This is a genomic window from Cupriavidus oxalaticus, assembly GCF_004768545.1.
GTDB classification, from domain to species: Bacteria; Pseudomonadota; Gammaproteobacteria; order Burkholderiales; family Burkholderiaceae; genus Cupriavidus; species Cupriavidus oxalaticus_A.
Genome location: NZ_CP038634.1, coordinates 2,207,537 through 2,321,068, shown reverse-complemented (window position 1 = coordinate 2,321,068; position 113,532 = coordinate 2,207,537). Strand labels below are relative to the sequence as shown.

Annotated in this window: 96 protein-coding genes and 2 pseudogenes (2 of these 98 only partly in view); 50 read left to right on the top strand and 48 right to left on the bottom strand. The window is 66.7% G+C overall.

The annotated features are described in order from the left end of the window. The 4 genes from E0W60_RS10415 to E0W60_RS10400 form a co-directional block, all read right to left on the bottom strand. Nucleotides 1-2,157, bottom strand: partial view of a TonB-dependent siderophore receptor gene (locus E0W60_RS10415; RefSeq protein WP_135703871.1) — the 5' portion only. 48 nt of this gene lie to the left of the window's left edge; the window shows 2,157 of its 2,205 coding nt (coding positions 1-2,157); it begins with the start codon at nucleotides 2,155-2,157; its stop codon lies off the left edge, out of view. Between the two features lie 244 nt (nucleotides 2,158-2,401). Beyond that, nucleotides 2,402-2,950 (bottom strand): TetR/AcrR family transcriptional regulator, encoded by a 549-nt coding sequence (locus tag E0W60_RS10410; RefSeq protein WP_135703870.1) that lies wholly within the window; start codon nucleotides 2,948-2,950, stop codon nucleotides 2,402-2,404. A gap of 122 nt (nucleotides 2,951-3,072) precedes the next feature. Next, on the bottom strand, nucleotides 3,073-4,464 hold the full coding sequence (locus tag E0W60_RS10405) for a dihydrolipoyl dehydrogenase (protein WP_135703869.1): 1,392 nt from the start codon (nucleotides 4,462-4,464) through the stop codon (nucleotides 3,073-3,075). A gap of 193 nt (nucleotides 4,465-4,657) precedes the next feature. Then, nucleotides 4,658-5,389, bottom strand: a complete 732-nt coding sequence (locus tag E0W60_RS10400; protein ID WP_135703868.1) for a glutathione peroxidase — start codon at nucleotides 5,387-5,389, stop codon at nucleotides 4,658-4,660. Nucleotides 5,390-5,646: 257 nt separating this feature from the next. On the opposite strand from E0W60_RS10400, the gene E0W60_RS10395 reads away from it, so the two are divergent. After that, nucleotides 5,647-7,419, top strand: a complete 1,773-nt coding sequence (locus E0W60_RS10395) for a dipeptidase (RefSeq protein WP_135703867.1) — start codon at nucleotides 5,647-5,649, stop codon at nucleotides 7,417-7,419. Nucleotides 7,420-7,518: 99 nt separating this feature from the next. On the opposite strand, the gene E0W60_RS10390 is transcribed toward E0W60_RS10395, so the two are convergent. After that, on the bottom strand, nucleotides 7,519-7,998 hold the full coding sequence (locus E0W60_RS10390) for a DUF1348 family protein (RefSeq protein ID WP_133093316.1): 480 nt from the start codon (nucleotides 7,996-7,998) through the stop codon (nucleotides 7,519-7,521). Between the two features lie 254 nt (nucleotides 7,999-8,252). Here E0W60_RS10390 and E0W60_RS10385 point away from each other — a divergent pair, with 254 nt between their 5' ends. Both E0W60_RS10385 and ada read left to right on the top strand, forming a co-directional pair. Next, complete coding sequence (locus E0W60_RS10385) at nucleotides 8,253-9,029, top strand: 2OG-Fe(II) oxygenase (RefSeq protein ID WP_135704036.1); 777 nt, start codon at nucleotides 8,253-8,255, stop codon at nucleotides 9,027-9,029. Nucleotides 9,030-9,037: 8 nt separating this feature from the next. Then, nucleotides 9,038-10,132, top strand: coding sequence for a bifunctional DNA-binding transcriptional regulator/O6-methylguanine-DNA methyltransferase Ada (gene ada, locus E0W60_RS10380; RefSeq protein ID WP_240745776.1), 1,095 nt, complete (start codon nucleotides 9,038-9,040; stop codon nucleotides 10,130-10,132). Nucleotides 10,133-10,140: 8 nt separating this feature from the next. On the opposite strand, the gene E0W60_RS10375 is transcribed toward ada, so the two are convergent. Beyond that, entirely contained in the window at nucleotides 10,141-11,898 is a 1,758-nt protein-coding gene (locus E0W60_RS10375) for an FAD-dependent oxidoreductase (RefSeq protein ID WP_135703866.1), read from the bottom strand. A gap of 212 nt (nucleotides 11,899-12,110) precedes the next feature. Between E0W60_RS10375 and E0W60_RS10370 the strand changes: the two genes are divergently transcribed. Further along, nucleotides 12,111-12,854: a YceH family protein gene (locus E0W60_RS10370; RefSeq protein ID WP_135703865.1), complete on the top strand. Its 744-nt coding sequence runs from the start codon at nucleotides 12,111-12,113 to the stop codon at nucleotides 12,852-12,854. Between the two features lie 280 nt (nucleotides 12,855-13,134). Then, nucleotides 13,135-14,037: a patatin-like phospholipase family protein gene (locus E0W60_RS10365; protein ID WP_135703864.1), complete on the top strand. Its 903-nt coding sequence runs from the start codon at nucleotides 13,135-13,137 to the stop codon at nucleotides 14,035-14,037. 142 nt (nucleotides 14,038-14,179) lie between these two features. Here E0W60_RS10365 and E0W60_RS10360 read toward each other — a convergent pair whose 3' ends face one another. The 3 genes from E0W60_RS10360 to E0W60_RS10350 form a co-directional block, all read right to left on the bottom strand. Then, nucleotides 14,180-14,710, bottom strand: coding sequence for a hypothetical protein (locus E0W60_RS10360; protein WP_135703863.1), 531 nt, complete (start codon nucleotides 14,708-14,710; stop codon nucleotides 14,180-14,182). Between the two features lie 214 nt (nucleotides 14,711-14,924). Continuing rightward, nucleotides 14,925-15,608: an Hpt domain-containing protein gene (locus E0W60_RS10355; RefSeq protein ID WP_135703862.1), complete on the bottom strand. Its 684-nt coding sequence runs from the start codon at nucleotides 15,606-15,608 to the stop codon at nucleotides 14,925-14,927. 42 nt (nucleotides 15,609-15,650) lie between these two features. Next, nucleotides 15,651-16,274: a response regulator transcription factor gene (locus E0W60_RS10350; RefSeq protein ID WP_133093342.1), complete on the bottom strand. Its 624-nt coding sequence runs from the start codon at nucleotides 16,272-16,274 to the stop codon at nucleotides 15,651-15,653. A 590-nt stretch (nucleotides 16,275-16,864) separates the two neighbouring features. Here E0W60_RS10350 and E0W60_RS10345 point away from each other — a divergent pair. Then, the gene (locus tag E0W60_RS10345) at nucleotides 16,865-18,781 is read left to right on the top strand and encodes a PAS domain-containing sensor histidine kinase (protein ID WP_240745775.1); all 1,917 of its coding nucleotides are present in this window, start codon (nucleotides 16,865-16,867) and stop codon (nucleotides 18,779-18,781) included. Nucleotides 18,782-18,798: 17 nt separating this feature from the next. Here the strand turns inward: E0W60_RS10345 and E0W60_RS10340 are convergent, their stop codons facing one another. Beyond that, nucleotides 18,799-19,272, bottom strand: a complete 474-nt coding sequence (locus E0W60_RS10340) for an Lrp/AsnC family transcriptional regulator (protein ID WP_063240375.1) — start codon at nucleotides 19,270-19,272, stop codon at nucleotides 18,799-18,801. A gap of 409 nt (nucleotides 19,273-19,681) precedes the next feature. Here E0W60_RS10340 and hppD point away from each other — a divergent pair, with 409 nt between their 5' ends. From hppD to E0W60_RS10305, 7 genes are all read left to right on the top strand, one after another. After that, complete coding sequence (hppD, locus tag E0W60_RS10335) at nucleotides 19,682-20,761, top strand: 4-hydroxyphenylpyruvate dioxygenase (RefSeq protein WP_133093322.1); 1,080 nt, start codon at nucleotides 19,682-19,684, stop codon at nucleotides 20,759-20,761. Between the two features lie 183 nt (nucleotides 20,762-20,944). Beyond that, the gene (locus tag E0W60_RS10330) at nucleotides 20,945-22,339 is read left to right on the top strand and encodes an amino acid permease (protein ID WP_133093323.1); all 1,395 of its coding nucleotides are present in this window, start codon (nucleotides 20,945-20,947) and stop codon (nucleotides 22,337-22,339) included. Nucleotides 22,340-22,457: 118 nt separating this feature from the next. Further along, nucleotides 22,458-23,654 (top strand): amino acid aminotransferase, encoded by a 1,197-nt coding sequence (locus E0W60_RS10325; RefSeq protein WP_135703861.1) that lies wholly within the window; start codon nucleotides 22,458-22,460, stop codon nucleotides 23,652-23,654. Nucleotides 23,655-23,907: 253 nt separating this feature from the next. Then, complete coding sequence (locus tag E0W60_RS10320) at nucleotides 23,908-24,480, top strand: (2Fe-2S)-binding protein (protein ID WP_135703860.1); 573 nt, start codon at nucleotides 23,908-23,910, stop codon at nucleotides 24,478-24,480. Nucleotides 24,481-24,489: 9 nt separating this feature from the next. Beyond that, a complete protein-coding gene (locus tag E0W60_RS10315) occupies nucleotides 24,490-25,482 on the top strand; it encodes an FAD binding domain-containing protein (protein WP_135703859.1) in 993 nt (330 codons plus the stop codon). 12 nt (nucleotides 25,483-25,494) lie between these two features. After that, entirely contained in the window at nucleotides 25,495-27,708 is a 2,214-nt protein-coding gene (locus E0W60_RS10310) for a xanthine dehydrogenase family protein molybdopterin-binding subunit (protein WP_135703858.1), read from the top strand. Between the two features lie 109 nt (nucleotides 27,709-27,817). Beyond that, the gene (locus E0W60_RS10305; RefSeq protein ID WP_240745774.1) at nucleotides 27,818-28,468 is read left to right on the top strand and encodes a MipA/OmpV family protein; all 651 of its coding nucleotides are present in this window, start codon (nucleotides 27,818-27,820) and stop codon (nucleotides 28,466-28,468) included. Here the strand turns inward: E0W60_RS10305 and E0W60_RS10300 are convergent. From E0W60_RS10300 to E0W60_RS10240, 12 genes are all read right to left on the bottom strand, one after another. Beyond that, complete coding sequence (locus E0W60_RS10300) at nucleotides 28,419-31,832, bottom strand: error-prone DNA polymerase (RefSeq protein ID WP_135703857.1); 3,414 nt, start codon at nucleotides 31,830-31,832, stop codon at nucleotides 28,419-28,421. The two genes, E0W60_RS10305 and E0W60_RS10300, sit on opposite strands and share 50 nt — an antisense overlap. Further along, nucleotides 31,829-33,397 (bottom strand): Y-family DNA polymerase, encoded by a 1,569-nt coding sequence (locus E0W60_RS10295; protein ID WP_135703856.1) that lies wholly within the window; start codon nucleotides 33,395-33,397, stop codon nucleotides 31,829-31,831. Before E0W60_RS10295 ends, E0W60_RS10300 begins: the two co-directional genes overlap by 4 nt. After that, nucleotides 33,330-34,253 carry a translesion DNA synthesis-associated protein ImuA gene (imuA, locus tag E0W60_RS10290; RefSeq protein ID WP_205751610.1) on the bottom strand — a complete coding sequence of 308 codons (924 nt, stop codon included), beginning with the start codon at nucleotides 34,251-34,253 and terminating at the stop codon, nucleotides 33,330-33,332. Before imuA ends, E0W60_RS10295 begins: the two co-directional genes overlap by 68 nt. Before the next feature lie 195 nt (nucleotides 34,254-34,448). Beyond that, complete coding sequence (locus E0W60_RS10285; RefSeq protein ID WP_240745773.1) at nucleotides 34,449-34,880, bottom strand: PaaI family thioesterase; 432 nt, start codon at nucleotides 34,878-34,880, stop codon at nucleotides 34,449-34,451. Nucleotides 34,881-35,019: 139 nt separating this feature from the next. Beyond that, nucleotides 35,020-37,167, bottom strand: a complete 2,148-nt coding sequence (locus tag E0W60_RS10280; protein WP_135703855.1) for a PQQ-dependent dehydrogenase, methanol/ethanol family — start codon at nucleotides 37,165-37,167, stop codon at nucleotides 35,020-35,022. A gap of 200 nt (nucleotides 37,168-37,367) precedes the next feature. Then, a complete protein-coding gene (locus E0W60_RS10270) occupies nucleotides 37,368-38,786 on the bottom strand; it encodes an aldehyde dehydrogenase family protein (RefSeq protein ID WP_133098122.1) in 1,419 nt (472 codons plus the stop codon). 248 nt (nucleotides 38,787-39,034) lie between these two features. Further along, entirely contained in the window at nucleotides 39,035-40,924 is a 1,890-nt protein-coding gene (locus tag E0W60_RS10265) for a sigma-54-dependent Fis family transcriptional regulator (protein ID WP_135703854.1), read from the bottom strand. 273 nt (nucleotides 40,925-41,197) lie between these two features. After that, nucleotides 41,198-42,064, bottom strand: coding sequence for a hydroxymethylglutaryl-CoA lyase (locus E0W60_RS10260; RefSeq protein WP_135703853.1), 867 nt, complete (start codon nucleotides 42,062-42,064; stop codon nucleotides 41,198-41,200). A gap of 22 nt (nucleotides 42,065-42,086) precedes the next feature. Then, nucleotides 42,087-44,102 (bottom strand): acetyl/propionyl/methylcrotonyl-CoA carboxylase subunit alpha, encoded by a 2,016-nt coding sequence (locus tag E0W60_RS10255; protein WP_135703852.1) that lies wholly within the window; start codon nucleotides 44,100-44,102, stop codon nucleotides 42,087-42,089. Nucleotides 44,103-44,193: 91 nt separating this feature from the next. Next, complete coding sequence (locus E0W60_RS10250) at nucleotides 44,194-45,801, bottom strand: carboxyl transferase domain-containing protein (RefSeq protein ID WP_135703851.1); 1,608 nt, start codon at nucleotides 45,799-45,801, stop codon at nucleotides 44,194-44,196. Nucleotides 45,802-45,853: 52 nt separating this feature from the next. Further along, a complete protein-coding gene (locus E0W60_RS10245; protein WP_135703850.1) occupies nucleotides 45,854-47,035 on the bottom strand; it encodes an isovaleryl-CoA dehydrogenase in 1,182 nt (393 codons plus the stop codon). Nucleotides 47,036-47,081: 46 nt separating this feature from the next. After that, nucleotides 47,082-48,806, bottom strand: a complete 1,725-nt coding sequence (locus E0W60_RS10240; protein WP_135703849.1) for an AMP-binding protein — start codon at nucleotides 48,804-48,806, stop codon at nucleotides 47,082-47,084. Between the two features lie 288 nt (nucleotides 48,807-49,094). On the opposite strand from E0W60_RS10240, the gene E0W60_RS10235 reads away from it, so the two are divergent. Continuing rightward, on the top strand, nucleotides 49,095-49,790 hold the full coding sequence (locus E0W60_RS10235; protein ID WP_135703848.1) for a TetR/AcrR family transcriptional regulator: 696 nt from the start codon (nucleotides 49,095-49,097) through the stop codon (nucleotides 49,788-49,790). Nucleotides 49,791-49,850: 60 nt separating this feature from the next. Here the strand turns inward: E0W60_RS10235 and E0W60_RS10230 are convergent, their stop codons facing one another. After that, nucleotides 49,851-50,591: an SDR family oxidoreductase gene (locus E0W60_RS10230; RefSeq protein ID WP_135703847.1), complete on the bottom strand. Its 741-nt coding sequence runs from the start codon at nucleotides 50,589-50,591 to the stop codon at nucleotides 49,851-49,853. Nucleotides 50,592-50,702: 111 nt separating this feature from the next. Here E0W60_RS10230 and E0W60_RS10225 point away from each other — a divergent pair, with 111 nt between their 5' ends. The 7 genes from E0W60_RS10225 (at nucleotide 50,703) to E0W60_RS10195 (ending at nucleotide 57,974) form a co-directional block, all read left to right on the top strand. Further along, the gene (locus E0W60_RS10225) at nucleotides 50,703-51,641 is read left to right on the top strand and encodes a LysR family transcriptional regulator (RefSeq protein ID WP_135703846.1); all 939 of its coding nucleotides are present in this window, start codon (nucleotides 50,703-50,705) and stop codon (nucleotides 51,639-51,641) included. Between the two features lie 246 nt (nucleotides 51,642-51,887). After that, entirely contained in the window at nucleotides 51,888-53,294 is a 1,407-nt protein-coding gene (locus E0W60_RS10220) for a selenium-binding protein SBP56-related protein (RefSeq protein WP_133095136.1), read from the top strand. Next, entirely contained in the window at nucleotides 53,291-53,971 is a 681-nt protein-coding gene (locus E0W60_RS10215; RefSeq protein ID WP_135703845.1) for a hypothetical protein, read from the top strand. Before E0W60_RS10220 ends, E0W60_RS10215 begins: the two co-directional genes overlap by 4 nt. 593 nt (nucleotides 53,972-54,564) lie before the next feature. Continuing rightward, nucleotides 54,565-54,891 (top strand): hypothetical protein, encoded by a 327-nt coding sequence (locus tag E0W60_RS37335; RefSeq protein ID WP_195431629.1) that lies wholly within the window; start codon nucleotides 54,565-54,567, stop codon nucleotides 54,889-54,891. Nucleotides 54,892-55,132: 241 nt separating this feature from the next. Next, a complete protein-coding gene (locus tag E0W60_RS10205; RefSeq protein ID WP_135703844.1) occupies nucleotides 55,133-55,588 on the top strand; it encodes a universal stress protein in 456 nt (151 codons plus the stop codon). Nucleotides 55,589-55,622: 34 nt separating this feature from the next. Further along, nucleotides 55,623-56,633 carry a zinc-dependent alcohol dehydrogenase family protein gene (locus E0W60_RS10200; RefSeq protein WP_135703843.1) on the top strand — a complete coding sequence of 337 codons (1,011 nt, stop codon included), beginning with the start codon at nucleotides 55,623-55,625 and terminating at the stop codon, nucleotides 56,631-56,633. 18 nt (nucleotides 56,634-56,651) lie between these two features. Next, complete coding sequence (locus E0W60_RS10195; RefSeq protein ID WP_135703842.1) at nucleotides 56,652-57,974, top strand: phosphoribosyltransferase family protein; 1,323 nt, start codon at nucleotides 56,652-56,654, stop codon at nucleotides 57,972-57,974. Between the two features lie 72 nt (nucleotides 57,975-58,046). Here the strand turns inward: E0W60_RS10195 and garD are convergent, their stop codons facing one another. Continuing rightward, nucleotides 58,047-59,606: a galactarate dehydratase gene (gene garD, locus E0W60_RS10190; protein ID WP_135703841.1), complete on the bottom strand. Its 1,560-nt coding sequence runs from the start codon at nucleotides 59,604-59,606 to the stop codon at nucleotides 58,047-58,049. Nucleotides 59,607-59,951: 345 nt separating this feature from the next. Between garD and E0W60_RS10185 the strand changes: the two genes are divergently transcribed. The 7 genes from E0W60_RS10185 to E0W60_RS10155 all read left to right on the top strand — a co-directional run bounded on the left by E0W60_RS10185 (nucleotide 59,952) and on the right by E0W60_RS10155 (nucleotide 67,800). Further along, nucleotides 59,952-60,776: an IclR family transcriptional regulator gene (locus E0W60_RS10185; protein ID WP_135703840.1), complete on the top strand. Its 825-nt coding sequence runs from the start codon at nucleotides 59,952-59,954 to the stop codon at nucleotides 60,774-60,776. 1 nt (nucleotide 60,777) lies between these two features. Beyond that, nucleotides 60,778-61,833: a cyclase family protein gene (locus tag E0W60_RS10180; RefSeq protein WP_133095143.1), complete on the top strand. Its 1,056-nt coding sequence runs from the start codon at nucleotides 60,778-60,780 to the stop codon at nucleotides 61,831-61,833. Nucleotides 61,834-61,869: 36 nt separating this feature from the next. After that, nucleotides 61,870-63,111, top strand: a complete 1,242-nt coding sequence (locus E0W60_RS10175) for an ABC transporter substrate-binding protein (RefSeq protein ID WP_135703839.1) — start codon at nucleotides 61,870-61,872, stop codon at nucleotides 63,109-63,111. A 1-nt stretch (nucleotide 63,112) separates the two neighbouring features. Further along, a complete protein-coding gene (locus tag E0W60_RS10170) occupies nucleotides 63,113-64,255 on the top strand; it encodes a thiolase family protein (RefSeq protein WP_135703838.1) in 1,143 nt (380 codons plus the stop codon). After that, a complete protein-coding gene (locus E0W60_RS10165) occupies nucleotides 64,252-64,605 on the top strand; it encodes a Zn-ribbon domain-containing OB-fold protein (protein ID WP_135703837.1) in 354 nt (117 codons plus the stop codon). The genes E0W60_RS10170 and E0W60_RS10165 overlap by 4 nt, the downstream gene beginning before the upstream one ends. Before the next feature lie 68 nt (nucleotides 64,606-64,673). Then, nucleotides 64,674-65,660, top strand: a complete 987-nt coding sequence (locus E0W60_RS10160; RefSeq protein WP_205751609.1) for a tripartite tricarboxylate transporter substrate binding protein — start codon at nucleotides 64,674-64,676, stop codon at nucleotides 65,658-65,660. Between the two features lie 40 nt (nucleotides 65,661-65,700). Beyond that, nucleotides 65,701-67,800 carry an acetate--CoA ligase family protein gene (locus E0W60_RS10155; RefSeq protein WP_135703836.1) on the top strand — a complete coding sequence of 700 codons (2,100 nt, stop codon included), beginning with the start codon at nucleotides 65,701-65,703 and terminating at the stop codon, nucleotides 67,798-67,800. A 375-nt stretch (nucleotides 67,801-68,175) separates the two neighbouring features. Here E0W60_RS10155 and E0W60_RS10150 read toward each other — a convergent pair whose 3' ends face one another. Continuing rightward, nucleotides 68,176-69,078 (bottom strand): LysR family transcriptional regulator, encoded by a 903-nt coding sequence (locus E0W60_RS10150; RefSeq protein ID WP_135703835.1) that lies wholly within the window; start codon nucleotides 69,076-69,078, stop codon nucleotides 68,176-68,178. Nucleotides 69,079-69,326: 248 nt separating this feature from the next. Between E0W60_RS10150 and E0W60_RS10145 the strand changes: the two genes are divergently transcribed. Genes E0W60_RS10145 through E0W60_RS10125 form a run of 5 tightly spaced genes read left to right on the top strand, consistent with a single transcriptional unit; the run spans nucleotide 69,327 to nucleotide 74,083 of the window. Then, nucleotides 69,327-70,580: an aromatic ring-hydroxylating dioxygenase subunit alpha gene (locus E0W60_RS10145; RefSeq protein ID WP_135703834.1), complete on the top strand. Its 1,254-nt coding sequence runs from the start codon at nucleotides 69,327-69,329 to the stop codon at nucleotides 70,578-70,580. A gap of 4 nt (nucleotides 70,581-70,584) precedes the next feature. Beyond that, on the top strand, nucleotides 70,585-71,055 hold the full coding sequence (locus E0W60_RS10140; protein WP_133095150.1) for an aromatic-ring-hydroxylating dioxygenase subunit beta: 471 nt from the start codon (nucleotides 70,585-70,587) through the stop codon (nucleotides 71,053-71,055). Nucleotides 71,056-71,067: 12 nt separating this feature from the next. Next, nucleotides 71,068-71,382, top strand: a complete 315-nt coding sequence (locus tag E0W60_RS10135; RefSeq protein ID WP_133095151.1) for a non-heme iron oxygenase ferredoxin subunit — start codon at nucleotides 71,068-71,070, stop codon at nucleotides 71,380-71,382. A 32-nt stretch (nucleotides 71,383-71,414) separates the two neighbouring features. Then, entirely contained in the window at nucleotides 71,415-72,680 is a 1,266-nt protein-coding gene (locus tag E0W60_RS10130; RefSeq protein WP_135703833.1) for an NAD(P)/FAD-dependent oxidoreductase, read from the top strand. A gap of 35 nt (nucleotides 72,681-72,715) precedes the next feature. Continuing rightward, on the top strand, nucleotides 72,716-74,083 hold the full coding sequence (locus E0W60_RS10125) for an MFS transporter (protein WP_135703832.1): 1,368 nt from the start codon (nucleotides 72,716-72,718) through the stop codon (nucleotides 74,081-74,083). Here E0W60_RS10125 and E0W60_RS10120 read toward each other — a convergent pair. The 4 genes from E0W60_RS10120 to E0W60_RS10105 form a co-directional block, all read right to left on the bottom strand. After that, the gene (locus E0W60_RS10120) at nucleotides 74,030-75,397 is read right to left on the bottom strand and encodes a TolC family protein (protein WP_218959731.1); all 1,368 of its coding nucleotides are present in this window, start codon (nucleotides 75,395-75,397) and stop codon (nucleotides 74,030-74,032) included. The genes E0W60_RS10125 and E0W60_RS10120 overlap by 54 nt on opposite strands. 75 nt (nucleotides 75,398-75,472) lie before the next feature. Beyond that, a complete protein-coding gene (locus E0W60_RS10115) occupies nucleotides 75,473-76,651 on the bottom strand; it encodes an HlyD family secretion protein (RefSeq protein WP_135703830.1) in 1,179 nt (392 codons plus the stop codon). After that, nucleotides 76,652-77,086: a DUF3302 domain-containing protein gene (locus tag E0W60_RS10110; protein WP_135703829.1), complete on the bottom strand. Its 435-nt coding sequence runs from the start codon at nucleotides 77,084-77,086 to the stop codon at nucleotides 76,652-76,654. It abuts the gene before it with no gap. 53 nt (nucleotides 77,087-77,139) lie between these two features. Then, on the bottom strand, nucleotides 77,140-77,469 hold the full coding sequence (locus E0W60_RS10105) for a hypothetical protein (protein ID WP_135703828.1): 330 nt from the start codon (nucleotides 77,467-77,469) through the stop codon (nucleotides 77,140-77,142). A 246-nt stretch (nucleotides 77,470-77,715) separates the two neighbouring features. Between E0W60_RS10105 and E0W60_RS10100 the strand changes: the two genes are divergently transcribed. Next, nucleotides 77,716-78,183 carry a hypothetical protein gene (locus E0W60_RS10100; RefSeq protein WP_346769548.1) on the top strand — a complete coding sequence of 156 codons (468 nt, stop codon included), beginning with the start codon at nucleotides 77,716-77,718 and terminating at the stop codon, nucleotides 78,181-78,183. A gap of 20 nt (nucleotides 78,184-78,203) precedes the next feature. Here the strand turns inward: E0W60_RS10100 and E0W60_RS10095 are convergent, their stop codons facing one another. From E0W60_RS10095 to E0W60_RS10085, 3 genes are all read right to left on the bottom strand, one after another. After that, the gene (locus E0W60_RS10095) at nucleotides 78,204-81,119 is read right to left on the bottom strand and encodes an ATP-binding protein (protein WP_135703827.1); all 2,916 of its coding nucleotides are present in this window, start codon (nucleotides 81,117-81,119) and stop codon (nucleotides 78,204-78,206) included. Beyond that, the gene (locus E0W60_RS10090; RefSeq protein WP_133095159.1) at nucleotides 81,119-81,769 is read right to left on the bottom strand and encodes a response regulator transcription factor; all 651 of its coding nucleotides are present in this window, start codon (nucleotides 81,767-81,769) and stop codon (nucleotides 81,119-81,121) included. Before E0W60_RS10090 ends, E0W60_RS10095 begins: the two co-directional genes overlap by 1 nt. A 132-nt stretch (nucleotides 81,770-81,901) precedes the next feature. Then, nucleotides 81,902-82,828, bottom strand: a complete 927-nt coding sequence (locus tag E0W60_RS10085; protein WP_135703826.1) for a LysR substrate-binding domain-containing protein — start codon at nucleotides 82,826-82,828, stop codon at nucleotides 81,902-81,904. Nucleotides 82,829-82,927: 99 nt separating this feature from the next. On the opposite strand from E0W60_RS10085, the gene E0W60_RS10080 reads away from it, so the two are divergent. Further along, the gene (locus E0W60_RS10080) at nucleotides 82,928-83,914 is read left to right on the top strand and encodes a Bug family tripartite tricarboxylate transporter substrate binding protein (protein ID WP_135703825.1); all 987 of its coding nucleotides are present in this window, start codon (nucleotides 82,928-82,930) and stop codon (nucleotides 83,912-83,914) included. 2 nt (nucleotides 83,915-83,916) lie between these two features. Continuing rightward, nucleotides 83,917-85,107: a M20 aminoacylase family protein gene (locus E0W60_RS10075; RefSeq protein WP_135703824.1), complete on the top strand. Its 1,191-nt coding sequence runs from the start codon at nucleotides 83,917-83,919 to the stop codon at nucleotides 85,105-85,107. A gap of 875 nt (nucleotides 85,108-85,982) precedes the next feature. Here the strand turns inward: E0W60_RS10075 and E0W60_RS37490 are convergent. From E0W60_RS37490 to E0W60_RS10060, 3 genes and pseudogenes are all read right to left on the bottom strand, one after another. Then, a pseudogene (locus E0W60_RS37490) lies at nucleotides 85,983-86,096 on the bottom strand (cysteine hydrolase); the annotation flags it as partial. A gap of 20 nt (nucleotides 86,097-86,116) precedes the next feature. Further along, complete coding sequence (locus tag E0W60_RS10065; protein ID WP_133095163.1) at nucleotides 86,117-86,614, bottom strand: hypothetical protein; 498 nt, start codon at nucleotides 86,612-86,614, stop codon at nucleotides 86,117-86,119. 117 nt (nucleotides 86,615-86,731) lie between these two features. Then, complete coding sequence (locus E0W60_RS10060) at nucleotides 86,732-87,694, bottom strand: AraC family transcriptional regulator (RefSeq protein ID WP_135704030.1); 963 nt, start codon at nucleotides 87,692-87,694, stop codon at nucleotides 86,732-86,734. Between the two features lie 311 nt (nucleotides 87,695-88,005). On the opposite strand from E0W60_RS10060, the gene E0W60_RS10055 reads away from it, so the two are divergent. The 5 genes from E0W60_RS10055 to E0W60_RS10035 all read left to right on the top strand — a co-directional run bounded on the left by E0W60_RS10055 (nucleotide 88,006) and on the right by E0W60_RS10035 (nucleotide 92,334). Beyond that, nucleotides 88,006-88,350: a hypothetical protein gene (locus E0W60_RS10055; RefSeq protein ID WP_133095387.1), complete on the top strand. Its 345-nt coding sequence runs from the start codon at nucleotides 88,006-88,008 to the stop codon at nucleotides 88,348-88,350. After that, the gene (locus E0W60_RS10050; RefSeq protein WP_135703823.1) at nucleotides 88,340-88,999 is read left to right on the top strand and encodes a Dabb family protein; all 660 of its coding nucleotides are present in this window, start codon (nucleotides 88,340-88,342) and stop codon (nucleotides 88,997-88,999) included. The genes E0W60_RS10055 and E0W60_RS10050 overlap by 11 nt, the downstream gene beginning before the upstream one ends. Continuing rightward, entirely contained in the window at nucleotides 88,996-89,874 is an 879-nt protein-coding gene (locus tag E0W60_RS10045) for an SDR family NAD(P)-dependent oxidoreductase (protein ID WP_135703822.1), read from the top strand. Before E0W60_RS10050 ends, E0W60_RS10045 begins: the two co-directional genes overlap by 4 nt. A 15-nt stretch (nucleotides 89,875-89,889) precedes the next feature. Continuing rightward, nucleotides 89,890-90,873, top strand: coding sequence for an NADP-dependent oxidoreductase (locus E0W60_RS10040; protein WP_135703821.1), 984 nt, complete (start codon nucleotides 89,890-89,892; stop codon nucleotides 90,871-90,873). A gap of 78 nt (nucleotides 90,874-90,951) precedes the next feature. Continuing rightward, on the top strand, nucleotides 90,952-92,334 hold the full coding sequence (locus tag E0W60_RS10035; RefSeq protein ID WP_135704029.1) for a DUF1329 domain-containing protein: 1,383 nt from the start codon (nucleotides 90,952-90,954) through the stop codon (nucleotides 92,332-92,334). Nucleotides 92,335-92,365: 31 nt separating this feature from the next. On the opposite strand, the gene E0W60_RS10030 is transcribed toward E0W60_RS10035, so the two are convergent. Then, the gene (locus E0W60_RS10030) at nucleotides 92,366-93,652 is read right to left on the bottom strand and encodes an MFS transporter (RefSeq protein ID WP_135704028.1); all 1,287 of its coding nucleotides are present in this window, start codon (nucleotides 93,650-93,652) and stop codon (nucleotides 92,366-92,368) included. Nucleotides 93,653-94,132: 480 nt separating this feature from the next. Here E0W60_RS10030 and E0W60_RS10025 point away from each other — a divergent pair, with 480 nt between their 5' ends. Then, on the top strand, nucleotides 94,133-94,573 hold the full coding sequence (locus E0W60_RS10025; protein WP_135703820.1) for a GNAT family N-acetyltransferase: 441 nt from the start codon (nucleotides 94,133-94,135) through the stop codon (nucleotides 94,571-94,573). A gap of 301 nt (nucleotides 94,574-94,874) precedes the next feature. Here E0W60_RS10025 and E0W60_RS10020 read toward each other — a convergent pair whose 3' ends face one another. Both E0W60_RS10020 and E0W60_RS10015 read right to left on the bottom strand, forming a co-directional pair. After that, nucleotides 94,875-96,068 (bottom strand): acyl-CoA dehydrogenase family protein, encoded by a 1,194-nt coding sequence (locus E0W60_RS10020; protein ID WP_135703819.1) that lies wholly within the window; start codon nucleotides 96,066-96,068, stop codon nucleotides 94,875-94,877. A 13-nt stretch (nucleotides 96,069-96,081) separates the two neighbouring features. Continuing rightward, a complete protein-coding gene (locus E0W60_RS10015; protein ID WP_165971492.1) occupies nucleotides 96,082-96,852 on the bottom strand; it encodes an SDR family NAD(P)-dependent oxidoreductase in 771 nt (256 codons plus the stop codon). 74 nt (nucleotides 96,853-96,926) lie between these two features. Between E0W60_RS10015 and E0W60_RS10010 the strand changes: the two genes are divergently transcribed. Both E0W60_RS10010 and E0W60_RS10005 read left to right on the top strand, forming a co-directional pair. Continuing rightward, nucleotides 96,927-97,613 carry a GntR family transcriptional regulator gene (locus E0W60_RS10010; protein ID WP_135703818.1) on the top strand — a complete coding sequence of 229 codons (687 nt, stop codon included), beginning with the start codon at nucleotides 96,927-96,929 and terminating at the stop codon, nucleotides 97,611-97,613. 244 nt (nucleotides 97,614-97,857) lie between these two features. Then, a complete protein-coding gene (locus tag E0W60_RS10005) occupies nucleotides 97,858-99,396 on the top strand; it encodes a CYTH and CHAD domain-containing protein (RefSeq protein ID WP_167884565.1) in 1,539 nt (512 codons plus the stop codon). 23 nt (nucleotides 99,397-99,419) lie between these two features. Here E0W60_RS10005 and E0W60_RS10000 read toward each other — a convergent pair whose 3' ends face one another. Together E0W60_RS10000 and E0W60_RS09995 are read right to left on the bottom strand one after the other, a co-directional pair. Continuing rightward, on the bottom strand, nucleotides 99,420-99,650 hold the full coding sequence (locus E0W60_RS10000) for a hypothetical protein (RefSeq protein WP_133095172.1): 231 nt from the start codon (nucleotides 99,648-99,650) through the stop codon (nucleotides 99,420-99,422). Nucleotides 99,651-99,815: 165 nt separating this feature from the next. Beyond that, nucleotides 99,816-100,073, bottom strand: coding sequence for a hypothetical protein (locus E0W60_RS09995; RefSeq protein ID WP_133095173.1), 258 nt, complete (start codon nucleotides 100,071-100,073; stop codon nucleotides 99,816-99,818). Between the two features lie 506 nt (nucleotides 100,074-100,579). Between E0W60_RS09995 and E0W60_RS38320 the strand changes: the two are divergent. After that, a pseudogene (locus E0W60_RS38320) lies at nucleotides 100,580-100,693 on the top strand (hypothetical protein); the annotation flags it as partial. Between the two features lie 174 nt (nucleotides 100,694-100,867). Here E0W60_RS38320 and E0W60_RS09985 read toward each other — a convergent pair. The 5 genes from E0W60_RS09985 to E0W60_RS09965 all read right to left on the bottom strand — a co-directional run bounded on the left by E0W60_RS09985 (nucleotide 100,868) and on the right by E0W60_RS09965 (nucleotide 107,556). Then, nucleotides 100,868-101,632, bottom strand: coding sequence for a fumarylacetoacetate hydrolase family protein (locus E0W60_RS09985; RefSeq protein WP_135704027.1), 765 nt, complete (start codon nucleotides 101,630-101,632; stop codon nucleotides 100,868-100,870). Between the two features lie 94 nt (nucleotides 101,633-101,726). Next, nucleotides 101,727-103,175, bottom strand: a complete 1,449-nt coding sequence (locus E0W60_RS09980) for an MFS transporter (RefSeq protein WP_133095175.1) — start codon at nucleotides 103,173-103,175, stop codon at nucleotides 101,727-101,729. Between the two features lie 114 nt (nucleotides 103,176-103,289). Beyond that, nucleotides 103,290-104,816: an amidase family protein gene (locus E0W60_RS09975; protein WP_135703815.1), complete on the bottom strand. Its 1,527-nt coding sequence runs from the start codon at nucleotides 104,814-104,816 to the stop codon at nucleotides 103,290-103,292. Between the two features lie 93 nt (nucleotides 104,817-104,909). Further along, nucleotides 104,910-106,214 (bottom strand): MFS transporter, encoded by a 1,305-nt coding sequence (locus E0W60_RS09970; protein WP_133095177.1) that lies wholly within the window; start codon nucleotides 106,212-106,214, stop codon nucleotides 104,910-104,912. A gap of 121 nt (nucleotides 106,215-106,335) precedes the next feature. Continuing rightward, complete coding sequence (locus tag E0W60_RS09965; protein WP_135703814.1) at nucleotides 106,336-107,556, bottom strand: pyridoxal-phosphate-dependent aminotransferase family protein; 1,221 nt, start codon at nucleotides 107,554-107,556, stop codon at nucleotides 106,336-106,338. A 192-nt stretch (nucleotides 107,557-107,748) separates the two neighbouring features. Here E0W60_RS09965 and E0W60_RS09960 point away from each other — a divergent pair, with 192 nt between their 5' ends. Beyond that, nucleotides 107,749-108,468, top strand: a complete 720-nt coding sequence (locus tag E0W60_RS09960) for a GntR family transcriptional regulator (RefSeq protein WP_133095179.1) — start codon at nucleotides 107,749-107,751, stop codon at nucleotides 108,466-108,468. Nucleotides 108,469-108,576: 108 nt separating this feature from the next. Beyond that, nucleotides 108,577-109,269 (top strand): aspartate/glutamate racemase family protein, encoded by a 693-nt coding sequence (locus E0W60_RS09955; RefSeq protein WP_133095180.1) that lies wholly within the window; start codon nucleotides 108,577-108,579, stop codon nucleotides 109,267-109,269. A gap of 6 nt (nucleotides 109,270-109,275) precedes the next feature. Here the strand turns inward: E0W60_RS09955 and E0W60_RS09950 are convergent, their stop codons facing one another. Further along, the gene (locus E0W60_RS09950; protein WP_133095181.1) at nucleotides 109,276-109,557 is read right to left on the bottom strand and encodes a hypothetical protein; all 282 of its coding nucleotides are present in this window, start codon (nucleotides 109,555-109,557) and stop codon (nucleotides 109,276-109,278) included. A 290-nt stretch (nucleotides 109,558-109,847) separates the two neighbouring features. Here E0W60_RS09950 and E0W60_RS09945 point away from each other — a divergent pair, with 290 nt between their 5' ends. The 3 genes from E0W60_RS09945 (at nucleotide 109,848) to E0W60_RS09935 (ending at nucleotide 112,140) form a co-directional block, all read left to right on the top strand. Continuing rightward, nucleotides 109,848-110,141: a hypothetical protein gene (locus tag E0W60_RS09945; RefSeq protein ID WP_133095182.1), complete on the top strand. Its 294-nt coding sequence runs from the start codon at nucleotides 109,848-109,850 to the stop codon at nucleotides 110,139-110,141. Nucleotides 110,142-110,304: 163 nt separating this feature from the next. Then, a complete protein-coding gene (locus E0W60_RS09940; RefSeq protein WP_133095183.1) occupies nucleotides 110,305-111,213 on the top strand; it encodes a 2-hydroxy-3-oxopropionate reductase in 909 nt (302 codons plus the stop codon). A 42-nt stretch (nucleotides 111,214-111,255) separates the two neighbouring features. Then, nucleotides 111,256-112,140: a DMT family transporter gene (locus tag E0W60_RS09935; protein ID WP_133095184.1), complete on the top strand. Its 885-nt coding sequence runs from the start codon at nucleotides 111,256-111,258 to the stop codon at nucleotides 112,138-112,140. Nucleotides 112,141-112,146: 6 nt separating this feature from the next. Here E0W60_RS09935 and E0W60_RS09930 read toward each other — a convergent pair whose 3' ends face one another. Continuing rightward, complete coding sequence (locus E0W60_RS09930; RefSeq protein WP_133095185.1) at nucleotides 112,147-112,740, bottom strand: flavin reductase family protein; 594 nt, start codon at nucleotides 112,738-112,740, stop codon at nucleotides 112,147-112,149. Continuing rightward, nucleotides 112,737-113,532: the 3' portion of an acyl-CoA dehydrogenase family protein gene (locus E0W60_RS09925; protein WP_135703813.1), read on the bottom strand. It continues 383 nt past the right edge of the window; only the last 796 of its 1,179 coding nucleotides appear in the window; the start codon falls outside the window, past its right edge; its stop codon occupies nucleotides 112,737-112,739. Before E0W60_RS09925 ends, E0W60_RS09930 begins: the two co-directional genes overlap by 4 nt.

The window sequence follows — 113,532 nt, the reverse complement described above, 5'->3', positions numbered from 1 at the left end:
GTAGCAATCGCCGCGTGCCAGGCAGGTGGTCAGGAACTGCTTGTCGAACAGGTTGTTGGCATTCAGCGCGACGCGCAGCGGGCCGTGGTCGTAGGCGATCATGGCGTCGTACAGCGTAACGCCGCCGACGCGGTTCTGGTCGGTGCCGTCATAGCTCGGGCCGACATAGCGCACGCCGCCGCCGGCCACGAAGCCCGGCAGCCCGAACAGCTTGAAGCGGTAATTGGCCCACAGCGACGCCATGTTCGACGGCGTGCTGGCCAGGCGCTTGCCGACCTCGGCGGCGCTGCCTTCGATCACGCGCGCATCCAGGTAGGTATAGGTCGCGATCAGGTCAAGGCGATTGGTCAGCGAGGCCAGTGCCTCGACCTCGATGCCGCGGGTGCGGGCCTCGCCCACCTGCACCTGGTCAGGAATGCCGTTGACCACCCCGGCCGCCTTCCGGTTTTTCTCGCGCATGTCGAACGCCGCCACGGTCAGCGAAGCATTCTTGCCCGGCGGCTGGTACTTGATCCCCGCCTCCCACTGCGAACCGCGCAGCGGCTTGAAGGCCTGGTTGGAGCGGTTGAAACCGGGCAGGCCCTGGAACGACTCGGTGTAGCTGACGTACGGGTTCAGGCCGATGTCCGAGCGGTACATCAGGCCGGCGCGCTTGGTCAGTTCGTTGTCTTCGCGGCTTGCCGCAGGCGTGTTGTCCTGCGCCGCGCGCGACCAGTCATAGCGCAGGCCCAGCATCAGCAGCCACTTGTTCCACGACAGCTGGTCCTGCACATACACGCCGGTCTGGATCTGCTTGCTGGGGTTCAGGTCGCGCGTGCCAGGCAGCGTGAAATTGCCGTAGACCGGGTTGAATACATCCAGCGGCGCAGCGGTGCCGCCTACGCCCGAACGGCCGGTGATCTCGGCATGCTGATAGTCCATGCCGGCCAGCAGCGTATGGTCGACCGGGCCCGTGCGGAAGTTGCCTTGTGCCTGCGTGTCGACCACGAAGGCATTCAGCGTCGGCTGGTTCAGGTAGACCGTGCGGCGCATCAGCGTGCTGCTGCCGGGCACCCAGCCGTGCGTCGCGCCGGTGAAGCCGGCGGCGTAGATGCTGCGGTAATCCACGGTGCTGTGCGAGTAGCGCAGGTTCTGGCGGACCGTCAGCGCATCGTTGACCTTGTGCTGGAACTCGTAGCCGACCGAGGTCTGCTCGGCGTTGTAGCGGTCGTAGCCCGGCTCGCTGATGAACAGGTGATCGGGAATCTGCCCGCCCGGGTTCGGATAGAGCGTGCCGCGCCACGGGAAGAAGCCGACCGAGGTCCCGCTTTCGTCGCGCTGGAAATTGGTCAGCAGCGTGAACGAGGTATCGGCATTGGGACGGTACGTCAGCGACGGCGCGATCAGGTAGCGGTTGTCGGGCACGTAGTCCACCTGCGTGTCGCTGTCGCGCGCCAGCGCCACCAGCCGGTACATCCACTTGCCCTCGGCATCGAGCGGGCCGGTCAGGTCAGCCTGCACCTGTTTGCGGTTGTAGTTGCCGAACTGCACGCCGACCTCGCGCGCGGCCTCGGCCTGCGGACGCTTGCTGACGAGGTTCAGGATGCCGCCCACCGCGCCCTGCCCGAACAGCATCGACGACGGGCCGCGCAGCACGTCGATGCGCTCCAGCCCGTAAACGTCGGCGCGCACGTTGTTGTAGAAGCCGACCTGGTTGAGCAGCCCGTCGCGGTACTGCGTGAAGTCCGTGCCGCGGAACTTGCCCCAGTCCCCGCGCGCGTCATTGCCGTACGGCCCGGCATAGACGCCGGCGGTATAGCCGATAGCCTGCTGCACCGACTGCGCACCCTGCGCTTCCATCCGGTCGCGCGTGATCACCGTGATCGACTGCGGCGTCTCCATCACCGGCGTATCGGTCTTGGTCGCGGTGGCGCTGCGCCTGGCAACGAAGCCGTGCACAGAGCCGGTTGCGGTTTCATCCGCGGCAGACGCACGCACGGTCACGGCTGGCAATTCGGCGGCCGCGCCGGAGGCAGCCTGCGGTGTGGCCGCCGACTGGGCAAACACGCCGCCGGCATGCAGGCTCAGGGCCAGGGTGGTCAGCGAAAGGCCGCGGGGAGGCGCCAGCCGGGTAGGGGCAAGGGTTGGCCTGGCCCGGGAGATCGGATTGAAGGACATCACTCAGGAACGGAAATGTAGCGTGGCGTGCACACAGACGCCGGTGGCTTGCCATTGGAAATTCTTAATTGCGAATACGAACAATTCGCAATTAAATTTCGATTGTAGCCTGAATGTGTCAGAGGCGATACATTTTTTCCAGGGATGCCTCAGGAAAAAGCGAAGGCATTTGTGGCACGCCGGCGCTACCCGGCCAGACCGAAAGGCAAGCGGCATCGCATGCCGCCGCGGCGCCAGCCTGTTTTCAGTCGCCCTGCAACCTGCCCAGCAACCGCCGCCCGGCCTCGATCACAGCCGGGTCGCGGTGCATCTGGTAGCGCACGATCATGCCTTCGATGCACAGCATGGCTTCCTGCGCCACCTGTGCTGGCTCGCTCAGCCCGAGTCGCGTGGCGATATCGGCAACGAATGACGCCAGTTCTTGCTTGTGTGCGGCAGCCTGCTCGGCCGCGCGGGCATCGCCGCCGGCCTCGGCGACCACGTTGATGAAGGCGCAGCCGCGGAAGTCCGCGGCGAACCAGTCGGCCAGCGCGTCGGCAATCACGTCCAGATGCGGGCGCGCGGCCAGGCGGGCCTCGACGTTGCCGCGGAACCAGGCCATCCACTCGTCATGGCGCCGCTCAAGGAACGCCGAGATCAGGTCGTTCTTGGAAGCGAAATGCCGGTACAGCGACATCTTGGCCACGCCCGATTCCGCAATGATCCGGTCGATGCCGGTGGCGCGATAACCCTCCTGGTAGAACAGGCGGGCGGCGGTGTCGAGGATGCGGTCGCGGGCGGAGGGGTTGGCCATGGTGGCACGGCGAAAGGTCTGTGAGGGGAATCGGCAAACAGGCCGGCGGCGAGGAAACGCCAGCCGGCCTCGCTACGTCAATACTATGACAGACAGACCTGTCTAGCAATCGTGCGCGCCGGTCACGCCGCAAGCCTGGCCGCCGCGTCGCGCAGCGCCGTGCGCAAGCCTTCTTCCACCACCGGGTGGTAGAACGGCATGCCCAGCATCTGCTCGATGGTCAGGCCCTGCTGGTACGACCACGCCAGCAAGTGCGCAATGTTTTCCGCACGCGGGCCGATCCATTCCGCGCCCAGGAAACGACCGCTCGCCTTGTCCGCGTAGACATGCATCAGCCCGCGGTTCTTCAGCATTACCCGGCTGCGGCCCTGGTCTTCAAAGCTGACTTCGCCGGTGACGAAGCTGCCCTCGGCCAGGTCGGCATAGCGCTGGCCGACCATCGCAATCTGCGGGTCGGAGAACACCACTGCCAGCGGCGCCCGGCGCGACAGCCGCCTTACCTGCGGATAGCTGGCGGCGTTCTCGCCGGCGGCCTTGCCCTCGTCCGCAGCTTCGTGCAGCAGCGGCAGGATGTTGTTGGCGTCGCCGGCGATAAACACCGGCGCATTGCCGCACTGGAGCGTTTCGGGATCGAACACCGGCACGCCGCGCTGGTCCAGCGCCAGACCGGTGTTTTCCAGGCCCAGGCCGCGCACGTTCGGCTCGCGGCCGGTGGCCGCCAGCGCGTAGTCGAAGCGCTCGGTCGCGCTGCGGCCTTCGCGGTCGGCATAGGTCACCACCACCTGGTCGCCATCGCGGCCCATTTCGCTGACCCTGGCCTCCGGGTCGAGGTAGAACTCATCGTTGAAGGCCTTGGCGGCATAGGCGCGAATCGCCGGATCGGTCAGCGGCCCGAGCGAACCGCTGACGCCAAGCACGCGCACCCGCACGCCGAGGCGCGACAGCGCCTGCCCAAGCTCCAGCCCGATCACGCCCGGCCCGAACACCACCACGCTGCCCGGCAGGTCTTCCCATGCGAACACATCGTCATTGACGATGAGGCGGTCGCCAAAGGCCTTGAACGGTGCCGGCAGCGCAGGCCTGGAGCCGGTGGCAATGACCACGCGGCTGGCGCGCACGGTCGTGTGGCCGTCCACTTCCAGCGTGGTGTTGTCGATAAAGCGGGCGTAGCCGCGGATCCGGTCGGCTTCCGGGATATTCTCCACGCCGCGCACGACAAAGCCGACAAAGCGGTCGCGTTCGCCGCGCACGCGCGCCATGACCTCGCGGCCGTCGATGCGGACCTGGCCATCCACGTGCACGCCGAACGGCGCGGTGTGGCGCAGTTCGTGCGCGGCCTCGGCGGCGGCGATGAGCAGCTTCGAAGGCATGCAGCCAACGCGGGCGCAGGTGGTGCCATACGGGCCGCCTTCGATGATCACGGCGCGCTTGCCGGCGGCAATCGCGGCGCGGTAGGCGGCAAGGCCGGCGGTGCCCGCGCCGATCACGGCGACGTCGGTCTGGATGGTAGTCATGGCGTACGGTTCCTTGGTTGTCATGGCGTGATTCAGGGGTCAATCAACGGGCTGGATGGCACCGCCCCGCCCTTTGCCGGCGAACGCGGGCAAGACGGTGCCATCGGGTCCGGCGACTGCCGGTCCGCGCAAGCGGAAAGGAAGGGATCTGAGCGGCTTAGTTGGCCACTTGGTTGGCCACTTAGTTAGCCACTTAGCTGGCCAGGTACCGCTGCAGCGCCTCGGCGCCGCCGACCAGCTTGCCGTTGATGAAGACCTGCGGCGCGGTCATCTCGCCGGACACGGCGCCCAGCACCTTGCCGCGCACCTTGTTGTCCAGCGGCACGTCGATGTAGTCGAAGCCGTTGTCGTCCAGCAGCTGCTTGGCCTTGGCGCAGAACGAGCAGCCCACCTTCGAGAACACCACCACCTGGTCAGGCTTGCGCGCACCCGGCGCGATGTGGTTCAGCATGGTGTCGGCGTCGGAAACCTTGAACGGGTCGCCCGGCTCTTCCGGCTCGATGAACATCTTTTCGACCACGCCGTCGCGCACCAGCATCGAATAGCGCCAGCTGCGCTTGCCGAAACCCAGGTCGGCCTTGTCCACCAGCATGCCCATGCCCTCGGTGAATTCGCCGTTGCCGTCGGGAATCATGGTGATGTTGCCGGACTCCTGGTCCTTGGCCCATTCGTTCATCACGAAGGTGTCGTTGACCGATACGCACAGGATGTCGTCGACGCCGTGCTTGGCGAACACCGGCGCCAGCTCGTTGTAGCGCGGCAGGTGGGTGGACGAACACGTGGGCGTGAAGGCGCCCGGCAGCGAGAACACGACCACGGTCTTGCCGCTGAACAGCTCGCCGGTGGTGATGGTCTTCCACTCGTTGTCGTCACGGACGCGGAAAGAAACATTGGGAACGCGTTGGCCTTCACGGGATTGCAGCATCGGAATCACTCCTTGGTCTGGGTTCATTCGGTTGTTCGGCTGCGTGTTGCAGCGAAGGCCTCATTCTGTCGACATGGATGTGATTTGTACAATTCATCATTTCAAATGAACTGATTGTCTTTGGCTATTGATACAGCATTGGAATCGGTTATTGCGGCCCGGGGCACACCGCGCGCGCGCATTCGACGCCATATTTCTTCAGCAAACCCCGGCGAGTGCCCTATCATGCGGCATCCAACCTGACACCCTGCTTCGCAATGACCTCAACTTGCCGCCCGCACCACCGGCCGACGCCACGCCGGTGGGCTGCCCTGCTTGCGCTATCGCTGCTGATCGCGCACCCGGGGCAGGCGCAAACCCTGAAGAAGCCGGCGCTGGACGCGCTGGTGAGCAGCACCCGCGCCGCCACGCCGCCCGACCTGCAGGCCTTCATGGCATCCGCCGCCAAGGCCGAGCCGGCGGTCGCCCCGGCCGTCGCCGCCTGGCAGGCCAGGGCGCCGCTGGCTGGCGACAACCTGGTCAATATCGGCCGCCTGCTGGGCGTCTACAACCGCGTCCATAACGAGACGGCGGTGATCGACACCATCGGCAAGATGGTGGCGCTGCGCACCGTGCGCGATGAAAAGATCGCCCAGCACGACAACCCCGCCATCGTGGAGTTCGGCAAGCTGGTGGAAGGCATGGCGCGCGACTTCGGGCTGGCCTACCGCAACGTGGACAACCGCGTGTTCGAAGTCACGCTGCCTGGCGGCGGCAAGGACACCTTCGGCATCCTGACGCACGCCGACGTGGTTCCCGCCGTGGCCGAGGAATGGGTGCTGGACGACGGCACCCGCCTCGATCCGTTCCGGCTCACGCGCGTGGGCGACAAGCTCTACGGGCGCGGCACCATCGACGACAAGGGCTCGATCGCAGCCGTGCTGTATGCGATGAAGACCGTCAAGGAAAGCGGCGTGCCGCTGGAACGCACCATCCGCCTGATGATCGAGACCACCGAGGAGACCGGCGGCGACGGCATGAAGTACTACCGCCAGCACACCACGCTGCCGGAGTACAACATCGTGCTCGACAGCAAGTACCCCGCCGTGGTCGCGGAGAAAGGCGCCGGCACCCTGACGGTCTCGTTCGGCATCAAGTCGGCCGACGGCAAGGCCGAGCGCGGCAAGGCAGACAGCAAGGGCCCCGCCATCGTGGCCATGCGCGGCGCCGCCTCGGCCAATGCCATTCCCGAGACCGCCACCGCGCGCATTGCCGGCGGCGATGCCGCCGCGGTGGCCGCAGCGCTCGAACAGGCGAAGGCGGACTTCGTGCGCCGCAACGCGCCGCGCGGCAAGTTCTCGATCGATGTGAAGCGCGAGGGCGATGAAGTCGAAGTCAAGGTCACCGGCGCCTCCGCGCACGGCTCGCGTCCGGAAGAAGGCGTCAACCCGCTGCCGCGGCTGGCGCTGTTCCTGCAGGCCAGCGGCGTGCGCTTTGCCGACAACCACTACCTGAACGCGGTGCGCTACCTGAACGACCTGTACGGGCTTGACTACCTCGGCAACAAGATGGAGCTGGCATATCGCGACGCCTTCATGGGGCCACTGACGATGTCGCCCACGCTGGTGCGCGAGCGCGGCGAGTATGTCGACGTGGTCACCAACGTGCGCATGCCGCGCGGACGCACGCCTGATGAACTGGGCGCCCGCATCACCAAGCGCATCTTCGGCTGGGCCGCGACGCACGGGCCGGTGGAGATCAAGTACGACCAGGGCAACTGGATGGCGCGCGACCCCAAGGGCGCCTGGCTGTCGACGCTGCTCAATATCTTCGGCGACACGACCGGACTGGAAGCGAAGCCGGTCGCGACCGCGGGCAGCACCACCGCCAAGCTGATGCCCAATGCGATCAACTTCGGGCCGGCGATGCCGGGCAAGAAGTACACCGCGCACAATGCGCGCGAGTACAAGGAAGTGCCCGACCTGAACCTCGACATGCAGATGTTCACGGAAATGCTGGTGCGGATCGGCAACCTGGACAAGATGCAGTAGCGCTGGGCTGACCCGCAAGCCGCTTGTTTGCTCTCCTCTCCCACAGGGAGAGGGAAGCAAACAACAGCAGTTGGGAAGCAAACAACAGCAGTTCTTCGCTTACAGGCCCAGTTCGCTCAACCCAGGATGCCCGTCCGGGCGCCGCCCCAGCGGCCAGTGGAACTTGCGATCCGCCTCCCGGATCGGCGCATCGTTGATGCAGGCGAACCGGCGCCGCATCAGTCCCGCCTCATCGAATTCCCAGTTCTCGTTGCCATACGACCGGTACCAGTTGCCGGAATCGTCGTGCCATTCATAGGCAAAACGCACCGCGATGCGGTTGCCGTCGTGCGCCCATAGCTCCTTGATCAAGCGGTAGTCCAGTTCCTTCTGCCACTTGCGCTGCAGGAAGGCGACGATATCCGCGCGGCCCTTAACAAACTCGGCACGGTTGCGCCAGGCACTGTCGACGGTATAGGCGAGCGCCACGCGCTCGGGGTCGCGGCTGTTCCAGCCATCTTCGGCGGCGCGGACCTTGGCGACGGCGGAATCGTGGGTGAAAGGAGGCAGTGGCGGGCGGATTTCGGGTTGGGCGGACATCGGCGTTCTCCTGCAAAGCAAAAGGTGGACGGGTTGGCGGCCTGGATCGGCGCTCGAAACGAGTTGCAATGATACAGACCTGTCTCATTATTTGTAGACAGATCTGTCTTGTCAAGGCGATTTCTCGTGCAGAATTCAAAAGCAAGACCCCGAGTGCCACCGCCGGCTACCCGGCCTAAAGTGGGCACCATGCAAGCCAACACCGGAGAACGGCAGTGACGACCAAGCAGGCACAGCACCCGCAGCCACGCGCGATGGCGGTAGGCGGGCCACGCCGCCCCGTGCCGGCCCCGCAGGAAATCGGGCGCCAGCCGCCAGTGCGAGCGCCCATCGGCGCGCGCGTCGATGGCATCGACTGGGCCACGCTGGAACGCGAGCTCGACGCGTACGGCTGCGCCGCCATCCGGGGCCTGCTCGCCGAAGCGGAATGCCGGGCGCTCGCCGCGCGCTACCAGCAGGACGGGCTGTACCGCTCGCGCATCGTGATGGCGCGGCACGGCTTCGGCCAGGGCGAGTACAAGTACTTCGCCTATCCCTTGCCCGACATCGTCGGCGCCTTGCGCATGGCGCTGTACCCGCGCCTGGTGCCCGTCGCCAACCGCTGGAACGCCGCGATGGGCGTCGACACGCGCTTTCCCGCCGTGCACGCGGACTACCTGGCGCGTTGCCACCAGGCCGGCCAGTCGCGTCCCACGCCGCTGCTGCTGCGTTACGGCCCGGGGGACTACAACTGCCTGCACCAGGACCTGTACGGCGAACATGTGTTTCCGTTGCAGGTGGCGGTGCTGCTGTCCGAGCCCGGACGCGATTTCACCGGCGGCGAGTTCGTGATGACCGAGCAGCGCCCGCGCATGCAGTCGCGCGCCGAAGTGGTGTCGCTGCGCCAGGGCGATGCAGTGGTGTTCGCCGTCAGCCAGCGGCCCGTGCAAGGCAGCCGCGGCAGCTACCGGGTCAACCTGCGGCATGGCGTCAGCCGGCTGCATGCGGGCCAGCGCTACACGCTCGGCATCATCTTTCACGACGCCAGCTGAGGATCGACATGCCTGCATCCATGCCAGGGCCGCGCCACAACGCCGGCAGCACCGACAACAAATCCGCCATCGAGAACGACCCGCGCTGGGCGCGCGTGCTGGCGCGCGATCCCGCCGCCGACGGCAGCTTTGTCTACGCGGTCAAGACCACCGGCGTCTATTGCCTGCCCAGCAGCCCGTCGCGGCTGCCGCATCCGGCCAATGTCGAGTTCTTCGACAACGCCTCGGCGGCCGAAGCCGCAGGCTACCGGCCAAGCCGCCGCGCCGCGCCGCCCGCGCTGGCCGCACAGCACGCCGCCATGGTGGCCGACGCATGCCGCCGCATCGAAGCGGCCGATACCTTGCCCGCGCTGCCCGAACTGGCGCGCGCCGCCGGCGTCAGCCCCTACCATTTCCACCGGCTCTTCAAGGCCGCGACCGGCCTGACCCCGCGCGCCTACGCGGCCGCGCACCGCGCCAGCAAGCTGCGCACGCAACTGGGCAGCAGCGAATCGGTGACGGAGGCCATCTACGACGCCGGCTTCGGCTCCAACAGCCGCTTCTACGAGACCGCGGACGCGGTACTCGGCATGACGCCGTCGCGCTACCGCGCTGGCGGCGCCGGCACGGATATCCGCTTCGCCATCGGCCAGTCCGCGCTGGGAGCGATCCTGGTCGCGCAGAGCAAGCGCGGCGTCTGCGCGATCCTGCTGGGCGACGATCCGCAGGCGCTGCTGCAGGATCTGCAGGACCAGTTCCCGCGCGCCAACCTGATCGGCGGCGACGCGCGGTTCGAGCAACTGGTGGCGCAGGTAGTGGGCTTTGTCGAGGCGCCAGCGACCGGCCTGGCGCTGCCGCTGGACGTGCGCGGCACCGCCTTCCAGCAGCGCGTCTGGCAAGCGCTGCAAGAAATCCCGCCGGGCAGCACCGCCAGCTATGCCGAGATCGCGGCCCGCATCGGCGCGCCGCGGGCGGTACGCGCGGTGGCGCAGGCCTGCGCGGCCAACCACCTGGCGGTGGCGATTCCTTGCCATCGCGTCGTGCGCAGCGACGGCGGCCTGTCAGGCTACCGCTGGGGCGTTGCGCGCAAGCGCGATTTGCTTGCGCGCGAAGCAAAAGGCTGAAGCTTGCGCTATCGGGCCGCCGCCAGCTGCACCTTGGCCAGGTAGTCGTGGATCTGCGCCACCACCGCAGCGCCCTCGCCCACCGCGGCCGCGACGCGCTTGGTCGAGCCCGAGCGCACATCGCCGATGGCGAAGACACCCGGCACGCTGGTCTGCAGCGGATAGGGCACCGCCGCCGCGCAGCCAAGTTCGCCGCCTCCGGTGCGCACAAAGCCCTTGTCGTCGACCTCGACATGGCAGGTGCGCAGCCAGCTCGCGTTAGGGTCCGCGCCGATGAACAGGAACAGGTGGCGCACGTCCATATCCACCGGCGTGGGGCTTTCGCCCGGCGCGTCGTAGCGCACCCGAGACAACCAGCCATTGCCCATCAGCGCGGTGATATGCGCATGGGTATGCAGCGTGACATTGGGCAGCGAACCGATGCGGTCGATCAGGTAGCGCGACATGGTCGCTGCGAGCCCGGGGCCGCGCACCAGCATATGCACGTGCGCGGCATTCGACGCCAGGTAGACCGCGGCCTGCCCGGCCGAGTTGCCGCCGCCGACCAGCATCGCGGGTTCGTTGCGGCACAGCTTGGCCTCCACCGGCGAGGCCCAGTAGTAAACACCGCGCCCTTCGAAACGCTCCAGTGACTCGATGCCGGGCCGGCGGTATTGCGCGCCGGTGGCGATCACCACCGTATGGGTCGGGATCATGCGTCCGTCGACCAGCTCCAGCCGGATCGGGTCGGTGCCGCAATGCAGGGCCTTCACTTCCAGCGGGATGGCGATATGCGCGCCGAACTTCAGCGCCTGCACGAAGGCGCGTCCGGCCAGCGCCTGCCCGGAGATGCCGGTGGGAAAGCCCAGATAGTTCTCGATGCGCGCGCTGGCGCCAGCCTGGCCGCCAGGCGAGCGGCAGTCGATCACCGCGACCGACAGCCCTTCGGATGCCGCATACACCGCTGTGGCCAGGCCAGCCGGCCCCGCGCCCACCACGACCACGTCATAGACATGGTGCGGGTCGAACTCCGGCAACAACCCCAGGCATGACGCCAGCTGGCCCTCGTCCGGCGCGCGCAGCACGCGGCCGTCGGGGCAGATCACCAGCGGGAAGTCGCTCGCGGGCGCGTGGGCGTACTCGAGCAGCAGCGAGCAGTCGCCGTCCACGTCCATGTCGATCACGGTATGCGGGTAGCCGTTGCGCCGCAGGAACGCCTGCAGCGCCAGCAGCAGCGGCTCGGTGCCGTGGCCGACCAGGACCGGTCCGCTGCCGAACTCGATCAGGCCGACGCGGCGCAGGATCAGCGCGCGCATGATGCGCTCGCCCAGCTCGGCCTCGGCCACCAGCAGCGCGCGCAGGCGCTCGGGCGTGATTGCGTAGCCGTCGGTGTCGCTCAAGGCGACGCCGTCGACCAGGGCCGGCCGGCCGCTGAGCGTGCCGACCTCGGCCAGGAAGTGGCCAGGTCCCTGTTCAGTGATCGTGTGCTCGCGTCCCAGCCCGTCGCGGCGCACGATGCGCACGCAGCCGCTGGTGACGAGGTACATGCCACGCCCGGTCTGGCCGATCGAGAACAGCTTCTCGCCGGCGCGCCAGCGCTGCGGCGTGCCGAAGCGCTTCACCCGTGCCATGTCTTCGGCGCCAAGCTGCGGGAACATCTGGTGCCAGCGCGACTCCAGAGTGGAGTACGGCGCTTCCAGGCCGGCGCCGTCGGACGTTGCGCCCGCTCCGCCAGCCTCGCCATCGGTGGCACCCGTTGCCATCGCTTCCGCCTGTGAAATCGCCATGTTGGCCCCCCAGTAGTCGGTACGCGCGCAGCCGGTGGCAGCGCGGCCTATCGATATTAGACGGCACGCCGCAGAATGCGAGGGACGAACCAGGCGCAAACCGCGGCGCGGCAGCGCCGGCATGGCATAGTTGCGCCTGGCGCTGCCTTGCGCTTGAATGGGAGCGCGCCGCCAGGCCGGCAGGCGCCGCCCGAGTCCAACCCAGAGTCTTGATGCAACCCGATTCCGTCTCCGACGCCAGCCAGCCTGGCGAACGCCCCGCCCGCCCCGCGCCGCGGCCCCTGTCAGCCGTGGAAGGCCGCGTGCTCGGCGTGCTGGTGGAAAAACAGCACACCGTCCCCGACACCTATCCGCTGTCGCTCAATGCCCTCGCCTCCGGCTGCAACCAGAAGACCGCCCGCGCGCCCGTCATGAACGTGAGCGAGCCCGAGATCCTCGACGCCATCGACGGGCTCAAGCACCTGAGCCTGGTCTTCGAGGGCAGCAGCAGCCGCGTGCCGCGCTTCGAACACAATATGCAGCGCGCGCTGGCCGTGCCGAGCCAGTCAGTCGCGCTGCTTGCAATGCTATTGCTGCGCGGGCCGCAGACCGCGGCGGAATTGCGCCTGAACACGGCGCGCCTGCACGCGTTTGCCGATATTTCGGCGGTGGAGGGGTTCCTGGATGAACTGGCCGAGCGCGAGCCGCCCTTCGTGGTCCGGCTGGCGCGTGCGCCCGGCGCGCGCGAGCACCGCTGGATGCACCTGCTGGGCGGCGATGCGGGGCTGGAAGCCGCGCAGGAGGCGGCTTACGGCGGCGGCCAAGGTAGTGCCGACGCGGGCGCCGGGACTACCGGCGAACTTGCCCAACTGCGCGCGGAACACCAGGCGCTCTCGGAGAAGGTCGCGCGCTTGCAGGCCCTCGTCGACCATATGGCCGGCCAGCTCGGGATTGCTCCCGACGAATTCCTGGAATAGCGCAACCAGAACTTTCCGCGTCCCGGCATGCTCTGCCGGGGCCCCGGGTACTGCCAGCGAGGATCCTCCTGAGGCCAGCCGTGCCTGAAGTTGTGGAAAATTTGCGCCTGGCGGTTAATTGCATTATTCAGGCACAGAACGCCGACGTGACGGACCGGCGCTTCGGGGACACCATCATGCCGAGCCGGTCTGGTGTCGGTTATGCTTTTGCCAGGGTCGCGACACGCGAGCCGACATGCAAGGGGAGACAGCGCGGACGCACCGCGCCATCACGACAGCCATGGACAAGACAGCCTTCGTATTTGCCGGCGGCGGCAGCCTCGGCGCAATCCAGGTCGGCATGCTGCGCGAGCTGGTGGCATGGGGCGTGACGCCCGACATCGTCATTGGCGCCTCGGCAGGCGCGATCAACGGGGCCTATTTCGCCTGCAACCCAGGCGTTGCCGGCGCCGGCCAGCTGGACCAGTTGTGGCGCGGCATCCGCCGCGCCGACATCATGCCGTGGGGCTGGCGCAGCGTGCTCGGCATGGTCGGGCGCAGCCGCGGACACCTGGTCGAGTCGGCGGGCCTGCGTGCGCTGCTGGCGCGGCATTTCGGGCCGCGCCGGCTGGAAGCGGCCGAGCTGCCCCTCCACGTGGTCGCGACCGACATGAACAGCGGCGATGAGGTGCTGCTCTCGCGCGGCAACATCGTGGATGCGGTGCTGGCCAGTGCCGCCATTCCCGGCGTGTTCCCGCCGGTGCAGTTCGAGGGCCGCACGCTGATCGACGGCGGCGTGGCCAACAATACCCCCGTATCCACCGCGGTCGCCCTCGGCGCCACCCGAGTGATCGTGCTGCCCGCGGGCTTCACCTGCGCCGAGCGCCGGGCGCCGCGCGGCGCGCTGGAACATGCCTTCAATGCGCTGTCGCTGCTGGTGGCGCGCCAACTGGTGAACGACCTGCAGCACTTTGCCGACCGGGCGCATATCAGCGTGGTGCCCCCGCTGTGCCCGCTCGATATCTCGCCCTACGACTACACGCGCTGCGGCGAACTGATCGACCGCGCCGCCGCCACCACCGCCCGGTGGCTGCAGGCCAAGGGCCTGGAGAGCCGACATGTCCCGGGCGCGCTGCACGTGCATTCGCACGACGACGCGTCGCCCAGCTGCAGCACCGATATCCCGGCGGCCGCTCCGCACTGACGGCGCCCCCTGGGGGCAGGCTCCGGCACGTTGCTACAATGGCCGGCATGCCGTCCCAGACCGAGCGCAGCGCGAGTACCCGCCAGGGGCCCTGATCGAAGCCGCCGCAGCCTTGCTGATCGAGCAAGGCTATGCGAGGGCTTCAGGGCAGCCGCGCCAGCAACCGGTCGCGCCAAGTGGGTGGCAGCGCCAGCCGTCCTTGCGTTCCCGCGGCCGGGGACGCGTAAACCAGCGCCTGGCCATCCCAGCTCACGTGGATCGGACCGACGCTGGTGATGGTGCGGTGCGCCAGCAAGTGCTCGCGCCCGTCCCTACGCCCATCGCCCCGCCCTTCGCCATACACGCGCAACAGCAACCGGTCATGGCGCAGGTAACAATATTCCGCGGCGTAGCGCACAGCCGCATCCACCGCCGGCAGGTGCCGGCAGTTGTGGGCACCGGCGCGCTCCCATGCGCCGTGCCCATAGACAATCGCCGTCCAGATGGCGCCGAGCGCGGCCAGCCGGCCAATGGCAACGCGGGCCAGGCGCTGCGCCCGTTCACGGCGCCCCTCGCGTGTGGCCAGCACCTGCAAGATGGCGCGGCCGGAAAAGAACGACAGCAGCAGCAGGGCCACCGCAGCCAGGTGGAAATAGAAGGCCGATTCCGGCAATGCCGCCAACGCATGGTTCATGACCCGTCCCCGGAAAATGCCGGCGACCAGCCAGGGAAAATCTGGCTGGAATTGCCGCGCCAAAATCCTTCCATACCCACCCGGAATGAATCGGCGGCATTCATTACCGGATATCCAGAATAACCAGCCACCGTCAATCCAGCATAATCAAGCGGCGCGCCTGCGCCAATCCGGTAAATCACCGTGCCTGATAATCACATCAACTGGCCTGGCCTTATGTCCTGGCCGCCAGAGCCGCCAGCAACTCAACCAGGCGCGCGCAGGTCGGTTCGAAAACCGCGCGGAGTGCCATCACCGTGCCGGCATCGCCACCGCGGGCGGCGTCTTCCATGCGTTGCGCCAGCCCGCGCAGCGAGTCGCAACCGACATAGTGCGCAGACGATTTCATCCGATGTGCGATGCTGCCGCACGTTTCCAGTTCGGTGCCGGCGGCGCGCAATTGTGCCAGGTCGTCCTGCGCCGACGTCACCAGCGCCTGCAGCAATTCGGCTGCGAACCCCTTGTCGCCGAGGGTCTGCGCGGCAATCGCAGCCGGGATCGCAGCCGCCTCGTGCGCAGGGAGCGCAATGTAATGGCGCTCGGCCAGCATGGCAAGAATCGCCGCTTCGGTTGTAGGCACCGGCAATCGGGCCACGAAGGCACCATGGTCCGCCGGTTTCCCGGGCGGTACCGCGACCGCGCACAGCGCGCCGGCGGCATGCCAGCCTTCCAGCAGCGTGGGCGGCACGGGCGCGCCCGGCCCCGCGATGACCAGCCCGGCCTTGCCGGCCGATGCCTGCGCAAGTGCCGAACCCGGCGCGGCGAGGTGCGGTGCAAACCCCAGCCGCTGCAGCAGCGACGCCACGCTGGCGGCCCACTGTCCGTCGTGCAGGGCGGCAATCAGCAGCGCGCAGTTCATGGCAACTCCCTGGGCAATGCGAATGAAACCAAGCCCGCCATGCTAGCCGATCGCAATATGGTGGCGCCGCGCAAAATCGATGACATCCACGATCGAGCGCGCCCCCAGCTTTTCCATAATCCGCGTCTTGTGGGTGCTGACAGTCTTATTGGAAATAAACAGGACTTCCCCAATCTCCTTGTTGCTCATCCCTTTCGCCAGCATTTGCATGATAATCAGCTCCTTGTCCGACAGGCTGGCCAGGCGCAATGCCTCATCGCCGAACTCGGATTTTCCGCCCTCGAGTTCGGGCATTACCGTGTAGCCCGCCAGCACCGATTCGGCGCAGCGCACGATTTCCGAAATCTCCTGGGTCTTGCTCACGAAGCCATGCGCGCCCGCCTGGCGCGCGCGCGGGGCAAAGGTATTCTGGTCCTGGCCCGAGATCACCAGGATGCGCACGCCCGGATGCACGGCCTTGAGGCGGGGAATCACGTCAAGGCCGTTGATCTTCGGTATGTCCAGGTCGAGGATCACCACGTCGGGCGCACACTGCCGCACGATTTCCACGGCGGCCTGGCCATTGTCTGCTTCCAGTACATGCGTGACGCCCAGCACCTGGGACAAGTGGGTCTTGAGGACGACTCGCACGGGCGGATGATCGTCGACGATCAGGATAGTGGCCACTGCATTTACTCCATTGCAAACTTTTCTGTGCCTTCGCGAAGGGCGCGAAGAAGTCAGGCGTTGCAGAATTGTGCGCAGCATTTGCCCACGAATACACCTGAAGATTCCGAGGCGTGAAAGGAATCTTCCTATCTTCGTGAGCGGGCAAGCGGGTTGTGCTGATTGTCCTATGCCGGCCCGTGTTTCGGTCGCGAGCGATGCCGCATGGATGGAGCGCGCAGGCATTGCGGTTGGCAGGGCGAATCATAGCGCCGCAATCACACTCGCAATGTGCAGAGAGCGTCGCCGGACATGCATAACTTCGGCGTGGGCGCACACTAAATCCCCGCTGCAGGCCCGCCCTTGGCAGCGCGTTAGGCACTGTCGGCACTCGAATCGGAAATTTCCACAGGCATTTTCGGCATTGTCTGAATGAGGTGGTGCAGCTTGGCTCATAGAGTGAATACCAGCCGCATTTTCCTGGTTCGCCTTGCCCCGCCTTCGCCTTGCCCCGCCTGTCCTGCCTTTCCCTCCTTTCCTGCTTGCCGGTCCGTTCGAAATCCCCCAGCACGGCATGCCGCGCCCCATCGCCACCCCGCCACGCCATTGCCGTGTTGCATCGTTGGGCCGCGATGGTCCTGTTCGCTTTCTCGACCGGCGCCGTGGGCCAGACCATGGCGCCGCTGCGCGCCGCGTCGCCTGCCCATGAACGCCTGTACGGCTGGGCCGCGATGCTGTTCTGCGGCCTCAGTGCATGCTTGCTGGCATGGATCGCCGTGCTCCATCGCGAGGTTCGCCGGCGCCGCGCGGCCGAGAGCGCGCTGAACGACCATATAGCGATCCAGTCGGCGCTGCTTGACGGCATTCCGCAGCCGGTCTACCTGCGCGATGCCTCGCTGCGGCTCATCACCTGCAACCGCAGCTACGAGGAACTCGTCGGCGTCACGCGCGAGCTGCTGCGCGGCCAGCCGCTCGATGCGCCGGGCCATGCGCATCCCATCGTCACCGACATGGCCGAGCTGGCGCGCGACTACCGCAAGGTCCTCGACGATGGCGCGCCGCTGCGAAAGGACCGTTGCCTGCAACTCGACGGGCGCAGCCATCATGTGCTCAACTGGATTACGCCGCTGCGCGGCGCCGACGGCAAGGTCAAGGGCCTCGCGGGCGGCTGCGTCGACCTGACCGAACGCCACGACATGCTGGCCGAACTGGCACTCGCCAAGGCCGAGGCGGAAGCCGCCAACCGCGCCAAATCCACCTTCCTGGCTTCGGTCAGCCATGAGATCCGCACGCCGATGAACGCGATCACCGGCATGCTGGAGCTGACACTGGCGCAATGCCAGCTGCCTGACCGCGACCGCCTGCAGCTGGTGACCGCGCATCAGTCGGCGCTCGGCCTGCTGGCGCTGATCGACGACATCCTGGACTTGTCAAAGATGGAGGCCGGCAAGTTCAGCGTCCACCCGGCGCCGGCATCGCTGCCGGCGCTGGTCAACGACACCCTGCTGATATTCGGTCCCGTGGCCGAGCAGAAGGGATTGACGCTGACCGGCGAAACCGGCGCCGGCGTCGCGCCGCTGCACCAGGTCGACGGCCTGCGCTTCCGGCAAATCCTGGGCAACCTGGTGTCCAACGCCGTGCGCTTTACCGACCGCGGGACGATCCATATCCAGCTCGAAGCCGAGCCGGCCGAGGACGGCAAGCAAGGCGTGACGCTGACTGTTACCGATACGGGCATCGGCATACCACCGGCGGCGCAAGCGCGGCTGTTCGAGCCGTTCGCGCAGGTACACGACCAGTCGCGCGCGCACGCAGGCGGCACCGGGCTCGGCCTGGCGATCTGCCGGCGCCTGGCGAGCGCGATGGGCGGACAGATTGCGCTGGCCAGCCAGCCGGGCCAGGGCACGCGCGTGACGGTGTCGTTGCCGCTGGCGCTGGCCGACGCCGTCGCTGCCGAGCCGGCGCAGCCGGTGCCAATGCCGGGCTGCGCGCGCTGCCATGCCCGCATCCTGGTGATCGACGACCACGCGCCCAACCGTCTGCTGCTGCAGCGCCAGCTGGAGTACCTGGGCCACCATGTGGCTACCGCGAAGGACGGCCGTGACGGGCTGGCCAGGCTCGATGGCGCAGTGTTCGACGTCGTCGTCTGCGACTGCGCGATGCCGGTGATGGACGGCCTGGCGTTCGCGCGTGCGGTGCGGGGCCGTGATGACGCGGTCCGCGACGTGCCCATCGTCGGCTGCACCGCCAGTGCCGTGGCGGAAGACCACGCCGCCGCCCTGGCTGCCGGCATGAATGCGGTGATCGTCAAGCCGGTGGGCCTGCAGGATCTGGACGAAGCGGTGGCACGCGCCTGCAGCGGCCGCCTTCCGCCGCCGCGGCCGTCGATGACGGTGCATGCGGTGCGATCCGAGCCGCCCGCCGAAGATGCGCCGAACGCCGGCAAGCCCGGCTCCTGTGCGGCCTGGTGTGCCGTTTGCCGCGCAATGAACGTGGCGTGCGACCGGATCGACACGGTCCCGGAGTAACGGGAACCCGCGCGGTTTCAGGCTTCCACCGGCACGGCGCTGGTGCACTTGATCTCGTCCAGGCAGACGCTGGACTTGACCGCGCTGACGCCCGGGATCCGCATCAGCGTATCGAGCAGGAAGTCAGACAACGCCTTCAGGTCCTTCGCGACCACCTTCAGCACATAGTCGATATCGCCGGTCACGGAAAAGCACTCCTGGATCTGCGCCAGTTCCGCCACCAGCCGCTTGAAGTTGGACAGCTCGCGGATATGCCCGCGCTCCATCGTCACGTGGATAAAGGCAACGACGCCCAGGCCGAGGGCAGCGGCATCCAGCCGCGCTTCGTAGCGCTTGACCAGTCCGGCCTCTTCCAGGCGGCGGTGGCGCCGCAGCGTTTGTGCCGGAGACAGCGCAATTGCCTCGGCCAGCTCCAGGTTCGAGGCGCGCGCGCGCTCCTGCAAGACCGCGAGCAGGCGGCGATCGGTACGGTCCAGCTCGATCGTTTGCACTTTGATTTCCTCACTTCAGAGATTCAAGCAATTTGATTTCATAAGCTAGGGTTTCCCTGCGTGGCTAACGAAATCCAATTTTGCTGGGCAGAATATACACTGCATCCCAAGCCAGCGACATAAAGCCAGCGCCAAGACCAGGTACGCCGGCATGACTGGCGGCGGCGCCACCCGATCCTGGCAGCGTCGCCACTGCAATAATATTTCCCGACTGACCGGTTCTGAACGCCCCCCATGACCATGAACCTGCCTTCCCAGCCTGGCACGCCAGGCGCCAGCGCCAACGGCGCGGAGCGCTGAACCGGAATCCCGATCTTCGGCGCGCGCCCGTCCTGCCCGACGGCACTCTGCGGGCGCCGCACCGATCCAATCATTAACCTCCCCTTAGTTTCCCCTTAGTGAGAAAGCCATGGCCGACCTGTTTGACAACCCGATGCAACTGATGGGCTTCGAATTCGTGGAATTCGCCTCGCCCACCCCTAATGTGCTCGAGCCGCTGTTCGAGCAGATGGGCTTCACGCTGGTGGCAAAGCACCGCTCCAAGGACGTGGTGCTGTACCGCCAGGGCGAGGTGAACTTCATCGTCAACCGCGAGCCGCACAGCCACGCCGCCTACTTTGCCGCCGAGCACGGCCCGAGCGCCTGCGGCATGGCCTTCCGCGTCAAGGATTCGCACAAGGCCTATGCCCGCGCACTGGAACTGGGCGCGCAACCGGTGGAAATCCCGACCGGCCCGATGGAACTGCGCCTGCCCGCGATCAAGGGCATCGGCGGCGCGCCGCTCTACCTGATCGACCGCTTCGAGGAAGGCAAGTCGATCTATGACATCGACTTCGAGTTCATCGAGGGTGTCGACCGCCACCCGGTCGGCCACGGCCTCAAGCTGATCGACCACCTGACGCACAACGTCTACCGTGGCCGCATGGCTTATTGGGCCAACTTCTATGAAAAGCTGTTCAACTTCCGCGAAATCCGCTACTTCGACATCCAGGGCGAGTACACTGGCCTGACCTCCAAGGCCATGACCGCGCCGGATGGTAAAATCCGCATTCCGCTGAACGAGGAATCGTCCAAGGGCGCCGGCCAGATCGAAGAGTTCCTGATGGCCTTCAACGGCGAGGGCATCCAGCACATCGCCTTCCTGACCGACAACCTGATCGAGGTCATCGACAACCTGCAGCTCGCGGGCGTGCCGCTGATGACCGCGCCGAACGACTACTACTACGAAGCGCTGGACACGCGCCTGCCCGGCCACGGCCAGCCCGTCGAGCAACTGAAGTCGCGCGGCATCCTGCTGGACGGCACCACGGAAGGCGGCAAGCCCCGCCTGCTGCTGCAGATCTTCTCCAAGACCGCGCTGGGTCCGGTGTTCTTCGAGTTCATCCAGCGCCGCGGCGACGAAGGCTTCGGCGAAGGCAACTTCAAGGCGCTGTTCGAGTCGCTGGAACGCGACCAGATCGAGCGCGGCACGCTCAAGGTCGAGGCCTGACCGGATCGGCCTTCACTGACCGGCCGCCTGTGCCAGGCACCAGCCGGTTCCGGTAAGCGAACCACTCACGCGGCAGTCACCCTGCCGCGCGGGTGGTTGCGTCCCCCCGGCCCAAGCGTCCGACTCCAAACAGCCAGAGGCGCGGGCCCGCATTCCATGAGAATGGGTAGAGGAAACAACTGAATGCATGCAAGCAGCAATGACGGCACGCTCAAGCGTGGCCTGAAGAACCGGCATATCCAGCTGATCGCGCTGGGCGGCGCCATCGGCACCGGCCTTTTCCTGGGCATCGCCCAGACCATCAAGATGGCGGGACCCTCGGTCCTGCTGGGCTACGCGATCGCCGGCATCGTGGCGTTCTTCATCATGCGCCAGCTCGGCGAGATGGTGGTGGACGAGCCGGTCGCCGGCTCCTTCAGCTACTTCGCCGACAAGTACTGCGGCCACTTCGCCGGCTTTCTCTCCGGCTGGAACTACTGGGTGCTGTACATCCTGGTGAGCATGGCCGAACTGTCCGCCGTCGGCATCTACGTGCAGTACTGGTGGCCGGAAATCCCGACCTGGGTCTCGGCGCTGGTGTTCTTCCTGGTGATCAACGCGATCAACCTGTCGAGCGTGAAGTCCTTCGGCGAGATGGAATTCTGGTTCTCGATCATCAAGGTCGCGGCCATCATCGGCATGATCGGCTTCGGCGGCTACCTGCTGATGTCGGGCAATGCCGGCCCGCAGGCCAGCGTGGCCAACCTGTGGCAGCACGGCGGCTTCTTCCCCAACGGCATGGGCGGCCTGGTGATGGCCATGGCGGTGATCATGTTCTCGTTCGGCGGGCTCGAGCTGGTGGGCATTACCGCAGCGGAAGCGGATTCGCCCGAGAAGACCATTCCCAAGGCCACCAACCAGGTGATCTACCGCATCCTGATCTTCTATGTGGGCGCGCTGGCAGTGCTGCTGTCGCTGTACCCGTGGGAGAACGTAGTCACCGGGGGCAGCCCGTTCGTGCTGATCTTCCATGCGCTGAACAGCAACTGGGTTGCCAACGTGCTGAACGTGGTGGTGCTGACCGCGGCGCTGTCGGTCTACAACAGCGGCGTGTACTGCAACAGCCGCATGCTGTACGGCCTGGCCCAGCAGGGCAATGCGCCCAAGGCGCTGCTGAAGGTCAACAAGCGCGGCATCCCGCTGACGGCGCTGGCCTTCTCGGCGCTGGCCACCGCGGTGTGCGTGGTGATCAACTACTTCATGCCGGGCAAGGCCTTTGAGCTGCTGATGGGCCTGGTGGTGTCGGCCCTGATCATCAACTGGGCCATGATCAGCCTGATCCACCTGAAGTTCCGGGCCGACAAGCGCCGCGCCGGCCAGGCCACGAAGTTCCAGAGCTGGGGCTACCCGCTGACCAACTACCTGTGCCTGGTGTTCCTGGGCGGCATCCTGGTGGTGATGTACCTGACCGAAGGCCTGCGCCTTTCCGTCTACCTGATCCCGGTGTGGCTGGTGGTGCTCGGCGTCAGCTACCTGGTGCGCCAGAAGAAAGCAGCCGCCTTGCTGCAGGACGGCGTCGCCGCCCAGCAGTTGCGCTGAACGGCCAGTGCGGCGCCTGCAAACCGCGGGCGCCGCCGGTTAGAATCCTTGCTGCGCGGTGCCCGGCGCCTGCCTGCGCCACGCAGCAGCCCCCTCCGACCTGATTCCATCGCATCCCATGTTCGCACACATCGAAGCCTTCCCTGGCGACCCGATCCTCTCGCTCAACGAGGACTTCCAGAAAGATCCCCGCACCGACAAGGTCAACCTGAGCATCGGCATCTACTTTGACGATGACGGCCGCCTGCCGGTGATGCAGGCGGTTGCCAAGGCCGAGGCCGCGCTGCTGGCCGACATGGGCCCGCGCCCCTACCTGCCGATGTCGGGCCTGGCGGGCTACCGCAGCGCGGTGCAGGCGCTGGTGTTCGGCGAAGACTCGCCGGCGCGCGCCGCCGGCCGCATCGCCACGCTGCAGACGCTGGGCGGCTCCGGCGCGCTGCGCGTGGGCGCGGACTTCCTCAAGCGCTACTACCCGCAGTCGCAGGTCTGGATCAGCGACCCGAGCTGGGAAAACCATCGCGTGGTGTTCGAGCGCGCGGGCTTCACGGTCAACACCTACCCGTACTACGACGACGCCACCGGCGGCCTGAAGTTCGACGCGATGATGGACGCGCTGCGCGCCATCCCCGCGCAGAGCATCGTGCTGCTGCACGCCTGCTGCCACAACCCGACCGGCGTGGACCTGAACCAGGACCAGTGGCGCCAGCTGATCGCGCTGGTCAAGGCCAACAACCTGCTGCCCTTCGTCGACATGGCCTACCAGGGCTTCGGCGCCGGCCTGGAGGACGACGCCTTCGCCATCCGCGAACTGGTGGCGCAGGACGTGCCTTGCCTGGTGGCCAATTCGTTCTCGAAGAACTTCTCGCTGTATGGCGAGCGCTGCGGCGGCCTGAGCGTGTTCTGCAACACCGCCGGCGAAGCCGCCAACGTGCTGGGCCAGCTGACCGGCGCGGTGCGTGCCAACTACAGCAACCCGCCGACGCACGGCGCGCGCGTGGTGGCCAAGGTGCTGACCACGCCCGAGCTGCGCCAGCTGTGGGAAGAAGAACTGGCCCAGATGTGCGGCCGCATCGCGCGCATGCGTGAAGCGATCCACCACAACCTGCGCGACCATGTCAGCGGCGAGGCGCTGTCGCGCTACCTGACGCAGCGCGGCATGTTCACCTACACCGGCCTGAGCGCCGACCAGGCCGAGCGCCTGCGCGAGCAGCACGGTGTCTACCTGCTGCGCTCCGGCCGCATGTGCGTGGCCGGCCTGAACGAGCGCAACGTGGGCATCGTGGCGAAGGCCATCGGCAGCGTGCTGAAGGGCTAAGCCTTTCCGGTTTCGCAAACAATGCCAGGGGCGGCGCCATTGTGCGCCGCTTTTCTTTTTGCTGGCCGGCTGGCGCGAGCGTAATTTCTACAAGCCCACGTGGAGTTATGACGCACGCGGCGGCCCCGCTTCCCTGCCACTGCTGGTACAAGCCTGCCCCGCCGACGGGCACCGAATTTGCTGTCCTTCTTGCTGCACTATCTGGCGCGACGCCATCCCCGTGGTGCCGCCCAGTCCACAAGAGGCCAGCACGATGTCCGAACACAAGGAGCCCTCCCGGCGCGATGCCACCGCGCCCGCAGGCAGTGCCGCGCGACCCGTCACGCTCAGGATCAACGGCCAGTCCCACACCCTGCAACTCGAGCCACGCGCCACATTGCTCGACACGCTGCGCGAAGTGATGCACCTGACCGGCACCAAGAAAGGCTGCGACCGCGGCCAGTGCGGCGCCTGCACGGTGCTCAGCGACGGGCGCCGCATCCAGGCCTGCCTGACGCTGGCGGTGATGCAGGAGGGCCGCGACCTTACCACCATCGAAGGCCTGTCCGGCGGCAACGCGCTGCACCCGGTGCAGGCAGCCTTTGTCGCGCATGACGCACTGCAGTGCGGCTTCTGCACGCCGGGGCAGATCTGCTCGGCCGTCGGCATGCTGGCCGAGGCGCGCGCCGGCGAGGCCAGCGCGGTGCGGCCGCTGGCAGCGCCCACGCTGCCGCTTGGCGACGACGAGATCCGCGAGCGCATGAGCGGCAACCTGTGCCGCTGCGGCGCCTATCCCAAGATCGTCGCCGCGATCCGCGAGGCCGGCGGCAAGCCAGGCGCGCACTGAGGCCGCGGCATGCAGCCATTCTCCTACGCGCGGCCCGACACCATCGACGAAGCGCTGCGGCTGGGCAGCCAGCCGGGCGCGCGCTATATCGGCGGCGGCACCAATCTGATCGACCTGGTCAAGGCTGGTGTCGAAACGCCGCGACAGCTGGTCGACGTGAGCCGCCTGCCGCTGGCGCGGGTCGAGGCGCTGCCAGACGGCGGCCTGCGCATCGGCGCGACGCTTACCAACACCGACGCGGCCAACCTGCGGTTGGTGCGCGAGCAGTACCCGCTGCTGGCGCAGGCGCTCTTGTCCGGCGCGTCCGGGCAGCTGCGCAATATGGCCACCGTCGGCGGCAACCTGCTGCAACGCACGCGCTGCCACTATTTCTACGACACGGGATTCCCGGCCTGCAACAAGCGCAAGCCAGGCTCGGGCTGCGGTGCGCTCGACGGCATCAACCGCATGCACGCGATCCTTGGCGCGAGCGAGCATTGCATCGCCGTGCATCCGTCCGACATGTGCGTGGCGCTGGCCGCGCTGGAGGCCGTCATTGTCGTGCGCGCGCCCGGCGGCGAGCGCCGCATCAGGATCGCCGACTTCCATCGCTTGCCGGAAGACAAGCCCGAGATCGACACGACGCTGGCGCCCGGCGAACTGGTCGTGGCGCTGGAACTGCCGCCCTCGCCCTACGCCGCGCATGCGCACTACCTGAAGGTGCGCGACCGGTCCAGTTTCGCCTTCGCGCTGGTCTCGGTGGCCGCGGCGCTGGAATTTTCCGGCCATACCGTGCGCAGCGCGCGGATTGCGCTGGGCGGCGTGGCACACAAGCCCTGGCGCGTGCCCGGAGCCGAGCAGGCGCTGACCGGCCGGCCGCTGAGCGCGCACAGCGCGGCAGAAGCCGCCCGCCTGTTGCTCGACGGCGCCCGGTCGTATGAGCACAACGCCTTCAAGGTCGGGCTGGCGCAACGCGCCGTGGTGCGCGCGCTGCAGGTGGCAGCCCGCCCGCAAGGCGCCTGAAGGAGCATTGCAATGAGCGTTACCGGCGCTCCCATCGACCGCACCGACGGCGTGCTCAAGGTCACCGGCCGCGCACGCTACACGGCCGACCATGTCCTGCCGGGACTGGTCCACGCGGTGATGGTCACCAGCACTATCCCGCATGGCAAGGTGGAATCGATCGACAGCGCCGCGTGCCAGCAGTTGCCCGGCGTCCGGCTGGTCATGACGCCCTTCAACGCGCCGAAGCTGCCCAGGGGCGGCAAGGCCGGGGCAGATACGCCGACCGCCGGACACGTAATGACGCTGCTGCAGGACACCGCGGTCCACTACAACAACCAGCCCATCGCCGTGGTCGTGGCCGATACGCTGGACCAGGCGCGCGATGCGGCGGCGCGGCTGGTGGTCCGCTACCGCGAGCAGCCGGCCGTGCTGGATTTCGCGCAGGCGCGCCTGCACGCCGCCAGGCCGCGGGGCGAAGACGCTGGCGAGGCCGACAGCCATCGCGGCGATGTCGACGCCGCGCTGCATTCAGCGAGCGCGACGGTCGACGCGGTTTACACCACGCCGATGGAGCACCACAACCCGATGGAACCGCATGCCACCATCGCCGCCTGGGACGACGACAACCTGACGCTGTACGACTCCACCCAGTACGTCAGCGGCGTGCGCAAGGCGGTAGCGGCCACGTTCGGCATCCCGGCCGGCAAGGTGCGCGTGCGCTGCCCCTTCGTCGGCGGCGGCTTCGGCTGCAAGGGTTCGATGTGGTCGCACGTGGTGCTGGCGGCCATGGCGGCGCGCGCGGCCGCCAGGCCGGTCAAGCTGGTAATCGAGCGCGTGCAGATGTTCGGGCCGGTGGGCGCGCGGCCCGTCACCGAACAGCGCGTACTCGCCGCTGCCGGCGGCGATGGCCGCCTGCAGGCGATGCGCCACGACGTCGTCATCGGCAGCGCGCAGCTCGAGGAATGGCTCGAGACTTGCGCCGTGCTGACGCGATCGCTCTACGCATGCCCCAACCTGCAGACCAGCCACCGGGTGGTACGGCTGCAGGTCGGCACCATGACCTTCATGCGCGCGCCGGGCGAGGCTCCGGGGAGCTTCGCATTGGAGTGCGCGCTGGATGAGCTGGCCGATCGGCTCGGCATCGATCCGCTTGAGTTGCGCCTGCGCAACCACGCCGATACCGATCCGCACAAGCAGATGCCCTTCTCCAGCAAATCGCTGCGCGAATGCTATCGCGTGGCGGCCGAGCGCTTTGATTGGTCGCGCCGCAATCCGAAGCCGCGTTCGATGCAGGCCGGCGGCAAGCTGGTGGGCCTGGGAATGGCCACCGCCACCTACCCTGCCAACCGTTCGGCCGCGAGCGCGCTGGCGCGCATCCTGCCGGACGGGACCGCGCTGGTGCGCAGCGGCTCGCAGGACCTTGGCACCGGCACCTATACCGTGATGACGCAGGTGGCGGCCGACGCGCTCGGCCTGCCGCTGGAGCGCGTGCGCTTTGAACTGGGCGATACGGATTTTCCGGAGGCGCCGGTCTCGGGCGGATCGCAGTCGGCAGCCAGCGTCGCGCCGGCGGTGCAGCAGGCCTGCGCCGCCGCGCGCGGCAAGCTGGTGGCGCTGGCCGTGGCCGATCCCGCCTCGCCGTTCTACGGCGCTCGCCCGGATGACGTGGAGGTCGTGGACGGCTGGCTGCGGCTGCGCAGCGACCCGTCGCGCCGCGAGCCGGTCGGCGCCGCCGTCACGCGCGCCGGCGGCCAGCCTGTCGAGGCCCACGCCAGCGCCAGGCCGGGCGATGAGCGCAAGCAGTACTCGATGCACGCCTTCGGCGCGGTCTTTGCCGAAGTGCATGTCGATCCCGACCTGGGCGAGGTCCGCGTGCATCGCGTGGCCGGCTGCTACGACGTGGGCCGCGTGCTGAACCGCAAGACAGCGCATAGCCAGCTGGTGGGCGGCATCGTCTGGGGCATCGGCATGGCGCTGCATGAGAAAAGTGAACTGGACCTCGCCACCGGCCGCGTGGCCAATGCCAACCTCGCCGAATACCATGTACCGGTCGGCGCCGACGTGGGCGAGATCGACGTCGACATGCTGGACGGGCACGACCCGCATATCAATGCGCTGGGCACCAAGGGCATCGGCGAGATCGGCATCGTGGGGGTCGCCGCCGCCATTGCCAATGCCGTGTACCACGCGACCGGACGGCGCGTGCGCGACCTGCCGCTGACGCCCGACAAGCTGCTGGACTGACGGCCGGACGGCACGCCGGTGGTTGCGCAAGCGGCCTTCCGATGGAAAGATGTCGCCACGGGCCAGTGCCCGCGACCTGTCTGTCCGCGCCGCGGGCCTGGAGGCTGCCGTGAACGTCCCCACCCTGAAGCGTCCGTCCCCGTGCCTCGCCGCCCTGCTGGCGGCTTCTTGCGCAGCGCTCTTTCCCGCCGCGGCGTGCCCCCAGACCCCGGCGCCTCTGGCTGAATGGCAATTCTCTGCCGGCGTCCCGCTGCAGAAACTGTTCGAGGACGACATCCCGGACTGGCAGGTTCGACTGGGCGCCGCGGCCATGGTACGGCCGCGCTATGACGGGTCGTCCGAATATATCTTCGTGGGCGGTCCCAGCATTGATATCTGCTACCGTGACCTGGCCTTTGCAATGATCGGCGAAGGGATTGGTGTCAACGTGCTGCGCGGCAAGAACTGGCGCGCCGGCATTGCGCTGTCGTACAACTTTGGCCGGCGCGGGCAAAACGAATCGCAGCACCCGGATGGCATGGGCAATATCAATCCCGCGCCGGAAGGCAAGCTGTTTGCGGAATACGCCGTGTCCAGGGAATTCCCGCTGGTGCTGCGCATCGACGCGCGCCGCAGCCTCGGCGGCCTAAAGGGGCGAAACCAGGGCATATCAAATATCTACCAGATGCAGGCCGCAGGACAAAAAACAAAAAAACAAAAAAACAAAGACCTCAATGAAAATCCCGACTCCCCACCATCAACCTCCCCAGCAAAGGACTAAGATCCACCAGTTCCTTAGCCACAAGGTGCCGCACGTCCCCCTGCCGCTGCCAGGTCCCCACTACCCCCAGCAACGTAGCCCCCAACACCTCCTTCCGCTGCCTTTCCACCAGATCCGGCCATAAGATCAGATTGACCGTACCAGTCTCATCCTCGATCGTCGCAAAAATAGTTCCACTGGCCGTAGCAGGCCGCTGCCGCACCGTGACAATCCCGCAAGCCCTCACCCGCCGCCCATTGCCACAGCGCTGCAGCTGACTCGCGGTAGCAAACCGCATCGCCTTCAACCTGTCCCGCAACAACGCCAGCGGATGCGACTTGAGCGAGAGCCCGAGGCTGGCGTAGTCCGCCGTCACATCCTCTCCCAGCCGCGGCGCGGGCAGCACGAGCGCATCTTCCGCCGGCGGCGCCTCGTACAGCAGATCGCGGTGCGCCGCATGCTCGGCCGCCGCGCGTGCCTGCCACCGCGCCTGCCGACGATGACCCGCAAGCGGCGCCAACGCGTCTGAAGCGGCCAGCACGTCGATATCATGCCGATCCAGCGCGGCACGCAGCGCCAGGTCTTCCACACTGTCGAACGCACGCTGCGCACGCGCATCCTCGATCCGCCGCGCGGCCTCCTCGCGCATGCCCTTGGCGCGGCTCAGGCCGAGGCGCACGCGCGGATGCGTTTGCGCGGCATCGGCCTCCACCGGCTCCAGCGTGCTTTCCCACCGGCTCGACGTGACGTCCACCGGCAAGACCACCACATCATGCCGCTGCGCATCCTGCACCAGCTGCGACGGCGAATAGAATCCCATCGGCTGGCTGTTCAGCAGCGCGCACAGGAAAGCCGCCGGATGGTGGCATTTGAGCCACGAGCTGACATACACCAGCTTGGCAAAACTGGCCGCATGGCTCTCCGGGAAGCCGTATTCGCCAAACCCCTCGATCTGCTTGCAGATCGCCAGCGCAAACGATTCCGGATAGCCATTGCCGGTCAGCGCGCGCACCAGCGCGTCCTGGTGCTGGCGCAGGTCGCCGCGCCTGCGCCACGCGGCCATCGAGCGCCGCAGCTGGTCGGCCTGTCCCGGCGAGAAACCGGCTGCGTCGATGGCCAGCTGCATCACCTGCTCCTGGAAGATCGGCACGCCCAGCGTGCGGCCCAGCACCTTCTCGATCACGGCGTTGAAGTAGACCGGCGGCTTCTTCGTCAAGCGGAACGCCTCGCGCCGCTTCAGGTAAGGGTGGACCATGCCGCCCTGGATCGGGCCGGGGCGCACGATCGCCACTTCCACCACCAGGTCGTAATACGCGCGTGGCTGCAATCGTGGCAGCATCGACTGCTGCGCGCGCGATTCGATCTGGAACACGCCGATGGTGTCGGCCTTGCAGATCATGTCGTAGGTTTCCGGGTCTTCCTTGGGGATGTCTTCCATGCGCGCCGGCAAGCCCGCACGCGTCTTGTCAGGGTTGGGGATCATCTCCAGCGCACGCCGGATCGCCGACAGCATGCCCAGCGCCAGCACATCGACCTTGAGCAGGCCCAGCGATTCCAGATCATCCTTGTCCCACTGGATCACGCTGCGGTCCGCCATGGCCGCATTCTCGATCGGCACCAGCCGCGACAGCTTGTGGCGCGCAATCACGAAGCCACCCACGTGCTGCGACAGATGGCGCGGAAAGCCGCGCAGCTGCGCGGTCAGGCTGGCCCACTGCTGCACTGCCGGCGAGTCGGGATCGAGCCCGTAGCGCGCGATCTTCTCCACGAAGCCGGGGCCGTCCCACCAGGCCTGGCCCTTGACCACCTGCTCGACCACGCTGGCGTCGATGCCCAGCGCGCGGCCCACGTCGCGCAGCGCGCTGCGCGAACGGTAAGTGATCAGCGACGCCGCCAGCGCAGCACGGTGGCGGCCGTACTTCTGGTAGATGTACTGGATCACCTCCTCCCGCCGCTGGTGCTCGAAGTCGACGTCGATATCGGGCGGCTCATCGCGCTCGCGCGACAGGAAGCGGCCGAACAGCAGGTTGGCCTGCTCGGGACTGACCTCGGTCACATACAGGCAGAAGCACACCAGCGAGTTGGCGGCCGAGCCGCGGCCCTGGCACAGGATGCCGTTGGCGCGGGCAAAGCGCACGATGTCGTGCACGGTGAGAAAGAAGGGCTCGTACTGTTTTTCCTCGATCAGCTGCAGCTCTTCCTCCAGTTGCTTTTCCCATTCCGGCTTCAAGCCATTGGGAAAACGTTCGGCCTTGCCGCGCTTCACTTCCTCGCGCAGGTAAGAGATCGGCGTGAAGCCCGGCGGCACCAGCTCCTCGGGATATTCATAACGCAGCATGCCCAGCGAGAAATCACACTGCGCGGCAATCTTCAGCGTCTGCGCCAGCGCATCGCGCGGGTACAGGCGCGACAGCACCTGGCGCATGCGCAGGTGCTGCTCGGCATTGGGCGCCAGCGCCATGCCGCATTCGGCCAGCGGCTGGCCGAGCCGGATCGCGGTCATCACGTCCGACAGCGGCTTGCGCGAGCGCACGTGCATGGTGACCGCGCCGGCGGCGGCCAGCGGCACGCCGGTCTGCGCCGACACGGCTTCCAGGCGCGCGCGGTGCAAGCCGTCGGCATGGCCTTGCAGCAGTTCCAGTGCGATCCATGCGCGCTCGCCGAAGACGTCGCGGCACCACTGCGCCTGTTCGCGCAGCAGCTCGGGATCGGCGCAATAGTCGGGCAGCAGCAGCGCCAGGCAGCCCGGCATGCCGCGCAGGTGGGCTTCGTCGCCGGTCGGCGCGGCGATGTCCTCGGGGTGCAACCGGTAGCTGCCCTTCTGCGCGCGGCGGCGGCCCAGCGTGATCAGCTCGGACAGGTTGCCGAAGCCGTCGCGGTGCCGGGCGATCAGCACCAGCCGCAGCGGGGGGCGGTCGGGGCGGTCGGAGCGATCCGCAGGCGGCAGGCTGAAGCGGCTGCCAATCAGCAGCGCGAAGCCGTCGGCGGCGGCGGCCAGCGCCTGCAGCCGCTGGTGGCGGCTGGCGTGCGCGGCAGGGTCGTCCTCGCCGGTATCGGCGTCGCCTTCGGGATCGAGCAGCGGCTCGTCGATGTCCGCCTCCGCGCCGCGCGCCGCGCTGCGTGCCACCGCGTCGTGCAGGCGCTTGCGCAGCGTCTGGATCGCATCGTGCGCGCGCGCGGTGCCGGCCACCGAGCATTCATCCGTCAGTGCCATCCCGCGGTAGCCCAGGCCGAAGGCGCGTTCGATCAGCTCGCCCGGGTGCGAGGCGCCGGTGAGGAAGGTGAAGTTGGAGATGCAGTGCAGCTCCACGTAGTCGGGCAGCGCGGGCAGCAGGCCGGGCAGCGCGGGCAGCAGGCCGGGCAGCGAAGGGATCACCGGCGTCATGCGAACAGCCCGTGCAGGAACCAGCGGTACTCGCTGCCCTCGTCCGCGCCGTGGCCGGGGCGCTCGCGATAGATCCAGCAGCGCAGGCCGTCGGCACGCTCGGCGATGAAGTAATCGCGCGTGGCTAATGCACCGTCCCACCAGCCGGCCTCGATGCGCTCGGGCCGGCTCAGCAGCGCCAGCGGCCCGCCGTGGCTGGGGCGGTGCTGCTGCACCGGCAGCGGCAGCGGTTGCGGCAGCAGCCACAGCGGGCGCTCCGGCAGCGGGCCGGGCATGCCGCCAGCCTTGCCACCGGGCTGCGGTTCGTCGACCGGCACCCAGCGGTTGGCGCGCTCGGGACGGTGGTCGGCCAAGGGCCGCGGCTGCAGCACGTTGTTACGGCCCAGCCGCGCCATCAGCGTATCGAGCAGGCGGCCCAGGTCTTCCGGCGAGCCGCCGGGCTCTGGGAACAGCGCGTCGCTCTGCGGCACGCAGGCCTGCATCGCTTCCACGCGCAGCGCCAGGCCGGTGACCGGGGCGTGGAAGTTGAGCTTGTCGAGCTTTTCGCGCAGCAGCCGCGACAGGTGCGCGGGATCGCGGCTGGGCTGGGCGAGGCCGAGCGCGACCGGCGTCCCTTCGGTATCGACGCCGCGCCGGTAGCGCTCATGCTCCAGCACCAGCGCGCAGCGCGTGACGCCGGCCTGCAGCAGCGCCAGCCAGCCGGCCAGCGCCAGCAGCAGGCGCTGCGCGCCGGCCAGCACGCCTTCGGCGGATTCGATGCGCCCGGGCAGGTCCATGCGCTGCGCGAACGTGGGCGGCGCCGCGTACCAGGCAAAGCGCGCCGGGGCCTCGCCATAGGCCTGGTCCAGCCGCGCCAGCAGCGCCGGGCCCAGCCGCCGGGTCAGGCCGGCGCGCGGCAGGCGCCGCACCTCGCCCAGCGTGCGGCAGCCGATGCCGTCGAGCCAGGCCGGGTCGGCCAGCGTGTGCAGCGCCTCGACCGGCAGGCGGTCGAGCAGCCGGTGCAGCCGCGCCATGCCCACCGCCCGGCGCGCGGGCCGCACCACGCCGCGGCGGGTGCGCCGCAGCGGCTGGCGCGCCAGCCAGGCGGCGCCGTGCGCGGTCGGGCCGCTGCCCACCTGGGCAATGGTGCCGAGCTGGCGCACGCAGGCGCGCACCGCGCGGCACAGCGCGCGGTGGCCGCCAAAGAGGCGCAGGCTGGCGGTGACGTCGAGCATCACGGTGGCCGCTTCCGGTTCCTCGTCGAAGGTCACGGCCGGCGTGAAGCGCAGCAGCGCCAGCGCCACCGTTTCCATTAGCGCCTCTTCCGCAACCAGGTCGCGTTCCAGCTGCACGATGTCCGCCGACAGCGCCTGCACGCCGCCGCGGCGCATGCCGTAGCGCACGCCCAGCTGCATCGCGGGACCGTTGGCCAGCACCACCTGCTCCTGCGCCATCACCGCCACCGGCAGCGCATGGTGCAGCGTGCCGGTGACGGAGGATGGGCTGGAGGCAGCCGGCTCAGGCCAGTTGGGCTGCAGTGCGTCCAGGGGCAGGCGCGGCAGGTGCACCGCGATCCAGTACGGCATCGGTAGAAGACTGAGAAGACGAAGACACAACGGAAGGCGCGGCGGCCGGGGCGCCGGCGGGCACGGGCCAGGCGGCCGTGCGCATGGCTGCCTCCATCCCGCCCAGGCGCAGCAGCAACGGCGTATCGCGCACCCGCCCGCGTCGCTTGTGGAAGGTGATCGACAGCACATTGCCAGGCTGCGGCGCCAGCAGCAGGCGCAGCACCGCCGGCGACGACTCGCGCAGCGCCGCGGCCGGGCGCAGCGCCCACACCACCGCGTCGCCGGCTTGGGCCAGCACCTGCAGCCGGCGCAGCGCCTCGGGCCGGGCCGCGGGCAGCCACACCAGCACGCCGCCGAAGGCCTGGCTGCGCAGCACCTGCTCGGCCGCCCACAGCATGTCGGCCTGTTGCGCAGCCTTGGCCGCGCCGGCTGGCGGGCGCAGCCAGTACAGCTGGCGCGCCGGCAGGCCGGCCGCGGCCAGGCCCATGGCATTGGGCAAGCAAGGCGGCGCCACCAGCGCGATGCGGCGCCCTGCCCCGGCCAGCACGCGCAGCGCCGGCAGCAGCAGGCGCAGTTCGCCCGCGCCGCCCTGCGTGGTCAGCAGTTCGGTCAGTCCGCCCGCCGGCCAGCCGCCGCCCGGCAGTTCGGCCGAGAGCGCGTCATACCCGGTCGGGCACACCGCGGCGCTGCCGGCACGGCCAAGCTGGCCGGCGCGCCACAGGCCGGGATAGCGCTGCTCGAGCGCCGACAGCGCCTGCTGCCGGGTAGCGTGGGCTGCCGGGGCTGCCGGGGCTGCGGACCTGGCCGGCGTCGGCGCAGGGAAAAGAACGCCCTCCGCCGCCATGGGCGGGGCTGCGTACGATTGCGCAGGCATGTGAAGTCGGTGTCGCTCGCGGGAAGCGAGGAAATAGGATATTTACGATAACTGTATATTTATACAGTATCGAGGCAAGCGCAAGGGGTAGACGCGCGAAGGATGCCAGGGTGGTGCGCGGAGCACCGGAGGAACGGATCGGGCGGACGGGCTCCGCCTCCGAAGAAGAGAAAGGGGCGCGAACGCCCCGTGGGCCTACTTCAGGTATTTCATCGTGGCAACGCCGGTCGCCACCAGCAACTCCTGGTCAAGCCAGACCTCGGCACGCGAAAAGAAAATCGAGCGCCCGCGCCGATCGACGGTGCCCTTGGCCGTCAACACACTGCCCGTGCCGTTGCTCAGGAAGTTGGAAGTCAGCGACAGCGTCACCGCATGCCGCGCCGCCTCGCCCGGCGCCGAGAACAGGCCGGCATAGCCGGTGGCGGCGTCCAGCAGCGTGCAGATCGTGCCGCCATGGACCACGCGGCTGCGGTTCAGCATGCTGGACGTGACCGGCAGTTCAAGCTCCACGTAATCGGGGCGCCACTGCGTGATGCGGACACCGATGCTTTCGAGGGCGGGATTGTCGAGAGAGAAACCGCCGCCGGCGCCACCCTCCATCACGATTTCCGTTGCTTGGATTTTCATTTCACTGCTCACCACGGCTAAATTTGTCCAGGCAGTATTTCCTCGCGATTCGCGGCCCCAAACAATTCCGATTTGGCGAACAGCCACTTTGGCGTGCACGAAGCGCGCGGGCCAGTGCCGGCCCGCGCGCGCACTTCCGTCAGGGCTTCTTCGGCCGCACCGCGTCGGCGGTGCCCTGGATAAATGCCTGGATCTTGACCACCTCCTCCGCCGTCAGCTTGCCGGTGAAATCCGGCATGCCCTTCTGCACCAACGGCCCGTTGAACAGGATCTTGTCCAGGTGCTCGATCATCGGCGCGCCGACATAGGCCAGGTTGGGAATATTGCCGCCCTTGTCGACACCCGGCACGCCATGGCAGAAGACGCAGTTGTTGACGTAGAGCTTCTGCCCGTCGGCGACCTTGGCCGGGTCGTATTTCACCCCGCTCAGCAGCGGCGCCATCGCGTAGGGCGCCGACTCGGGCATCGGCTTCTTGCCGTTGAGCACAAAGGTGTAGACCCGTCCCGGCGCCTGCCTGTCGCTGCCGCGCTGGCTCAGGCCATACACGCCGCCCCAGCCCACCGCCACCGACACATACTGCTTGCCGTCGAGCAGGTAGGTCACCGGCGCCGCCACCACGCCGGAGCCGGTCGGCGCCTGCCACAGCTTCTCGCCGGTGCCGGCGTGATACGCCACCAGCCGCCCGTCCGCCGTGCCCTGGAACACCAGGTTGCCGGCGGTCGCGAGCGTGCCGCCGTTCCACGGGCCGGCATGGTCCTGGTGCCATACCGCCTTCTGCGCCAGCGGGTCCCACGCGATCAGCCGCCCCATCGGCTTGCTCCTGGGGGGCTCGGCATTGACCAGCATGCCCAGGTTCCAGCCCACGCCGCGATGCGCCTCGGGAGAGTCCTTCTGGTTGTGGGCCCACTCCTTGTTGTCGGCCAGCGTCAGCGGCACGTGCTGCGCCGGGATAAAGGCCAGCCCCAGCTTCGGGTGGAACGACATCGAATGCCAGTTGTGCGCGCCGAACGGCCCCGGCACGATATCCGCCGGCTTGCCCGAAGTGTCCGACTGCGGCGTCTCGATCGGCCGGCCGTCCTTGTCATAGCCCGAGGCCCAGTTGACGTCGACGAAGTTCTTGGCCGAGATGAACTTGCCATTGGTCCGGTCGATCACGAAGAAGAAGCCGTTCTTGGGCGCGTGCAGGATCACCTTGCGCGGCTGGCCGTCGATCTTCAGGTCGGCCAGGATGATGTCCTGCGTCGAGGTGTAGTCCCAGTTGTCGCCCGGGGTTTCCTGGTAGTGCCAGACGTATTCGCCAGTGTCCGGGTTCAGCGCCACCACGGAGGCCGCGTAGAGGTTGTCGCCGCCCTTCGGGCTGCGCAGCTTGCGGCTCCACGGGCCGGCGTTGCCGGTGCCGATGTACATCAGGTTCAGGCCGGGGTCGAACGCCATGGTGTTCCAGACCGTGCCGCCGCCACCGTTGACCCAGTACTTGCCGCTGGGGTCCCAGGTGGCCGCGGCCTTTGCCATGGCTTCGTTCTCGAAGGGCCTGGCGGGGTCGCCCGGAACCGTGTACCAGCGCCATTGCTGCTTGCCGGTCTCGGCATCGTAGGCGGTGATGTAGCCGCGCACGCCGTACTCTGCGCCGCCGTTGCCGATGATCACCTTGCCCTTGTAGACGCGCGGCGCGCCGGTGATCGTATAGGACTTGCTGCGATCGACGATGGTGTCCTGCTCCCACACCTTCTTGCCGGTGGCGGCATCGATCGCCACCAGCCGGCCGTCGAACGCGCCGACGAAGACCTTGCCCTGGTACAGCGCCACGCCGCGATTGACCACGTCGCAGCAGCCCTTGTAGGCCTGGTCGCGCGGTACCTGCGGGTCGTAGGTCCACAGGCGCTTGCCGGTGCGCGCGTCGATGGCATGCACCACGCTCCACGGTGCGGAGACGTACATCACGCCATCGACCACCAGCGGCGTCGCCTCCACGCCGCGCGTCGATTCCAGGTCGTAGGACCAGGCCAGCCCCAGGTCCTTGACGTTGCCCGCGTTGACCTGCTCGAGCTTGCTGAAGCGGGTCTCGGCGTAATCCAGGCCGTAGCTGGGCCAGTTCGGCGTGCCGGCCTCGTTGGCGCGGATCGCGGCGCTGTCCACGCGCGCGGCTGCGTTCGCCGGCTTGTGCGCCTTTTTTTTTGCCGGGCGGGGAGCGGCGTTGCCTTCGGCGCCGAATGCCATCGGCGCCGGCAGCGCCACGCTGGCCGCGGCCACCATGCTCACCAGCAGGCGTTGCTTGTTGCTATGCATCTTGGTCTCCTCTGTCTTCTTAATTGATTTGGCGTGTCAGAACACCGACCTCCATGAAGCGCCCATAGCGAATAATGCCTACGTCCGAATCCAGGTTGCCGCCGGCGACGCCGTTGCCACCCGCATAGACGCGGTCGCGCTGCGCGACTTCCGGTTTTCTTCTTGCCTGTGTCGCCCGCCGCGCAGCGGGCGTGGCCGCGTCAGCAGGCCTGCGCGCGCGCGATATTGATCACGCTCAGTTGCGCATACTCGGCCAGCCCTTCCGGCCCGAATTCCACGCCGACGCCGGACTCCTTGGCGCCCACCAGCGGGATGTGCGGGCCGAAATGCAGGTGGTGGTTGACCCATGCCGTACCCACGTCGAGACGCCACGCCACCCCATAGGCGCGCTCTTCGTCGCTGGACCACACCGAGCCACCCAGCCCATACGGCGTACCGTTGGCGCGCGCCACGGCTTCGTCGATGCTGTCGAACTTCAGCACCGGCAGGATCGGCGCGAACTGCTCCTCGGTCACCAGCTCGCTCTGGTCGGTCAGGTCGCGCACGATGGTCGGGGCGACGAAGTAGCCATCGCCCTTGAGCAAGGCGCCACCCGCCAGGATCTTGCCGTCGCGGCGCGCGCTGGCCAGGAAGCGGCCGGCCTTGTCGTACTGCATGGCGTTCTGCAGCGGGCCCATCGTGACGCCGGCTTCCGCGCCATTGCCTACCACCGTGCGCCCGGCCAGGTCGGCCAGCGCGTCGCACAGCGCGTCATGGACCGACGCATGCACGTACAGCCGCTTCAGCGCCAGGCATACCTGCCCGCAGTTGTAGAAAGCGCTGCCGAAGATCTTCGGCGCGATTTCCGCCACGTCGGCATCGTCGAGCACGATGGCCGCGTCGTTGCCGCCCAGTTCCAGCGTGATGCGCTTCAGCCCCGGGCCGGCGCTTGCCATCACCTTCTTGCCGGTCGCGGTCGAGCCCGTGAACGAGACCTTGGCCACGTCGGGGTGCGAAGTCAGGTAGCTGCCCAGGTCATTGGCATCGGTGATGATGTTGACCACGCCCGGCGGCAGCAGGTCGGACAGGATCGCCCCAAGCTGCAGCGTTGCCACAGGTGTGGTCGGCGCGGGCTTGAGCACCACGGTATTGCCCATCAGCAGCGCCGGCGCGAGCTTGTAGGCAGCGATCAGCACCGGGAAATTCCATGCCGCGATGGCGGCCACCACACCCAGCGGCTTGTGGTGCAGCTCGATGCGGTGGGTGGCGTCGTCCTGCACCAGCGATACCGGCAGCTCCAGCCCGGCGATATGGCGCACGAAGGCTTCGGCGAACTGCAGTTCCTGACGCGCCTCGGCCAGCGGCTTGCCCTGCTCCAGCACCAGCGTGGCGGCCAGGTCCTCCGCGTTGCCGTGCAGCGCGTCGGCGAAGCGCAGCAGCAGCGCGCGCCGCTGCGGCAGTTCCAGCGCGGCCCAGCCCGGCTGCGCGGCCTTGGCGGCGGCGACCGCCGCAGCAGCCTCGCGCTCGGTGGCGCGCGACACCGTGGTGAACACCTTGCCGGTGGCGGGGTTGACCACGTCGAGCGTGGCGCTGCCCTGCACGATTTTTCCGTTGATCAGCAGTCCTGCATTGCCGTGCATCGCTTGTCTCCTCATGTTGTTCCCTGGTTGGAATGCGATGCCCTGCAACGCAAGCGGCGTGCCTGGCGCACAAATCGCGCACCTGCGCTTGTCTTTGCGCCAGTTGCGCATGGCAGCGTGGTTGCGACGCTGCCCCTGTGTGTCGCAATCTGATCCAATGTCTCGATACAGGCAAGACACGCCATCAAGGAAAAACCCCCGCCGCCACGGCGTGGCGGGCGGGGGTCATGAGGGATCGGCGGACCGGTCTAGCGGATCTTGGCGCGCGCCATCTTGCGGTACAGCGTTGCGCGCGAGATGCCGAGCGCGCGCGCGGCTTCGGAGCGGTTACCGCTGAGCTCGTCGAGGGTGCGCTGGATCAGCGCGTCCTGCGCCTGCGCCAGCAGCATCGGCTGGCCCGCCGCGGGCAGGATGTCAGTCACTGCCACGCGCGTTGCAGCATCCAGCCAGCTTTCGTCCAGGTGCTCGCGCCGGATTTCCTCGCTGAGGCCAGACAGCGCCACCGCAGTGCGCAGCACCTGGTGCAGCTCGCGCACATTGCCGGGCCAGGCATGCGACATCAGCAGCGCCATCACATCGGCATCGAGCGCCTTGCGCCGGCCGCGCGCCAGCGTCTGCAGCATCGCCGCGATCAGCTCGGGCAGGTCGGTGCGGTCGCGCAACGCCGGAACGCGGATCGCCATGCCGTTGATGCGGAAATACAGGTCTTCACGGAAGGCGCCCTGCCGCACCAGTTCCGGCAGGCTGCGGTGCGTGGCGCAGATCACCGACAGGTCGACCGGGATCGGCTTGGCCGCGCCGACGCGCGTGACGCAGCGCTCCTGCAGCACGCTCAGCAGCCGGGTCTGCAGTGCCAGCGGCATGTCGCCGATCTCGTCGAGGAACAGCGTGCCATGGTTGGCCTGCTCGATCTTGCCCGCGCAGCCGCCGCGGCGGCTGCCGGTAAAGGCGCCGTCGGCATAGCCAAACAGCTCGGCTTCGGCCAGCCCTTCGGGAATAGCCGAGCAGTTGATCGAGACAAAGTTGCCGTCCGGCCGGCTGCCCTCATGCAGCGCGCGCGCCAGCATGGTCTTGCCGGTGCCGGTCTCGCCCAGCAGGATCACCGGCACCTGCGCGCCGACCGCCATGCTGGCCTTGTCGAAGGCGCGCGCCAGCGTGGCATCGGCAATGAGGTGGCCGGCCAGCGGACCGGCGTCCTCGGCGCGTGGCGTGGCGCCACGGGAACGCGCACGTTGGGTTTCGCTCGCCGAGACATGCAGGCGCGCGCCGGCGACCGTGCGCACGACGCTTTGCACCGCGCCTCCGGGGCCATGCATGCCTTCGGCAAAGACGCTGCCGAGATCGATCGCGCCGATCTCGGCGCTGCCGAGCCGCAGCATATCGCGGGCGGTATGGTTTGCCGCCACGATCACGCCGTCGGCGGACACCGCCACGATGCCTTCCGCCGGCGTATGCAGCATGCGGCGGTCGTGGTGCAGGCGCACGATGCAGCAACCGGGCAGCCGCTCAAAGGTGCGATTGCCGATCGACGTGGCCGCCGCGCGCACATGGTTGATCGCGTAGGCCGGCAAGTCGACGCCGAAGCCGGTGATATCGAGCACGCCGATCAGGCGGTCATGGCAGTCATAGATCGGCGCGGCCGCGCAGACCACGTCGACCAGTTCGTGCAGGAAATGCTCGCCGCGACGGATTTCGACGGCACTGCCGCCCTCCGCCAGCAAGCAGCCGGGTGCGTTGGTGCCGATGCCGGTCTCGCAGATGCGCCGGCCATGCTGCAGCGGCGACGGCCCGCCAGGCCCAGCGCCCAGGCGCCCGTGGGAGGACACGATCACGCCTTCGGCATTGGTACACAGCACGATCCACTGCTGCGACGGAAAGGCGCCGGCCAGCACTTCCATGTCGGCGCCGGCCAGTTCGATCAGGGTCCGGTTCTCTTCTTCGCTGCGGCGGACTTCGCTGTGCGTGATGACATCCGAAAACAGCATGCGCTGCTCGGGACGCACGCCCGCACGCGCGGCACGCTGCCACGAACGCACGATCAGGTCGGACACCAAGCCGGCGGGGACATCCTTGCCATCGAGGAAGTCCCGCCGCGCGACGTTGGCATCGCACAGCAGGCTTGTCGGTGCAGGGGGCATTGCCTTGTCTCCAGTGGTCGGCGTCGCGCGGTGCCGCGAGGCGGCGGTCTGCGGCGATGCCGTGGCACGCCTGGCCGTCGTTGCGGCCGGGTCATCTATGCGCGCCGGACTGTGCTGCGGTGGTGGCGGCGGCGCGAACTGGAAAGGTACTTTAAGAGAGCCCCCGGGCGAATTCAAGCGTTGCGTGGCAGGTTTGGCCAGGGCTGTCTCAGGTTGATGCAGGCGGTGTCTCAATATGAGACAAGCGCCCGGCATCGAGGGAAGCCCGCGCTACTAGAGTACTGGCTTGCCAATAGCCCTGGAAATCAGTTCGGCAGCGGCAATGACCTTATCCAGATCAACCCCCGTCTCCATCCCCAGGCTCGCCAGACGCAGCAGCAAAGCCTCGGTCGCCACATTACCGGTCGCGCCCTTCGCGTACGGGCACCCGCCAAGCCCGGCGACAGACGCATGGAAGACACGGATGCCGGCTTCCAGGCTCGCCTCGACGTTGGCCAGGGCATGGCCATACGTGTCGTGGAAATGCCCGGACAGCTGCGCCAGCGGGAATTCGGTGGCCGCGGCCAGCATCACGATCTTTACCTTGTCTGGCGTGCCCACGCCGATGGTGTCGGCGATATCGATCTCGTCGCAGCCCAGCTCTCGCATGTGCCGGACCACGTCGACCACGGCATCGACCGGCACCTCGCCCTGGTAAGGACAACCCAGTGCGCACGACACGCTGGCGCGAAGCCGCACGCCCTTCGCCTTGGCGGCCGCGGCCACGGGCTCGAAGCGCGCCATCGACTCGGCGATCGAGCAGTTGATGTTCTTCTGCGAGAACGCCTCGCTGGCCGCGCCGAAGATCACGACCTCGTCGGCGCCTGCTGCAAGCGCGCCTTCCAGGCCCTTCATGTTCGGCGTCAGCGCGGAGTAGATGGTGCCGGGGCGCCGCCTGATCGCGGCCATGACCTGCGCTCCGTCAGCCATCTGCGGCACCCACTTCGGCGAGACGAACGATGCCACTTCGATATTGGGAAAGCCCGCGTCGGTGAGCTGGTCGATCAACGCCACCTTGGTCTCGGTGGGGATCAGATTCTTCTCGTTCTGCAGGCCGTCGCGCGGGCCGACTTCAACGACCTTGACCTTGTCCGCATGCATCTGCCGGATCTCCGTAAAAGTATCAGGTACCGAACGCCAGCAGCTGGGCGCCTTCGGTGACCTGCTCCCCAACACCGTAGAGCACTTCGCTGACCACGCCGTCGGCCGGCGCGCTGATGGTGTGTTCCATCTTCATTGCTTCCATCACCAGCAGCGGCGTGCCGCGCGTGACCGTGCTGCCCGCCTCGACCATCACGGCGATGACCTTGCCCGGCATCGGCGCGGTCAGCTTGCCGCCCTCGCCTTCGGCCTCGCCGGCGTGGGACAGCGGATCGATCCAGCCCAGCAGCACCTGGCGGCCCGCGGAGAACACGTGGAAGTCGTCCGCCTCAGCATGAACATGTCCATGCACGCGGCGCGTGCCGAGGTCGATTCGGATATCGTCGGCCTTGCATACCGCGGAGAACGGCACGGACTGTCCGGCGTAGGCCAGCGTGCTGCCGCGCGCATTGACCTGCAGCGTCACGTCGAGCACCTGGTCGCCATAGCCGAAGCGCAGTTGCCGCGACGCGCCGCTGTTGAGCCGCCAGGCGCCGCCGTGAGTCCATGGCGAATGCCGGTCGGCAGCGTCGATGCGCAGTTCGCGCGCCTCGCGGTCCAGCAGCGCGGCGACCGCCAGCGCGACGGTGTCGATACCGATCGGCTCGGGCTGCGGGAACAGCTCGCTCTCGTTGCGCTCGATCAGCCCGGTGTCGAGATCCGCCGTGCGGAACGCCTGCGACGACACCAGCCGCTGCAGGAAGGCGACGTTGGTCGACAGTCCGACCACGTGATACGCCGCCAGCGCCTGCCGCATCCGCGCCAGCGCCTCGTCCCGGTCCTTGCCCCAGACGATCAGCTTGGCGATCATCGGGTCGTAGTACGGGCTGATGGTGTCGCCCTCGCGCACGCCGGCATCGATGCGGATGCCGGCCGGGCCATGGGCGTCCTCGCCACGCATGAACTGCACCGCAGGCGGCGTGCGCAGGAAGCGCAGCGTGCCGGTGGAGGGCAGGAACTGCTTGTCGGGGTTCTCGGCGTAGATGCGCGCCTCCAGCGCGTGGCCGTCGATGCGCAGTTGCTGCTGCGTCAGCGGCAGCGGCTCGCCGGCGGCGACGCGCAGTTGCCATTCGACCAGGTCCTGCCCGGTGATCATCTCGGTGACCGGATGCTCGACCTGCAGGCGCGTGTTCATCTCCATGAAGTAGAAGGAGCCGTCCTGGTTGGCGATGAACTCTACCGTGCCGGCGCCGACATAGCCCACCGCCTTGGCCGCGGCCACGGCGGCCTCGCCCATAGCGCGGCGGCGTTCTTCGGTCATGCCCGGCGCGGGCGCCTCTTCCAGCACCTTCTGGTGCCGGCGCTGCACCGAACAGTCGCGCTCGAACAGGTAGACGCAGTTGCCGTGGGTGTCGGCAAATACCTGGATCTCGATATGGCGCGGGCGCGTCAGGTACTTCTCGACCAGCACCTTGTCGTCGCCGAAGCTGGCGCTGGCCTCGCGCTTGACCGACGCCAGCGCGGCCTCGAAGCCATCGCCCGACTCGACCACGCGCATGCCCTTGCCGCCGCCGCCCGCGCTGGCCTTGAGCAGCACCGGGTAGCCGATGCGATCGGCCTCGCGGCGCAGCAGCGCCGGGTCCTGGTCTTCGCCGTGGTAGCCGGGCACCAGCGGCACCGACGCCTTTTCCATCAGCTGCTTGGCCGCGCTCTTGCTGCCCATCGCCTGGATCGCGGAGGCCGGCGGGCCGATAAAGACCAGCCCCGCCGCGGCGCAGGCCTCGGCGAAGGCTTCGTTCTCGGACAGGAAGCCGTAGCCCGGGTGGATCGCCTGGGCGCCGGTCTCCTTCGCCATCTCGATGATGTGGTCGGCGCGCAGGTAGCTGTCGCGCGCGGCGGCGCCGCCGATATGGACGGCCTCGTCGCAGAAGGCGACGTGGCGGGCATCGGCGTCGGCATCCGAGTACACCGCGACGGTGCGGATGCCGAGCCGGCGGCAGGTGGCGGCCACGCGGCAGGCGATCTCGCCGCGGTTTGCGATCAGGACTTTGGTGAACATGACTTCGCCTTTCGCTCCTCGCGGGGAGCGTTCTTGAATACGATTCTGGGATGCCTGGAGGGCAGGCTTACATGCCGAATTACATGCCGAATTACATGCGGAACACGCCGAATTTCATGTCCTCGATCGGCGCGTTCAGGCTGGCCGACAGGCCCAGCCCCAGCACCGTGCGCGTCTGCGCGGGATCGATCACGCCGTCGTCCCACAGCCGCGCGCTGGCGTAGTACGGGTGGCCCTGGTGCTCGTACTGGTCGCGGATCGGCTGCTTGAACGCATCCTCTTCCTCCGCGCTCCACTTGCCGCCTTTCGCTTCGATACCATCGCGGCGCACCGTCGCCAGCACGCTCGCCGCCTGCTCGCCGCCCATCACCGAGATGCGCGCGTTCGGCCACATCCATAAAAAGCGCGGCGAATAGGCACGCCCGCACATGCCGTAGTTGCCGGCCCCGAACGAGCCGCCGATGATCACCGTGAACTTGGGCACCTGCGCCGTCGCCACCGCGGTCACCATCTTGGCGCCATTGCGGGCGATGCCTTCGTTCTCGTACTTGCGCCCCACCATGAAGCCGGTGATGTTCTGCAGGAACACCAGCGGGATCTTGCGCTGGCAGCACAGCTCGATAAAGTGCGCGCCCTTCAGCGCCGACTCCGAGAACAGGATGCCGTTGTTGGCGACGATGCCGACCGGGTAGCCCCAGATGCGCGCAAAGCCGCACACCAGCGTGGTGCCGTAGCGCGCCTTGAATTCGTCGAACTCGGAGCCGTCGACGATGCGCGCGATTACCTCGCGCACGTCATAGGGCTTGCGCGTGTCGGTGGGGATCACGCCATACAGTTCTTCCACCGGGTACAGCGGCTCGACCGGCTCGTGCAGGCGGATCTGGTCCGGCTTGCGGCGGTTCAGGTGCTGCACGATATTGCGCGCCAGGCTCAGCGCGTGGTGGTCGTTCTGCGCGAAGTAGTCGGCCACGCCGGACAGGCGCGTATGCACGTCGGCGCCGCCCAGGTCCTCGGCGCTCACCTCCTCGCCGGTGGCGGCCTTCACCAGCGGCGGGCCGCCCAGGAAGATAGTGCCCTGGTTCTTGACGATGATCGACTCGTCGCTCATCGCCGGCACGTACGCGCCGCCGGCGGTGCACGAGCCCATCACCACCGCGATCTGCGGGATGCCCTGCTTGGACAGGTTGGCCTGGTTGTAGAAGATGCGGCCGAAGTGGTCGCGGTCGGGGAACACGTCGTCCTGGTTGGGCAGGTTGGCGCCGCCGGAATCGACCAGGTAGATGCACGGCAGGTTGTTCTGCTCGGCGATCTCCTGCGCGCGCACATGCTTCTTGACCGTCATCGGATAATACGTGCCGCCCTTGACGGTGGCGTCGTTGCAGACGATCACGCACTCCTGCCCGGCCACGCGGCCGATACCGGTGATGATGCCCGCGCCCGGCGCGGCATCGTCATACATGTCGTAGGCGGCAAGCTGCGACAGCTCCAGGAACGGCGTGCCCGGGTCGAGCAGTTGCTGCACGCGGTCGCGCGGCAGCAGCTTGCCGCGCGACAGGTGCTTGTCGCGCGCGGCCTCGCCGCCGCCTTCCGCCAGCTTCGCGATCTTTGCTTCCAGGTCGGCAACCAGTGCCTGCATTGCCTGCGCGTTGGTCTTGAACGCTTCGGAACGCGCGTTCAGCTTTGTCTCAATTGCCGCCATATCAGCCTCGGCCAGTCGGTTCGTTGTAGGGTGCAGCCATCGCGTGGTGGGCTTACATCGTTTCCGCGAACAGCTCGCGGCCGATCAGCATGCGGCGGATCTCAGAGGTGCCGGCGCCGATCTCGTACAGCTTGGCGTCGCGCCACAGGCGCCCGGCCGGGTATTCGTTGATATAGCCGTTGCCGCCCAGGATCTGCACGGTCTCGCCCGCCATCCAGGTGGCCTTCTCGGCCGTGTACAGGATCACCGCGGCGCAGTCCTTGCGCACCTGGCGCACGTGGTCGCTGCCGAGCGCGTCCAGGTTCTTGCCGACCGTGTACAGGTAGCTGCGCGCCGCCTGCAGCGTGGTGTACATGTCGGCCACCTTGCCCTGGATCAGCTGGAATTCGCCGATGCTCTGGCCGAACTGCTTGCGGTCGTGGATATACGGCGTCACCACGTCCATGCACGCCTGCATGATGCCGACCGGGCCGCCCGACAGCACGGCGCGCTCGTAGTCCAGCCCGCTCATCAGCACCCTGGCGCCGCTGTTCTCGGCGCCGAGGATGTTCTCGGCCGGCACCTCCACGTCCTCGAACACCAGCTCGCCGGTGTGCGAGCCGCGCATACCCAGCTTGTCCAGCTTCTGCGCCACGGAGAAGCCCTTCATGCCCTTCTCGACGATAAAGGCGGTCATGCCGCGCGCGCCCAGCTCGGGCTCGGTCTTGGCGTAAACCACCAGCACGTCGCAGTCCGGACCGTTGGTGATCCACATCTTGGTGCCGTTGAGCACGTAGCGGTCGCCTTTCAGTTCCGCGCGCAGCTTCATGCTGACCACGTCGGAGCCGGCGTTGGGCTCGCTCATCGCCAGCGCGCCGATCCATTCGCCCGACACCAGCTTGGGCAGGTACTTCGCCTTCTGCGCGGCCGTGCCGTTGCGGTGGATCTGGTTCACGCACAGGTTCGAGTGCGCGCCGTACGACAGGCCCACCGACGCCGAGGCGCGGCTGATCTCTTCCATCGCGATCATGTGCGCCAGGTAGCCCATGTTGGCGCCGCCGTATTCCTCGGCCACGGTGATGCCGAGCACGCCGAGGTCGCCCATCTTCTTCCAGGCGTCCATCGGGAACTGGTCGGTGCGGTCGATCTCCCCCGCGCGCGGGGCCAGTTCGGCCTGGGCCCAGGTACGCACGGAATCGCGCAGCATCTCGATGTCTTCGCCGAGGTCGAATTTCAGGCCGGGCAAGGTAGTCATGGCAGTGTTGTCTTGAAAGTTCTGGTAATCGATGTCGGCGTGGGGATCAGGCCGTTTTGGATTCGCTGAGGTTCAGGTCGCGCACCATCTGGTCGCGCATCACGAACTTCTGCACCTTGCCGGTCACCGTCAGGGGCATCTCGTTCACGAAGCGGATGTAGCGCGGGATCTTGTAGTGGGCGATCTGGTTGCGGCAGAACTCGCGGATCTCTTCCTCGGTGGCGCTTTCGCCCGGCTTAAGCACGATCCACGCGCACACTTCCTCGCCGTACTTCTGGTCCGGCACGCCGAACACCTGCACGGCCTGGACCTTGGGATGGCGGAACAGGAATTCCTCGATCTCGCGCGGGTAGATGTTCTCGCCGCCGCGGATCAGCATGTCCTTCACGCGGCCGACGATATTGCAGTAGCCCTCTTCGTCGATGGTGGCGAGATCGCCGGTATGCATCCAGCCATCGCGGATGGTTTCGGCGGTGCGGGCTTCGTCGTCCCAGTAGCCGAGCATCACCGAGTAGCCGCGCGTGCACAGCTCGCCCTTCTCGCCCACCGGCACCGTGGCGCCGGTGGCATCGACCACCTTGACTTCCAGGTGTGGCTGGATGCGGCCGACGGTGGTGGTGCGCTTGTCCAGCGGATCGGTGGTGCTGCTCTGGAACGAGACCGGGCTGGTCTCGGTCATGCCGTAGGCAATCGTCACCTCGGACATATGCATCTGCGATACCACGCGCTTCATGGTCTCGATCGGGCACGGCGAGCCGGCCATGATGCCGGTGCGCAGCGAAGAGAAGTCATAGTCGCCGAAGCGCGGATGGTCGAGCTGCGCGATAAACATGGTCGGCACGCCGTGCAGCGCGGTGCAGCGTTCCTCGCTGACGGCCTGCATGGTGGCTTCCGGCTCGAAGGCTTCGCCCGGGAACACCATCGCTGCGCCGGTCGAGACGCACGCCAGCACCGCGAGCACCATGCCGAAGCAGTGGTAGAACGGCACCGGGATGCACAGCTTGTCCTGCTCGGTAAAGCGCATCGCCATGGCGATAAAGCGCGCGTTGTTGACGATGTTCCGGTGCGTCAGCGTGGCGCCCTTGGGCGCGCCAGTGGTGCCGCTGGTGAACTGCACGTTGATCGGGTCGTTGCGGTCGAGCTGCGCGGTGATGGCGTCGAGCGATTCGCGGCCCACGCCGGCGCCACGCGCCACCACGTCGTCATAGCGGATCATGCCCGGGGTCTCGCCCGCGCCCATGCGGATCACCCAGCGCAGCGACGGCAGCCGCGTGGCCTGCAGCGCTCCCGGCTCGCTGGTAGCGAGTTCCGGCGCCAGCGCCTGCAGCATCTCCAGGTAGCGCGAGGTCTTGAACGCCTCGGCCGCGACGATGGCCTTGACGCCAACCTTGTTCAGCGCGTACTCCAGCTCGGACAGCCGGTAGGCCGGGTTGATATTGACCAGCACCAGCCCGAGCCGCGCGGTGGCAAACTGCGTCACCACCCATTCCACGCGGTTGGGCGACCAGATGCCGACGCGGTCGCCACGGACCAGGCCGAGCGCGTGCAGCCCCGCCGCCAGCGCATCGATGGCCTCGGCGAACTGCTGCCAGGTCCAGCGCACGCCCTGCTCGCGGAAGGCGACCGCGTCACGCTGCGCAAAGCGGGCGACGGTCTGCGCCAGCAGCTCCGGCACCGTCTGCTCGGACAGCGGGATATTGGTTTCGCCTCGTACATGCGACAGCCCGCCCAGGGGCAGGATGGTGGATTGGGACTCGCCCTGCATCGTCATACTGGTCTCCAAAGCTCGGTGGCGTTCCGTGCGCCCGGCGTTTTGTGAGTATCACTCAATTCACGCCGTGGTCATTGTCTTTGATGGGCTGGCGGGACATCACATCAGGGAAATCCCTTAAATCCTTCGGCACCTGCCCTCGCCCGCCGGTGCGGCCTGTGGCGCCGACGAGTGAAAAGTACACGCTCGGGAGGCAGAACGCAATATTAATTTTGAGCTTTACTCAAGTTTTGGCGAGCGGCGCACTATAATCCTCGCCACGAGACCGACGTCCACACCCCCGACAACATGGAAGACACCAGTTCCCGGCGCCGCGTTCCCGCCGGAGCCAAGGCCGAGCAGCGCATCCGCGACATCCTGCGCGTGAGCCGCGACGTGTTCGCCGAGCTTGGCTACGAGCGCGCCACCACCACCGAGATCGCCCAGCGCCTGGGCGTCTCCGAGGGGACGGTCTTTACCTATTTCCACGGCAAGCGCGAGCTGTGCGTGCGCGTGATCGAAGACTGGTACGACGAGATCATCAGCACGCTGGAACAGGGCATGCCGCACGGCCAGCCCACCAAGGCGCAGCTGGAGTTCTACGTGAAGACGCACCTGCGCCTGTTCCTGATCCAGGGGACCGGGCTGTGCGCGCTGGTGCTGTCGGAAGGCCGGGCCAAGGGGCCCGGGCTGGGCGAGGTGTTCCTGCCGCTGCAGCGCCGCTATACGGCGCCGCTGATGGATCTGCTAGCGCGGGCGCGCAGCAATGGCGAGATCCGTGGCGACCTGCCGCTGAGCCTGCTGCGCTCGGCCATCCTGGGGCCGATGGAACACATCCTGTGGGATGCGATCGCGCGGCAGCGCGAGGTCGATATCGAGAAGACCGCGCGTGACATGGTGGCGCTGCTGTGGCCGGCGCTGCAGCCGGTGGACCTGGAGCTGGAGAAGCTGCGGGGCTTCTACGGCGAGGTCAGCGCGGCACTGCGCAAGGCGACGAAAGACTGAGGCACGCCGGCGTGGGGCCGGCGTGCTGGCTGGCGTGCGTAAGGCTTACTTGCCTGGCGCTCAGGCGCTGAAACCGCCGTCGATCATCAGGCTGGCGCCAGTGACAAAGCCCGCTTCAGGACCCGCGACATAAGCCACCATGCCGGCAATCTCCTCCGGCGTGGCATGCCGCTGCAACGCCATCAGGCTATGCAGCGCCGCGCCGAAATCCCCCGCTTCCGGGTTCATGTCGGTATTGGTCGGTCCCGGCTGGATGTTGTTCACGGTGATGCCGCGCGGCCCCAGGTCGCGTGCCATGCCCTGCACCAGCCCCAGCAGCGCGGACTTGCTCATTGCATACGCGCTGCCGCCGGGGAACGGCATGCGTTCGGCATTGGTGCTGCCGATGTTGATGATGCGGCCGCCCTCGCCCATGTGCGTCAGCGCCGCCCTGGCCGCGACGAACACCGCGCGCACATTGACGGCCAGGGTCTCGTCGAAGTCTTCCAGCGACAGGGTCTCTACCGATCCCAGCCGCAGCACGCCGGCGTTGTTGACCAGGATGTCAAGCTTGCCGAACTGGCGCGCAGCGTCGTCGATGGCGCGGGTCAGCGCGGCGGCGTCCGCGGCGTCGGCCTGAAACGCCAGCGCGCGTCCGCCGGAGGCTTCCACTTCCTCCGCCAGCGCGTTGGCGCCGGCCGCGGAGCTCTGGTAGGTGAAGGCGACGGCGGCGCCTTCGCGCGCCAGCCGGCGCACGATTGCCGCGCCGATGCCGCGGGCGCCGCCGGTAACGAATGCAGTTTTTCCTGTCAGGGTGGCCATGGAATGCTCCGGGAAATGGTTGGTTGGCAAACCCAGTATCGTTCGCGGATTGCCCCTTCGCTAGCCACAAGCCGGCATCAGCTTTTTCAACCGTTGGTATAAGCTGAGGCCATGGAAGCCCTGAACCTGCTCGAGTCCTTTGTCCGGAGTGCCGAAGCCGGCAGCTTTTCGGCGGCGGCACGCCAGCTCGGCATGACGCCAGCGGCGGTCAGCAAGAACGTGGCGCGGCTGGAGTCGCACCTGGGCTTGCGGCTGTTCCAGCGCAGCACGCGCCAGCTGACGCTGACCGCCAGCGGCGAGCAGTTCCTGCGGCAGGTCTCGGGCCCGTTCTCGACCTTGCGCGATGCCTTTGCCAGCGCCTCGCAGGACGCCGGCAAGCCAGCGGGCACGCTCAAGGTCAGCATGGCCCTCGCCTTCGGCCGCGAACACCTGGTGCCGCTGCTGGGTGAGTTCCTGCAGCGCTATCCGGCGATCGTGCCGGACTGGCATTTCGACAACCGCCCCGCGGAGCTGATCCAGGACGGTTTTGACGCGGCCATCGGCGGCGGCATCGAACTGACCGACGGCGTGGTGGCGCGCGAACTGGCGCGGACCTGCATCGTCGCGACCGCATCGCCCGCCTATATGGCGGGCAGGCCCATGCCGGGCCACCCCGGCGAGCTGGCCGCGCTGGACGGCATCGTGCGGCGCTCGGGCCCGACCGGCCGGCTGCGCACCTGGACGCTGCGCAGCGAGTCGGGCGAAGAAGCACCGGTCACGCAGCGCACGCGCATGATCTTCGACGACCCCGAGGCAATGGCGCACGCGGCCATGCTCGGCTACGGCGTGGCCCTGCTGCCGACGCCGCATGCGGCGCGATGGCTGGAAAGCGGTGCGCTGGTGCGCCTGCTGCCCGGATGGCATGCCGACAACGGGCCGATCTCGCTGTACTACCCGAACAAGACGCTGCTGCCGCCGAAGACGCGCGTGTTCATCGACTTCGTGGTAGCGGCGTTCCGCGACCACGGGCTGGCGGCGCGCTTTGATGCCGGTATCCGGCCGGTGCGTTAAGCCGCGCCAAGGCACGCTAAAGCGCGCCAAGTCGCATTGAGTCGCGTGCGGCCGGCGCATGCCCACGCGCCACGCATCTCCAGCGTGACGAGAACGGCCCTGCGGCGGCGTGCCGGCCCGTTTGACTAGGGATAGAGAACGACCTAGGCTAAGTACGCTTGAAGTCCACTTCCGTGCGCGGACGCTGCCATGCCGGCCTGCGCGATCTCGCGGCATGTGACCGGCGTAGAACAAGGAGGGCTAACCATGAACATGCGGCCGGATCCCACGTTTTACCCGTCGCCCCAGCTCGCGATGAGCGCACCGCCGGAAGAATTCGCCTACACCCTGCTGCTGAGCCCCGACGGCTCGCGCCCCGACGCACTGGCCGTGATCGACGTCAAGCCCGGCTCGCCCACCTACAGCACGGTGGTGCATACCGTGCCGATGACCAACAAGGGCGACGAGCTGCACCACTTCGGCTGGAATGCCTGTTCCTCCGCGCTGTCGCCGCTGACCGGCCACGCGTTCCTGGAGCGGCGCTACCTGATCATTCCCGGCATGCGCTCGTCGCGCATCTATATCGTCGACACCAAGCCGCATCCCACGCAGGCGCGCATCCACAAGATCATCGAGCCGGACGAGATCATCGGCAAGACCGGCTACTCGCGGCCGCACACCGTGCATTGCGGCCCCGAAGGGATCTACGTCAGCACGCTCGGCGGCGCGGGGCAGGACGGCACCGACGGGTTCCCCGGCATCTTCATCATGGACTGCGAGACCTTCGAGGTGCTCGGCCGCTGGGAAATCGACCGCGGCGAGCAGGAGAAGCACTACGACTTCTGGTGGAACCTGCCGCGCGACTACATGGTGTCGAGCGAGTGGGCCTTGCCGCCGCAGTTCGAGAACGGCCTGGTGGCCGAAGACCTGCTCTCCAACAAGTACGGCCACAAGCTGCACTTCTGGGACCTGCGCGCGCGGCGCAATGTGCAGACCATCGACCTGGGCGCCAACCACCAGATGGCGCTGGAAGTCAGGCCCGCGCACGATCCGGTGCGGGAATACGGCTTTGTCGGCGTGGTGGTCGACACCACCAACCTGGAAGGCTCGATCTGGACCTGGTGGCGCGAAGGCGGCAAGTTCCACGCGGAAAAGACCGCGACCATCCCGCCCGAGCCGGCCTCGGCCGACCTGCTGCCGCCGTTGCTGCAGGGCTTCGGCGCGGTGCCGCCGCTGATCACCGACATCGACCTGTCGCTCGACGACAAATTCCTGTACGTGTCGTGCTGGGGCACCGGCGAGATGCGCCAGTACGACGTCACCGACCCGCGCAAGCCACGGTTGTCGGGCTCGGTCCATCTCGGCGGCATTGCACGGCGCACGCCGCATCCGAACGGCAAGACCTTCGCCGGCGGCCCGCAGATGGTCGAGATCAGCCGCGACGGCAAGCGCGTTTACTGGACCAACTCGCTCTACTCCACCTGGGACAACCAGTTCTATCCAGACGGCGTGCCCGGCGTGCAGGTGATGGGACGCGCCGAGCCGGAGGGCGGATTGGCGCTGGCCGATGACTACTGGCTGGAATTCCCCGACGGCTACCGCGCGCACCAGGTGCGGCTGGAAGGCGGCGACTGCTCGACTGACTCGTTCTGCTATCCGTCGGTCCGGTCTTGACGGCGTTCTCCTGGGAGCATGCCGGCCTGTGGTCGGCGGTCCTGGCCAGCGGCATCTATCACGGCCTGAATCCCGCGATGGGATGGCCGCTGGCCGTGTCGAACGGGTTGCTGGCGCGGCAGGACCGCGCGGTGGTGTCGGCGCTCGGATGGCTGGCGCTGGGCCACCTGCTGGCGATGATCGCGGTCATGCTGCCGTTCGGCGTGCTGGCCATGGTGGCCCGCTGGCAGGCGCCGCTGCAGTTTGCCGCGGGGTTGCTGGTGATCGGCTGGGGGCTGGCGCTGCTGGCCTGGCGCCGCCATCCGCGCTCGCTGGCGCGCATTCGGCCGGGGCGCCTGGCGCTATGGTCCTTCGCCGTGGCAATCGCGCATGGCGCCGGGCTGATGCTGGTGCCGATCTATCTCGGGCTGTGCCGCGCCGACGAGGATGCCGGCCACAAGGCCGCCGCCGCGCTGATGGGCGCCAATGTCTCGATGGCGCTGCTCGTGTCCGTCGTGCATGCCGCGGCCTTGATCGCCACCGGGGGCGTGGTGGCCTGGCTGGTCTATCGCTATGTCGGGCTTAAATTCGTGTCGCGCAGCTGGTTCAACCTCGACGTGGTGTGGGCGCTCAGCCTGGTGCTTGTCGGTGGGCTGGCGCTGGCATTCAGCGGCATCCAGCTGCCATCGCCGCATTAGCGCAGACGAGCCGAACCACCCGCCCGGCATTATCGCCGCCACCAGCACGGCATCGGCCCGGAGTGGTTTGCCCTTTCCTTGCGAAGTGGATATGATGCCCTGAACCTCGTTTTCAATCTTCTTCAGAGGAACTGAGCGATGGACATCACGGCGCGCGCTTTCGATAATTTGTGCTCACGAAGCATGCATGCGCTGCCGTTTTCCCAAGTTGCGGCCAAACCCTCGCAAATGGGCGCTGCAATGACGATTCCGCGCCGGCTCGACAGCGAGCGGCCACTCCAAGGCGTAGGTCTCGCCTGCCTCTATTAGTCCGGAGCCGGCCAAGGGCGCACTAACGCGCCTGGCGGCTCCGGATATCCCCTCGGATAGCGACTCATCCCCCCGTTGTTTGTCTCATCGGGATTGCGTACCCCTGCTTCTTGAAGCCATGGCGATATTTGATCGTGGCCGGGGTGCATTCTCAAGTCGGGACAGGCACGGGTCGGGCTTCATATTTTTCGAGCGGGGCTCCAGCCGGTTCTGCCGGAGTGTCTCCACTCGGAGCGCCATACTGCGAACCGATGACTGTGGCGCTCACATGCGGGAGCGTGATCATGAATCGATTGCCCTTTGCCCAGCTTTCAGCGGCTCAGCAAGCCAATCTTGAAGTCCTCAGGGGTATGGCAGATGTACTGTGCTTTTCCGAGAAAGCATTTTCACAGTTCGAGACGCTGATGGAATGGAACCTTCAATGGTTCCATGGCGCCGTTCCCGGCACCCATGCATGCACCAGACAGTTCCTGGCAATGCAGAGGCCGCGTGACATCCTCGCAATGCAGGCCTTCGTCATGCAGTGGGCAAGCGGCAGGGCCCTCTTTCCGTCCCGGGATTCGGCATCGCCGCCGTCTGCGCCACCTGTGCCCCAGCGTCACCCGAGTTGAACAAGTGCCGCTCTTGTCACTGACAATGCATGGATTCTTGTCGGGTGCAGCAGGCGGCACCGCCCCAAGGCGCCGCCTCCAGGAATGGGAACTGGCAAGCGCTTGGCCGCTGCACCGGCCTGCTCACGATGCGGGGGGCCGCGCCTTGGTTTGACCAATATCAAGTTCCATCCAACACTGCCGCCTAGGCTGAATGCATCAGACCCAGGGACTATGCAGTCCCATCCCACAGGAGCATCGCATGTACCAGCGCCTCTTGCTCGCCGTGGACGGCAGCCACTCCTCCGACCTGGCGCTCAGCCAGGCCATCGCAATCGCCGCGGCCACCGGCGCCGAAGTCAAGGCGTTGTTTGTGGTCGATGACAGCGATGTGTACTTTGAGGCAGGCTATTTCGATCCCCGCGAACTGGCGAACCAGCAGATCTCGTACGGCCGCAAGGCACTGGACGCCGCGACGGCACGCCTCAGCCAGGCGGGAATCCGATGCCATACGCAATTGGACGAAAAGCCGGTGGCTCCCGGGCGGATCTCCACGACCATCGCCACCGAAGCCGACAATTGGAATGCCGACATGATTGTCATGGGCACGCACGGGCGGCGCGGCGTCAGGCGGCTGCTGATGGGCAGCGTGGCGGAAGGCGTACTGGCCCAGACAACCAAGCCGGTCTTGCTGGTCCGCAGCGAAATCGAAGGCTGACGCCCCACGCCGGGGCACCGACAAGGACACCTGCATGCCCGAGACCATGCGAGCCATGCAATTTGCAGGCGCGGGGCAGCCTTTGGTCCTGGTACACGGGCCAGTCCCCGAGCCCGGGCCGGATGAGGTACGCATCGCTGTTTCTGCCTGCGGCGTATGCCGGACCGACCTGCATATCGTAGACGGCGACCTGCGCCATCCCAAACCGGCGCTCATCCCCGGACACGAGATCGTTGGACGGGTGGATGCTTGCGGAGCGGGTGTCACCGCCTTCGGGCCGGGCGACCGCGTGGGTGTGCCATGGCTTGGCCATACCTGCGGCCACTGTCGCTACTGCCAGCGTCGTCACGAAAACCTCTGCGATGCACCGCTATTTACGGGCTATACGCGCGATGGCGGCTACGCTGAATATGTTGTCGCAGACAGCAGGTATTGCTTTCGGATTCCGCCTGCCTACGATGACGAACACGCTGCCCCGCTGCTCTGTGCCGGCCTGATCGGCTACCGGACGCTGCGCATGGCAGGGCCTGCCGCCGATACACGCCGCATCGGCATCTATGGCTTCGGCGCAGCCGCCCACCTGGTTTCGCAAATTGCCGTGGCACAAGGCCGGGAAGTCTACGCTTTCACCCGCACTGGCGACACGGGCGCCCAGCAACTGGCATACCAGACTGGAGCGTGCTGGGCCGGCTCGAGCGACCTCCCGCCTCCGGTGCCTCTGGACGCCGCGCTGATTTTCGCGCCGGTGGGCGCACTGGTGCCCAAAGCGCTACGCGCCGTCGATAAAGGTGGCACCGTTGTCTGCGGCGGCATCCACATGAGCGATATCCCAGGCATGCCTTACGAACTGCTTTGGGAAGAGAGGCGCCTGTGTTCCGTCGCCAACCTGACGCGCGCCGACGGGATTGCGCTGATGGAGATCGCCGCCCGCACCTTGCTGCATACACACACCACCGCGTATCCGCTTGAGCAGGCCAATGAGGCTTTGGCCGATCTGCGTGACGGCCGCCTTTCCGGCGCCGCGGTCTTGCAGATTCATCGTTGATTCTCCTTCAGTTCTAGAATGCGCCCATATCAAACACGTTTTCAGACCCGTGAACATGCCGGAACGGAACTGGCGCGGGCCTTGCATGCGTATCGGGGAACCGGCGCCCTGGTTCTGGCGATCCCTCGTGGCGGAGTGCCGGTCGGGCGCGTCGTCGCCGACGCGCTGGACGCCGAATTCGATCTCGTGATGGCGCGCCGCATCACCCCAGGGATGGCGCTGGACGACACAGGCATGACGTGGTGCACGGGCGAAGCGAATGCGCATGGCGACGCCAGCCGACAGCGTGACGCCCAGTTCGACCAGCTTCGCAGGCAGCGCGCGGTCTATAAGCCGGTTCGCAAGCAGGCGGATCCGGGCGGTCGCGTGGTGATTGTCGTGGATGACGGCCTGGTGAGCGGCGCGACGATGTATGCGGCCCTCTCGCGCCTGCGCAAGCGGCAGCCCGCTCGACTCATATGCGCGCTTCCGATCGCCTCAAGAGCGGGACTGGACAGGATCCGGGCGCTGGTGGATGAAGTCATCTGCCTGGATACCCCGGAGTCCATCGAAAATCTCGCGCATTTCTATCACGAGTTCAGTCTGGTCACCGACGATTTTGTCCGGCAGGTGACAGCCATGCTGCCAGTGCAATCCCCAGGCCATGCCCGGCCAGGGGTGGAGGCGCGCGTGCCGGCAATCAGCAGAGCGATGCTGGTTCCATATGGGACGACTTGCCTGCGAGTCATGTTCGAAACCGCCGCGAATCCCATCGGGGTCGCGGTGATGATTCATGCCGGTGGCGCGGAACGCCGCGACGTCCGCAGTCATTACCTGGCACGCAAGCTACGCGCGAAAGGATTCGCCACCGTGCTTGTGGACCTGCAGCCTGACAGCCGCTTCGACGACGCGCCCGAGTCGGATGTCGATGAGCTGGTGGCAAGGTTGAACCGGACGCTGGGCTTCCTGCATGGCGGAACACCCTGCGCAGACCTCCCTGTCGGCCTGCTTAGTACCGGCACCGCCTCAGCTGCGGCCCTGCGCTCGGCCGCGTACGGCGAGGCACAACTTCGCGCGGTGGCCTGTGTTGCAGGACGACCGGATCTCGCTGGTGCCGCCAGCCTGCAGCGCCTCGATATCCCTGCGCTGCTGATATGTGCAAGCGGCGACCCAAAGAACATTCAGATCAACAATCTTGCGTTTGAGCAAATGCATTGCCCGCGGCAGTTGAGGCTCATCCCGACGAATGGCCGAGGATTCGAAGACCGCAAGGCCCTGGAAGACGTCGCAACACTCACGATAGCCTGGTTCGAGAGGCACCTTGCGCCTCAATCGTGTTCCAGGCTGGGGTACGGTGGATGACATATGCTGGCCGGCTACACCCGGTGGCGAATAGCAGCCGCCGCCGCCATCACAGACCCGACAGCCGATACCTCAAGTCACCGGCGCCGGATTGAACAGCACCAGCGCGTTCCTGATCTTCCAGTGTTCCGCCCATGACTTCTTGCCGCTGGCCACCGCCAGCAGCGTGTGGAACAGCTCCCGGCCCACCTCTTCGATGGTGGCTTCGCCGGTGGCGATGCGGCCGGCGTTGACGTCCATCAGGTCGTGCCAGCGGCGTGCCAGGTCGTTGCGGGTCGAGACCTTGATCACCGGCACCTCGGCCAGCCCATACGGCGTGCCGCGGCCGGTAGTGAAAACGTGCAGGTTCATGCCGGCGGCCAGCTGCAGCGTGCCGCAGACAAAATCGCCCGCCGGCGTGGCGGCATAGATCAAACCCTTCTGCGTGACCTTCTCGCCCGGTCCGCTGACGCCATGGATCGGCCCGGTGCCGGACTTGACGATCGAGCCCATCGCCTTTTCCACGATATTGGACAGGCCGCCCTTCTTGTTGCCCGGCGTGGTGTTGGCGCTGCGGTCGACCTTGCCTTTCTCGAGGTAGGCGTCGTACCAGGCCATCTGCTTCATCAGCGCCTCGGCCACTTCGGGCGTGGCCGCGCGCGCGGTGAGCTGGTCGATGCCGTCGCGGACCTCGGTGACCTCGGAGAACATCACTGTGCCACCGGCGCGCACCAGCAGGTCGGTGGCAAAACCCACCGCGGGATTGGCGGTAACTCCCGAGAAGGCATCGCTGCCGCCGCACTGCACGCCCACCACCAGGTCGGACGCGGGACAGGTCTCGCGCCGGCGCGCGTCCAGGCGCTGCAGGTGCTTCTCGGCCGTAGCCATGATCGACTCGATCATCGAGGCAAAGCCGACGTGCTGCTCGTCCTGCAGGCAGACCACGTCGGGCTCGCCTTCCTTCTGGATCGGGATGGTGCCGGCGCTGACCAGCCGCGCGGGCTGCAGCTTTTCGCAGCCCAGGCTGACGATCATCACTTCCCCGCCGAAGTTGGGGTTCAGCGCGATATTGCGGATCGTGCGGATGGGGATGCCGGCATCCGGCGCATCGATCGCCACGCCACAGCCGTAGGTGTGCTCCAGGCCCACCACGTCGTCGACGTTGGGGTACTTCGGCAGCAGCTCTTCCTTGATGCGCCGCACGGCAAACTCGACCACGCCCTCCACGCACTGCACGGTGGTGGTGATGCCGAGGATATTGCGCGTGCCGACCGAGCCGTCCGCATTGCGGTAGCCCTCGAAGGTGTAGCCCTCCAGCGGCGGCAGCGGCCTGACGCGCGTGCCGACCGGCAGGTCGTGCAGCTCCGGCGCGGCCGGCATGCGGATCACGCGCTCGTTGATCCAGCTGCCGCGCGGCAGCTCCTTCAACGCGTAGCCGATCACGACGTTGTAGCGGATCACCTCGTCGCCTTCGCGCAAGTCCGTCAATGCGACCTTGTGACCCTGCGGCACGCCTTCGACCAGCGTCAGGCCGCAGGGGAACGTGGCGCCGGCCGGCAGCCCGCCGTCGTTGGCGACGATGGCGACGTTGTCGTCGGGGTGCATCGTGATGTAGAGGGGGCGCGATGCCGGTGCTGGAGTCGCTTCGCTCATGATTGCAGGCTTTCTTCAGGGGACGGCACTATGCCAGTCACGTGTTACGTTGTCTGACGACATTGTAGAGGCTATGGCGCAAGCTTGTGTCCGGGCTTACCCTGCCTTCGAGTAGCCTATGCGTCATATCCTGCATTAAATTGCCGCATAGACGCGAATTTTTCGTTGACATCTGTTGATTTCCATCGATTGTTGTACGACAACAATGGTTTATCCAGTCGCCGACAGCCATTGATTTCATCCGGCAAAATTTTTTGGCAACGCAGAATGACGGGCGGCGACGGATGGCTTATAACGGCTTCAACCGGTTTCACGTGACGAAAACCGGACCAGGAGACCGCCGCCGTGACCACCCCGAGCACCTCGCTGCAGAAAGCCTGCCGCCTGCTGCGCGCGCTGACCGATGCCCGCAACAGCCGCCTGACCGATCTGGCGCTGGCCGCCGGCGTCGACAAGGCTTCGGCGCTGCGCCTGCTTGAAACGCTGGCGGCCGAGGGACTGGTTGAGCGCGATCCCGCCACCAAGGCCTTCACGCCGGGGCGCGAATGGCTGGCGCTGCATGCCGCCACGCTGGCGCGCACCGACCTGCGCCCGCTGGTACGCCCCGCGCTGATCCGGCTGGCCAATGCCTTCGAGGACAGCGCCATCCTGTCCGTGCCGAGCGGCTGCGAATCGGTCTGCATCGAATTGCGGCTGGGCACCTTCCCGATCCGCGCCAACTACCTGGACATCGGCAGCCGCCGGCCGCTGGGCATCGGCGCCGGCAGCCTGGCGCTGCTGGCCGCGCTGCCTGATGCCGAGGTCGACGCTGTGCTCGACGGCATCGCCCCGGCCATGCGCCGCTACCCGCGCTTCAGCCGCGACATGCTGCTGGGCCATGTGCAGGCCACGCGCGAGCGCGGCTACGCCGTATTGCTGGACGTCGTGGTCGAGCGCATGGGCGGCATCGCCATCGCCCTGCCCGGCCCCGACGGCTACCCGCTGGGCGCGATCAGCATTGCGGCGCTCAACGATCGCATCACCAGCCGCGAGGCCGCGATGGCGCGAGCACTGCTGCGCGAGGCCGACGCCATCTGCGAGCACTGGCGCTCGCACGCCGCCGTGAAGCCAGATATCAAACCCGACATCCAACGGCCGGCTACCCGGCCACGTACGCGAGAGGAGGCATGACATGCGCTGGAAGCAACGTCCGCAAGGCTCCAACTGGGGCGATTTCGGCCCCGACGACCAGCTCGGCCGCGTCAACCTGATCGGCCCCGAGCAGGTCGTCAAGGGCGCGCGCGAGGTGCGGGCCGGCATCAGCTTCTGCCTGTCGCTGCCGCTGGACTACCCGGGCGGCAACAAGCTCAACCCGCGCCGGCACCCGCCGCAGTTGCGCCCGACATTTCGCGACGACAGCCCCTACCTCAACTTCCCGCTCGCCAAGGTCGATCCCGCCGCCACCGACGTGATCAGCGACGACCAGGTGCTGATGTGCCTGCAGTACAGCACGCAGTGGGATGCGCTGGCGCACGTGGGCGCGCTGTTCGATGCCGACGGCGACGGCCGGCCCGAGCGCGTCTACTACAACGGCTTCCGCGCCAACGAGCATATCGTCGGTCCGGTGGATTACGCCGAAGACGACCACTTCGCCGCCCACCCTTGCGGCCACGACCACAGCGCCGCGCAGGCGCTTGGCATCGAGAACTTCGCGGTCAAGGGCATGCAGGGCCGCGGCGTGCTGGTGGATCTGGCGCACGTGTACGGCCAGGACTTCCGCAACATCGGCTATGACGAGCTGATGCGCGCCATGGACGCCGGCAAGGCCGAGGTCGAGCCCGGCGACATGCTGCTGCTGCGCACCGGCTTTGCCGAGGTGGTGCTGTCGATGCAGCGCGAGCCCGACGAAGCCGTGCTGCACCACAGCTGCTGCGCGCTAGACGGCCGCGACGACCGCCTGCTGCAGTGGATCACCGACGCCGGCATCGCCGCGCTGATCGCCGACAACTACGCGGTCGAGCGCTACCCGGCCCGCCCCGCGCCCGATGGCGACCGGCACCACCCGCTGCTGCCGCTGCACCACCACTGCCTGTTCAAGCTGGGCCTGCCGCTGGGCGAGCTGTGGTACCTGCGCGAGCTGGCCGACTGGCTGCGCGCCAATGGCCGCACCCGCTTCCAGCTGACCGCGCCGCCGCTGCGGCTGCCGGGGGCGGTGGGGTCGCCGGTGACGCCGATTGCTACCGTCTAGCCCAAACAAGAACCACAACACGCCAGAGGAGACACCATGAAGCTTCGCCATTCGATCCAGCGCCGGGCCGCCGGCGTCCTGGCCCTGGCCGCGGCGCTTGCCTGCGGCGCCGCGCACGCACAGCCCAAGACTGCGATCTCCGACGACGTGGTCAAGCTCGGCATGCTGCTCGACATGAGCGGCCTGTACGCCGATGTCACCGGCCGCGGCAGCGCCACCGCGGCGCAGATGGCCATCGACGATTTCGGCGGCAAGGTGCTGGGCAGGAAGATCGAGCTGGTGGTGGTCGATCACCAGAACAAGGCCGATATCGCGGCCAACAAGGCGCGCGAGTGGTACGACACCGGCAATGTCGATGCCGTCCTCGACGTGGCCGCCTCGGCGCCAGCGCTGGCCGTGCTGGAAGTGGCGAAGCAGAAGAACCGCATCGTGGTGTTCTCGGGGCCGGGCACCGAGCGCATCACCAACGACCTGTGCACGCCGGTGTCGGTGCACTACGCCTACGACACCTATGCGCTTGCCAATACCACCGCGCGCGCCACGGTGCAGCGCGGCGGCAAGACCTGGTTCTTCCTGACCGCCGACTACGCTTTCGGGCATACGCTGCAGGACTCCGCCACCGCGGTGATCAACGAAACCGGGGGCAAGGTGGTGGGCGCCGCGCGCCACCCGATCGGCGCCAGCGACTTTGCCTCGTACCTGCTGCAGGCGCAGGCCAGCAAGGCGCAAGTCGTGGGACTGGCCAATGCGGGCGGCGACACCATCAATGCGATCAAGGCGGCGTCGGAGTTCGGCCTCACGCGCAACGGCGCGCAGCGCATGGCGGGACTGCTGCTCTACATCAACGATATCCACGCCATCGGGCTGAAGACCGCGGGCGGCCTCGTGCTCACCGAAGCCTTCTACTGGGACATGAACGATGCCACGCGCGCGTGGTCGCGCCGCTATTTCGAGAAGCTGAAGAAGATGCCCAACATGAGCCAGGCCGGCGCGTATTCGTCGGTGATGCACTACCTGAAGGCGGTGCAGGCGGCGGGCACCGACGAGACCGCGGCGGTGATGAAGAAGATGAAGTCGCTGCCGATCAACGACTTCTTCGCAAGGAACGGCCGCATCCGCGAGGACGGCCGCATGATCCACGACATGTACCTGTTCGAGGTGAAGACGCCGGCCGAATCCCGGTATCCATGGGACTACTACAAGGTGGTGGCGACAGTACCCGGCGAGCAGGCCTTCATGCCGGCATCGAAGTCGCAATGCCCTCTGCTCAAGCACTGACATGCTCGCCACCTACCTGCGCGGCAGCGGCAACACCCGCTTCGGCCGCATCGAGGGCAGCACGCCGCTGGCGCTGATGGCACAGGCCGCCGATGCCGCGCTGGCCGATGCCGGGCTGGCGCGCGCCGGCATCGACGGCGTGCTGTGCGGCTATGCCACCACGCTGCCGCACCTGATGCTGGCCGACCGCTTCTGCGAATACGCCTCGCTCACGCCCGCCTACGCCCACGGCGTGGCCGCGGGCGGCGCCACCGGCGGCGTGATGGCCATGCTGGCGCATGAGCTGGTGCGCGCCGGCCGCTGCCGCCACGTGCTGGTGGTGGCGGGCGAGAACCGCCTCAGCGGCCAGAGCCGTGACCAGTCGATCCAGACGCTGGCGCAGGTGGGCGAGCCGCATGCCGAGGTGCCCAACGGCGCCTCGGTGCCGGCCTACTACGCGCTGCTGGCGTCGCGCTACCTGCATGAGACCGGCATGGATGCCGATGCGCTGTCCGGCTTTGCCGTGCTGATGCGCGAGCATGCCGCCGGCCATCCGGATGCGCACCTGCGCGAGCCGCTGTCGCTCGCGCAGGCGCGCGCCGCCCGCCCGATCGCCACGCCGCTGCGGCTGTCCGACTGCTGCCCGATTTCCGATGGCGCGGTGGCGGTGATCGTTTCCGCGGAACCCGGCGCGGGCACGCCGGTGCGCATCGCCGGCGCAGGGCAGGCACACCGGCACCAGCACCTGGGCGCCATCGACGACGTGATGCAGACCGGCGCCGCCGAGGCCGCGCAGTGCGCCTTCGCCGAGGCGGGCGGCAGCGTGGACGGCATCGACTGCCTCGCGATCTACGACTCGTTCACCATCACGCTGGTCATGCTGCTGGAAGAACTCGGACTGGCGCCGCGCGGGCAAGCGCACGCGCGCCTGCAAGCCGGCGATTTCAGCCGCGCCGGCGCGCTGCCGCTCAACACGCATGGCGGGCTGCTTGCGTTCGGCCATTCCGGCGCGGCAGGCGGCCTGATGCATCTTGCCGAAGCCGCGCGCCAGCTCGCGGGCCGCGCCGGGGAACGTCAACTGAGCAAGCGCCGCCGCGCGCTGTTCCATGCCGACGGTGGCGTGCTGTCGTCGCATGTCAGCCTGGTGCTGGAGGCCGCGCCATGAGCCATCCCTATACCGACGGACTCGATGCCGGCGTGGTGCGCTACCAGTGTTGCGACGACTGCGGAGCCTGGCAGCCGCTGGAACGGCACGCCTGCCGCGCCTGCGGCAGCCTGCAGTTGCGCTGGCGCGATGCCGGCGGGCTGGCCACGGTGTATGCGGTCACCGAGATCAGCCGCGCCCCGGCCGGGGCCTTCCGCGCGCTGGCGCCCTACACGCTGGTGCTGGCCACGCTGGACGAAGGCCCGCGGGTGATGGGCCATGCCGAGCCCGGCGTGGCGATCGGCGAGCGCGTGCGCGCAGGCTTCCTGCGCTTCGGCGAAGGGACGCTGCTGCGTTTCCTGCGCGAATAGCGCCTTCCGGCGCCAGCCGGCGCGCGTCCGCCTCCATCCCAGCCGGCACCCACAACCGGAGAATCCCCTTGGCACCGAATCGATCCCGGCGGCACGCGCTCGCCCTGCTTTCCTGCCTCGCCTTGTCCGCGGCATTTATGCCGCCAGCGCTGGCGCAGTCCTTCCCCGTCAAGCCGATCCGGCTGGTGGTGCCCTACCCGCCCGGCGGCCCCACCGACATCGTTGCGCGCGTGGTCGGCCAGAAGCTCTCGGACAAGCTCGGCCAGCCGCTGGTGGTGGAGAACCGCCCCGGCGCCGGCGGCAATATCGGCGCCGAGGCAGCGGCCCGGGCCGCGCCCGACGGCTACACGCTGCTGGTGGCCACCACCGCGCATGCCATCAACATGACGCTGTTCCGCAAGCCCGGCTACGACACGCGCAAGGACTTCGCGCCGGTAAGCCTGCTCACGCGCGGCCCGCTGGTGCTGGTCACCGCGCCCGCCACGCCCGCGGGCAATGTCGCCGATCTGATCGCGCTGGCCAGGAGCAGGCCCGGCCAGGTCACCTTTGCCAGCTCTGGCAATGGCCAGTCCACCCACCTTGCCGCGGAACTGTTCAACAGCATGGCCGGCGTGCGCATGACGCACGTACCGTACAAAGGCAGTGCGCCTGCGCTGACCGACGTGATGGGCGGCCAGGCCACGGTGATGTTCGACACCATGCTGTCGGCCATGCCGTTCGTGCGCGACGGCAAGCTCAAGGCGCTCGCGGTCACGGGCGCGGCGCGCTCGCCGGCCGCGCCGGACACGCCGACCATCGCGCAGTCAGGATTGCCGGGCTACGAGGCCAGCGCCTGGAACGCGCTGCTGGCGCCCGCCGGCACGCCGCCCGCGGCGCTCGCTGCGCTCGGGACGGCGCTGAAATCCGTGCTCGACGATGCGGACGTGCGTGCGCGCTTCGCCACGCAGGGCTTTGCCGCGGAATGGACCTCGCCACCGGCCACCGCGCGGTTCCTCGAACACGAAATCGACAAATGGGCCCGGGTCGTCAAGGCATCCGGCGCCACCATCGACTGATCCCCTACGCATAGCTCACGCAAACCCCACGGCCCCTGTCATGACCGCTCCCCTCCAGTCACTGCTCGCTCCCCGCTCCATCGCCGTGATCGGCGCCTCCGACAATATCCACAAGATCGGCGGCCGCCCCATCCACTACATGAAGGCGCACGGCTACGTCGGCACGCTCTACCCGGTCAACCCGCAGCGCGACACCATCCAGGGCCTGCGCGCCTGTCCCACGCTGGACGCGGTGCCCGAAGTCCCCGAACTCGCCATCATCATCGTCGCCGGAGATGCCGCCGTGCAGGCCGTGCGGGACTGCGCGCGGCTGGGCGTGGCGGCGGCCATCGTGATCGCATCGGGCTTCGGCGAGGGCGGTGCCGAAGGCCGGCGCCAGCAGGACGAGATGGTGCGCGCCGCGCGCGCCAGCGGGCTGCGGCTGGTTGGTCCCAACAGCCAGGGGCTGGCCAATTTCGGCAGCGGCGCCATCGCCAGCTTTTCGACCATGTTCATCGAGGTGCCGCCGCAGGATGGCCCGGTCGCCGTGGTCAGCCAGAGCGGCGGCGTGGCGGCGATGGTCTATGGTCTGCTGCGCGGCCAGGGCATCGGCGTGCGCCACGTGCATGCCACCGGCAACCAGGCCGACATCACCGTCGGCGAGCTGGCACTGGCGGTGGCGCACGATCCTGGCGTGCGGCTGGTGCTGCTGTACCTGGAAAGCCTGACCGACCCCGAGATGCTGGCCGAGGCGGCGCGCGTGGCGCGGGCGCGCAACGTGCCGGTGGTGGCGGCCAAGGCCGGCCGCTCGCAGGACGGGCAGCGCGCCGCCGCGTCGCACACCGGCGCCATCGCCAACGAGGACCGCGCGGTCGATGCCTTCCTGCAGCGCCACGGCATCTGGCGCGTCGACGATGCGCATGCGCTGGCACGCTGCGCGCCGATGTACCTGCGCGGCTGGCAAGCCGGGGGAAGGCGGCTGGTGGTCGTCAGCAACTCCGGCGCGAGCTGCGTGATGGCCGCCGATGCAGCGCCGTCGTCCGGCCTGGCGCTGGCGCCGCTGTCCGATGCCACGCAGGCCGCGCTGGCGGAGCGCCTGCCCGGTTTCGCCGCCACCGCCAACCCGGTCGATGTCACCGCCGCACTGCTCACCAACAGCGCGCTGTTCGGCGAGGTGCTGCCGGTGGTGGCGCGCGATCCCGCCGCCGACCTGTTCCTGCTCGATATCCCCGTCTCCGGCATGGGCTACGACGTGCCGCGCTTTGCCCGCGACGCCGCCGCGTTTGCCGACACCGCGGGCAAGCCCATCGCGGTCGCCGTATGGCAAGCGCCGGTGGCCGATGCCTTCCGGCAGGCCAACGTGCCGACCTACGCCTGCGCGGCGCAAGCGCTGGCAGCGTTCTCGCAACTGGTCTCGCACCAGCAGCGGCTGCGGCAGATCGCGGCCGAGGGCGAGCCGCCGCTACCCGCTGCACCTGCCGTGCCGGCGTCACCGGTGAAAGGTACGACGCTGAGCGAAGCCGCCAGCCTGGAGCGTCTCGCCGCGGCAGGCGTGCCGGTGGTCGAGCACTATCTTTGCCACGACATCGACGCCGCCGTGGCCGCGTGGCAGCGCATCGGCGCGCCGGTTGCCGTCAAGGCGAGCTCGCCCCAGGTGCCGCACAAGAGCGAGCACGGGCTGGTCGCCCTGCACTGCAATGATCGGGAGGCAGTAGCGCGTGCGTTCAGCGCCCAGATGCGCACGCTGCAGGCCATGGACGCGCATTGCGAAGGCATCGTCATCGCGCGCATGGTGCGCGGCCAGCGCGAATGCATGATCGGCGCGCACTGGGATCCCGTATTCGGCGCGGTGCTGGTGGTCGGCGACGGCGGCAAGTATGTCGAGACCTTGCGCGACACCGCCGTGCTGCTGGCGCCGTGCAGCGAAGCCGATGTCGCCCGCGCTGTGGACAGCCTGCGCATCGCGCCGCTGCTGCGCGGCGTGCGCAACGAGCCGGCGGCCGACATCGCCGCGCTGTGCCGGCTGGCGGTGCAAGTCGGCCAACTGGTCCACGCGGCCGGCGGCACGATCCGCTCGGTCGATCTCAACCCGGTGATGGCGAGCGCCGACGGCGTGGTGGTGGTCGATGCGCTGATCGAGGTGGCAGGGGTGCCACGTTAGCGCAGCGTGGCGGCACCCCGCGCCCTTCCCGGCGAGGGCTGCAGCGCAATGCCGACGCATCAGTCGACATCTACTTCGGCGCGGAGCCGCGGTTCAGTCCGTCGGTTCGTTGCCGCACGGGATTCCGGGTTGGCCCGACGGGTTCGCTGAACTAGACTGGAGAGCACGTTGCGTCGGCTTCGCCACCGCACCGTTGTGCCTTCCGGACTGCCGCTCCCGAGATTCCAGGCACAAGCCTGCGCATACCAATCAACGACAATTTCCACGACTTCGGGAAGCGCTGTCCATTTACTCGATTGCCCCGAAACTCAAGCGTAAGTGCCAGACATAGTACTAAATGCAGGATGCGAATCGCACTCGCTTTCAGCCGAGGCCCTATTCCGAAAACAATTCAATAAACTCGTTGCGCAGCCACTGATTCGCAGGGTCGCGATGATATCGGGCATGCCAGAACAGGTTGATCTGGATGGCCGGCAGCGCGAACGGATGATTGATATACCTGAGCCCGAAATACTTGGCACACCGTTCCGCAAACGTCCAGGTCACGGTGGCAACCAGGTCGGTGGTGGCAATGATGTCCGCCAGTGCCACGAAATGCGGGACGCGCAGCCGGATGCTGCGCTTTACGCCGCCCTGGGCCAGCAGCTCGTCGACGCGCGCATGCCCCGTTCCCGCCGCCGTGACCACGACATGCTCGGCGGCTTCGAAGTCCCGCATGCTGACCTTCTTCTTGTCCATCGCGTGGCCGGGACGGAACAGGCAGACGTAGCGCTGGCGGAACAGGCGCCGCTGAAAAAATTCCGTACTGAGTTCAGGCAGGTGGCCGACAGCAAGGTCGATCTTGCCCTGGCTCATCTCGGCCGCCAGGTCGACCGCCGTATTGCGCACCGTGGTCACGGTCACGCCCGGCGCCCGTTGCCCGAGCGCACCCATCAGCGGCGGAATGAAGTGCACCTCGCCGATATCCGTCATGGCGATCCGGAATGCGCGCTCGCTGCGCAGAGGATCGAAAGTCATCTTGCGGCTGAGCGTTGCCTGCAGCGATTCCAGCGCATGGCCGACCGGCTCGGCCAGTTCCTGCGCAAGTGGTGTCGGCAGCATTCCCCTGCTGCTTCGTACAAAGAGCTGGTCGCCCAGCAGGGTCCGCAGGCGTGCCAACGCGTTGCTGACTGCCGGCTGGCTCAGGTTCATGGCCCTGGCCGTGCCGGAAACGGTCCCCTGCCGCAACAGCTGATCGAACACGACGAGCAGGTTCAGGTCGACGTCCTTCAGTTCCATCGCGCACCTTTATTGATTCCGTGAATATCAACTATAGCCGGGATTCTATTGGTTTATTGCGGTCGATGTCCGATGATCCTTCCCATACGAAAAGACATAGGCACATACGGAGACGCCCCATGAATCCCGCCCTTCCCTGGCGATAGCCCGCCCCGGGGAATCCCCCCCTGAAGTCACCCCAAGCACACAGACGCCGCACAGGCCCACCGGGCCCGCGCGCGGACTCCGTTCGCTCTATGGAAACCGCCATGGCAACAGCCTCCCATGAAGACCGCCCAGTGTGGGCCGACGACAGCATCAGCCGCATCCCGTTCCGCGTCTATACCGACGCGCAGCTTTACCAGCGCGAGCTCGAACGCTGCTTCTACCAGGGTCACTGGAACTATCTCGGCCTGGAGGCCGAGATCCCGCATCCCGGCGACTTCAAGCGCACCACGCTTGGCGAGCGGTCCGTGATCCTGGTGCGCGACCAGGACGGCGACATCAACGTCATCGAGAACGTATGCGCCCATCGCGGCATGAAGTTCTGCCGCGAGCGCAGCGGGAACCGGAAGGATTTCCACTGCCCCTACCACCAGTGGAACTATGACCTGAAGGGCAACCTGCAAGGGGTGCCATTGCGTCGTGGCGTCAAGCAGGACGGCAAGGTCAACGGGGGCATGCCCGCCGACTTCAGGCCGCAGGAGCACGGGCTCACGCAGCTGAGGGTCGCCACGCGCGGCGGGGTGGTGTTCGCCTCGTTCGACCATGACGTCCCTTCGCTCGAGGACTACCTCGGGCCGGACATCCTCGGCTACTTCGACCGGCTGTTCAATGGCCGCAAGCTGAAGGTCCTCGGCTACAACAAGCAGCGCATTCCGGGCAACTGGAAGCTGATGCAGGAGAACATCAAGGACCCCTACCACCCCGGGCTGCTGCATACGTGGTTTGTCACGTTCGGGCTCTGGCGCGCGGACAACAAGGCCCGCCTGGTGATGGATGCCGAGTTCCGCCATGCCGCGATGGTGTCGACCCGCGGCCAGGGCGGCAAGAGCGACGTGACCTCCGGCGTGTCCAGCTTCAAGGACCAGATGGCCCTGCACGACGACCGCATCCTCGACATCGTCCACGAGCCGTGGTGGGGCGAGCCAACCGCGGTGATGATGACGGTCTTCCCGAGCGTGATCTTCCAGCAGCAGGTCAATTCGGTGTCCACGCGCCATATCCAGCCCAACGGCCCAGACTCCTTCGACTTCGTCTGGACGCACTTCGGCTTCGAGGACGACACCGAGGACATGACGCGGCGCCGGCTGCGCCAGGCCAATCTGTTCGGGCCCGCCGGCTTTGTGTCAGCCGACGACGGCGAAGCCATCGAATGCTCGCAGGAAGGCTTCTCCCAGAAGCCCTGGCATCGCGTGATTGCCGAACTGGGCGGCAAGACCGCCGAGAACACCGAACACATGGTCACCGAGACCCTGATCCGCGGCATGTACGCCTACTGGCGCAAGGTGATGGAGGTCTGAAGCCATGGACTTTACCGACTACTACGCGCTGCTCGCGCTGTACGCCGACTACACCAGCGCCGTGGACAACGGCGAATGGGACCGCTGGCCGGAGTTCTTCACCGACGACTGCCTCTACCGGGTTCAGCCGCGCGAGAACCACGAACGCGGGTTGCCGCTCGCCACGCTGTCGCTCGAGGGCAAGGGGATGCTGAAAGACCGCATCTACGGCATCCGGGAGACGCTGTTCCACGATCCCTACTACCAGCGCCACATCGTCGGGGCGCCCCTGATCCGGGAGGCCGGTGCCGACAGGATCGTGGCCGAGGCCAACTATGCCGTGCTGCGCACCAAGCCGGACCAGATGACCGATGTGTACAACGCCGGCCGCTACCTCGACACCATCGTGCGCACGCCCGAGGGCTGGCGCTTCGCGTCGCGCATCTGCGTGTTCGATAGCGAGATGATCCCCAACTCGCTGATCTACCCCATCTAGCAGGAGCCATTCATGACTGAAACCTGGATCGAGGCAGCGCTGCTGTCCAGCGTCCCGCAGGACGATGTGATCGCCGTGGCCGTGGAGGGCAAGGAGATCGCCCTGTATGGCGTCGACGGCGACGTCTATGCAACCGACAACATTTGCACGCATGGCCATGCGCGCCTGTGCGACGGCTTTCTTGAAGGACACGAGATCGAATGCCCGCTCCACCAGGGCAGGTTCGACATCCGCAACGGCGCGGCGATGTGCGCCCCGCTGACCGAAGGCATCCGCACCTATCCGGTCCGCATCGAAGGCGACAAGGTCTACCTCGACCTCGGCTGAGAAGTGCCGGCCAGCAACCACAAGGGACGCACATGACTTCCGAACGACCACCGGGCGCGACGGCCGTAGCGACGGCCATGGCGCCAGCCGCCACCATCGTCATCGTCGGCGCGGGACAGGCCGGCGGCTGGGCCGCCCAGACGCTGCGCAGCGAAGGTTTCGCCGGCCGGCTCGTGCTTATCGGCGACGAGGCCCATCCACCGTACGAGCGGCCACCGTTATCCAAGGCCGTGCTTGCCGGCGAAGCGGCGCCCGCCAGCACGTGGCTGCACAAGCCGGAGGCGTTCGAGGCGCTCAGGGTGGAGTGGTGGGTGGACACGCGCGTGGCCCGCATAGACCGGGCCGCGAAGTGCCTGGAGATGTCCGATGGAGAGATGCTGTCCTATGACAAGCTGATCCTCTGTACCGGCGGCAAGGCGCGCGCGCTTGCCGTCCCGGGCGCGGATACGACCCCGAGCCATACGTTGCGCACGATTGGCGATGCCTTGTCGCTGGCGCCGGAGCTTCGGCCGGGCCGCAGCATCGTCGTCGTGGGCGGCGGCTGGATCGGGCTGGAAGTCGCCGCCACCGCGCGGCTGAAAGGCGCGGACGTTACCGTGGTCGAAGCGCAAGGACGGCTGTGCGAGCGTACCGTGCCGCCGGAGATCTCCGAACACCTGCACGGGCTGCATGGTGCGCACGGCACCCGCGTCATGCTCGGCGCCCGCATCGCCGGCATCGCGCCAGGCGCCGACGGCCAGGCCGTGGTGACTCTTGCCGATGGCAGCACGCTGACGTGCCACGCCATCGTCGCTGGTGTGGGTCTCGTGCCCAACGATGAGCTGGCGCGTGACGCCGGGCTGGCATGCGATGGCGGCGTGATCGTCGACCAGGGTTGCCGCACTTCCGACCCCGATATTTTCGCCGCGGGAGATGTGGCGGTGACACCGAATCCGTGGGCCGGACGGCGCTTGCGGCTGGAATCCTGGCAGAACGCGCAGGACCAGGGTATCGCCGCGGCGCGAGCGGCGCTCGGCCTCCCGGTCGACTATGCGCCCCTGCCGTGGTTCTGGTCGGACCAGTATGGGATGAACCTGCAGATCTACGGCATTCCCTTGCCGTCGCATCGCATGGTGGCACGGGGCACGCCTGGCGAGGACAGCTTCCTGCTGTGCTATCTCGACGGCGATGTCGTCCAGGCCGCGGCCGGTGCCAACGCGGCGCGCGACCTGCGCATCGCACGCCGCCTGATCGAGCAGCGCACGCAAGTCGATCCCACCCGCCTCGCCGACCCGAACGTTCCGATGGCAAAGCAGTAATCCACTAGATAAAAAAATACCGGAGACAAGCCCCCATGTCGCAAATCGACGTCCACAAGCTGGCCGACGAGGCCTCCTTCAATCGCTTCCATGCGCGCGTGCTGTTCTGGTGCGCGATCATCATCATCTTCGACGGATATGACCTGGCAGTCGTCGGCATCGCACTGCCGTCGATCATGAAGGACCTCGGCGTGGCACCGGCGCAGGCCGGTCTCATGGTCAGCTCCGCCCTGTTCGGCATGGTATTCGGCGCGATCTTCCTCGGCACCCTGGCCGACAGGATCGGCCGGCGCTGGGCCATCGCGATCTGCGTCATCCTGTTCAGCGTGTTCACCGCCGCGGCTGGCATGGTCAAGGATCCGCTGCTCTTCGGCATTGCGCGCTTCCTCGCCGGGCTGGGCATCGGCGGCGTCATGCCCAATGTCGTCGCGCAGATGACAGAGTACGCACCGAAGCGGATGCGGGCGACGCTGGTCACCCTGATGTTCAGCGGCTATGCCGTCGGCGGGATGCTCGCCGCCATCCTCGGCAAGGGCCTGATCGAAACGTATGGCTGGCAATCGGTCTTCCTAGCTGCCGGCCTTCCCGTTCTGCTTGTTCCCGCCATTCTCAGGTCGCTGCCGGAATCGATGCCCTTCCTGCTGGCAAGGGGCGACGACGAGGCATTGCGCCGCATCGTTGCCAGACTCGCACCAGGCCGCCGCTGGTCCGCAACCGACCGGTTCTCCGTGCCTGCCCAGGACAAGGCCGACAGCGCGCCGATCCGGCACCTGTTCCACGACGGCCGCGGCTTCAGCACCCTCATGTTCTGGATCGCGTTCTTCATGTGCCTGTTCATGGTGTACGCCCTGAGTTCATGGCTGACCAGGCTGATGGCAAGCGCGGGTTACAGCCTGGGCTCCGCGTTGACGTTCGTGCTGGTCCTCAACATCGGCGCCATGATCGGTGCCGTCGGCGGCGGATGGCTGGCCGATCGCTATCACATCAAGTACGTGCTTGCCGCGATGTATGCGCTGGCCGCGGTCTCGATCACGCTGCTCGGGTTCAGGCTGCCCGCGGAACTGCAGTATCTCGTGGTGGGCCTTGCCGGCGCTTCTACGATCGGCACGCAGATCGTAGCGAACGCCTACACCGGGCAGTTCTACCCGAGCGCGATCCGTTCCACCGGACTCGGCTGGGCGCTGGGTGTCGGCCGCTGTGGGGCCATCCTGGCGCCAATCGTCATTGGCGTACTCGTCGCCATGAACCTGCCGCTGCAGCAGAACTTCATTGCGATTGCGATTCCCGCCGTGATTGGCATGGTGGCGGTCCTGCTGATCGATCACAGGCGGTCGGCATCGGCAGACAAGTCAGCCGCCCGCGCCTGCCTCGTCCCTCCAGTCGCCACCCAGCGCCAGCAATAGCGCAATGCGCTGGTCGAGATGATCGGCCCGCACGTTGACTAGATCCATCTCGGCGGCCACGAGTGCCTGCCGCTGTTTTAGCAGGCTGCGCGTATCCGTGGCGCCGATGGCTGCGCGCGCCTCCGTTCGCCGCACCAGTTCACGGCTTTCATCCACCCGCTCCCGCAGTTGCCTGGTGCGCCCGGCATAGCCGGATTCGGCCCGCAGTCCTGCCTCGGCCTCGCCCAGTGCCTGCAGCGCGGTGTTGCCATAGGCGATCAGGGCGGCCTTCTCTTCGGCGCTGTAGTAGTCCGCCCTGGCCTTGAGCTCGCCGCCCGTGAAGAGCGGCGCAAAGAAGGAACCATTGAGCCCCTTGATCGGGGTGCCGGCCTGGTTGAGCAGGAACACGTCGCTGCGGATGCCGGTGATGGCTGCGCTGATGGAGACCCGCGGCAGGCGTGCCGCTTGCGCAGACTGCCGCATATCGAAGGCCGCCGCGACGCGGTGCGCCGACGCGGTCAGGTCAGGCCGACGCCCGAGCAGGTTCGCCGGCAAGCCCGCGGCCGGGGCCGGTGGCATGGCGGGCAGTTCCGGCGCCGTCGCGATTTCTCCGGCGGGATAGCGGCCCAGCAGCAGCTCCAGCGCCTGCGCGGCCTGGCCTCGGGCCAGTTCGGCCTTTCCGATTGCGTCGCGTTGCGCGCGGAGTGCATTGCGCGCATCCAGCAGCTCGGTGTCCGGCGCTACCCCGATCTCGACACGCTGGCCGGTAATCCGCACCAGCTCTTCCTGGATGGCGGCGGACTGCCGCAGCCGGTCCTCCAGCTGCGCGTTCCGGATCAGCGTGAACCATGCCCTGGCAGTGGTCGCTGCCACCACGCGCTGGGCCCAGAGATAGTCGTCCCTGGTGGCCGCGTACTGCGATTCCGCCGCGCGCGACTGGGCGCGGATGCGTCCCCAGAGGTCGATTTCCCAGCTTGCGCCGATCGACAGGATCTGCGTTTCCGAATTGCCTGCCCTGCCCTTCACGCCCGCGTCCGGCAGCAGGCCGCTGCGCTGGATGGCGACCAGCGCCTGCGCCTGCTGCACGCGCACCACGGCCAGCCGGAGATCGCCGTTGTGCGCAATGGCCTCGTGCACCAGCCGTTGCAGTCCGGCATCGTCGAAGGTGGCAAGCCAGCCGTTGGCGGCGTCACCGGCTGTGGCCGCGTTCGCCCACGTGGCGTGTCCTTCGAGCGCGGGCACGGCCTGGCGCCGAAGGTCCGCGCCCTCGGGCGGTGCCTGCAGGGCGCAGCCGCAAAGCATGGCGAGCGGAAACGCCAGCAGCAAGGTCTTCATTGGTTGAAACGACGACACGGACTTCCCTTTACCAAATTTCTATCGAATCTCTGTCGAACCTCGGATCCAGTGAACCTAGTGAAGCTTGAACACCAGGTAGTTCAGCTTGGAACTGACGCGCAGGAAGACCATGCGGATGATGTGAAACACTTCCATATGCTTCGTATAGATCGCGCCCGCCCCGACTGCCCCGACCGGAAGCATCCGCCCGCGGGATTCGTCGCGCAGGTCGAACTTGACCGCGAAGCGGTTCGGCACCGCATCGGTGGCGCCGGTGTTGGGAATCATGCCGCCCTGAGCAATCTGGCCCTGCGATTGCGCCCACACGACCGAGTTGACTTTCGCCTTGATGATCTCGCCCGGATGTGTCGGCAGATAGAGCTCGGCGAGGTCGCCCGCCTTGACGTTGTAAAGCTCGTTCTGCCGGTAAAAGGCAATGACTTCCTGCTGATCCTCGACAAAGCTGAACGCGGGCGAGAACGGGAACGGCACGAGCATGGTGCCCACCCGTACCTGCAGGTTCACGACGGTGCCATCGGAGGGCGCCCGGTAGACGGTCTGCTCAAGTTCCCAGCGGGCGTTCTCCAGCATGACCTCGGTTTCCGCCCGCTTCGCGCGCGCCGTGGCAATGGCGGCAAATTCGCCCTGGCTCCTGGCCGACAACTTCTGCCGGGCCTCGTCCTCGGCGGCCTGCGCGCTGACCAGTTCGCCTTCCAGTTCACGCTGGCGGGCCAGCGCGTCTTCCCGGTCGAACTTTGAACCGGCGCCTGCCGCGAGCAGCGCCTCATGCTCCTTGACGCGCTGGCGGGCAAGCGACAGCCTGGCCTGCACGGTGCCGACCCGGCCGGCCGCGCCGCGAACCGATTCGCCGAGCTGGCGCGCCGAGGCCTCGGCTTCCGCCAGCGCGGCATCGTCGGCCCGCAGCCTGCCTTCGAGTTGCCTGACCGCGGCCTGATAGGGAGTCGGATCGATCCGCAGCAGGACATCGCCCTTGCTGTAGCGCCGGTTGCCTTCGGCCGGCAGCTCGACGATGCGGCCGCGAACCTGCGGCACAACCTGCAGGACCTTGCCGACCACGCGTACGTCATGGGTGGACGGCGCCACCACATTGAGCGTCAGGATCAGCAGCAGCAGCGCAACCACGGGAATCGTGAATACGATGACCATCGACGTCGTGTTCCACGGCAGCCACTTGAACTTGAAGAAGATCAGCCAGACGGCCAGCGCGTAGACACCAAGCAGCAGTGCATCCATTCAGATCCGCTCCTGTCCGGCGCGCATGCTGCTGGCGATTTCCATCGTCGCGGCTGGCTGCCGGGTGCCATGGTCGGGCGCGTCATCGTCCTCCGGGGCCTTGTCGGTGCCGTACGCGGCGCGGTAGAACACGGGCTTCGTGTGGGCCCAGAGCCAGGCCAGGGGCCACAGCAAGCCGCCGAAGAGAAGCGACAGCAGGCATAGCGAGTGGATGGCTTCCTTTTGCGGATGGCGCTTGCGCTGCGCGATCTTCTCGGGCCAGATATGGAGCATCCAGAACAGGTAGCCCCCTGCCACCGGCACGAAGATCAGGACCACCCAGGAAATGGCGTTGGCCGCGGTCTCAAGGGCCTTGCCGCTCAGTAGGGATGCGAAGGCAGGTTCGCTCGATGCCAGCAGGCCGATGCCCGCCAGCAGATAGGGGCGCAGTTTCATCGAATTGTCTTGAGATGGAGCGTTGGCGCTCGGTTACACAATGCACTGTCCGGTCAGGAGCCGGTGGGGTCGCTGCGCGAGCCGCCCCGGTAGGCGTCCGCGCGCGCGCGTCCTGCGGACCGGCGGGATACTGCCTTGTCCTCGCGTTCGTCCGCTGCCGCACCCTCGACGTACAGAAGGTTGTATTTACTGTTGGCAGTATCGCTGGCAGCGCGGCAGCCGGCGGGCTTCGCGGCAAGTCCGGCTCCGGCGCACGCATCCGGCTGATCTCGCGTCGTTTGCGATTCCAGTCCCCGTGAGTGCTGCGCATAAGCCTGGCCAGCGCCCGCGATCAGCAGCGCAGCGCCAAGGGCCCGGACGGCCGAGCGATGGTTGTTTGTCATGTCTGCAGGTTCCTTCGAATGGATTCGGATGTCGTCGACGTGCGTTGGCACTGCCGCCACATCCCGATGGAGCGCACACGTTATGGCAATGCGTCAGTCGCGGCTATCAAAGAACTTAGAAAGTGCGGGAACGCGGCACCGATCCGCTCCCGGTACGGCGGCGCTTTTCGAATTCCATTGATAGCCCTGACGGCGTGAGCGGCCTAACCTGTCCGCCGTCGTATATCGCTCGGGTGTAGTCCAGACTTGCCCGGCCTGCAGAACCCTATGAATGTTGTTTTTCCGATCCCCGCGAGCCTGGCTGCCGTTGCCGCCGCAAGCGCCCTGTCCGGGTGTGCAATCCCGACCGCCGAATTCATCAGCCCATTCCAGGAACCGTGGCCATGGACGAAGATCGTCGCTGTCAATCGCACCGATCACGACGTGCTGGCGGTGCGCGCGGGCAATTGCGAAACCGGGAGCGCGTTGCGGCAATCGCAATCCACTCCGGCATACTGCTTCCTCGGCACCAGGCCCGAGGGGCCAATCCCGATCACCTGGAGCGATGCAAGCGTCGGCGGGGAACACGCCGCCATGGTGCTGCCGCCGCCGCTATGGCACGAAGACCCCCGCCCCGAAGACATGACGGGCGGCTACCTGTGCGTGTTGCTGGGCAATGACGCGCGAGCGAGCCTGACCGTCGTCGCCACCGCGGAAGCCTGCGCTGTGCTATAGCGTTTCGCGGCGGCAGGGCGTCAAGAGGCCACGGACAGGCGCCCGCACAACTGCCTGAGACTCCGAGCGATATACGCTGACTGCGTTTCGATCTCGTCGTCCCAGCCATCCGCATCCGCGGCGTACTCGCGCAGGTCTTCGCACAGCTCGGCCAGTTCCGACGGCCCGACGACCGCGAGGCTGCCCGCGATGCGGTGCAGCAACCGCGCCAGCCAGGTCACGTCCCGTCCGGACCGGATCGCGTCGTATTCATCGAGATCCGCCCCGGCCTGGGCAAGGAAGGCTTCGGCATACGCGGCAGGGATCCGCGGCAGTTCGGGGAGATCATCGTCACCGCACGATGCGACTGACTGCTCATCCTCATGGCCCATGCCATCGTCGCTGCGTGCTAGTACCGACGCCAGTTCGGCGAGAGATACCGGCTTGGTCAGATAGCCCGTGAATCCCCTCGCCCGTCCCTCGGCGACGTCCTCGGGCCGCGCGCTGGCGCTCACGGCATAGACGGGGATGTCGATGCCGGCGTGCCTCATTTCCCGGAGCAGGTCGAAGCCGTTCATGACGGGCATGTCGATATCGGTCAGCACCGCGTTCACGCGCTGCTCCGCCAGCGCCGCCATGGCCTCGCTGCCATTGCCCGCGACGATGACGCCCGCGCCCAGCGCCCGCAGCTGGTCGCGCAGCAGGTTCCGGTTCAGCAAGTTGTCTTCCGCGATCAGCACGGCATGGCCCGCAAGCGGCGATGCGGGCCGCCCGGCAGGGCCTGCCTCGCTCCGCTTTGGCGGCTGTGCCCCGGTGATGACCGCCAGCGCTGCCGCATGGATGCCGGCAAGGCTGTAGCTGGAAACCTCGCGACCGCCATCCGGCCGGATAGTCGCGACCAGCGGCCCCAGCTGCTTCAGCCAGACCACCGAGGCCGGCTTTGGCCACCAGGCCAGGACGCGCGCAGGATCAAATGCCTCGGTCACCAGCAGGCAGTCATGGCCGTCCCCATCCACGGGCTCGTCCAGGTCTGAGCGCGCCGAAGGCGGGCACGCGCCCCAGTCGAAATGGTTCAGCACTCCCTCGATGCACTCGGGATCGCGGGACAGCACCACCGTCCGGTTCCGCGGCAAGCGCGGGCGCACCGGCGGCGGCGCGTCGGAAACGCCCAGCGGCAGACGAACCGTGACGCGCGTTCCCACGTCCAGGGTGCTGTCCAGCATGATGCTGCCGCCCATCCGTTCCACCAGCCGCATGCAGATCGACAGGCCAAGGCCGGTGCCACCCGCCTGGGCGATCCGCTTGTCGGCGACCTGCGAGAACGGCTGGAAGAGCCGGTCCCGGTACGCATCCGGTATGCCGATGCCGGTATCGGCAATGACGATCTCCAGGTTCCCTTCCAGCCATCGCGCGCGCAGCACGATCTTGCCCGCCGGCGTGAACTTGAACGCATTGCCAAGCAGGTTGTTGACGATCTGGGTCAGGCGCGCCGGATCAAGCTCGAGCTGCGAGGGAATATTGCTGCCGTACACCGCGTGGAAGCTCAGGCTGCGCTGCGCGGCAAGCGGCGCATGGGCGATCGCGATGCGGCCGAGCAGCTCCGTGACGGATACGGGCTGCACCTCGATGCGCAATGCGCCCACATCGATCCTGGAGAAGTCGAGCACTTCATCGACGATCTGCAGCAGCCCTCCGGCCGACACCTGCATCGCATCCACCCTCCTCCGCTGCTCCGGATCCAGCGGCCCCATCGCCACGAGCTCCATGTTCCCCAGCAGCGAGGCAAGCGGCGTGCGTATCTCGTGGCTCATCGACGCGAAGAACGCCACCCGGGCCCTGGCGGCCGCTTCGGTCGCGAGCCGGGCTTCGTGCAGCAGCCGCTGCGCACGCGCTGCTTCCGCATAGGTGCCGGTCAGGAAGCGATAGTTCCAGTAGCGGTACATCGCGAACAGCAAAGCAAGCAGCACCGCGGTGATGGCGCCGATGACAACCAGGTCCTCCATCATCGCCCGCCCCTGATGGCCGATCGGCAGCGCGAAAATCAGGTGCCCGAAATCCGCCACGAGTGGCGGGCGGCGCAGTGCCCAGCCATAGTCCGGGACCCAATGGAACATCCCGTCCTGCCGCGCTTCCAGCCTGGCATCCAGGCGTTGCGCGTTGGACCGTGCGCCGGCCGCGAGCAGCGGCGTGCCGAGCCTGTCGAACACGATCGGTTCGGGGATCGACAGGTTTGGCCCGGCAGGCCGCAGCAGATCGTATAGCGGGATGCGCGTCAGCACCACCGCGTAGAGCGTGTCGCCCTTTGCCACCAGCGATGCGCCAACCATCTCCGGACCGGCGCCTGCGGCGCTGCCCGGGACGCCGAGCCATTCGACGCGTTTCTCCCTCGCGGCCTGCAGGACGTCGATATCGCGACTCCGGAAGCGCTCCAGGATCATGCTGGTGATGAGCGTCGGCGGCATTGGCGGCGGCAGCGGCCGCGCCCCCGATCCCGACGCATCGGGCGATTCATAGCGATACGTCGCACCGCTGGCGATCGAGATCATTTCGATCGACGGCCGCTGGCTGGCGGCAATCAGCGTGCGGACCGACTGGTCGCAACTCTGGTGCAGAACGTCGTCGGCGGGCGCGGACGGAAACACCTGCGTGCAGAGGCCGCCCCTACGGTCCGGTGAGAGCGGAAGCGTGCCATTGGCACGCAACTCCAGGAGCAGGTTGCTGGCGGCCAGGGTGCTCCGGCGTTCGAGGACGGCATCGACGACACCCTGCTCATACAGGCGGGCCACCTGCTCCTGGGCGCGCAGCGAGCCATTGAGCCGGACCCACACGCCCGTGGCGGCGATCGCGACGGCGACCAGCCCCAGCAACGCAATCACCATCGAGAAAACCCGGCGTTCCCGCTTCAGGTTCCGTTCAACGGTGCGCAGGTCGGGCGACGGCTCGAACGTGCCCGCCATCAGGTCAGGCCGTTGTCGCGCGCGTACGCGACAAGATCCGCGTTGCTGGTGATGTTCAGCTTGCGCATGGCCGAGCGCTTCTGTGTCGCCACGGTTGCCAGCGTGCGGCGCAGGTATCCGGCGATTTCGGTGACGGTGCTGCCCGCGGCGAACATCCGCACGACTTCGATCTCTTTCGGAGACAGCGCGCTCGCGCTTGCGCCGGCCAGCGCGCCGGCGCTCGACATCCTGGCCGATACTCCCGGCGACAGGCGCAGGCCCTGACCGGAGACCGCATCCATGCAGATCTGCCGCAGGATGCGTGGATCCTCGTTCTTCCCCACGATGCCGGCGATACCTGTCTCCTGGATACGCGTGAGCAGGCCGCCGTTGGTCAGCATCGTGAAGACGACGATCGGCGTACAGGGGCTGGCCTGCCTGAGTCGCTGGAGCAGGCGAAGGCCGTCATCGCTCTCTTCGGAATGTCCCATTGTGAAATCCGTAACAATGAGATCCGGCCGGTGCGCCTCCAGCGCAGCGAAAAGCTCCCGTCCGGAAGAACACATTGCGGATACGTGGACATTCGGGATCTCGCTCAGGGTGGTCTTGACGGCGAGTTGAATCACCGGGTGATCGTCCGCGATCACGGCGGAGAGGGTACGTGGTGGCATGCGAGACCGGGCTGCATAGGGCTCGCGATTGTACCAACCGGCCCTCACGTCCGTTTTGCAGATCGGGACAGTTGCTTGGCTGATCGTCCCACGGCCCGCACGGGGCAAACAACCAACGAAGGCGCCGCGGCGTCAGCGCCGCTGCCCCGGTACGACGGCGTCAGCCGGCTCGATGCGATGCGCCTCGGCCAGGATCCAGTCCAGAAATGCGTTCTGTGCCGCGCTGCGCGGCCGCTGTGCGTCCACGCAGATGAAATAGCCGCGCCCGGTGTCTACCGGCATGTCAAAAGGTTTCACCAGTTCACCGGCTGCCAGTTCGCGCTCGATCAGGCAGGATTGCGTCAGCGCGATACCCAGTCCGGCCTTGGCCGCGAAGATCAGGTTGATGCTCAGGTCATAGCCAGGGCCCAGCTTCGGCGCGGCCCTGAGTCCGGCCGCCTTGGCCCAGAGCGCCCAGTTCTCCGGGAAGTTCGTATGGTGCAGCAGCACCTCTTTGAGCAAGTCGCCGGGGCGTTTCAGGCGCGGCAGCAGCGATGGCGCGCAGGCGGGAACGAGCTCGCGGCCGAGCAGGTATTGCACCTGCATCCTGGCCGGCCAACGTCGCTTGGGTCGCTTCACCTCGATCCAGATGTCTACGTCGTCGCGGCTGAAGTCCTCGTCATGGCGAAACTGCCGCATCTCGACGTCCACTTCAGGATGCGTCGTCCTGAAGCGCGCGAGGCGTGGAAGCAGCCATTGGGTACCAAGCGTAGGAATCACACTCAGCCGTAGTTTCCCGTCGGCGCGCGGCCCCTGCAGCCGGTTCGCGGCCGCCTCCAGTGCCAGCACATGGCGCTCCGTCAACTTGCGCAACTGGCGGCCTTGCTCGGTCAGTGCCACGCCTTGCGAGGACCGTTCGAACAACAGGCAATCGCCCAGGTGCTGCTCGAGGCGTTGCACCGCCCGGCTGACAGCAGCCTGGGTGACGCAGAGTTCCTCGGCCGCCAGGCGGAAGCTGCGCAGCCGACAAACCGCCAGGAAGGCGTGCAGTTCCACCAGTGAAGGAGAGCGAATCTTCATGCTCAATTACATTTTGTTATCGTGATCAATGGTTTTGTCGTTTGCCTGCGGGTCTGCGTCTGCTTAACCTTGGGACATACTCTAACTCGCACGCCGGCAATGACCATCAATCGTCGCACCTTTCTCAAAGCAGCCGCCCTCAGCAGCCTGAGCGGGCTGGAGCTGCCCGCCTTCGCCGCTGACAAGTATCCTGCCCGTCCAATCTCGCTGGTGGTGCCGTTTCCCCCGGGCGGCTCGGTTGACGTGTCCGGCCGCCTGATCGCCGAGAGGTTGGGCAAGGCGCTTGGCCAGCCCGTGGTGGTCGACAACCGGCCCGGCGCCGGGGGCGCTATCGGCTCGACATACGTATCGAAAGCACAGCCCGACGGCTACACCCTCATTGTCACCTCGCAGAGCACGCATGTCGTGAATCCCGCGATGAACCCCAAGCTGCCCTATGACGCGGTGAAGGGCTTCTCGAATATCACGCTCATCAGCCGGCTGTCAAACGTGCTGCTGTGCAATGCATCGCTGCCGGTTCGCAACTTCGCCGAGCTGGTCAAGTATGCGCGCGCCCATCCGACCGCCCTGAATTATGCAAGTGCCGGAACGGGTTCGGTGTCACACGTCAGCATGGAACTTCTCAAGAATCAGGCGGGTATCCCGATGACGCATGTTCCCTATCGGGGTGCCGGGGCGGCGCTGACCGACCTGCTGGGCGGACAGGTGCACCTGACCTGGAATAACCTGTCCTCCAACCTGGACCACATCCTCCAGGGCAAGCTGCGTGCGCTGGCGGTAGCCGCACCCGCGCGCGTGCCGCAACTGCCGGATGTGCCGACCTTTGCCGAACTCAAGCTGCCTGACCTGAATGAGACTTCATGGAACGGCCTTGCCGCCCCGGCCGGGACACCGCATGCGATCGTGCAGCAACTCTATCTGGCGGTACGCAAGATTCTCGCGGAACCTGCGACCCGCTCGACCTGGGTCGCGAAGGGCATGATCGTGCCGGAAGACATTACGCCAGAGGCCTATACCAGGGAAACGGAGCAGCGTATCAGGTTCTACCAGCGCATCGCCAAAGACAATCGCATTACCCTGGACTGACGATGACCATCGATTCCAAGGCTGGTACAGCGCTTCCCGACCTGCTCCCGCTACACGACGAACTTGCTGCCCTGCGGCAGCATATCCACCGGCACCCGGAACTGGCTTTCGAGGAGCACGACACCGCGGATCTGGTTGCCGGCAAGTTGCAGGAATGGGGCTACCAGGTGACCCGCGGCATCGGAAAGACGGGGCTGGTCGGCCAGTTGCGCGTAGGAGAGGGGGACAAGCGGCTTGGCCTGCGCGCCGACATGGATGCCCTGCCCATCCAGGAAGAGACCGGGCTTCCATACGCCAGCAGCCGGCCCGGCCTCATGCATGCCTGCGGGCACGACGGCCATACTGCCATGCTCCTTGGCGCGGCAAAGCACCTCGCGGCCACGCGCAACTTCTCCGGCACGCTGAACCTGGTTTTTCAGCCAGCGGAGGAGCGCGGGTTCGACAGCGGCGCCAAGTCCATGGTGGCGGACGGCCTGTTCGAGCGCTTTCCTTGCGACATGGTATTTGCCATGCACAACCATCCCGGTGCCCCCCAGGGCCGGTTCCTGATGCGTCCGGGACCGTTTCTCGCCGCGGGCGACCGGGTGTTTATCAAGGTCGTGGGCCTGGGCGGCCACGCCGCGCGCCCTCACCTGGCGGTTGACCCGCTTGTGGCAGCGGCTGCCATCGTGATGGGGCTGCAGACCGTGGTCTCGCGCAACGTCCCCCCCAACGAGTCGGCAGTGCTCACTGTTGGCCGGCTACGGTCTGGGGACGCACTGAACGTCATTCCGGCCGATGCCGAAATCGGCATCAGCGTGCGCTCGTTCAGTCCGGAAGTGCGCGCACTACTGAAGGACCGCATCACAACGCTGGTCCACATGACCGCCGAATCGTACGGCGCGAAAGCGGAAATCCGCTATGTGGAGGGCTACCCGGTCGTCGATAACGCCGCCGACGCGGTAGCCCTGGCGGCCGAAGTTGCCACGGAGCTTGTTGGCCAGGAGGACGTAGACCGCGACTATCCCAGGATGATGGGCAGCGAAGACTTCGCGTACATGCTGCAGGAATGCCCGGGCGCCCTCGTCCGTATCGGCAACGGCCCGTCGGACGGTGGGCGTGGCTTGCATAACCCCCGCTACGACTTCGATGACAGGAACCTGGCCTTGGGAGCAGCGTTCTGGTGCCGGCTGGCGGAGACATTCCTGGTCTGATGCCTGCGCGCGAGGGATCGCTTTGCGGCGATGCCATCCCGTAAGAAGAAGCATTCAGAATTGGAGCATTGCGCCGTTCTCGTCAGTGGACGATGCGGGGAGACGTTTTGGTATTTCTGAACTGATGTCTCACAGCACGAAAACGGCAAGCGCCCATCCAACCAAGGCCATTCCGGCAAGGCAAGCGGCAAGCGCCACGGGATCTAAAGCCGGATGGTAGTGCATGTAAAGGAGCCTCTTCAATTGATCTGGTAATCATCAGCAAGGCGCCGCATCTTTATTCCGTGCCTGCAGCGCGTCCCTGATGTCGATTTTCGTTCGGATTGACGTCGCGAACTCATAATCAAGGTAGGCCACCGGAGGCTGGCACGCTTTGCCTGGTCCGCCGACGGCTTTGCAGTTCATGCCATGTGCGAGGGGAGTCCTCTGCTGGATGTCGCTGCGGCCCTAACCATCAGGCCTTGATCGGCGCGTACCATAGTCGTTCGCTTCGGCCCGCGCGGGCGTCACATCGCTGGTTGGCGGCGTATAGTGCCTACCGGAAGCCCCGCTTGCGCCGGGCTATGCCCAGACCTGCCATGGAGCGCCTTGCAATATGCGCCTCAGATCCGTGCAAGTCCTCGCCGCCCTGGTCCTGCTGGGCGCCTGCGCCGCGAACGACGGCAGCCAGCCCGGCAAGACGGCCGCGGGCGAGCGGCCTGGCATGCCAGCCGGCCCCCCGCGCGACTGCCAGGCAGAGGCCGACGCGCTTCTCGGGGCCGCGCCTCTGTCCGTTGTGCGGGCCGCGTTCTATTCCTGCATGACGGAAAGCCAGGGGAGCGAGCCGGGAAAGTGAGGCCGTGGCGTCTTCGTCCCCTGAAGAACGTCGCCAATGTACTCGCTCTCGCGGGTTGGTCGGTACCAAAGAACACGCTGGCGCGATGCGCGATGATGAGCGGTTCAGTGGCCTGCTGCCCAAGCTCAGGCGAGATCTTGTCGTCGACGAAAAGGGTCTCTATCGCGTGCGACGTCAGCGGATCTTGCAAAAGCCATCAGCCGCCCAGCGGGCGGCGCTATCCCGCGTCAGGCGAAAATCTGGCGGCACCTTGACGGTCGCGATCACGTCCCCGAAGGGATCCACTGCCGTAAGCGTGCCGAAAGGCTCGAACTCATCCGGCGTAACAACGAGCTTGACGGTCACGGTTCCGGATTCGGTCTCGAAGCTGGTCTGCTTGTTGAGTTGGGCGTGCAGTTGCTGCTCATGCCGCCGAATGACTTCGGCGGCGGTCTTGACCAGCGTCTGGTGAGCCGTGGCATCGAGCGGCTTCGGATCGACCTTGTTGCGCCCCATGGTCCAGGGACCGACAAGCGCCGGCTCTGCGCTGCCATCCCGGATCATTTCGACGGCCCAGCCGTCGCCATCCTCGTTCTTGATCACTCGGGCAGTCCAGCCCTTGTCTCGCCACAGTCGGGGTTCGTGGATGGCTGCCGGTTCTTGCTCCGAAAGTGATTCGTCGGTGCGGTGCATATTCTCTTGTACTGATCGCAAAACCAACATTCTATGCCTCGGGGGCCATGTTCTGAGGCCTCGGGCACCGGGGCCGGCTTTTTGCGGCGCCTCCCGGAGCGCTGTCCCCCCAGCGCCTCACCTTCTCCCCTCGCGCCTGAACCACGTCGGCGCATGCCCGGTCCAGCGCTGAAACGCCCGGCGAAACGCCTCCTCGCTGGCAAAGCCAAGCTGCTCCGCAATCCTGCCGATCGGCCAGTTGGTCGTGCACAGGCATTGTTCGGCGTACTCCTGCAGGTTGTGCTCGCGCAGTATCCGGTAACTGCTGCCGTCGGCTGCGAGGCGGCGGCGCAGCGTCGGTTCGCTCACATCGAAGCGCACGGCAAGTTCAGCGAGCGTGGGCAGTCGCGCGCCATGTACCAGCGCTGCATGCAGGATGCCACGCACCTGCTGGCTCAGTGATACGACCTCGACCGGCGCACCGATCAGCCGGTAAGGAAAGTCTTCCAGGAAGGCATCGAGCTCCGCTGCCTGGCGCACGACCGGCCGGTCGAGCAAGGCTTCATCGAACTCGAATCCGTAGGTCTGGGCGCCTGAGGTCACAGCGGCATGGAACAGGCCAAGGAACGGCATGGCGTCCTCACGCCGGGGATGCGCCAGGTAAACGTGGGTCGGACGTATCGGCTGGCCGATCAGCCAGCCGAACAGGAGCATGTAGAAGAAGAGCCCGGTCAGGTCCACCAGGCAAGCCGCAGAGCTTTCTGCGCGCCGCAGTGAATCCATGCGGAACACCGCCTGGCCCGCGCTTTGCCCGAGGCTGAGCGAACCGGCGCGCGGGTACAGCATCACGCAGAAGTCGGCCGCGCAGCGGATCGCTTCCCTTAGCGTCTGGCTGCTCAACACGCAACGGCACAGCAAGTCCACTTCCTGCTTGCGCATCGGAGGGTGGCCGTTGCCTTTGGCGACCAGGGCTTCCAGCTGCTCGATCGCGGCGCGATAGAGCGCGGTGAACTGCGCGGGCGGCGCATGCGCCGATGCGCCGGCGGCAGGCGGCACCTCGACGCCCTGCCGCTTCAACTCGTCCAGCAAGCGCAGCACCATGCCATCCGGAACAGGTACGGGATTCCCCGGTATGTAGGCATTCATGGTTGCTTGTCCTGATTGCTTCGGTAGCGGTTGTTGATCGTCCGGGTAGGGATCCCGTGCGGCGGGGCCTTCCATAATCATCCCGGCACTTCCACCCGCGCGACAGGTTGCGCACGGCCATGGGCCATGGAGGTTGCCACGCCATGAACGCCATGCCCATACGGGACAACCCACGGGAAACCCATGACCGCGCATTCCGCCTGCAAGTCTGCGGCGCCGACATCGCAGCCTCGCTGCACCCTGCCTGCGCCGCGCGAGACACAACCATGATCCACATACTCGATGAAATCGTGCTCGCGCCCCGGCACCTGGCCACTGTGCTGAGCCTGCTGGAGAGCCAGTACCTGCCCGGCAGCGCCGCCAGGGGCCTGGCGCTGCTGCAGCGCTGGGTTTCGCCACCGGTGGCGCTGGAAGATGCACCCAATACGTTGTGGCTGCTGTGGCAAGTGGCTGATGCGCCAGCCTATTACGCCATGCGCGCCAGCATCGACGCTCCGGCCCTCGCCTTCTGGTCAACAGTCAGCACGCTGTGCGATACCCGCCGCCGCCATGTGATGGCCGATGCGGCATGTGGCCTGCCCCAGCGCAAGGAGCCATGCGATGCGGCATGAGACAGCGCAGATAAGAATTCACCCCGGCATCTGCACCGGGGCGAATACACAGGAGCAGGCACTGCTTGCCGGGATCGAAACCCTGCCAGGCCTGCGCCAGGTTGCGATTGGCCGGAACCTGGCGGGAAGCTGGGGCGCTGGCGACTACACGCTCGACCTGCAGTTCGACCCGGTGGCGTCCTGCCCGCCCGGCCACGACCCCGGCCTGGCTGCCGCGCTGGACGGCCTGGCAGAGGTGGATCGCGTGGCCTACAGCCCGATCTCGGACGGACTGCGGGCGCCCCTGTTGCGCCAGGGGATCTGGCGCACGCTGATGTTCCGGGTCAGGCCCGAAGCACCTGACTGGCAGGTCCGCGGCCTTGAGCAGGACCTGCTGCGCATGCCTGGGTACATGCCCGGCATCCTCAACTGGCGGCTTGCCCGCGTCCTGTCGCCCGGCACATGGACCCACGTCTGGCAGCAGGAGTTCGCCAGCGCAGAGGACCTCCTGGGCGAATACCTGATGCACCCCTTCCATTGGGGCCGCGTCGACCGGTGGTTCGACCCCGAGTTTCCCGAATGGACAGTCCAGGCGATCTCCCATGCCTTCTGCCCAATCGAAACCAGCCTGATTGCCAACCACAACCGCACAGAGGAATACGCGCCATGACCGGACACGGGAAACTGACAGGAAAGATTGCGCTGGTGACCGGCGCCAGCCGCGGCATCGGCCGCGCCATCGCGCAGCGCTTCGCGGCCGAGGGCGCGCTGGTAGTTGCCACGGCCCGCCGCGCAGGCCAGTCAGAGGACGAAACCGATACGCTGGCCGAGACAGTTGGCCGGATCAGGCAGCAAGGGGGCCGTGCCATGGCACTGGCGGCAGACCTGGAGGACCCCGAGCAGCGCGACAACCTCGTGGCACGAGCAGCAAGCGCGGCGGGCGGCCTCGATATCCTGGTCAACAATGCTGGCATGGCGGAATACAGCCGCGTCGAAGCTATGCCGCTGGAAGTATTCGACAAGACGGTTGAGCACTACCTGCGCATTCCCTTCATGCTCAGCCGTGCAGCGATCCCGCTGATGCGCACGCGCGGCGCGGGGTGGATCATCAACCTCGGCTCGGTCACCGCCCTGTCGCCCTCACACCCGTATTCAGACTTTGACCGCGCCGGCGGCGTAACGGTGTACGCCGCGGTCAAGGCCGCCATCAACCGGTTCACCGAGGGCCTTGCCGCGGAACTGGAGGGCGAGAATATCGCCGTCAACGCCGTAGCCCCAAGCACGGCGATCCGCACGCCTGGCAGCGCGCGCTATATCCCGGACGGCTATCCAACCGAACCGGTGGAGTACCTGGCGGAAACAGCGCTTGCACTCTGCAGCGTTCCAGCCCGCCTGCGCACCGGCCACATCGCCCATAGCCTGCACTTTCCCCTGGCGCACGGGTTGAACGTTCGCACGCTTGATGGCCAGGGCACGCTGCCACCGCCCGTGATCCCGCCGTGGGCACACCCTGGTTTGAACCACGAAGACCTGTCCGCAAGATAAGCGATGGAGAAAAGCATGCGCGCTGTCGTCATTGACCGTACCGGCGGACCCGACGTACTCAGGTTTGCAGACGTCCCGAGGCCGGAACCCGCTGCCGGCGAAATCCTGATCCGCGTCGCTTGCGCCGGCGTGAATCCAGCCGACTGGAAATGCCGTGAAGGCTATCTGAGCCGCTTCATGCCATACCGCTTCCCGTTCGTGCTCGGCTTCGATGCCAGCGGCGTCGTGGCGGCCGTGGGAACAGGCGTCAAGGATTTCGTCCCGGGCCAGCGCGTGTTCGCGCAAACGGAGGTTGGCGCAGGCAAATGGGGCTCCTATGCAGAGTACGTTTCGGTCTCTCGGGATTGCGTGGTCCCGATCCCCGAGAACCTGGGATTTGCCGAAGCAGCCGCCGTCCCGACACCGGCGCTGGCGGCCTGGACGGGACTCTTCGACGAAGGCGGACTCAAGCCAGGCCAGACGGTGCTGGTGCATGGCGGTGCCGGTGCGGTCGGCACGTTTGCTGTGCAACTGGCAACCGCAGCCGGTGCCACTGCCGCTGCCACCTGCAGCGCGGCTCGCCGCGACGAACTGAGAGCGCTCGGCTGCGACCTGGCGATCGACTATCGCGGCGACATCGCTGCCGCCATGCAGGCATGGGCGCCCGCTGGTGTCGACCTGGTTCTGGACACCGTTGGCTGCGGCACCCTGCCGAACGGCATGGACTTGCTCAGGCCCGGCGGCATCCTTGTCGCCATCCTGACACTGGTCAATGGCGACAACGGCCCGGACCCGGCCGACGCCGCTCGGCGCGGCATGCGCACCGCAGTGGCCTACAGCAAGATGCGAAGCGGCGCGCGGCTGCGCGAGATCGCGTCGCTGATCTCAAGCGAGCGCTTGCGGCCGCCTCGCATCGCATGCCTGCCGCTGGAACAGGCGGGACGCGCACTCGACCTGGTCCAGTCGGGCAAGGCGCCAGGCAAGCTGGTGCTGCGTATCGCCGAGCTGAGCAATGCCTGATCGCAGGCCGTCCCGCGCCAGCCCGTCAGCCCGATGCCGGCGCACGACCATCACGCCATTGAAATCGGAGGAGAGATAATGAAAAGCAAGACCTTAGTGCTGTGCACGATAGCCGGTGCGGTGCTAGCGGCCTCACAGTTGAACGCACCTTCCCTTGCCGCGATGACGCCCGACGAAGTCAGGCGCCTGGACGGCCCGCTCACGCCGATGGGTGCCGAACGGTCCGCCAACAAGGACGGCAGCATCCCCGCGTGGAGCGGAAAATGGCAGGCCGCGCCCGCGGGCCTGACTTTCCGGCCAGGCGACACCTACCCTGACCCCTACGCGTCGGAACAACCGCTGGCGGTGATCACGGCCCAGAACGTGGAGCAATACCGTGCTCACCTGAGCGACGGGCAGCTCGCCATGTTCAGGCTGTACCCGACGACATTCAGGATGGCGATCTACCCCAGCCATCGTGACTTCCGCTATGGCGATGCCGTCTACAAGGCGATCCAGCACCACGCCGCCAGGACGCAGCTGACGACGGACGCGAACGGCCTCAAGGACTATCCGCCCACCGCGCCGTTTCCTGTGCCCAAGAGCGGGCTGGAGCTGATGTGGAATCTCCGCTTCTCTTCCGCCATTGCCGAAGAATCAGCCGTCTACGACCAGGCAGTGGTGTATCGCGACGGCAAGATCGCATGGGGCAAGTGGAAATATGACATCTGGTCACCCGTCAACGGCGCCGCGTTTGAAAAAGGCTCGCCGCTGATCAACCGGACCTTCGCCCGCGTGGAAACCGAACTGCCTTTGCGCGAGCGCGGCAATATCATCGTCTCCCACAACTTCTGGGATCGCGAAGGCTCGGATACGGCCAGGACCTGGCAATACAATCCCGGCACGCGCCGGGTGCGGCAGGCACCCGAGTTCGGCTTTGACCAGCCGCTGGGGCCGGGCGGCTTCCGTACGGTGGACGACGATCGCCTGTTCAACGGCTCCGGCGAGCGCTATGAGTGGAAGATTATCGGCAAGCGGGAAATCTATATTCCGTACCACAACTACAAGCTGGTCGATCCTGGCGTCAGGTACGCCGAACTGCTGGGCCCCAACCATGCGACCCCGGAACTGGTCCGCTACGAACTGCACCGTGTCTGGGTGCTCGAAGCCAGACTGAAGCCAGGCTTCCGGCATCAGTATGCAAAGCGTGTGCTGTACCTGGATGAAGACACCTGGATGGCAGTGCTTGCCGACAACTACGATGCCCGCGGCCAGCTGTGGCGAACCAATATGCAATCGTCGCTTTACGCCTACGATGCGCGGCGCTACTACCCGGCGGTGGCGTTCTACCATGACCTTACGGCCGGCTCCTATCTGGCGGATCGGCTGACCAATGAAGGGAAGCCGGTACGCCTGAACAGCAGCCCGCAGTTTGGCGAAGCGTATTTTTCCCCGGATTCGATCCGGGGGGCGGGACACTGACGCCCCGGTCAGAAAGCCCTGCCGGTTGCGGCTAGCCATTGGCGTCGGCCGCAGCCTCCGGATTGGCTTCGCCGTCCCGGGTAGCGATCAATGCCTTCGGCGCCAGCGGGATCAAGGGGAGGATCAGTGCGTACACGACCGTAGTTGCGATCACGCACCACGTAAAGCCGTGCGCTGCGCCGGTGTTATAGATCCATGAGCCCAACAGGTCGCCGGCGCGCGCCGAGAGCGCGAGAACACCATCGACCAGCATCATCAGGGTCCCTTGCAGGCCCGGTGGACACGACCGCATCGCAAGATCGAAGTATGCCGCCGTGGCTAGCCCGCCCATCAGCCCTATTGGTGCCGCCAATACCAGCGCGAGATCGGCTGACCGAATAAATGCCAGCGGAATCATCTGCGGCACCGCGACGATCGTCCCCCACCACAGAAGCTTGTTCAGCGATACCTTCTTGCATAGCACGCCATACAGCAGGAATGTCGGGATAAACGCGGCAGCGAAGATCCCGTTGTAGTACGAGTAGACGGAATCCGATGCATGCAGTTCATTGGCCAGGTAGAACTGCAGCGGTGTGGCCGCCCCTGGCGCGAAGTTCCACAGAAAGCAGATAAGCAGCGCCGGATAGACGGCCTTATGCTTCACCAGCCGCCTGACATTCCCGACGAAATCCGCGCGCCTGGCTTGCGGCTTGTCGTACGTATTACCGAAGACGGTGGCGGGATTCCAGAGCCCGAACACCGCAATCAGCAAAGTGACCATCGCCACCAGCAAGAAGGCCTCTTGCGGCGCAAGATGATCGGACACGTACCCGGAAGCGAACGCACCCGCCACGACGGGAACGGAGCTGACCACGTTCGACAGCGCACTCAGGCGCCCGGACATGAGCTTTTCCTGGCCCACCAGCGCGATCAACCCCTGGTAGGCGGCGGCGGTAAACCGGGACGACAGCATTGCCAGCAGCATCCCGACGAGCAGTCCAGTGTATGAGATGCCCGCAAACGCCATCCAGACGAATGCCGCCGCGGTGATGGGAGCGAAAATCAGGAAGAAGCCACGGTCGCGCAAACCCAGCGGATTCCAGTGATCGCGCGCGAGGCCAAAGGCAAATGCGATGTACACGGGGATTCCGGTAACCAGCCGGAATGTCGAGATCTCCGTCGCCGTCGCGTGCAACTCATTCTTGAGCAGGTACGACGCCTGGATATCAATCAGGTAGCCGGCCGGCGTTGCCAGATGGACAATCAACGTCAGCCAGCCGAAGTACAGCAGGGTCCGGCTATTGTCCTCGGGGCCATCGTGATCGGAAGCGGCCGGCATCATCGGAGCGCAGCGAAAGACTGGAAATTCGATCCTTGCCGGATTGCCGGCGAGAACTGCCCGCAAAGCCACATCTTCAGTCCGGCGTCGGCCGGGTCCTCGCCATCAGCGTGGACAACAGCTCCCGGCCAATAGCTCCCGGATCTGGGGTGGCGTCGTCCTTGCAAGGATAGTGCGCTAGCCAGGCCCGAACGCCCGACGCTGCGCGACCTAATCGCCACCGAGCGCGGCCTTCCGCACACCACGGCCGATGGTGTGCTTATTTCGACTCCAAAGTCGGAGGTGCCACGGGCTTGCCAACAAGGCTTCGAGAGGCGAACAAATCGCCTTAAATGTATCCCTTTTAGGGAATTACCCTCGCTTTCTTGTTTGCGAATTTCGGACACGTAGGCAAAACAGCTACGCGACGGTATTGTGGAACCGATGTCTATTAAGTAAGCGCATTACGAAGAAAACGCTTCGACGGGCGCTGGTGCAGCAATGATTAGAGCCTTACAGATCCGATCCGCCACCACTGCGGACCTGCCTGGAATTACCACGGTGCTAGACAAATGTGGATTGACGCAGAACGCTTCGTGGTCTCCGGATATGTTCCACATTGCGTTAATGGACGGGCGCATTGTCGCCTGCGCCGGAGCGGAGCGGCACGCGAAAGTCATAGTCGTCTGTTCAGTTGCGGTACTGCCCGGATATAGGGATCGCGGTATTGCCAAGCACCTGGTGTCTGCCGTTCTGGTGCGGGCACGTGCAGAGGGCTGCGAACGCGCAGTCCTTGCTACCGCAAAGTGCCCCGGCTTCTTTTCTCGTTACGGCTTTTCCCTCGTCGCTACGACCTCCCTGCCCGTCAGTGTACGGAATTCGCATACCCTGACGTCGCCGGGGATGCCAGCGGGAGTCTGCATGCAATGCGAATTGAAATAGACTTGCGCGCAGGCAGATCAATTGTCCCGGCCCTGTTCCGGATTTCCAGTGTCGCGGTTCGCGACAGGCCGGCGAACATAATCGGCGACACTCCCCGCCTGGCCGCCTCAGGTTGCTGCGTTGGCCAAACGAATGGCACATTTCTCGCTCTCTTTCGCAGCATCCCACTGCGGGAAAAAGGTGATGGCACCTCATTGAAGGATTTTTTCGGCTCGGCCGGCGCGCTACGGGATATCGCGCTACCAGGGCGTCGATTGCCTGGGTCGACGACTACCGCATCGCGCGCCGCCGGCGTAGCCGGTCAGCCAGCTTGCGACGCACCCAGGGTTTCGCGTTTGATCTTCCTGGCCAGCGACCATTTGTGGACTTCGGTCGGGCCGTCGTAGATCCGGAACCCTCGTACTTCGCGGAAGATCTGCTCGACGATAGTGTCGCGTGACACGCCCATCCCCCCCAGGATCTGCACGCAACGGTCCGCCACACGGAACAGCGCTTCCGAGACGGCCACCTTGGCCATCGAGCTTTCCGCGGTCCCCGACGAACCGCCGTCGAGCACGCCCGCGCACCAGTCGATCATCAGGGCGGCCTGCTGAAGGTCGATCAGGTTATCGGCCAGCATGAAGCCGACGCCTTCATGGTCGATCAGCAGCTTGCCGAAAGCCTTGCGTGTGGTCGCGTACGCGCGTGCGATCTCGTCCGCCCGCGCGGCGCCGCCGAACCAGCGCATGCAATGCGAAAGCCGCGCCGGCGACAGGCGAACCTGCGCATAGCGGAAGCCCTCGTTCGCCTGGCCCAGCACCTGGCTGTGCGGCACGCGCAGGTCATCGATCACGACCAGCGCATGTCCGCCGGGCATGGAACTATCGATGGTGTCGATCAGGCGCTCGATGCGGATGGCCGGGTGTGGCAGATCGACCAGGAACATCGTGGCCTGCGCACGCTCGCCATCTCCCGTACGCGCCATCACGATGCCCACGGCTGCGCCTTCGGCACCGGTGATGAATTTCTTGCGGCCGCGAATCACCCATTCGTCGCCATCCCTCACCGCCGTGGTCTGCAGCATCGACGGGTCCGAACCGGCGCCGCCGTCCTCCGCGGGCTCGGTCATGAAGAACGCGGAACGCGCCTCGCCGCTGACCAGCGGCGCCAGGAATCGTTGCTGCTGCGCCGGGGTGGCCACCTTTCCCAGCAAGAACATGTTGCCTTCGTCGGGCGCCATCGTATTGACGGCAACCGGCCCGAGCGGCGACAAGCCCGAGCGCATGAGCACCGCGGCGGTCTCCCGCTGGCTCAGGTGCGAGCCGTCGGGGAGGATATGCGGCGTCATGACGCCGGCGGCGCGCGCCTTGTCACGCAGTTCGGCAACCAGTTCCGGCGATGGGCCATGGGATTCACAACGCGGGTCACGCTCGTAGGGCACGACCACATCGCGGACAAAGCGCTCGACGCGCTCGCCGATGCTGCGGCTTCTTTCGGTGGGATAGTCGGTGAGCAAGATGTCGGTCTCCTTACAGCGTATTGACCAGATGGCCGCCGTCGACGGCGATCACGGTGCCCGTCATGTACCGGGACGCATCCGAGGCCAGCAGCAGCAACGGCCCGTCGAGGTCCTCCTGTTGCCCGAGCCGGCGCTGCGGGATGCGCAGGATCAGCGCCTTGCCGGCATCGGTCTGCCAGAAGTCCCGGTTGATGTCGGTGTCGATATAGCCGGGGGCCAGGGCATTCACGCGGATGCCGTAGCGCGCCCATTCCAGCGCAAGCGTCTTGGTGAGCTGCACCACGCCGGCCTTGGAGACAGCATAGGACACTACGCCGCCCGCCTGTCGCAGCCCCAGGATCGAGGCGATATTGACGATGCTGCCACCGCCGCGTTCGCGCATGCCGGGGACCAGCGCCTGCGCGAGAAAGAACATCCCCTTGAGATTGGTGTCCATCACCACATCCCAATCGTCCTCGGCGTGCCCGAGCGCCGCGCCCTCGCGCACCAGGCCGGCATTGTTGATCAGGATGTCAACGGGCTCGATATCGCGCACGAGTGCCGCGCGCGAAGCGCCGTCGGTGACGTCGAGCGCCACGCACTGCAGGCGCGCATCCGTTCCGATCTTTTCCGCGACGGCTTTCAGCGCGTCAGTACGGCGCGCGGCAAGCACCACCTCGGCACCGCGCGATGCCAGGACCTGCGCACAATGCGCGCCCAATCCGCCCGACGCGCCTGTCACCAGCGCGCGCTTGCCCCGAAGATCCAGCAATGTGTCCTGCACGGTTGTCTCCCGATCCATTGGATATGAGGATCAGATTGTAGGATGATTTCATCCCATGTCAACGTCCGACAGCTTGCTGTTAGAATGCCCGCGTGACGCCTGCGACATCTTTCCCTCCTTCTTCCCCGCCTGCCGACACCGGCGAGCCTGACCGGAGCGCCTCCGCCACCGTCTTTTTCGGCATCATTGGCGGGCTGGAGCTCGGCAGCTTCGTGCCCGGCCAACGGCTGGTCGAAACCGATCTGGTGACGCAATTCGGCGTTGGCCGCAATTCCGTGCGGGAAGCCTTGCAGCGGCTTGCCGCCGAGGGCATCGTCGAATTGCCCCGCCATCGCGGCGCGGTCATCCGGCGGCTGACCATGCAGGACACCCTGGATGTTCTCGACGTGGCGGAGCGCATGATGGGACTGCTGGCACGCGCGGCAACCCGCGGTTGTGCCGATCGCAACCATGCCCAGGCTCTGCGCGCCACGGTTCAGCAGTTGGCTGCCGCGGAAAAAGCGCACGCTACCGCGGCATTTGCGGGCGCGAGGCGGCAGTTCTACCGGACGCTGCTGGAAATGGGCGGCAACCGCGAGCTGATTCGCCTGTTTCCCACCATCCAGATGCCGATCGTCCACGCCCAGCATCGGCTCGCGTCGCTCCAGCAGATGCGGCTGGCGGACTACCGGCGCATCGCGACGGCCGTGCTGGCAGGCGAGCCGGACGAGGCCGAAGCCACCGGGGTGGCGCATGTCAGGAACGTGCGGCAGGCGATACTGGCCGAACTTTCCGCGTAGCCGGGCATCCGCCAATCGCCCGCCGGATTCCCGCTTACTTGCCGTAGTTCGTCCTGGTTCGCTGCGAAGCGCCGCGTGCCGCCTGACGGCACGATTTTTGCGCCGACCAACTGATCACAGTACGGCCACGAGGCCAAGGGAACCGGCATTTCGCGGACAAGAACGCGCAGATCGGGCAATCCGATGCAGGACCCGGACGGCCGCCCACTCAGTAATGGAAGCGTCCTGTACAAGGAGCAATACCATGGAGAAGGAACTGAAATTCGAACTGGCGGCAAATCAGGGCGCTGCCATGCGCGAATTACCTGCGCTCCTGGATGTGGAACCGGATTCGCAACAGGAACAGGCTCTGGAGAGCGAATACTTCGACACTCCGGACTTCCTCCTGCGGCGAAACGGAGCCGATCTGCGTGTCCGCCGCAATGGCGACCAGATCACGCAGACCCTCAAGTCGTCCGGCGAGCGGCGCGGCGGATTCTTCGAGCGCGAAGAGTACGAGTCCGCGCTGAAAGAGACGAAGCCCGATCTCAAGGCCTTGCGGGCTGCAGTGCCGAAGTCTTCAGCACTCTCTCATCTCTTAAAGAACGGATCGCTGCCGGATCAGCTGGTTCCGATTTTCCGAAGCACGGTCACACGGAAGTTGTGGACGCTGAAGCTGGAAAGCGGCGAGGAGATAGAACTCGCGCTGGACAGCGGGAAAATCACAGCGGCGGCGCAGGCCCGCACCTTCTCCGAGCTTGAACTGGAACTCAAGCAGGGCGAGCCCCGGCGCCTTAGCGAACTCGGGCTGCGACTCATCGACAAGCTACCGATGAGCCTGAGCATGCAGAGCAAGAGCGACCGCGGCTACGACTTGCTGGTATCTGGCGACCGCTCGGCGGTCAAGGCACGGCCGATCGCACTGAAAAGGAATGACACGGTAGAGGAGGCCATCTGCAAGATACTGCAGAGCTGCCTGGACCAGGTACATGCCAATGCCCCGCTGGTAGCCACGGGACATTCACCCGAAGGCGTGCATCAGATGCGGGTGGGACTGCGCCGCTTCCGTTCCGCGCTCGACATGTTCGACGATGTGATCACGCTGCCGGCAGCGCTCGCCGATGAAGTGAAGTGGATTGCCGACGAACTCGGTGAATCCCGGGATTGGTATGTGCTGGCGCATTCGACGCTGCCGCAGGTTGACGCAGGCAAGGACAAGCGCGAGCAGATGGCGGAAACCAAAGCGGCGGCGGCCGAGATCGCGAAGGCCCGCCATGCCAAGGCGACAGCCGCGGTACAGTCGCCGCGCTACGCACGGGTCGCCCTTGCGCTCGATCACTGGATCACGGCGACCCCATGGCGCGATGCGTCCGACGACACACGCAAACAGCTTGGCAGGCCTGCTGCCGTGCTCGCCGATCGCGTCCTGCGCAAGCGTCATCGCAAGCTCGCGCGCCGGGGTCGAGGCCTTCACAAGCTCGATGCCCATCGCCGCCACCGCGCGAGGATCGCGGCAAAGAAGCTGCGCTACGCTGCCGAATTCTTCGCCGACCTCTTCAGGCAAAAGCGCCTGAATCCGTATCGGCGCGTGCTGGCGAAGCTGCAGGATGACCTGGGATGGGGCAACGATATGGCGGTGGCAGATGGCCTGTTAGGCCATCTGCAGCAGCACCATCGCAAGGCCTCCGCCGGCGCGAGCTACGCGCGCGGTTTCCTGGCGGCACGCGTGGCCGACGATCGGGACAATCAGCGAAAGCTGTGGAAGCGCTTCCGGAGCACAGGCCGACCAGTCGGACGACATTGACGGTTTCACGGCCGGCATTCCGCCTACGCGAGTTTTTCCGAACTCTCAAACTTGGCGAACACACGGGCCTGGACTGCGTCCATGACGGCCAGGACCTGCGGATCGGCAGGACCACTGGCCGTGACGCCCGTGGCCTTCTTGGGCTTCGCGCCCAGTGGATAAAAGACGAAAACCGTGTCGAACCTGCCTGCCGACTCCTTTTTCAGGCGCCGGTTGAGCGCTTTCAGATACCGCTTCTTGATGGTCTTGGACATAGGCTTCACGGCTCCCTGTCATTTGTCCTGGCTTACGACAGCTCTATTCACATTCATCCGGGAACGTCGCATCAGGCAAGAATTTGTGCCGGGCGTGTACCTCGTTGCACTGGCTCCTTGCGCAATTTGTGCATTGCACCGCGAAGCGCTCGATGGCTGCGTTCGTCAGCCAGGTGGAACCAGCGTTGCTTTTGGCAGCCGGCCACTGCCGATCAGGACGATAAGATCGTCCACGCGGGCTTCGGCCAGGGCAAAGGCATCCGCTTCCGCCATCGACGGCCGTCCCGCACGAAAGACTGACTGCTGCATTCCCACCATCGTGTGTTGACGGACAAGCACGAATCCCTGGTGCTTGCCGTTGCTTAGTGGCTGGGTATAAGCCTTGAACTCATAGTAGCCAGCGCGCCTGTGGCTTTCCATCATGACTTGTCCTGCTGGCGCAAATAGAGTCCGCCAGCACGCGGGGCGGACTCCGGCTCAGCATTGATTCCTTGAACGGATCGATAACCTGGGGGAGCCGCCCGAACAGGCATGCGCGACCAGAGCGGTCGCTGCCCGTTGCCCCCTGCGGCTATCGTATGGTTTAACGTTAGCATATTGTGGCCTGGCGGGAGCCACTCCCGAAGAAGTAAGGTGCGGCGCGGCTCGTGCTCGTACAGCTGTTCGCGCAAGTTGCCTGGCCCAGGGACGAATGTCAGGTGGACAGTTGTTCTGGCCGAACCTAATATTTCGTCCAGGCAAGTCGGGTCCCCGATGCTGCCTTGCCAGAAGGGTGTCATCGGCCTCGGGCCGCCCGCTCACTGTTGTTGGAACGGTGCTGCACTGCAACGACCGGGTAGAGTCACGAGGCGCTCCGCCAGGCGGACGCCCACACGGGCCGGGTCAAGCGCTAGCCGCGTGAGCAAGTGTCACGAGGCTGAGGGGGCACTATGAGGGCAGAGGACGACGATCAGGTTGTCGCGAGCATTTCACTCAAGACGGGCTTCCCTGTTGAAGTTGTGAAGAAGTGCTACCTCGCGGCACTGCTGGAACTCAGGGCGGATGCGCGAGTTCATATCTACCTGTCGCTATTTGCGGCAAAGCGCGCAGTTGCTTTGCTTCGTCAGGCAGATTCCGAGCGGGAGAGCCAAGGCTCGCCCGAGCGAGAGCCTGCCCGCACGCAGAGGCCGCCAGGCAGTCTGTTGCCGCCCGGAGGCGCATTCCACAGCCAGTCCTCTTCAGAGTCGGACCGAAGCGTATCCGATGCCCTCGAACTCGGCGGTCACGAGGTCGCCCTCGGACGCCGGAAGGATGCCGACCCACGTGCCGGTGGTGACAACCGTACCAGCCTCCACGCGCCGCCCCTCTCGCGTGGCATGGCGCAGCCACGCCAGCAGTCCGTAAGCCGGATCGCCCATTGAATGGGTGCCGCGGCGCTCGATCGCTTCGGCGCCGATGTTTACCCGGCAACGCTGCGTTGCCCAGTCCCGGTCTGCATAGGCTTGCCACTCCCCGAGCACGAGTGCGCCATGGGACTGCAAGTCGGCAAGCTTCAGCAGGGCCGGCGCCGCGAGGCCTTGCTGCCAGCGCGAATCGACCACCTCGATGGACACCGCCATTGCGTCAACCAGCGCCGCCGCGCCGGCGTAGTCAAGACCGGCAGCTTGCGCCGCGTCGACACTGGCCCCGAGCCGCAGCGCGATTTCGGCCTCGATGCCGCGCCATGTGAATGGCCAGTCGCCGGACTGCGCGGGACTGGCCCAGACGCCGGCTGGCGGGAGCCGCGCATGCGTCAGCGTGGCGTCACGCGAGGCGCCTCCTGATTTCCAGTACGCGGTGCCGGCGTCTTCCCAGGCCAGCGTTCGCGCCACGATCGCCTGAACGGCATAGGCCTGGTCCGCATTTTCAAGCGCGGTGGCGATAAGCTCCGCGTCGGCGCAACGGCCCTCGCGTCGCGCGGAGAGCAGCGCCTGCGCAACCCGGTCAATGTTGGATGAATTCATGCCTTTTAGGGTCTCATTGAGAATGATAAACATCGGACGAGGAGCCGCTCGCCCCAGCGTGCCCACAGCGCACGCTGGGGGGAACGGACCGCCCTTACAACCTGCTTGCACTGGCTGCGCTCTCGCCGACTGCCGTGCCGGTTTCATCATCGGCGGCCGTCTCGCCCATCGCACGCCCGAAAGTCTCGGGCGCGAACTGCACGCTCAGCGCGAACACCGCATACATCGCAGCGAGCATGCTGAACATGCCGCCAACGCCGTAGCTTTCAAACACGCGGCCGCTGATCAGCGGCGTCAGCGCTCCCGCCAGCGTGCCGAGGGCCAGGATCAGTGAAGTGCCGAATGCACGCACGTGGGTCGGATACTGCTCCGGCGCAAAAATCCAGATCGAGGTATTCAGCAACACCACGCAGAACGTAAAGGCAGCACCGAACAGCAGCACCAGCGCTACGTTATACGTCAGGAAGCCGAAGCACAGCCCCGCCGCGCAGGCCAGCCCTGCGCCGAACGTCAGCACACGCTTGCGCGGAAAATGGTAGCCACAGTATGACGCCGCCAGCGCCCCGAACAGGCTGCCGCTCTGCATCACCATCGTAAAGAGAAAGCTCTTCGAGATGGTGTAGCCCTGCGACATCAGGATGGTCGGCATCAGCGTCAGCACCGAGATCTGCGCGCCATAGGTCATCGATACCGCGATGCCCAGTGCGATCGTGCGGCGCCCCAGCCGGCCCTTGAAGATATCGCTCAGGCCCACCCTGGTGCGCGGGGCGTCATCGTGCACCGCAGCCTTGATATAGGATGTCGGCTCGCCGCGCAGCTTGCCCAGGCGGCCGGATGCGAGGACGGAGAGCACCCGGTTAGCTTCGTCCACGCGCCCCTTGGACAGCAGGAAGCGTGGCGTTTCCGGGATAAAACGCCGGTAGAACACGACGAAGAACGCCGGCAGCACCAGGCAGGCAAACAGCCAGCGCCAGCTGTCCGGCCCCGGGAACATGGCGAATACGGCCAGGCCGAACGCCGGTGCGAGCATATTGCCCAGCCCGCCGCTGCCAACGCTGACCATGCCCACCGCGGTGCCGCGGAATCGCGTCGAGCACAGTTCGGCCAGCATGGTCACGGCAATGGATATCTCGCCGCCCAGGCCGATGCCGACAATAAAGCGGCCCGCTGCCAGCACGCCATAGTTCGGTGCCAGCGCGCAGATGATGGCGCCCAGCGTGAACAGAAGCAGGTTGGCGCTGAGCATGGTGCGCCTGCCGTAGCGGTCCGCGATATAGCCGGAGCCGATGCGTCCGAGCGCGGCAGCACTGAAGGTCAGGGTATTCAGGAAGCCGATTTCGGCGACCGATATGCCCCACTGCTCTCGCAACATGGGCCCGATCAGGCCGACGGCGTTCTGTTCAAACACGTCGAACATCACCCCCAGCATGATCAGGAAAATGATCTTCTTGTGCGACGCCGTTACGCCGATGCCGTCCATGGCCCGGTCGAGTTCGTGCTGCTGTGGGGAATTCGGCGATTGAACTACGGTTTCTGCGCCCATCTTTGTCTCCTCCTCGTATCGAGGTAGTCGTCGCGGTGTGCCCGCGACCTGGTCGACGCCATGTCTGGCCGGCGTTTGCAGAGCAGCGATAAAACTTCGTTCCGACGCGTGCCGCTATTCCAGGGCGGGTGTCGATTGCGGCGGCCGGCGGGCGCGCAAGGCCTGCTCCGCGGCATAGGCGAGCCGTATCAGCACGGGTTCCGTGTAGGGGCGGCCAAAGAATTCCAGCCCGACCGGCACCCCCTGGGGTGCATTGCCGTCCGGCGGCGAATACCCGGCCGGAATGACAATGGCCGGAAATCCGGTGGCCGACGCGAGCACGCCATTGCGCTCTGCCTGGGTCTCGCCAACCGGCACGACCAGGCGGCGCTGGTGCGGAAACACCAGCGCGTCAAGCCGATGACGCGCCATCAGGTCCAGCAGTCTCTCCCGCAATGCCTGCTGGCGCTGCAGGCGCTCGCGGTACTCCCCTTCCCGCCCGCTTAGCGCGGCAGCGGTATCCAGCGTGCCCGCCACGCTCGGATGGACATTGCCCGCGGCGATAATGTCCTTCATGGAACGAACCGGCACTCTTGATGAAGTGCGCTGCAGGTAAGCGTCGAGATCGCGCTCCATTTCGTAGTGGTGCACCAGCGTGGTGGCCAGCAACTCGTCCGGGCTGATGGCGTCTTCGATTGCGACTAGCCCGGCCCCCTGGGCAGCGATAACGGCAAGCGCCGCCTGCATGACTGCGTTGACAGGACGGTGCACCGCCTGGTCGCCAAAGAAGTGGCGCAATACGCCGATCCGCGCGCCTTTGAGTCCGTCGCGGTCAAGGCTGGCGGCATAGCTCGCCGGAATGTGGGGCGCGCCGGCACTGGTGACAGGGTCGGCCGGGTCATGGCCGGCAATGACATCGAGCAGCCGCGCCGTGTCGGCGACGGTGCGGGTGATCGGGCCAATGGTGTCCTGCGTCAGCCCGCACGGGACCAGCCCCGCCCTGCTGGTCAGTCCCATGGTCGGACGCAGGCCGACAAGGCCATTTGCCGACGCCGGCGAGCGGATCGAGTTGACGCCGTCGGTGCCGATGCCGAGCAAGCCGAAGCTGGCGGCAATGCCGGCGGCGGTGCCTCCGCTGGAGCCGCCGGGCGTGCGTGTCAGGTCATAGGGGTTCAGGGTCTGGCCGGACAAGGTGCTGACGGTCTCGCCACCGGACGCCAACTCGTGCAGGTTGGTCTTGGCCAGTACGATCGCGCCCGCTTCGCGCAGGCGGCGGATGACAAAGGCATCGTCGGTGGAGAAATTGTCGCGCAGGCAGGCGGCACCGGCAGTGGTTGCCATGCCGGCACACTCGATGTTGTCCTTCACCAGCACCGGGATGCCGTGCAGCGGCGCCAGCGCCTGCGCCGGATTGCGCCCGGCCTGGGCGTCGATCCGTCCGGCCTCGTCCAGCGCGTGCGGATTGCATTGCAGGATGCTGCGCAGGGCGGGACCGTGCTGGTCATAGGCCGCGATGCGGTCCAGGCATGCGCTGAGCAGCTGGCGCGCCGTCAGCCTGCCGTCGCGCATCGCGGCATGCGCATCGGCAACGGTGGCTTCCACCACGCTGAACGGCGCGTGCTGGCCCGGCCCGTCCGGCACCGGTTCATACGAGTTTGTCATGAGGGGATCCATGCGCCGGCAAGGGCGCGAAAGGTTGGCGAAGTGAGCGAGAGGCGGGGCTGCGGCACGGTGCCGGCGCCCCGCTTTGCCTGGCTATCGGTTGACCAGCCGGGCGGGTATTGTCCAGATGCAGAAGGCGCCCAGCAGCAGCATCCCGGCGATCATGTAGTACGCGCTGTTGCCGCTCTGGGTCACGTCGCGCAGGTAGCCGATCATGTAGCCGCTGGTAAAGCCCGCGAGGTTGCCGATCGAGTTGCTCATGGCGATGGCCGTGGCTGCCGCCGCGCCGCTGAGGAAGGCCGTCGGCAGCGACCAGAACAGCGGCGTGCAGGTCAGGATGCCGGCTGCCGCGATCGACAGGAACACCAGCGACAGCGCGGTGTTGTGCATCACCCAGGGCAAGGCCAGGAAGCCGATCGCACCCATCATGCACGGGATGATCAGGTGCCAGCGGCGCTCGCGATGCTTGTCGGCACTGCGCCCGAAGAAATACATCGAGACGATCGCCGCCATGTAAGGAATCGCGCTCAGCAAGCCGATATGGAACGGGTCGCTGACCCCGGTGGACTTGATGAAGGTGGGCAACCAGAGCGTGATGCCATACTGCCCCGTGACATAGCAGAAGCAGATCAGGCTGATCAGCCAGACGCGCGGATCGGTGAAGACCTTGCCGACGCGTGCCTGCGGGTCCGCCGCCTTGACATCCTCGGTCTTGGCCAGCTCGAGGACCTGCTTCTCCTCGCCGGTCAGCCACTTGGCCTTGGCAATGGAGTTGTCCAGGTAGTAGAAGCAGAAGCATCCCAGCAACACCGCCGGCACCGCCTCGATAAAGAACATCCATTGCCAGCCGCCCCAGCCGGCCACGCCGGCCATGCTTCCCATCAGGTAGCCGGAGAGCGGGTTGCCGATGATGCCTGACAGCGGCGATCCCATGCAGTAGATGGCCATGATCTTGGCGCGCCGGTGCGACGGGTACCAGCAGGACAGGTAGTACACGATGCCTGGCGTGAAGCCCGCTTCGGCCAACCCCAGCAGGAATCGCAGCGTGTAGAACTGGGCTGGCGTCTGCACGAAGGCGAAACACGCGGAAAGGATCCCCCACGTGATCATGATCCGGCCGATCCAAACCTTGGCGCCGAACTTGTGCAGGGCCAGGTTGCTGGGCACCTCGAACAGGAAGTAGCCGATAAAGAAGATACCGGCGCCCAGCCCGTAGATGGTTTCGCTGAAGCCCAGCTGCTGCGACATCTGGAGCTTGGCAAAACCTACGTTGACACGATCGAGATAAGCGATCAGGAAGCAGACCATCAGGAATGGCACCAGCCGCCAGCTCACCTTGCGATAGGTCGCGTCCTCGAACGACCTGATCCTTTCTCCTGCCTGCAGGGTTGTATCCACAGCGTCTCCTCTCTTTTTTTGTCAGGTACGGCAGTGCTGTGCTGATCCGTTGCGATCAGCCTGGCGGGGGGGCGCTGCGCATGCGCTGCGCCCGCCCCCGCCCCGGATGGAGGTGGCTGCGTCAGGCAGCAGCCTGGAGCGACAGCGGCGTGGTGTGCGCGGCGAGATAGTCCATGGCGGCAGCCGTGCCGCTAGCGACAACCGGCACACCAGAGATCTTCAGGCCCATTTCGCAGCCGGCCAGTGTCGCCATCAGCGTCAGGTCGTTGCAGTCGCCCAGATGGCCGATGCGGAACATGCGGCCCTTGACCTTGCCCAGGCCGGCGCCGAGCGACATGTTGAAGCGCTCGTAGATGTTCCTGCGCACCACGTCGGCATCGATGCCGTCGGGCATCATCACGCCGGTCAGCACCGGGCTGTAGACGGCGGGGTCCGCGCACTGGATCTGCAGGCCCCAAGCCTTGACTGCGCGGCGGCAGGCTTCGCCCAGGCGCTGATGGCGGGCAAAGACGTTGTCCAGCCCCTCTTCCAGGATCATGTCGAGGGCTTCGGACAGGCCATAGAGCAGGTTCGTGCTGGGCGTATAGGGCCAGTAGCCGGTGCGGTTCATCTCGATGATCTCGTCCCAGCCCCAGAAGCTGCGCGGCAGCCGGGCCGTGCGAGACGCTTCGATGGCCTTGGGCGACACCGCATTGAAGCTGATGCCCGGCGGCAGCATCAGGCCCTTCTGCGAGCCCGATACGGTCACGTCCACGCCCCACTCGTCATGGCGGTAGTCGGCCGACGCGAGCCCCGAGATGGTGTCGACCAGCAGCAGCGCGGGATGTCCGGCAGCGTCGATGGCGCGGCGCACGGCGGCGATATCCGACGTCACGCCGGTCGAGGTTTCGTTGTGCACCACGCACACGGCCTTGATCGCATGCGCGCTATCGGCGCGCAGCCGGGCTTCGATCATGTCGGCCTGCACCCCATGGCGCCAGCCCTCCACGCCTGGCAAGCCAAGGAACTCGGGCCGGATGCCGAGGTTCTCGGCCATCTTCTTCCACAGCGTGGCGAAATGGCCGGTCTCGAACATCAACACGGTGTCGCCGGGGCTCAGGGTGTTAGACAACGCCGCTTCCCAGGCCCCGGTGCCCGAAGCCGGATAGATCACCACCGGATGTTCGGTCTTGAAGATCTTCTTGATGCCATCCAGCACCTTCAGGCCTAGCGCGCCGAATTCCGGCCCACGATGATCGATGGTCGGGTAGCTGATGGCGCGCAGGATGCGATCGGGCACCGGGCTCGGCCCAGGGATCTGCAGGAAGTGGCGGCCAGCGGGATGGAAGTTGAGATTGAGCATTTGACTCCTCCGATTGAGTTTTGAATGCAAAATACTTTAGCAGAGGAAATCGTGAGAAATCGGCCTGTCCGAGCTAGCGTTTACCCGCCATAAACCCGGTATTACAAGGGTTTACGCGGGAATTACACGGATTTTTGAGTTTCCGTGATGTGTCTGCTAGAATCGCATGCAAACGCGCGTAAGGAATTTTGAATGCCAAAAGAAGACGCCCGCGGCCTGGATTCGCCAGCCCCGGTCCTGCCCAAGCTCGAACGCCAGCGCCTTCATGACATGGTGGTGGCGCACCTGCGGACATTTATCGTCGAGGGGGTGCTGGAGCCAGGCCGCAAGCTCAATGAACGGGAATTGTGCGAGACCCTCGGCATCTCGCGCACGCCGCTCAGAGAGGCACTGAAGGTGCTCGCCGCCGAAGGGCTGATCGATATCTCTCCCAATCGCGGCGCGACCGTATCCCGGCTGTCGACGGACGAAATACTGGATACCTTCGAGCTGATGAGCGGGTTGGAAGCCTTGTCGGGCGAACTGGCCTGCGCGCGCATCACCGCTGTCGAACTGGCGGAAATCAAGGCGCTTCACTACGCGATGCTGGCGTGCAGGGCAAACGAAGACCTGCCCGGCTACTACAACCTGAATCACCAGATCCACGACCGCATCAACCTTGCGGCACGCAATATGGCACTGCGCCAGACCTATCTGTCAGTGAACCGGAAGCTGCAGGCACTGCGCTTCCGTTCAAACTACCAGAAGCCGAAATGGGACAGCGCCATCCATGACCACGAAGAGATGCTGGTGGCCCTGGAAGCCCGCGATGGCAAGCGGCTTGCCGCAATCCTGCGCCAGCACCTGCTAGACAAGCGCGATGCCGTGCTGCTGATCCAGGCGGGCGCGGCCAGCGGCATGCCGCAGGCCTAGTACCAAGGCGAAGATCAGGCGCCGTCGTTTGGCGGCTCGCCTCCTCTCCCACGAGACACAGCATTGAACTTGCCGGCATCATCGACGGCTACTGACAAGTCCAGGCCCATGCGTATCGCCCTCCTGAATCCCAATTCCAGCCAGCACATCACCGACCGCATGCTTGCAGAAGCCAGGCGGGCCACCGGCGACGCGTGCGAGATTTTCGGCCTGACCAACGCCGCAGGTCCCGCGGTTATCCGGTCGCGCGTGGACAATGCCGCTGCAATCGATGGCTTGCTGAAAATGGCCCGGACGCTGGATGCCAATGTCGAGGCCGTGATTCTGGGGGTTTCGATGGACACTGCCCTTCATGCATTGCGGCAGATGCTTGAGGTCCCTGTTGTCGGAACGACCGAAGCGGCCCTGGCAACGGCAAGCATGATGGGCGGCAGGATCGGACTGTTGACCGTCGGCCGCGCCTTGACGCCGTTGTACGGAGAACTTGCGGCCTCATACGGCTATGCCGGGCGCGTGGCCGGTATCCGCGGCATCGAAACGGCAGCGCCATACGGCGCCGGACTTGCGCAAGAAGTCGGCGCAATGATGCGCGATGCCATCACTTCGCTCAGCCGGGACGACGGCGCGGACGTGGTCGTCACCGTGGCTGCCGCATTGTGCGGCTATGTCCCGGCGGTTGCCGCGCAGGCAGACGTGCCGCTCCTGGACGGCATCGCTTGTGCCGCCGTGCAGGCAGAGGCGCTCGCAAAATTAAGGCCACGCAAGGCCACCTACGGCAGTTTTGCCGCGCCCGGCCACTGAATCAAATCAGGATGCCGCCGTCTGCACAAGCTCGTCGACGCCAGGCTGTTCTTTCGTCCGGCTCTGACTGGTCTTGTTGACGCTGCCCTCCGGAGCGCACTCGCTCGGCATAACGCCTTGGTTGCGAAGGTGGGCGGCGACCGTCTCGCACCAATTGAGCAACTGGTGCTTGTCGAGATCCGCGACTACGTCTTCACCGAAGAGATTCGAAAGCTCAAGCGCGACTCCTGAAAATTCGGCGCCGTCGTCCCGAATGGTCAATACCCCGTCGCCATCCTGGTCGCACATCTCTATCCTTGTGGCAGACATATCCGATACCTCCTGGAGCTTCGTAACCGTCACTTGACTGGTGGCCGCTACTTCAGGCAGTTGCTCGCCTGGCCGGCGTATCAATGCTAGAGGATCGGCTTCCCTGCGACCAAGGGGAGTAACGGGCCTCGCGGTATTCCGCATGCCCGGGGTGGCTTGGCCGCAAGGATCGCCGGCGCGGCGCTAAATCGACGCAGACTTTTCTTGCATCCGTCCGGATACTGTATATATTTACAGTAACTGTATGGATGAACAGTAGGAGTCTGGCCATGGAACACCTGATCCGCGTGCAAAACGACTACGACCGCCAGGTGCTCGCCTGGCTGCGCGGGCGCATCGGCGATGCCGCGCTGCAGACCGTGGCGCTGCGCCTGGGCCGCGAGCGCAAGCCCTACCTGTCGACGGTCTGCCGCAGCCTGGGCATCCGCCCGCCCGGCCGGCGCCAGTTCGCCGCCGAGGCCGCGCGCATGCACCGGACCGTTGGCGACCAGTACCTGGCCCGCATCCGCGAGATCCTGGGCCAGCGTCCGGGCGATTCGGCCAGGGATGCCGCTTGCCGCTAAGTCTCGCCGGCGCGCGACCAGCCCCGCTGCCAATGTGGCGCGGGGCTTATTCTTTTGGTCCGGCCAGCGCACTATCCGCAGCCTTGCCGGCGTGCGACTGACTATGATCAGAGTTATGCGACCGCCCTTGCGCGGCGCTCCGACACAACCACCGGACACTGTCATGAGCAAGATCGGCTTTATCGGGCTTGGCGTGATGGGCAAGCCCATGGCGCAGCACATCGTCGACGGCGGGCATACCGTGTTCGCCCATACCCGCAGCGGCGTGCCGCAGGACCTGCTGGATGCTGGCGTGCAGGCCTGCAGCAGCGCCGAGGAGCTGGCGCGGCAATCGGACACCATCATCCTGATGCTGCCCGACACGCCGGATGTGGAGCAGGTGCTGTTCGGCAAGGAAGGCGTGGCCGACGGCCTTGCCGAGACCGCGGGCGGCGTCACGGTGATCGACATGAGCTCGATCTCGCCGATCGCCACGCGCGAGTTCGCGCGCTGCATCGAGGCGCTGGGCGTTGACTATGTCGATGCGCCGGTGTCCGGCGGCGAGGTCGGCGCCAAGGCCGGCACGCTGTCGATCATGGCCGGCGGCAAGCAGGAAGTGTTCGACCGCGTGCTGCCGCTGCTGCAGCTGATGGGCAAGAACATCGTGCGCGTAGGCGAAGTCGGCGCGGGCCAGGTGGCCAAGGTGGCCAACCAGGTGATCGTGGCCCTGACCATCGAGGCCGTCGGCGAGGCGCTGGTGCTGGCCGCGCGCGCCGGCGCCGATCCCGCGCGCGTGCGCGAGGCACTGATGGGTGGCTTTGCCAGTTCGCGCATCCTCGAGGTCCATGGCGAACGCATGATCAAGCGGACCTTCGACCCGGGCTTCCGCATCGCCTTGCACCAGAAGGACCTGGAACTGGCGCTGTCCACCGCACGCCAGCTGGGCGTGGGACTGCCGAACACTGCCTCGTGCCAGCAGCTGTTCAATGTCTGCGGCGGCCTGGGCGGTAGCGGCTGGGACCATTCCGCGCTAGTGCGGGCGATCGAGCACCTGTCGTCGTTCGCCATCGGCGACACGCCGCCCGCGGCCTAAGCCCAAGCCGCTCTGTCTAGCGTGCATACACCCCTGGCGCGCATGCCGAGTGCGAACACCATCCTGCTGACCACCCTGGCCATGCTGGCCTTCGCCGGCAATTCCCTGCTATGCCGGGTGGCGCTGGAAGGCACCACCATCGACGCGGCCAGCTTTACGCTGGCGCGCGTCGCCGCAGCGGCGGCGGTGCTGTGGGTCATCGTGGTGGTGCAGCACCGCGTGCTGCGAGCGGACACGGCAGCAAGGTTTCCGCCGCTGGCCGGCAACTGGGTCTCGGCGCTGGCGCTGTTCTGCTACGCCGCGGCGTTTTCGTTTGCCTACCTGCGCCTGGGCGCCGGCACCGGCGCGCTGCTGCTGTTCGCTGCCGTGCAGGCCACCATGACGGGCTACGGGCTGGCGGCCGGCGAGCCGCTGCGCATGCAGCAATGGATCGGCCTGGCGCTCGCGCTTGCCGGGCTGGTATGGCTGCTGCTGCCGGGACTGGCCACGCCGCCGCTGTTGTCGTCGCTGCAGATGATCCTGGCTGGCGTCGCGTGGGGCATCTATTCGCTGCACGGCAGGCGCAATGCCGATCCGGTAACGACCACGGCCGGCAATTTCCTGCGCGCGGTACCGCTGGCGCTGGCGCTGTCCGCGGTGATGCAGGCGCAGCGTTCGCTGGATCGTGCGGGCCTGGTGTACGCGCTGCTGTCCGGCGCAGTGACGTCCGGGCTTGGCTACGTGGTCTGGTATGCGGTGGTGCCGCGCCTGCGCGCGGCCACCGCCGCGACGGTGCAGCTGAGCGTGCCGGTCATCGCCGCGGCGGGCGGCATCGTGCTGCTGGGTGAAAGGCTGACGCTGCGGCTCGCCGTCAGCGCGGTAGCCGTGCTCGGCGGCATTGCGCTGGTGATCGCCGGCAAGGCCCGCGGAGCACGGGTGCTGCGCTAGGCCGCGCTAGGCCGCGCCGGCGTCGATGCGCGCCACCCCTTCGCCGAAACCGCCGCCATGGAACACCAGCGGCGCACCTGGCGCTGTGCCATAGGCCACCACCTCGACCACGAACACCACGTGGTCGCCGAGCGAGCGTACCGAGCGGTGCCGGCAGATGAACGTCGCCAGCGCGCCGGCGAGCAGTACCGTGCCGCACGGCCCGGGGCGGCAGTCGACGCCGGCAAAGCGGTCGACATCACGGTCCGCAAAGCGCCGGCACAAGGCCAGTTGCCCGCTGCCGAGCACGTTGATCGCATGGCAGGGCGCGGCGCGCAGCGCCGGCAGGCTGCCGGAAGCGCGCGCCAGGCACCACAGCAGCAGCGGCGGCGCGAGCGATACGGAAGTGAAGGCGTTGATCGTCACGCCCACCGGCAGGCCCTGCGCATCCGCGGCGGTCACCACCGTCACGCCGGTGGCGAACTGCCCGAGCGCGTCGCGCAGCGCGCGCCGTGCCCGGACGTCGTGGCCCATGCCGCCGGAGGCCCCGCCCAGGTCATCGCAGCCGCTGTCGTTGCAGGCCTCGGTGGCAAACGGCAGCGGGGCTGGTGCGGGCATCATTGCGCGGCCTGCCGCACCTCGCCGGGAGGCGCATCGATATCCAGGCCCAGCGCCATGCGCCCCGCATACTCCTGCTGGGCACCGGCCTGCAACGGATGGAAGCGCGCGCCCTGCGCATCGCGGAAGCGGCGCTCCAGCCCGGCGTCGCGATAGAAGCCGGCACCGCCGGCCAGGTCCATGGCCGCTTCCACTGTCGCCAGCACCGCGCGCGCCGCCAGCGTACGCCCGCACATGATGCGGTTGGTGGTCACCGCACCCGGCGCCTGGCCCGCCGCGGCGTCGAACATCGTATCCAGCGCCATGCGCGCGGCTTCCGCTTCGTTGCAAAGGCGGCCGGCCGCTTCCACCGCATGCGCGTTCAGGCGCCGCTGCCGCGCCAGTTGCAGCGCAATGTCGCGCGCTGCCTCGGCAATGCCGACGTAGACCGCATAGATCAGCGGCAACGCGATCATCGAGACCGTATGCATCATCGGATGCCAAACACCTTGCGGGCGGCGCGCGGCGATGGCGGTGTCGGGCACCAGCACGCCTTCGAGCATCACATCGTGCGAGCCGGTGCCGCGCATGCCGAGCGTGTGCCAGTTCGACATCACGCTCACACCGGGGGTCTTCATGGGCAATGCGAAATGCAGCACGGTTGGGCCGGATTCGGGATCGTCATACACCGCGCAGGTCATGAACAGGTCAGCTACCGGCGCGCCGCTGGCGAAGATCTTGCGCCCGTCCACGCGGAAGCCGCCATCGACGCGCGTGGCCTTGCCGCTGCCCTGCAGCCAGTCCGAGCCACCGCTG

What these genes read in the sequence shown, in the direction of transcription:
- E0W60_RS09945 (WP_133095182.1), top strand. Translation starts at nt 109,848, where the DNA reads ATGGAACACCTGATCCGCGTGCAAAACGACTACGACCGCCAGGTGCTC.
- E0W60_RS10125 (WP_135703832.1), top strand. Translation starts at nt 72,716, where the DNA reads ATGTCGCAAATCGACGTCCACAAGCTGGCCGACGAGGCCTCCTTCAAT.
- E0W60_RS09995 (WP_133095173.1), bottom strand. Translation starts at nt 100,073, where the DNA reads ATGATGGAAAGCCACAGGCGCGCTGGCTACTATGAGTTCAAGGCTTAT.
- E0W60_RS10250 (WP_135703851.1), bottom strand. Translation starts at nt 45,801, where the DNA reads ATGGCGGCAATTGAGACAAAGCTGAACGCGCGTTCCGAAGCGTTCAAG.
- E0W60_RS10085 (WP_135703826.1), bottom strand. Translation starts at nt 82,828, where the DNA reads ATGAAGATTCGCTCTCCTTCACTGGTGGAACTGCACGCCTTCCTGGCG.
- garD (WP_135703841.1), bottom strand. Translation starts at nt 59,606, where the DNA reads ATGAGCGAAGCGACTCCAGCACCGGCATCGCGCCCCCTCTACATCACG.
- E0W60_RS10320 (WP_135703860.1), top strand. Translation starts at nt 23,908, where the DNA reads ATGTCCGAACACAAGGAGCCCTCCCGGCGCGATGCCACCGCGCCCGCA.
- E0W60_RS10150 (WP_135703835.1), bottom strand. Translation starts at nt 69,078, where the DNA reads ATGGAACTGAAGGACGTCGACCTGAACCTGCTCGTCGTGTTCGATCAG.
- E0W60_RS09950 (WP_133095181.1), bottom strand. Translation starts at nt 109,557, where the DNA reads ATGTGCGACCAGGATGGCGACGGGGTATTGACCATTCGGGACGACGGC.
- E0W60_RS10230 (WP_135703847.1), bottom strand. Translation starts at nt 50,591, where the DNA reads ATGGCCACCCTGACAGGAAAAACTGCATTCGTTACCGGCGGCGCCCGC.
- E0W60_RS10240 (WP_135703849.1), bottom strand. Translation starts at nt 48,806, where the DNA reads ATGACGATGCAGGGCGAGTCCCAATCCACCATCCTGCCCCTGGGCGGG.
- E0W60_RS10255 (WP_135703852.1), bottom strand. Translation starts at nt 44,102, where the DNA reads ATGTTCACCAAAGTCCTGATCGCAAACCGCGGCGAGATCGCCTGCCGC.
- E0W60_RS10095 (WP_135703827.1), bottom strand. Translation starts at nt 81,119, where the DNA reads ATGGCGGGCACGTTCGAGCCGTCGCCCGACCTGCGCACCGTTGAACGG.
- E0W60_RS10065 (WP_133095163.1), bottom strand. Translation starts at nt 86,614, where the DNA reads ATGCACCGCACCGACGAATCACTTTCGGAGCAAGAACCGGCAGCCATC.
- E0W60_RS10140 (WP_133095150.1), top strand. Translation starts at nt 70,585, where the DNA reads ATGGACTTTACCGACTACTACGCGCTGCTCGCGCTGTACGCCGACTAC.
- E0W60_RS10375 (WP_135703866.1), bottom strand. Translation starts at nt 11,898, where the DNA reads ATGGCGATTTCACAGGCGGAAGCGATGGCAACGGGTGCCACCGATGGC.
- E0W60_RS10205 (WP_135703844.1), top strand. Translation starts at nt 55,133, where the DNA reads ATGTACCAGCGCCTCTTGCTCGCCGTGGACGGCAGCCACTCCTCCGAC.
- E0W60_RS10400 (WP_135703868.1), bottom strand. Translation starts at nt 5,389, where the DNA reads ATGCTGCAATCCCGTGAAGGCCAACGCGTTCCCAATGTTTCTTTCCGC.
- E0W60_RS10170 (WP_135703838.1), top strand. Translation starts at nt 63,113, where the DNA reads ATGCTCGCCACCTACCTGCGCGGCAGCGGCAACACCCGCTTCGGCCGC.
- E0W60_RS09985 (WP_135704027.1), bottom strand. Translation starts at nt 101,632, where the DNA reads ATGAATTCATCCAACATTGACCGGGTTGCGCAGGCGCTGCTCTCCGCG.
- E0W60_RS10165 (WP_135703837.1), top strand. Translation starts at nt 64,252, where the DNA reads ATGAGCCATCCCTATACCGACGGACTCGATGCCGGCGTGGTGCGCTAC.
- E0W60_RS10135 (WP_133095151.1), top strand. Translation starts at nt 71,068, where the DNA reads ATGACTGAAACCTGGATCGAGGCAGCGCTGCTGTCCAGCGTCCCGCAG.
- E0W60_RS10115 (WP_135703830.1), bottom strand. Translation starts at nt 76,651, where the DNA reads ATGGATGCACTGCTGCTTGGTGTCTACGCGCTGGCCGTCTGGCTGATC.
- E0W60_RS10040 (WP_135703821.1), top strand. Translation starts at nt 89,890, where the DNA reads ATGCGCGCTGTCGTCATTGACCGTACCGGCGGACCCGACGTACTCAGG.
- E0W60_RS10310 (WP_135703858.1), top strand. Translation starts at nt 25,495, where the DNA reads ATGAGCGTTACCGGCGCTCCCATCGACCGCACCGACGGCGTGCTCAAG.
- E0W60_RS10295 (WP_135703856.1), bottom strand. Translation starts at nt 33,397, where the DNA reads ATGCCGTACTGGATCGCGGTGCACCTGCCGCGCCTGCCCCTGGACGCA.
- E0W60_RS10220 (WP_133095136.1), top strand. Translation starts at nt 51,888, where the DNA reads ATGAACATGCGGCCGGATCCCACGTTTTACCCGTCGCCCCAGCTCGCG.
- hppD (WP_133093322.1), top strand. Translation starts at nt 19,682, where the DNA reads ATGGCCGACCTGTTTGACAACCCGATGCAACTGATGGGCTTCGAATTC.
- E0W60_RS09940 (WP_133095183.1), top strand. Translation starts at nt 110,305, where the DNA reads ATGAGCAAGATCGGCTTTATCGGGCTTGGCGTGATGGGCAAGCCCATG.
- E0W60_RS10120 (WP_218959731.1), bottom strand. Translation starts at nt 75,397, where the DNA reads ATGAAGACCTTGCTGCTGGCGTTTCCGCTCGCCATGCTTTGCGGCTGC.
- E0W60_RS10260 (WP_135703853.1), bottom strand. Translation starts at nt 42,064, where the DNA reads ATGCATGCGGACAAGGTCAAGGTCGTTGAAGTCGGCCCGCGCGACGGC.
- E0W60_RS10245 (WP_135703850.1), bottom strand. Translation starts at nt 47,035, where the DNA reads ATGACTACCTTGCCCGGCCTGAAATTCGACCTCGGCGAAGACATCGAG.
- E0W60_RS09930 (WP_133095185.1), bottom strand. Translation starts at nt 112,740, where the DNA reads ATGATGCCCGCACCAGCCCCGCTGCCGTTTGCCACCGAGGCCTGCAAC.
- E0W60_RS10280 (WP_135703855.1), bottom strand. Translation starts at nt 37,167, where the DNA reads ATGCATAGCAACAAGCAACGCCTGCTGGTGAGCATGGTGGCCGCGGCC.
- E0W60_RS10325 (WP_135703861.1), top strand. Translation starts at nt 22,458, where the DNA reads ATGTTCGCACACATCGAAGCCTTCCCTGGCGACCCGATCCTCTCGCTC.
- E0W60_RS10285 (WP_240745773.1), bottom strand. Translation starts at nt 34,880, where the DNA reads ATGAAAATCCAAGCAACGGAAATCGTGATGGAGGGTGGCGCCGGCGGC.
- E0W60_RS10355 (WP_135703862.1), bottom strand. Translation starts at nt 15,608, where the DNA reads ATGAACTGCGCGCTGCTGATTGCCGCCCTGCACGACGGACAGTGGGCC.
- E0W60_RS10195 (WP_135703842.1), top strand. Translation starts at nt 56,652, where the DNA reads ATGCGCCCATATCAAACACGTTTTCAGACCCGTGAACATGCCGGAACG.
- E0W60_RS10385 (WP_135704036.1), top strand. Translation starts at nt 8,253, where the DNA reads ATGGCGGTAGGCGGGCCACGCCGCCCCGTGCCGGCCCCGCAGGAAATC.
- E0W60_RS09960 (WP_133095179.1), top strand. Translation starts at nt 107,749, where the DNA reads ATGCCAAAAGAAGACGCCCGCGGCCTGGATTCGCCAGCCCCGGTCCTG.
- E0W60_RS10090 (WP_133095159.1), bottom strand. Translation starts at nt 81,769, where the DNA reads ATGCCACCACGTACCCTCTCCGCCGTGATCGCGGACGATCACCCGGTG.
- E0W60_RS10030 (WP_135704028.1), bottom strand. Translation starts at nt 93,652, where the DNA reads ATGCCGGCCGCTTCCGATCACGATGGCCCCGAGGACAATAGCCGGACC.
- E0W60_RS10045 (WP_135703822.1), top strand. Translation starts at nt 88,996, where the DNA reads ATGACCGGACACGGGAAACTGACAGGAAAGATTGCGCTGGTGACCGGC.
- E0W60_RS10015 (WP_165971492.1), bottom strand. Translation starts at nt 96,852, where the DNA reads ATGGATCGGGAGACAACCGTGCAGGACACATTGCTGGATCTTCGGGGC.
- E0W60_RS10395 (WP_135703867.1), top strand. Translation starts at nt 5,647, where the DNA reads ATGACCTCAACTTGCCGCCCGCACCACCGGCCGACGCCACGCCGGTGG.
- ada (WP_240745776.1), top strand. Translation starts at nt 9,038, where the DNA reads ATGCCTGCATCCATGCCAGGGCCGCGCCACAACGCCGGCAGCACCGAC.
- E0W60_RS10200 (WP_135703843.1), top strand. Translation starts at nt 55,623, where the DNA reads ATGCCCGAGACCATGCGAGCCATGCAATTTGCAGGCGCGGGGCAGCCT.
- E0W60_RS09980 (WP_133095175.1), bottom strand. Translation starts at nt 103,175, where the DNA reads ATGGGCGCAGAAACCGTAGTTCAATCGCCGAATTCCCCACAGCAGCAC.
- E0W60_RS10180 (WP_133095143.1), top strand. Translation starts at nt 60,778, where the DNA reads ATGCGCTGGAAGCAACGTCCGCAAGGCTCCAACTGGGGCGATTTCGGC.
- E0W60_RS10265 (WP_135703854.1), bottom strand. Translation starts at nt 40,924, where the DNA reads ATGCCCCCTGCACCGACAAGCCTGCTGTGCGATGCCAACGTCGCGCGG.
- E0W60_RS09965 (WP_135703814.1), bottom strand. Translation starts at nt 107,556, where the DNA reads ATGCTCAATCTCAACTTCCATCCCGCTGGCCGCCACTTCCTGCAGATC.
- E0W60_RS10235 (WP_135703848.1), top strand. Translation starts at nt 49,095, where the DNA reads ATGGAAGACACCAGTTCCCGGCGCCGCGTTCCCGCCGGAGCCAAGGCC.
- E0W60_RS10315 (WP_135703859.1), top strand. Translation starts at nt 24,490, where the DNA reads ATGCAGCCATTCTCCTACGCGCGGCCCGACACCATCGACGAAGCGCTG.
- E0W60_RS10080 (WP_135703825.1), top strand. Translation starts at nt 82,928, where the DNA reads ATGACCATCAATCGTCGCACCTTTCTCAAAGCAGCCGCCCTCAGCAGC.
- E0W60_RS10155 (WP_135703836.1), top strand. Translation starts at nt 65,701, where the DNA reads ATGACCGCTCCCCTCCAGTCACTGCTCGCTCCCCGCTCCATCGCCGTG.
- E0W60_RS09935 (WP_133095184.1), top strand. Translation starts at nt 111,256, where the DNA reads ATGCCGAGTGCGAACACCATCCTGCTGACCACCCTGGCCATGCTGGCC.
- E0W60_RS10390 (WP_133093316.1), bottom strand. Translation starts at nt 7,998, where the DNA reads ATGTCCGCCCAACCCGAAATCCGCCCGCCACTGCCTCCTTTCACCCAC.
- E0W60_RS10330 (WP_133093323.1), top strand. Translation starts at nt 20,945, where the DNA reads ATGCATGCAAGCAGCAATGACGGCACGCTCAAGCGTGGCCTGAAGAAC.
- E0W60_RS10050 (WP_135703823.1), top strand. Translation starts at nt 88,340, where the DNA reads ATGCGGCATGAGACAGCGCAGATAAGAATTCACCCCGGCATCTGCACC.
- imuA (WP_205751610.1), bottom strand. Translation starts at nt 34,253, where the DNA reads ATGCCTGCGCAATCGTACGCAGCCCCGCCCATGGCGGCGGAGGGCGTT.
- E0W60_RS10055 (WP_133095387.1), top strand. Translation starts at nt 88,006, where the DNA reads ATGATCCACATACTCGATGAAATCGTGCTCGCGCCCCGGCACCTGGCC.
- E0W60_RS09975 (WP_135703815.1), bottom strand. Translation starts at nt 104,816, where the DNA reads ATGACAAACTCGTATGAACCGGTGCCGGACGGGCCGGGCCAGCACGCG.
- E0W60_RS10000 (WP_133095172.1), bottom strand. Translation starts at nt 99,650, where the DNA reads ATGTCCAAGACCATCAAGAAGCGGTATCTGAAAGCGCTCAACCGGCGC.
- E0W60_RS10365 (WP_135703864.1), top strand. Translation starts at nt 13,135, where the DNA reads ATGGACAAGACAGCCTTCGTATTTGCCGGCGGCGGCAGCCTCGGCGCA.
- E0W60_RS10110 (WP_135703829.1), bottom strand. Translation starts at nt 77,086, where the DNA reads ATGAAACTGCGCCCCTATCTGCTGGCGGGCATCGGCCTGCTGGCATCG.
- E0W60_RS10360 (WP_135703863.1), bottom strand. Translation starts at nt 14,710, where the DNA reads ATGAACCATGCGTTGGCGGCATTGCCGGAATCGGCCTTCTATTTCCAC.
- E0W60_RS10270 (WP_133098122.1), bottom strand. Translation starts at nt 38,786, where the DNA reads ATGCACGGCAATGCAGGACTGCTGATCAACGGAAAAATCGTGCAGGGC.
- E0W60_RS10300 (WP_135703857.1), bottom strand. Translation starts at nt 31,832, where the DNA reads ATGACGCCGGTGATCCCTTCGCTGCCCGGCCTGCTGCCCGCGCTGCCC.
- E0W60_RS10075 (WP_135703824.1), top strand. Translation starts at nt 83,917, where the DNA reads ATGACCATCGATTCCAAGGCTGGTACAGCGCTTCCCGACCTGCTCCCG.
- E0W60_RS10035 (WP_135704029.1), top strand. Translation starts at nt 90,952, where the DNA reads ATGAAAAGCAAGACCTTAGTGCTGTGCACGATAGCCGGTGCGGTGCTA.
- E0W60_RS37335 (WP_195431629.1), top strand. Translation starts at nt 54,565, where the DNA reads ATGAATCGATTGCCCTTTGCCCAGCTTTCAGCGGCTCAGCAAGCCAAT.
- E0W60_RS10060 (WP_135704030.1), bottom strand. Translation starts at nt 87,694, where the DNA reads ATGGTGCTGCGCTTGCTGGACGAGTTGAAGCGGCAGGGCGTCGAGGTG.
- E0W60_RS10370 (WP_135703865.1), top strand. Translation starts at nt 12,111, where the DNA reads ATGCAACCCGATTCCGTCTCCGACGCCAGCCAGCCTGGCGAACGCCCC.
- E0W60_RS10225 (WP_135703846.1), top strand. Translation starts at nt 50,703, where the DNA reads ATGGAAGCCCTGAACCTGCTCGAGTCCTTTGTCCGGAGTGCCGAAGCC.
- E0W60_RS10130 (WP_135703833.1), top strand. Translation starts at nt 71,415, where the DNA reads ATGACTTCCGAACGACCACCGGGCGCGACGGCCGTAGCGACGGCCATG.
- E0W60_RS10025 (WP_135703820.1), top strand. Translation starts at nt 94,133, where the DNA reads ATGATTAGAGCCTTACAGATCCGATCCGCCACCACTGCGGACCTGCCT.
- E0W60_RS10175 (WP_135703839.1), top strand. Translation starts at nt 61,870, where the DNA reads ATGAAGCTTCGCCATTCGATCCAGCGCCGGGCCGCCGGCGTCCTGGCC.
- E0W60_RS10405 (WP_135703869.1), bottom strand. Translation starts at nt 4,464, where the DNA reads ATGACTACCATCCAGACCGACGTCGCCGTGATCGGCGCGGGCACCGCC.
- E0W60_RS10105 (WP_135703828.1), bottom strand. Translation starts at nt 77,469, where the DNA reads ATGACAAACAACCATCGCTCGGCCGTCCGGGCCCTTGGCGCTGCGCTG.
- E0W60_RS09955 (WP_133095180.1), top strand. Translation starts at nt 108,577, where the DNA reads ATGCGTATCGCCCTCCTGAATCCCAATTCCAGCCAGCACATCACCGAC.
- E0W60_RS10005 (WP_167884565.1), top strand. Translation starts at nt 97,858, where the DNA reads ATGGAGAAGGAACTGAAATTCGAACTGGCGGCAAATCAGGGCGCTGCC.
- E0W60_RS10410 (WP_135703870.1), bottom strand. Translation starts at nt 2,950, where the DNA reads ATGGCCAACCCCTCCGCCCGCGACCGCATCCTCGACACCGCCGCCCGC.
- E0W60_RS10145 (WP_135703834.1), top strand. Translation starts at nt 69,327, where the DNA reads ATGGCAACAGCCTCCCATGAAGACCGCCCAGTGTGGGCCGACGACAGC.